This is a genomic window from Flavobacterium sp. 28YEA47A (genome assembly GCF_041262125.1).
In the GTDB taxonomy this organism is placed as follows: domain Bacteria; phylum Bacteroidota; class Bacteroidia; order Flavobacteriales; family Flavobacteriaceae; genus Flavobacterium.
The window spans coordinates 1-115,343 of the sequence record NZ_JBGCCI010000003.1 but is presented as its reverse complement, the minus strand read 5'-3'; the positions used below and the strand labels follow the sequence as shown (position 1 = coordinate 115,343).

At 37.1% G+C, this 115,343-nt stretch carries 107 protein-coding genes and 1 tRNA gene (1 of these 108 running past the window's edge); 45 read left to right on the top strand and 63 right to left on the bottom strand.

Annotated elements, in window-relative coordinates:
* On the bottom strand, positions 1–587 hold the 5' portion of the coding sequence (gene udk, locus ABH942_RS04995) for a uridine kinase (RefSeq protein WP_370029880.1). The gene continues 22 nt to the left of window position 1, outside the view; only the first 587 of its 609 coding nucleotides appear in the window; its start codon is at positions 585–587; its stop codon lies off the left edge, out of view.
* 184 nt (positions 588–771) lie between these two features.
* Between udk and ABH942_RS04990 the strand changes: the two genes are divergently transcribed.
* Positions 772–1,227, top strand: a complete 456-nt coding sequence (locus ABH942_RS04990; protein ID WP_370029879.1) for an SRPBCC domain-containing protein — start codon at positions 772–774, stop codon at positions 1,225–1,227.
* Between the two features lie 136 nt (positions 1,228–1,363).
* On the opposite strand, the gene ABH942_RS04985 is transcribed toward ABH942_RS04990, so the two are convergent.
* Both ABH942_RS04985 and ABH942_RS04980 read right to left on the bottom strand, forming a co-directional pair.
* Positions 1,364–12,514, bottom strand: coding sequence for an MBG domain-containing protein (locus ABH942_RS04985; protein WP_370029878.1), 11,151 nt, complete (start codon positions 12,512–12,514; stop codon positions 1,364–1,366).
* Positions 12,515–12,669: 155 nt separating this feature from the next.
* Entirely contained in the window at positions 12,670–23,088 is a 10,419-nt protein-coding gene (locus ABH942_RS04980) for a BspA family leucine-rich repeat surface protein (protein ID WP_370029877.1), read from the bottom strand.
* Between the two features lie 1,306 nt (positions 23,089–24,394).
* On the opposite strand from ABH942_RS04980, the gene ABH942_RS04975 reads away from it, so the two are divergent.
* On the top strand, positions 24,395–25,090 hold the full coding sequence (locus ABH942_RS04975) for a DUF1826 domain-containing protein (RefSeq protein WP_370029876.1): 696 nt from the start codon (positions 24,395–24,397) through the stop codon (positions 25,088–25,090).
* Positions 25,091–25,130: 40 nt separating this feature from the next.
* Here the strand turns inward: ABH942_RS04975 and ABH942_RS04970 are convergent, their stop codons facing one another.
* The 3 genes from ABH942_RS04970 to ABH942_RS04960 all read right to left on the bottom strand — a co-directional run bounded on the left by ABH942_RS04970 (position 25,131) and on the right by ABH942_RS04960 (position 27,732).
* A complete protein-coding gene (locus ABH942_RS04970) occupies positions 25,131–26,990 on the bottom strand; it encodes a DNA/RNA helicase domain-containing protein (protein ID WP_370029875.1) in 1,860 nt (619 codons plus the stop codon).
* 57 nt (positions 26,991–27,047) lie between these two features.
* Positions 27,048–27,377, bottom strand: coding sequence for a nucleotide pyrophosphohydrolase (locus ABH942_RS04965; protein ID WP_370029874.1), 330 nt, complete (start codon positions 27,375–27,377; stop codon positions 27,048–27,050).
* 280 nt (positions 27,378–27,657) lie between these two features.
* Positions 27,658–27,732 (bottom strand) — tRNA-Pro (locus tag ABH942_RS04960).
* Positions 27,733–27,894: 162 nt separating this feature from the next.
* On the opposite strand from ABH942_RS04960, the gene trxB reads away from it, so the two are divergent.
* Positions 27,895–28,842 carry a thioredoxin-disulfide reductase gene (gene trxB, locus ABH942_RS04955; protein WP_370029873.1) on the top strand — a complete coding sequence of 316 codons (948 nt, stop codon included), beginning with the start codon at positions 27,895–27,897 and terminating at the stop codon, positions 28,840–28,842.
* 74 nt (positions 28,843–28,916) lie between these two features.
* On the opposite strand, the gene ABH942_RS04950 is transcribed toward trxB, so the two are convergent.
* The 6 genes from ABH942_RS04950 to ABH942_RS04925 all read right to left on the bottom strand — a co-directional run bounded on the left by ABH942_RS04950 (position 28,917) and on the right by ABH942_RS04925 (position 34,243).
* Positions 28,917–29,750 carry a GIN domain-containing protein gene (locus ABH942_RS04950; protein ID WP_370029872.1) on the bottom strand — a complete coding sequence of 278 codons (834 nt, stop codon included), beginning with the start codon at positions 29,748–29,750 and terminating at the stop codon, positions 28,917–28,919.
* Positions 29,751–29,893: 143 nt separating this feature from the next.
* On the bottom strand, positions 29,894–30,610 hold the full coding sequence (locus tag ABH942_RS04945; RefSeq protein WP_370029871.1) for a head GIN domain-containing protein: 717 nt from the start codon (positions 30,608–30,610) through the stop codon (positions 29,894–29,896).
* A gap of 26 nt (positions 30,611–30,636) precedes the next feature.
* Positions 30,637–32,445 carry a PspC domain-containing protein gene (locus ABH942_RS04940; protein ID WP_370029870.1) on the bottom strand — a complete coding sequence of 603 codons (1,809 nt, stop codon included), beginning with the start codon at positions 32,443–32,445 and terminating at the stop codon, positions 30,637–30,639.
* Between the two features lie 5 nt (positions 32,446–32,450).
* Complete coding sequence (locus ABH942_RS04935; protein ID WP_056069700.1) at positions 32,451–32,780, bottom strand: PadR family transcriptional regulator; 330 nt, start codon at positions 32,778–32,780, stop codon at positions 32,451–32,453.
* Between the two features lie 42 nt (positions 32,781–32,822).
* On the bottom strand, positions 32,823–33,599 hold the full coding sequence (locus ABH942_RS04930) for a GIN domain-containing protein (RefSeq protein WP_370029869.1): 777 nt from the start codon (positions 33,597–33,599) through the stop codon (positions 32,823–32,825).
* Between the two features lie 101 nt (positions 33,600–33,700).
* On the bottom strand, positions 33,701–34,243 hold the full coding sequence (locus ABH942_RS04925; RefSeq protein ID WP_370029868.1) for a DUF4870 domain-containing protein: 543 nt from the start codon (positions 34,241–34,243) through the stop codon (positions 33,701–33,703).
* 254 nt (positions 34,244–34,497) lie between these two features.
* Between ABH942_RS04925 and ABH942_RS04920 the strand changes: the two genes are divergently transcribed.
* A complete protein-coding gene (locus ABH942_RS04920) occupies positions 34,498–34,950 on the top strand; it encodes a DUF4442 domain-containing protein (RefSeq protein WP_370029867.1) in 453 nt (150 codons plus the stop codon).
* Between the two features lie 92 nt (positions 34,951–35,042).
* A complete protein-coding gene (locus ABH942_RS04915; RefSeq protein ID WP_370029866.1) occupies positions 35,043–35,948 on the top strand; it encodes a TIGR01777 family oxidoreductase in 906 nt (301 codons plus the stop codon).
* A 178-nt stretch (positions 35,949–36,126) separates the two neighbouring features.
* On the opposite strand, the gene ABH942_RS04910 is transcribed toward ABH942_RS04915, so the two are convergent.
* Positions 36,127–36,801, bottom strand: a complete 675-nt coding sequence (locus ABH942_RS04910) for a YceI family protein (protein ID WP_370029865.1) — start codon at positions 36,799–36,801, stop codon at positions 36,127–36,129.
* Between the two features lie 176 nt (positions 36,802–36,977).
* Here ABH942_RS04910 and ABH942_RS04905 point away from each other — a divergent pair, with 176 nt between their 5' ends.
* The 8 genes from ABH942_RS04905 to ABH942_RS04870 all read left to right on the top strand — a co-directional run bounded on the left by ABH942_RS04905 (position 36,978) and on the right by ABH942_RS04870 (position 43,852).
* Entirely contained in the window at positions 36,978–37,556 is a 579-nt protein-coding gene (locus ABH942_RS04905; RefSeq protein ID WP_370029864.1) for a nucleotide exchange factor GrpE, read from the top strand.
* 54 nt (positions 37,557–37,610) lie between these two features.
* Positions 37,611–38,729 carry a molecular chaperone DnaJ gene (dnaJ, locus tag ABH942_RS04900; RefSeq protein WP_370029863.1) on the top strand — a complete coding sequence of 373 codons (1,119 nt, stop codon included), beginning with the start codon at positions 37,611–37,613 and terminating at the stop codon, positions 38,727–38,729.
* Positions 38,730–38,921: 192 nt separating this feature from the next.
* The gene (locus tag ABH942_RS04895; RefSeq protein ID WP_370029861.1) at positions 38,922–39,845 is read left to right on the top strand and encodes an ABC transporter ATP-binding protein; all 924 of its coding nucleotides are present in this window, start codon (positions 38,922–38,924) and stop codon (positions 39,843–39,845) included.
* 61 nt (positions 39,846–39,906) lie between these two features.
* Positions 39,907–41,211 (top strand): ABC transporter permease, encoded by a 1,305-nt coding sequence (locus tag ABH942_RS04890; RefSeq protein ID WP_370029860.1) that lies wholly within the window; start codon positions 39,907–39,909, stop codon positions 41,209–41,211.
* 25 nt (positions 41,212–41,236) lie between these two features.
* Positions 41,237–42,400 (top strand): sigma-54-dependent transcriptional regulator, encoded by a 1,164-nt coding sequence (locus ABH942_RS04885; RefSeq protein WP_370029859.1) that lies wholly within the window; start codon positions 41,237–41,239, stop codon positions 42,398–42,400.
* Between the two features lie 42 nt (positions 42,401–42,442).
* Entirely contained in the window at positions 42,443–43,078 is a 636-nt protein-coding gene (locus ABH942_RS04880) for a DEAD/DEAH box helicase (RefSeq protein WP_370029858.1), read from the top strand.
* A 21-nt stretch (positions 43,079–43,099) separates the two neighbouring features.
* Complete coding sequence (locus ABH942_RS04875; RefSeq protein WP_140002834.1) at positions 43,100–43,315, top strand: putative signal transducing protein; 216 nt, start codon at positions 43,100–43,102, stop codon at positions 43,313–43,315.
* A gap of 12 nt (positions 43,316–43,327) precedes the next feature.
* On the top strand, positions 43,328–43,852 hold the full coding sequence (locus ABH942_RS04870) for a GNAT family N-acetyltransferase (RefSeq protein ID WP_370029856.1): 525 nt from the start codon (positions 43,328–43,330) through the stop codon (positions 43,850–43,852).
* Here ABH942_RS04870 and ABH942_RS04865 read toward each other — a convergent pair whose 3' ends face one another.
* Positions 43,853–44,965, bottom strand: a complete 1,113-nt coding sequence (locus tag ABH942_RS04865) for an AI-2E family transporter (RefSeq protein WP_370029855.1) — start codon at positions 44,963–44,965, stop codon at positions 43,853–43,855. It abuts the gene before it with no gap.
* Positions 44,966–45,121: 156 nt separating this feature from the next.
* On the opposite strand from ABH942_RS04865, the gene ABH942_RS04860 reads away from it, so the two are divergent.
* Positions 45,122–46,756 (top strand): ABC-F family ATP-binding cassette domain-containing protein, encoded by a 1,635-nt coding sequence (locus ABH942_RS04860; RefSeq protein WP_370029854.1) that lies wholly within the window; start codon positions 45,122–45,124, stop codon positions 46,754–46,756.
* Between the two features lie 51 nt (positions 46,757–46,807).
* Positions 46,808–47,890 carry an ATP-binding protein gene (locus tag ABH942_RS04855; RefSeq protein ID WP_370029853.1) on the top strand — a complete coding sequence of 361 codons (1,083 nt, stop codon included), beginning with the start codon at positions 46,808–46,810 and terminating at the stop codon, positions 47,888–47,890.
* A gap of 44 nt (positions 47,891–47,934) precedes the next feature.
* Here ABH942_RS04855 and ABH942_RS04850 read toward each other — a convergent pair whose 3' ends face one another.
* From ABH942_RS04850 to ABH942_RS04835, 4 genes are all read right to left on the bottom strand, one after another.
* Positions 47,935–48,294: a hypothetical protein gene (locus ABH942_RS04850; protein WP_370029851.1), complete on the bottom strand. Its 360-nt coding sequence runs from the start codon at positions 48,292–48,294 to the stop codon at positions 47,935–47,937.
* A gap of 6 nt (positions 48,295–48,300) precedes the next feature.
* Positions 48,301–51,063 (bottom strand): von Willebrand factor type A domain-containing protein, encoded by a 2,763-nt coding sequence (locus ABH942_RS04845; protein ID WP_370029850.1) that lies wholly within the window; start codon positions 51,061–51,063, stop codon positions 48,301–48,303.
* Positions 51,064–51,065: 2 nt separating this feature from the next.
* The gene (locus ABH942_RS04840; RefSeq protein ID WP_370029849.1) at positions 51,066–51,566 is read right to left on the bottom strand and encodes an RNA polymerase sigma factor; all 501 of its coding nucleotides are present in this window, start codon (positions 51,564–51,566) and stop codon (positions 51,066–51,068) included.
* Positions 51,567–51,789: 223 nt separating this feature from the next.
* The gene (locus tag ABH942_RS04835) at positions 51,790–52,635 is read right to left on the bottom strand and encodes a hypothetical protein (protein WP_370029848.1); all 846 of its coding nucleotides are present in this window, start codon (positions 52,633–52,635) and stop codon (positions 51,790–51,792) included.
* 96 nt (positions 52,636–52,731) lie between these two features.
* Between ABH942_RS04835 and ABH942_RS04830 the strand changes: the two genes are divergently transcribed.
* The gene (locus ABH942_RS04830) at positions 52,732–53,613 is read left to right on the top strand and encodes a PPK2 family polyphosphate kinase (protein WP_370029847.1); all 882 of its coding nucleotides are present in this window, start codon (positions 52,732–52,734) and stop codon (positions 53,611–53,613) included.
* A 43-nt stretch (positions 53,614–53,656) separates the two neighbouring features.
* Here ABH942_RS04830 and ABH942_RS04825 read toward each other — a convergent pair whose 3' ends face one another.
* On the bottom strand, positions 53,657–54,202 hold the full coding sequence (locus tag ABH942_RS04825; RefSeq protein WP_370029846.1) for a hypothetical protein: 546 nt from the start codon (positions 54,200–54,202) through the stop codon (positions 53,657–53,659).
* A gap of 224 nt (positions 54,203–54,426) precedes the next feature.
* Between ABH942_RS04825 and ABH942_RS04820 the strand changes: the two genes are divergently transcribed.
* Positions 54,427–55,818, top strand: a complete 1,392-nt coding sequence (locus tag ABH942_RS04820; RefSeq protein WP_370029845.1) for an MATE family efflux transporter — start codon at positions 54,427–54,429, stop codon at positions 55,816–55,818.
* 33 nt (positions 55,819–55,851) lie between these two features.
* The gene (locus ABH942_RS04815) at positions 55,852–56,079 is read left to right on the top strand and encodes a hypothetical protein (RefSeq protein ID WP_140002852.1); all 228 of its coding nucleotides are present in this window, start codon (positions 55,852–55,854) and stop codon (positions 56,077–56,079) included.
* Between the two features lie 196 nt (positions 56,080–56,275).
* Here ABH942_RS04815 and meaB read toward each other — a convergent pair whose 3' ends face one another.
* The 3 genes from meaB to ABH942_RS04800 form a co-directional block, all read right to left on the bottom strand.
* Positions 56,276–57,361, bottom strand: coding sequence for a methylmalonyl Co-A mutase-associated GTPase MeaB (meaB, locus tag ABH942_RS04810; protein ID WP_370029844.1), 1,086 nt, complete (start codon positions 57,359–57,361; stop codon positions 56,276–56,278).
* Between the two features lie 96 nt (positions 57,362–57,457).
* The gene (locus ABH942_RS04805) at positions 57,458–58,105 is read right to left on the bottom strand and encodes an NAD(P)-dependent oxidoreductase (RefSeq protein ID WP_370029843.1); all 648 of its coding nucleotides are present in this window, start codon (positions 58,103–58,105) and stop codon (positions 57,458–57,460) included.
* Positions 58,106–58,160: 55 nt separating this feature from the next.
* Positions 58,161–58,568: an Rrf2 family transcriptional regulator gene (locus ABH942_RS04800; RefSeq protein WP_370029842.1), complete on the bottom strand. Its 408-nt coding sequence runs from the start codon at positions 58,566–58,568 to the stop codon at positions 58,161–58,163.
* Between the two features lie 256 nt (positions 58,569–58,824).
* On the opposite strand from ABH942_RS04800, the gene ABH942_RS04795 reads away from it, so the two are divergent.
* Positions 58,825–59,586, top strand: coding sequence for an AEC family transporter (locus tag ABH942_RS04795; RefSeq protein ID WP_370029841.1), 762 nt, complete (start codon positions 58,825–58,827; stop codon positions 59,584–59,586).
* Here ABH942_RS04795 and ABH942_RS04790 read toward each other — a convergent pair.
* Complete coding sequence (locus ABH942_RS04790) at positions 59,577–59,870, bottom strand: hypothetical protein (protein WP_370029840.1); 294 nt, start codon at positions 59,868–59,870, stop codon at positions 59,577–59,579. The two genes, ABH942_RS04795 and ABH942_RS04790, sit on opposite strands and share 10 nt — an antisense overlap.
* Before the next feature lie 479 nt (positions 59,871–60,349).
* Here ABH942_RS04790 and ABH942_RS04785 point away from each other — a divergent pair, with 479 nt between their 5' ends.
* Positions 60,350–60,736: a hypothetical protein gene (locus ABH942_RS04785; protein ID WP_370029839.1), complete on the top strand. Its 387-nt coding sequence runs from the start codon at positions 60,350–60,352 to the stop codon at positions 60,734–60,736.
* A 202-nt stretch (positions 60,737–60,938) separates the two neighbouring features.
* Here ABH942_RS04785 and ABH942_RS04780 read toward each other — a convergent pair whose 3' ends face one another.
* Together ABH942_RS04780 and ABH942_RS04775 are read right to left on the bottom strand one after the other, a co-directional pair.
* On the bottom strand, positions 60,939–61,289 hold the full coding sequence (locus ABH942_RS04780; RefSeq protein WP_370029838.1) for a hypothetical protein: 351 nt from the start codon (positions 61,287–61,289) through the stop codon (positions 60,939–60,941).
* Positions 61,282–62,199: an IS1595 family transposase gene (locus tag ABH942_RS04775; RefSeq protein WP_370029837.1), complete on the bottom strand. Its 918-nt coding sequence runs from the start codon at positions 62,197–62,199 to the stop codon at positions 61,282–61,284. The genes ABH942_RS04780 and ABH942_RS04775 overlap by 8 nt, the downstream gene beginning before the upstream one ends.
* A gap of 398 nt (positions 62,200–62,597) precedes the next feature.
* Between ABH942_RS04775 and ABH942_RS04770 the strand changes: the two genes are divergently transcribed.
* The 4 genes from ABH942_RS04770 to ABH942_RS04755 all read left to right on the top strand — a co-directional run bounded on the left by ABH942_RS04770 (position 62,598) and on the right by ABH942_RS04755 (position 66,023).
* The gene (locus ABH942_RS04770; protein ID WP_370030268.1) at positions 62,598–62,789 is read left to right on the top strand and encodes an AEC family transporter; all 192 of its coding nucleotides are present in this window, start codon (positions 62,598–62,600) and stop codon (positions 62,787–62,789) included.
* Between the two features lie 6 nt (positions 62,790–62,795).
* Positions 62,796–64,016, top strand: coding sequence for an MFS transporter (locus tag ABH942_RS04765; protein WP_140002860.1), 1,221 nt, complete (start codon positions 62,796–62,798; stop codon positions 64,014–64,016).
* Between the two features lie 73 nt (positions 64,017–64,089).
* Positions 64,090–64,521, top strand: a complete 432-nt coding sequence (locus tag ABH942_RS04760; RefSeq protein ID WP_370029836.1) for a DoxX family protein — start codon at positions 64,090–64,092, stop codon at positions 64,519–64,521.
* Between the two features lie 89 nt (positions 64,522–64,610).
* Positions 64,611–66,023: an FAD-binding oxidoreductase gene (locus tag ABH942_RS04755; protein WP_370029835.1), complete on the top strand. Its 1,413-nt coding sequence runs from the start codon at positions 64,611–64,613 to the stop codon at positions 66,021–66,023.
* 31 nt (positions 66,024–66,054) lie between these two features.
* Here the strand turns inward: ABH942_RS04755 and ABH942_RS04750 are convergent, their stop codons facing one another.
* From ABH942_RS04750 to ABH942_RS04710, 9 genes are all read right to left on the bottom strand, one after another.
* The gene (locus tag ABH942_RS04750) at positions 66,055–67,314 is read right to left on the bottom strand and encodes a cation:proton antiporter (protein ID WP_370029834.1); all 1,260 of its coding nucleotides are present in this window, start codon (positions 67,312–67,314) and stop codon (positions 66,055–66,057) included.
* A gap of 306 nt (positions 67,315–67,620) precedes the next feature.
* On the bottom strand, positions 67,621–68,193 hold the full coding sequence (locus tag ABH942_RS04745) for a hypothetical protein (RefSeq protein ID WP_370029833.1): 573 nt from the start codon (positions 68,191–68,193) through the stop codon (positions 67,621–67,623).
* Between the two features lie 79 nt (positions 68,194–68,272).
* Entirely contained in the window at positions 68,273–68,872 is a 600-nt protein-coding gene (locus ABH942_RS04740; RefSeq protein WP_370029832.1) for an N-acetylmuramoyl-L-alanine amidase, read from the bottom strand.
* A 39-nt stretch (positions 68,873–68,911) separates the two neighbouring features.
* On the bottom strand, positions 68,912–69,409 hold the full coding sequence (locus ABH942_RS04735; RefSeq protein WP_370029831.1) for an N-acetyltransferase family protein: 498 nt from the start codon (positions 69,407–69,409) through the stop codon (positions 68,912–68,914).
* Entirely contained in the window at positions 69,406–69,861 is a 456-nt protein-coding gene (locus ABH942_RS04730) for a GNAT family N-acetyltransferase (protein ID WP_370029830.1), read from the bottom strand. The genes ABH942_RS04735 and ABH942_RS04730 overlap by 4 nt, the downstream gene beginning before the upstream one ends.
* A gap of 15 nt (positions 69,862–69,876) precedes the next feature.
* A complete protein-coding gene (locus tag ABH942_RS04725; protein ID WP_370029829.1) occupies positions 69,877–70,368 on the bottom strand; it encodes a hypothetical protein in 492 nt (163 codons plus the stop codon).
* 39 nt (positions 70,369–70,407) lie between these two features.
* Complete coding sequence (gene wecB / locus ABH942_RS04720) at positions 70,408–71,586, bottom strand: non-hydrolyzing UDP-N-acetylglucosamine 2-epimerase (RefSeq protein ID WP_370029828.1); 1,179 nt, start codon at positions 71,584–71,586, stop codon at positions 70,408–70,410.
* Positions 71,543–72,772, bottom strand: a complete 1,230-nt coding sequence (locus ABH942_RS04715) for a glycosyltransferase family 4 protein (protein WP_370029827.1) — start codon at positions 72,770–72,772, stop codon at positions 71,543–71,545. Before ABH942_RS04715 ends, wecB begins: the two co-directional genes overlap by 44 nt.
* A complete protein-coding gene (locus ABH942_RS04710) occupies positions 72,772–73,608 on the bottom strand; it encodes a DUF2334 domain-containing protein (RefSeq protein ID WP_370029826.1) in 837 nt (278 codons plus the stop codon). The genes ABH942_RS04715 and ABH942_RS04710 overlap by 1 nt, the downstream gene beginning before the upstream one ends.
* Positions 73,609–73,973: 365 nt before the next feature.
* On the opposite strand from ABH942_RS04710, the gene ABH942_RS04705 reads away from it, so the two are divergent.
* A complete protein-coding gene (locus ABH942_RS04705) occupies positions 73,974–74,510 on the top strand; it encodes a DUF4468 domain-containing protein (protein WP_370029825.1) in 537 nt (178 codons plus the stop codon).
* Positions 74,511–74,727: 217 nt separating this feature from the next.
* On the opposite strand, the gene ABH942_RS04700 is transcribed toward ABH942_RS04705, so the two are convergent.
* The gene (locus ABH942_RS04700) at positions 74,728–75,036 is read right to left on the bottom strand and encodes a hypothetical protein (RefSeq protein ID WP_370029824.1); all 309 of its coding nucleotides are present in this window, start codon (positions 75,034–75,036) and stop codon (positions 74,728–74,730) included.
* Positions 75,037–75,429: 393 nt separating this feature from the next.
* Here ABH942_RS04700 and ABH942_RS04695 point away from each other — a divergent pair, with 393 nt between their 5' ends.
* Positions 75,430–76,545 (top strand): hypothetical protein, encoded by a 1,116-nt coding sequence (locus ABH942_RS04695; RefSeq protein WP_370029823.1) that lies wholly within the window; start codon positions 75,430–75,432, stop codon positions 76,543–76,545.
* 3 nt (positions 76,546–76,548) lie between these two features.
* Here the strand turns inward: ABH942_RS04695 and ABH942_RS04690 are convergent, their stop codons facing one another.
* The 3 genes from ABH942_RS04690 to ABH942_RS04680 are packed head-to-tail and all read right to left on the bottom strand — an operon-like array spanning position 76,549 to position 78,231.
* Positions 76,549–77,421 carry an alpha/beta fold hydrolase gene (locus tag ABH942_RS04690; RefSeq protein WP_370029822.1) on the bottom strand — a complete coding sequence of 291 codons (873 nt, stop codon included), beginning with the start codon at positions 77,419–77,421 and terminating at the stop codon, positions 76,549–76,551.
* Complete coding sequence (locus ABH942_RS04685) at positions 77,418–77,909, bottom strand: SRPBCC domain-containing protein (RefSeq protein ID WP_370029821.1); 492 nt, start codon at positions 77,907–77,909, stop codon at positions 77,418–77,420. The genes ABH942_RS04690 and ABH942_RS04685 overlap by 4 nt, the downstream gene beginning before the upstream one ends.
* Positions 77,887–78,231, bottom strand: a complete 345-nt coding sequence (locus tag ABH942_RS04680; RefSeq protein WP_308842887.1) for a metalloregulator ArsR/SmtB family transcription factor — start codon at positions 78,229–78,231, stop codon at positions 77,887–77,889. Before ABH942_RS04680 ends, ABH942_RS04685 begins: the two co-directional genes overlap by 23 nt.
* A 424-nt stretch (positions 78,232–78,655) precedes the next feature.
* Between ABH942_RS04680 and ABH942_RS04675 the strand changes: the two genes are divergently transcribed.
* Complete coding sequence (locus ABH942_RS04675; RefSeq protein WP_370029820.1) at positions 78,656–80,437, top strand: hypothetical protein; 1,782 nt, start codon at positions 78,656–78,658, stop codon at positions 80,435–80,437.
* A 57-nt stretch (positions 80,438–80,494) separates the two neighbouring features.
* On the opposite strand, the gene ABH942_RS04670 is transcribed toward ABH942_RS04675, so the two are convergent.
* Complete coding sequence (locus ABH942_RS04670; protein WP_370029819.1) at positions 80,495–80,983, bottom strand: DUF3592 domain-containing protein; 489 nt, start codon at positions 80,981–80,983, stop codon at positions 80,495–80,497.
* A 159-nt stretch (positions 80,984–81,142) separates the two neighbouring features.
* The gene (locus ABH942_RS04665; protein WP_370029818.1) at positions 81,143–81,556 is read right to left on the bottom strand and encodes an ester cyclase; all 414 of its coding nucleotides are present in this window, start codon (positions 81,554–81,556) and stop codon (positions 81,143–81,145) included.
* A 161-nt stretch (positions 81,557–81,717) separates the two neighbouring features.
* On the opposite strand from ABH942_RS04665, the gene ABH942_RS04660 reads away from it, so the two are divergent.
* Positions 81,718–82,647 carry a hypothetical protein gene (locus ABH942_RS04660; protein ID WP_370029817.1) on the top strand — a complete coding sequence of 310 codons (930 nt, stop codon included), beginning with the start codon at positions 81,718–81,720 and terminating at the stop codon, positions 82,645–82,647.
* Positions 82,648–82,718: 71 nt separating this feature from the next.
* Here ABH942_RS04660 and ABH942_RS04655 read toward each other — a convergent pair whose 3' ends face one another.
* From ABH942_RS04655 to ABH942_RS04575, 17 genes are all read right to left on the bottom strand, one after another.
* Positions 82,719–83,519 carry a DUF3667 domain-containing protein gene (locus tag ABH942_RS04655; RefSeq protein ID WP_370029816.1) on the bottom strand — a complete coding sequence of 267 codons (801 nt, stop codon included), beginning with the start codon at positions 83,517–83,519 and terminating at the stop codon, positions 82,719–82,721.
* A 25-nt stretch (positions 83,520–83,544) separates the two neighbouring features.
* Complete coding sequence (locus ABH942_RS04650; protein WP_370029815.1) at positions 83,545–83,793, bottom strand: hypothetical protein; 249 nt, start codon at positions 83,791–83,793, stop codon at positions 83,545–83,547.
* A 274-nt stretch (positions 83,794–84,067) separates the two neighbouring features.
* On the bottom strand, positions 84,068–84,220 hold the full coding sequence (locus tag ABH942_RS04645; RefSeq protein WP_370029814.1) for a hypothetical protein: 153 nt from the start codon (positions 84,218–84,220) through the stop codon (positions 84,068–84,070).
* Between the two features lie 102 nt (positions 84,221–84,322).
* Entirely contained in the window at positions 84,323–85,396 is a 1,074-nt protein-coding gene (locus ABH942_RS04640) for an NAD(P)H-dependent flavin oxidoreductase (RefSeq protein ID WP_370029813.1), read from the bottom strand.
* A 3-nt stretch (positions 85,397–85,399) separates the two neighbouring features.
* Positions 85,400–85,777, bottom strand: coding sequence for a nuclear transport factor 2 family protein (locus tag ABH942_RS04635; protein WP_370029812.1), 378 nt, complete (start codon positions 85,775–85,777; stop codon positions 85,400–85,402).
* A gap of 20 nt (positions 85,778–85,797) precedes the next feature.
* Positions 85,798–86,544, bottom strand: a complete 747-nt coding sequence (locus ABH942_RS04630) for an SDR family NAD(P)-dependent oxidoreductase (protein WP_370029811.1) — start codon at positions 86,542–86,544, stop codon at positions 85,798–85,800.
* Positions 86,545–86,554: 10 nt separating this feature from the next.
* Entirely contained in the window at positions 86,555–86,779 is a 225-nt protein-coding gene (locus ABH942_RS04625; protein ID WP_370029810.1) for a 4-oxalocrotonate tautomerase family protein, read from the bottom strand.
* 93 nt (positions 86,780–86,872) lie between these two features.
* Complete coding sequence (locus ABH942_RS04620) at positions 86,873–87,451, bottom strand: Crp/Fnr family transcriptional regulator (RefSeq protein ID WP_370029809.1); 579 nt, start codon at positions 87,449–87,451, stop codon at positions 86,873–86,875.
* A 77-nt stretch (positions 87,452–87,528) separates the two neighbouring features.
* Positions 87,529–87,843 carry an ArsR/SmtB family transcription factor gene (locus tag ABH942_RS04615; protein WP_370029808.1) on the bottom strand — a complete coding sequence of 105 codons (315 nt, stop codon included), beginning with the start codon at positions 87,841–87,843 and terminating at the stop codon, positions 87,529–87,531.
* Between the two features lie 106 nt (positions 87,844–87,949).
* The gene (locus tag ABH942_RS04610; protein WP_370029807.1) at positions 87,950–88,348 is read right to left on the bottom strand and encodes a VOC family protein; all 399 of its coding nucleotides are present in this window, start codon (positions 88,346–88,348) and stop codon (positions 87,950–87,952) included.
* Positions 88,349–88,380: 32 nt separating this feature from the next.
* Positions 88,381–88,752, bottom strand: coding sequence for a glyoxalase (locus ABH942_RS04605; RefSeq protein ID WP_370029806.1), 372 nt, complete (start codon positions 88,750–88,752; stop codon positions 88,381–88,383).
* A 531-nt stretch (positions 88,753–89,283) separates the two neighbouring features.
* Positions 89,284–89,643, bottom strand: a complete 360-nt coding sequence (locus ABH942_RS04600) for a DUF4180 domain-containing protein (protein ID WP_370029805.1) — start codon at positions 89,641–89,643, stop codon at positions 89,284–89,286.
* 146 nt (positions 89,644–89,789) lie between these two features.
* Complete coding sequence (locus tag ABH942_RS04595) at positions 89,790–90,203, bottom strand: nuclear transport factor 2 family protein (protein ID WP_370029804.1); 414 nt, start codon at positions 90,201–90,203, stop codon at positions 89,790–89,792.
* A 117-nt stretch (positions 90,204–90,320) separates the two neighbouring features.
* Complete coding sequence (secA, locus tag ABH942_RS04590; protein WP_370029803.1) at positions 90,321–93,677, bottom strand: preprotein translocase subunit SecA; 3,357 nt, start codon at positions 93,675–93,677, stop codon at positions 90,321–90,323.
* 87 nt (positions 93,678–93,764) lie between these two features.
* Positions 93,765–93,986 carry a DUF2795 domain-containing protein gene (locus ABH942_RS04585; RefSeq protein ID WP_022828503.1) on the bottom strand — a complete coding sequence of 74 codons (222 nt, stop codon included), beginning with the start codon at positions 93,984–93,986 and terminating at the stop codon, positions 93,765–93,767.
* 188 nt (positions 93,987–94,174) lie between these two features.
* Positions 94,175–94,747: a cob(I)yrinic acid a,c-diamide adenosyltransferase gene (locus ABH942_RS04580; protein WP_370029802.1), complete on the bottom strand. Its 573-nt coding sequence runs from the start codon at positions 94,745–94,747 to the stop codon at positions 94,175–94,177.
* A 70-nt stretch (positions 94,748–94,817) separates the two neighbouring features.
* Positions 94,818–95,501 carry an ABC transporter ATP-binding protein gene (locus tag ABH942_RS04575; protein WP_370029801.1) on the bottom strand — a complete coding sequence of 228 codons (684 nt, stop codon included), beginning with the start codon at positions 95,499–95,501 and terminating at the stop codon, positions 94,818–94,820.
* 185 nt (positions 95,502–95,686) lie between these two features.
* Here ABH942_RS04575 and ABH942_RS04570 point away from each other — a divergent pair, with 185 nt between their 5' ends.
* Both ABH942_RS04570 and ABH942_RS04565 read left to right on the top strand, forming a co-directional pair.
* Complete coding sequence (locus tag ABH942_RS04570) at positions 95,687–96,370, top strand: hypothetical protein (protein ID WP_370029800.1); 684 nt, start codon at positions 95,687–95,689, stop codon at positions 96,368–96,370.
* Between the two features lie 142 nt (positions 96,371–96,512).
* Entirely contained in the window at positions 96,513–96,764 is a 252-nt protein-coding gene (locus ABH942_RS04565) for a Rho termination factor N-terminal domain-containing protein (RefSeq protein WP_370029799.1), read from the top strand.
* Here ABH942_RS04565 and ABH942_RS04560 read toward each other — a convergent pair.
* Both ABH942_RS04560 and ABH942_RS04555 read right to left on the bottom strand, forming a co-directional pair.
* Positions 96,761–97,594 carry an O-methyltransferase gene (locus ABH942_RS04560; protein ID WP_370029798.1) on the bottom strand — a complete coding sequence of 278 codons (834 nt, stop codon included), beginning with the start codon at positions 97,592–97,594 and terminating at the stop codon, positions 96,761–96,763. The genes ABH942_RS04565 and ABH942_RS04560 overlap by 4 nt on opposite strands.
* Positions 97,595–97,604: 10 nt before the next feature.
* Complete coding sequence (locus ABH942_RS04555) at positions 97,605–99,464, bottom strand: ABC-F family ATP-binding cassette domain-containing protein (protein ID WP_370029797.1); 1,860 nt, start codon at positions 99,462–99,464, stop codon at positions 97,605–97,607.
* A 235-nt stretch (positions 99,465–99,699) separates the two neighbouring features.
* Here ABH942_RS04555 and ABH942_RS04550 point away from each other — a divergent pair, with 235 nt between their 5' ends.
* From ABH942_RS04550 to ABH942_RS04535, 4 genes are all read left to right on the top strand, one after another.
* Entirely contained in the window at positions 99,700–100,077 is a 378-nt protein-coding gene (locus tag ABH942_RS04550) for a DUF1801 domain-containing protein (protein WP_370029796.1), read from the top strand.
* A gap of 59 nt (positions 100,078–100,136) precedes the next feature.
* Positions 100,137–100,652 carry a DUF4833 domain-containing protein gene (locus ABH942_RS04545; RefSeq protein ID WP_370029795.1) on the top strand — a complete coding sequence of 172 codons (516 nt, stop codon included), beginning with the start codon at positions 100,137–100,139 and terminating at the stop codon, positions 100,650–100,652.
* 70 nt (positions 100,653–100,722) lie between these two features.
* Positions 100,723–101,883 (top strand): glycosyltransferase family 2 protein, encoded by a 1,161-nt coding sequence (locus tag ABH942_RS04540; protein ID WP_370029794.1) that lies wholly within the window; start codon positions 100,723–100,725, stop codon positions 101,881–101,883.
* Positions 101,884–102,022: 139 nt separating this feature from the next.
* A complete protein-coding gene (locus ABH942_RS04535) occupies positions 102,023–103,336 on the top strand; it encodes a dihydrolipoamide acetyltransferase family protein (protein ID WP_370029793.1) in 1,314 nt (437 codons plus the stop codon).
* Positions 103,337–103,398: 62 nt separating this feature from the next.
* Here the strand turns inward: ABH942_RS04535 and ABH942_RS04530 are convergent, their stop codons facing one another.
* Complete coding sequence (locus tag ABH942_RS04530; protein WP_370029792.1) at positions 103,399–104,352, bottom strand: erythromycin esterase family protein; 954 nt, start codon at positions 104,350–104,352, stop codon at positions 103,399–103,401.
* Positions 104,353–104,562: 210 nt separating this feature from the next.
* Between ABH942_RS04530 and ABH942_RS04525 the strand changes: the two genes are divergently transcribed.
* From ABH942_RS04525 to ftsY, 9 genes are all read left to right on the top strand, one after another.
* The gene (locus ABH942_RS04525; protein ID WP_370029791.1) at positions 104,563–105,339 is read left to right on the top strand and encodes an exonuclease domain-containing protein; all 777 of its coding nucleotides are present in this window, start codon (positions 104,563–104,565) and stop codon (positions 105,337–105,339) included.
* Between the two features lie 24 nt (positions 105,340–105,363).
* Positions 105,364–105,975 (top strand): fumarylacetoacetate hydrolase family protein, encoded by a 612-nt coding sequence (locus tag ABH942_RS04520; protein ID WP_370029790.1) that lies wholly within the window; start codon positions 105,364–105,366, stop codon positions 105,973–105,975.
* Entirely contained in the window at positions 105,975–106,319 is a 345-nt protein-coding gene (locus ABH942_RS04515; RefSeq protein ID WP_370029789.1) for an Hpt domain-containing protein, read from the top strand. Before ABH942_RS04520 ends, ABH942_RS04515 begins: the two co-directional genes overlap by 1 nt.
* A gap of 31 nt (positions 106,320–106,350) precedes the next feature.
* Positions 106,351–107,613: a competence/damage-inducible protein A gene (locus ABH942_RS04510; protein ID WP_370029788.1), complete on the top strand. Its 1,263-nt coding sequence runs from the start codon at positions 106,351–106,353 to the stop codon at positions 107,611–107,613.
* A gap of 118 nt (positions 107,614–107,731) precedes the next feature.
* Positions 107,732–108,637: a DUF4476 domain-containing protein gene (locus ABH942_RS04505; protein ID WP_370029787.1), complete on the top strand. Its 906-nt coding sequence runs from the start codon at positions 107,732–107,734 to the stop codon at positions 108,635–108,637.
* Between the two features lie 155 nt (positions 108,638–108,792).
* Positions 108,793–109,029: a 50S ribosomal protein L28 gene (gene rpmB / locus ABH942_RS04500; RefSeq protein WP_056069897.1), complete on the top strand. Its 237-nt coding sequence runs from the start codon at positions 108,793–108,795 to the stop codon at positions 109,027–109,029.
* A 27-nt stretch (positions 109,030–109,056) separates the two neighbouring features.
* The gene (gene rpmG, locus ABH942_RS04495; RefSeq protein ID WP_056069900.1) at positions 109,057–109,239 is read left to right on the top strand and encodes a 50S ribosomal protein L33; all 183 of its coding nucleotides are present in this window, start codon (positions 109,057–109,059) and stop codon (positions 109,237–109,239) included.
* A 9-nt stretch (positions 109,240–109,248) separates the two neighbouring features.
* The gene (locus tag ABH942_RS04490; RefSeq protein WP_140002976.1) at positions 109,249–109,401 is read left to right on the top strand and encodes a DUF4295 domain-containing protein; all 153 of its coding nucleotides are present in this window, start codon (positions 109,249–109,251) and stop codon (positions 109,399–109,401) included.
* Positions 109,402–109,568: 167 nt separating this feature from the next.
* Complete coding sequence (gene ftsY / locus ABH942_RS04485) at positions 109,569–110,522, top strand: signal recognition particle-docking protein FtsY (RefSeq protein WP_140002978.1); 954 nt, start codon at positions 109,569–109,571, stop codon at positions 110,520–110,522.
* A 359-nt stretch (positions 110,523–110,881) separates the two neighbouring features.
* Here ftsY and ABH942_RS04480 read toward each other — a convergent pair whose 3' ends face one another.
* Positions 110,882–111,952, bottom strand: coding sequence for a serine hydrolase domain-containing protein (locus ABH942_RS04480; RefSeq protein WP_370029786.1), 1,071 nt, complete (start codon positions 111,950–111,952; stop codon positions 110,882–110,884).
* Between the two features lie 105 nt (positions 111,953–112,057).
* Here ABH942_RS04480 and ABH942_RS04475 point away from each other — a divergent pair, with 105 nt between their 5' ends.
* Both ABH942_RS04475 and ABH942_RS04470 read left to right on the top strand, forming a co-directional pair.
* On the top strand, positions 112,058–112,498 hold the full coding sequence (locus ABH942_RS04475; protein ID WP_370029785.1) for a hypothetical protein: 441 nt from the start codon (positions 112,058–112,060) through the stop codon (positions 112,496–112,498).
* Positions 112,479–112,775 (top strand): DUF721 domain-containing protein, encoded by a 297-nt coding sequence (locus ABH942_RS04470; RefSeq protein WP_140002983.1) that lies wholly within the window; start codon positions 112,479–112,481, stop codon positions 112,773–112,775. The genes ABH942_RS04475 and ABH942_RS04470 overlap by 20 nt, the downstream gene beginning before the upstream one ends.
* Before the next feature lie 69 nt (positions 112,776–112,844).
* Here ABH942_RS04470 and ABH942_RS04465 read toward each other — a convergent pair whose 3' ends face one another.
* On the bottom strand, positions 112,845–113,264 hold the full coding sequence (locus tag ABH942_RS04465) for a nucleoside-diphosphate kinase (RefSeq protein WP_370029784.1): 420 nt from the start codon (positions 113,262–113,264) through the stop codon (positions 112,845–112,847).
* 147 nt (positions 113,265–113,411) lie between these two features.
* Entirely contained in the window at positions 113,412–115,007 is a 1,596-nt protein-coding gene (bshC, locus tag ABH942_RS04460) for a bacillithiol biosynthesis cysteine-adding enzyme BshC (protein WP_370029783.1), read from the bottom strand.
* Between the last annotated feature and the right edge of the window lie 336 nt (positions 115,008–115,343).

Here is a 115,343-nt window from a genome sequence, read left to right as displayed (position 1 = left end):
ACAGCCCGGACAACATCAATTGCCACGGTATTATATTTGTCGTTTGGAATAATGATATCCGCAAAAGCTTTAGTCGGTTCGATAAATTGCTCGTGCATTGGCTTTAATGTTGTCTGATAACGGTTCAACACTTCTTCCATGTCGCGTCCTCTTTCGGCAATATCACGCTTGAGGCGACGAATCAGGCGTTCGTCAGAATCAGCATGGACAAAGATTTTTATATCGAACATATCACGAAGTTCCGGATTGGCAAGAATCAGGATACCTTCTACAATCATTACTTTTCTCGGGTGTGTATTGATAGTATCTTCGGTACGGTTGTGCGTTACAAAAGAATACACCGGCTGTTCAACGTTTTTTCCTGCTTTGAGGTCTTTTAGTTGAGAAACTAACAATTCAAAATCGATAGCCCTTGGGTGGTCAAAATTGATGAGTGCCCGTTCGTCAAAACTAAGATTATGGTTTTCTCTATAATAGGAGTCCTGAGAGATTATTCCAACTTCAGTCTGAGGTAACTCGTTCATAATTTGTTGGACAACAGTTGTTTTTCCGCTTCCGGTTCCGCCGGCAATTCCGATAATGAGCATAAGGGTTGTGTTATATTTTTCTTTAGGCAAAAATAGAAATTATATTGAGAGTGGTTTTTGTTTTTTATGGAAATGTTTCAGCGGATAATTATGCCTATAGTTAACGGGAAAAAATCAGAGCCTAAGAAACAGAATTTTATTAATTTTAAGGTTGCTAACAAATAGCAAACTAAAAATAAAAGTTATGGAGAAAAAAGAACTGACTATTAAGGCGGCAATCCAAATACTCAAACCTGTACCAGAAGTATTCGAAGCGATTGTTGATCCTAAAAAGATGTCAAATTATTTTATTGCTGAAGGTTCAGGTAGGATGGAAGAGGGAAGAGAAATCGAATGGAAATTCCCAGAATTTGACATACAATTTCCGATTACGGTTGGCAAAATTGAAAAGGACAAATATGTGTCCTATTATTGGGATGTCAATAAAAAGAAAAATTTAGTAGAAATGACCTTATCGTCTTTTGGAAAAGATACGGTTGTGACAATTACAGAGAAAGGAATGGAAAATAATGAAGAAGGAATTAGCTGGCTGATGGGAAATACGGAAGGTTGGGCGAATTTCTTGGCGTGTCTTAAAGCGTATCTCGAATATGGCATCAATTTAAGAAAAGGAGCATTTGAGTTCCGAAGTGAGGAATAAAAAGCGGAAGGATGGTTCTTTTAGAATTTTTATTTTAACCACAGATTAAAATAATTACGCAGATTTAGGAAGTCTGTATTTGGATAAATAAAAAAGCACGCCCGATTCGGGCGTGCTTCTATTTAGAGATTATTCATTATTTTTTGACCACTTTTACGGTCGATTTTTTGCCTTTGAATATAATGGATACCGCATAGGTTCCATCTGCCAGGTCTCCAAAGAACAGTTTTACTTCTTTAGAATGGAAGCTGTGTTCTTTGACTAACTGTCCAAGTAGGTTGTATACTTCAACTCTTTCAACGATTCCTGTGCTTTGTATATTCAGGTAATCTTCTACCGGATTCGGATAATATTTGAAAGTCACTTTTTCTGGCTTCACGACTCCTAGCGTTACATTTACGGTAACAGCAAAAGGCAAGCTTGAACATTGTCCGTCAGCAATCGAAACAGCATAATATGTAGTATCATCTACCAATTTGGTAGCAGGAAATAGCGGGTTGAAATTATTTACCGCATCATCATAGCTAGTATACCAGATAGAATTTGATGGCGTTACCACTATGTCTGCTATAGTAGCTCCTTCTTCGAAATCCTGTAGGGTTGCTCCTTCCGGAGTTGGCAGTAATTCGTTCAGAATAACTATAACTAGTGTTCTTTCCGGGCTTTCACATCCATTGACTGTCTGCGAGGCATAATAGGTCGTTCCGTCTACCAGAAGTGTACTTCCAGAAAGTTCCTGTGTTGCATTAGCAGAAGCATACCATTTTACTTGCGTTCCTTCTATTTCAAGATCGCTTATTGTAAGATTGGCAGCCTTACAGAATTCCTGTATTTCTTCAGCTGCTGGCGGTGCTACTGTCTGCGGCTGGGTAATGTTGAAATCCTTTGTAACCGTAGAACCGTTTGCATCGGTAATGGTAATAGTATAGTTGCCTGCGGTCAATCCCGTTGCTGTTGCTGTTGTTCCGCCGTATGGCGACCATGAATAGGTATAAGGCGCAGTACCTCCAGTTATACTAACTGTAGCCGAACCGTCAGAACCTCCGTTACAAGTTACGTTTGTCTGTCTTGAGGTAGCTACGACCAGTCTTTCGATGATAGTAAAATTGGCTCCGGTAAAAGTGATGTCATAATTATCGCCAGCACTTAAAGTACCCTTTGTAATGGCATAAATTCCAGCAGTTTCACCAGCGACTCTTGACAAGTTACCTGTAATGATGCTTTCTGTATCTCCGTTGACAAATCCGGTAACGGTATAGGTCAATGCAGGATCGGCTGTTCCAAATGCTTTTGACTTGGCATCTGCGACGATATTTAAGGTTGCTTTTGTGATATTGAAATCAGCACCTGTATAGGTAATATCGTAGTTTCCGGTTGCCGCTAACGTACCCTGTTCAATTGCATAAGTTCCTATGTTTTCACCGACAGTTCTTGTCAAAGTACCAGTGATGATACTTTCGGCATCTCCATTGGCAAGTCCTGTAACGACGTAGGTCAATGCAGGATCGGCTGTTCCATATACTTTAGACTTAGCGTCTGCATCAATATTTAAAGTTGCTTTTGTGATATTAAAATCAGCGCCAGTATAGGTAATATCATAGTTTCCAGTAGCGGTCAACGTTCCCTGTTCGATCGCATAAGTTCCTATGTTTTCACCAACCGTTCTGGTTAATGCACCTGTGATTATCGTCTGGTCATCTCCATTCGCCAAACCGGTTACGGTATATGTTAAAGCTGGATCAGCCGTTCCATACACTTTAGATTTAGTATCGGCAATAATGTTTAGCGTAGCCTTTGTGATGTTAAAATCAGCTCCCGTATAGGTGATCTCATAGTTTCCGCTTGCAGCAAGGGTTCCCTGTTCGATCGTATAGGTTCCGATATTTTCACCGGCTGTTCTTGCCAATGTTCCTGTAATTATCATTTCAGTATCATTATTTACCAATCCAGTAACGGTATAGGTCAAAACAGGATCTGTTGTTCCATACACTTTAGATTTAGAATCGGCAACAATGTTTAGCGTAGCCTTTGTGATGTTAAAATCAGCACCTGTGTAGGCGATGTCATAGTTTCCGCTTGCAGCAAGGGTTCCCTGTTCGATTGCATAGGTTCCGATATTTTCTCCGACAGTTCTTACCAATGCACCCGTGATTATTGTCTGGTCATCTCCATTCGCAAGTCCTGTAACGGTATATGTCAAAGCTGGATCAGCTGTTCCATACACTTTAGATTTAGCATCGGCAACAATGTTTAAGGTTGCCTTTGTGATATTAAAATCAGCTCCCGTATAGGTGATCTCATAGTTTCCGCTTGCAGCCAGGGTTCCCTGTTCGATCGCATAAGTTCCTATGTTTTCACCAATCGTTCTGGTCAATGTACCCGTGATTATTGTCTGGTCATCTCCATTAGCAAGTCCTGTAACTATGTAAGTCAAAGCAGGATCAGCCGTTCCATAGATTTTGGTTTTTGCATCAGCAACAATGTTTAAGGTTGCTTTAGTGATGTTAAAATCAGCACCTGTGTAGGCGATGTCATAGTTTCCGCTTGCAGCCAAAGTTCCCTGTTCGATTGTATAGGTTCCTATGTTTTCACCAATCGTTCTGGTCAATGTACCCGTGATTATTGTCTGGTCATCTCCATTCGCAAGTCCTGTAACGGTATATGTCAAAGCTGGATCTGCTGTTCCATACACTTTAGATTTAGCATCGGCAACAATGTTTAAGGTTGCCTTTGTGATATTAAAATCAGCTCCCGTATAGGTGATCTCATAGTTTCCGCTTGCAGCCAGGGTTCCCTGTTCGATCGCATAAGTTCCTATGTTTTCACCAATCGTTCTGGTCAATGTACCCGTGATTATTGTCTGGTCATCTCCATTAGCAAGTCCTGTAACTATGTAAGTCAAAGCAGGATCAGCCGTTCCATAGATTTTGGTTTTTGCATCAGCAACAATGTTTAAGGTTGCTTTAGTGATGTTAAAATCAGCACCTGTGTAGGCGATGTCATAGTTTCCGGTTGCAGCCAAAGTTCCCTGTTCGATTGTATAGGTTCCTATGTTTTCACCAATCGTTCTGGTCAATGTACCCGTGATTATTGTCTGGTCATCTCCATTCGCAAGTCCTGTAACGGTATATGTCAAAGCTGGATCTGCTGTTCCATACACTTTAGATTTAGCATCGGCAACAATGTTTAAGGTTGCCTTTGTGATATTAAAATCAGCTCCCGTATAGGTGATCTCATAGTTTCCGCTTGCAGCCAGGGTTCCCTGTTCGATTGTATAGGTTCCTATGTTTTCTCCGACAGTTCTTACCAATGCACCTGTGATTATCGTCTGGTCATCTCCATTTGCCAAACCGGTTACGGTATATGTCAAAGCAGGATCAGCCGTTCCATAGATTTTGGTTTTTGCATCGGCAACAATGTTTAAGGTAGCCTTTGTGATATTGAAATCTGCTCCCGTATAGATGATATCATAGTTTCCGGTTGCAGCCAAAGTTCCCTGTTCGATTGCATAGGTTCCGATATTTTCACCTGCTGTTCTGGTCAAAGAACCAGTAACAATAGTTTCAGTATCTCCATTTGCCAAACCGGTAACGGTATATGTCAAAGCCGGATCTGCTGTTCCATACACTTTAGATTTAGCATCGGCAACAATGTTTAAGGTTGCCTTTGTGATATTAAAATCAGCTCCCATATAGGTGATCTCATAGTTTCCGCTTGCAGCCAGGGTTCCCTGTTCGATCGTATAGGTTCCGATATTTTCACCGGCTGTTCTGGTCAAAGAACCAGTAACAATAGTTTCAGTATCATTATTTGTCAAACCGGTTACGGTATAGGTCAATGCAGGATCTGTTGTTCCATATATTTTAGTTTTGGCATCGGCAACAATGTTTAGGGTTGCCTTTGTGATGTTAAAATCTGCTCCCGTATAGATGATGTCATAGTTTCCGCTTGCAGCAAGGGTTCCCTGTTCGATCGTATAGGTTCCTATGTTTTCTCCGACAGTTCTTGCCAATGCACCTGTGATTATCGTCTGGTCATCTCCATTTGCCAAACCGGTTACGGTATATGTTAAAGCTGGATCAGCCGTTCCATAGATTTTGGTTTTTGCATCGGCAACAATGTTTAAGGTTGCTTTTGTGATATTAAAATCAGCTCCCGTATAGGTAATATCATAGTTTCCGGTTGCAACTAAAGTTCCCTGTTCGATCGCATAGGTTCCTATGTTTTCACCAATCGTTCTGGTCAATGCACCCGTGATTATCGTCTGGTCATCTCCATTGACAAGTCCTGTAACGACATAGGTCAATGCAGGATCTGCTGTACCGTACACTTTAGATTTTGCATCGGCAATAATGTTTAGGGTCGCTTTAGTGATGTTAAAATCAGCACCTGTGTAGGCGATGTCATAGTTTCCGCTTGCAGCAAGGGTTCCCTGTTCAATCGCATAGGTTCCTATGTTTTCACCGGCTGTTCTTGATAAGCTACCTGTTATAATGCTTTCAGTATCATTATTTGCCAAACCGGTTACGGTATATGTCAAAGCTGGATCTGCTGTTCCATACACTTTAGATTTGGAATCGGCAACAATGTTTAAGGTAGCCTTTGTGATATTGAAATCAGCTCCCGTATAGGTGATGTCATAGTTTCCGCTTGCAGCCAGGGTTCCCTGTTCGATTGTATATGTTCCTATATTTTCACCGGCTGTTCTGGTCAAAGAACCAGTAACAATAGTTTCAGTATCTCCATTCGCAAGTCCTGTAACTATATAAGTCAAAGCCGGATCAGCCGTTCCATAGATTTTGGTTTTTGCATCGGCAATAATGTTTAAGGTTGCCTTTGTGATGTTAAAATCAGCTCCCGTATAGGCGATGTCATAGTTTCCGCTTGCAGCCAGGGTTCCCTGTTCGATCGCATAGGTTCCTATATTTTCACCGGCTGTTCTGGTCAAAGAACCAGTAACAATAGTTTCAGTATCATTATTTGCCAAACCGGTTACGGTATAGGTCAATGCAGGATCTGTTGTTCCATAGATTTTAGTTTTGGCATCGGCAACAATGTTTAAGGTTGCCTTTGTGATGTTAAAATCAGCACCTGTGTAAGCGATGTCATAGTTTCCGCTTGCAGCCAGGGTTCCCTGTTCAATCGCATAGGTTCCGATATTTTCACCAATCGTTCTGGTCAATGTACCCGTGATTATCGTCTGGTCATCTCCATTGGCAAGTCCTGTAACGACATAGGTCAATGCAGGATCTGTTGTTCCATACACTTTAGATTTTGCATCGGCAATAATGTTTAGGGTTGCTTTTGTGATGTTAAAATCAGCACCTGTATAGGCGATGTCATAGTTTCCGCTTACAGCAAGGGATCCCTGTTCGATCGCATAGGTTCCTATATTTTCACCGGCTGTTCTGGTCAAAGAACCAGTAACAATAGTTTCAGTATCTCCATTCGCAAGTCCTGTAACGATATAGGTCAATGCCGGATCAGCCGTTCCATACACTTTAGATTTGGAATCGGCGACAATGTTCAGGGTTGCCTTTGTGATGTTAAAATCAGCACCTGTATAGGCGATATCATAGTTTCCGCTTGCAGCAAGGCTTCCCTGTTCGATTGTATAGGTTCCTATGTTTTCACCGGCTGTTCTTGCCAATGTTCCTGTAATTATCATTTCAGTATCATTATTTACCAATCCAGTAACGGTATAGGTCAATGCAGGATCTGTTGTTCCATAGATTTTAGTTTTGGCATCGGCAACAATGTTTAGGGTTGCCTTTGTGATGTTAAAATCAGCACCTGTGTAGGCGATGTCATAATTTCCGCTTGCAGCAAGGGTTCCCTGTTCGATCGCATAGGTTCCTATATTTTCTCCAACAGTTCTTGTCAAAGTACCAGTGATGATACTTTCGGCATCTCCATTGGCAAGTCCTGTAACGACATAGGTCAATGCAGGATCAGCCGTTCCATAGATTTTAGTCTTGGCATCGGCAACAATGTTTAGGGTCGCTTTGGTAATATCAAAGTTGGCGCCAGTGTAGGCGATGTCATAGTTTCCGGTTGCAGCCAGGGTTCCCTGTTCGATCGCATAGTTTCCGATATTTTCCCCAGCTGCTCTTGCTAAAGTTCCGGTGATAATGCTTTCTATATCTCCATTTGCTAAACCGGAAACGGTACAAGTCAATGCAGGATCAGCTGTTCCATAGATTTTGGTTTTTGCATCGGCAACGATGTTCAATACAGCTTTTGTGATATTAAAATCAGCACCTGTATAGGCGATATCATAGTTTCCACTTGCAACTAAAGTTCCCTGATTGATATCATAGGTTCCTATATTTTCACCAGCTGTTCTTGCCAATGTACCTGTGATTATCGTCTGGTCATCTCCATTTGCCAAACCGGTTACTGTATAAGTCAATGCAGGATCTGTTGTTCCATACACTTTAGTTTTGGAATCGGCAACAATGTTTAAGATTGCCTTTGTGATGTTAAAATCAGCGCCTGTGTAAGTGATGTCATAGTTTCCGCTTGCAGCCAGGGTTCCCTGTTCGATTGCATAGGTTCCGATATTTTCCCCAGCTGCTCTTGCTAAAGTTCCGGTGATAATGCTTTCTATATCTCCATTCACAAGTCCTGTAACGATATAGGTCAATGCCGGATCAGCCGTTCCATACACTTTAGATTTGGAATCGGCGACAATGTTCAGGGTTGTCTTTGTGATGTTAAAATCAGCTCCAGTATAGGTGATCTCATAGTTTCCGGTTGCAGCCAAAGTTCCCTGTTCGATCGCATAGGTTCCTATGTTTTCACCAATCGTTCTGGTCAATGCACCTGTGATTATTGTCTGGTCATCTCCATTTACCAAACCGGTTACGGTATAGGTCAATGCAGGATCTGTTGTTCCATAGATTTTGGTTTTTGCATCCGCAACAATGTTTAGGGTTGCCTTTGTGATATTAAAATCAGCTCCTGTATAGGCGATTTCATAATTTCCGCTTGCAGCCAGGGTTCCCTGTTCGATTGCATAGGTTCCTATATTTTCACCAATCGTTCTTGCCAATGCACCTGTGATTATTGTCTGGTCATCTCCATTTGCTAAACCGGTAATGGTATAGGTCAAAACAGGATCAGCTGTTCCATATACTTTAGACTTAGCGTCTGCAACAATGTTTAAGGTTGCCTTTGTGATATTAAAATCAGCACCCGTATAGGCGATTTCATAGTTTCCTATAGCAGACAAAGTTCCTTGCCCGATAGTATAAGTCCCGATATTTTCCCCAGCTGCTCTTGCTAAAGTTCCGGTGATGATACTTTCGGCATCTCCATTGGCAAGTCCTGTAACGGTATAGGTCAATGCAGGATCAGCCGTTCCATAGATTTTAGTCTTGGCATCGGCAACAATGTTTAAGGTCGCTTTGGTAATATCAAAGTTGGCGCCAGTGTAGGTAATGTCGTAGTTTCCTGTAGCAGCCAAAGTTCCTTGCCCGATAGCATAAGTCCCGATATTTTCCCCAGCTGCTCTTGCTAAAGTTCCGGTGATAATGCTTTCGATATCTCCATTTGCCAAACCGGTTACGGTATAAGTCAATGCAGGATCAGCTGTTCCATAGATTTTAGTCTTGGCATCGGCAACTATATTTAAGGTCGCTTTGGTAATATCAAAGTTGGTGCCAGTGTAGGCGATGTCGTAATTTCCTGTAGCAGCCAAAGTTCCTTGCCCGATAGTATAAGTCCCTATATTTTCCCCAGCAGTTCTTGTCAATGCTCCGGTAATTATAGTTTGGTCATCTCCATTGGTTAATCCCGTAACGGCATACGTTAATGCAGGATCAATTGTACCGTACACTTTTGATTTAGTATCTGCAACAATATTCAACGTTGCTCTGGTAATGTTGAAATTAGCGCCTGTATATGTAACCGTATAGTTACTGCTTGCTGCTAAAGTTCCCTGTTCGATCGTATAAGTTCCTATGTTTTCGCCAGCTGTTCTGGTTAAAGCACCGCTAAGTATTGCATTGGTATCTCCATTGGCAAGTCCTGTAATGGTATAGGTCAAAACAGGATCTGCTGTTCCATAGATTTTGGTTTTTGTATCAGCAACAATGTTCAGGGTCGCTTTGGTAATATCAAAGTTGGCGCCAGTGTAGGCGATGTCGTAGTTTCCGGTTGCTGTCAGGGTTCCCTGTTCGATCGCATAGGTTCCTATGTTTTCACCAATCGTTCTTGTTAATGCTCCGGTAATTACAGCTTGGTCATCTCCATTCGCAAGTCCTGTAACGACATAGGTTAATGCCGGATCAACTGTTCCGTACACTTTTGACTTGGCATCCGCAACGATATTTAATGCCGCTTTTGTGATATTGAAATCTGCTGTTGTATAGCTAATATTATAGTTTCCGCTTGCAGCAAGGGTACCCTGTCCAATAGTATAAGTTCCGATATTTTCTCCGGCTGCTCTTGCCAAACTACCTGTGATAATAGTTCCGGTATCCCCATTGGCAAGTCCTGTAACGGTATAGGTCAGGGCAGGATCAGCCGTTCCATAGATTTTAGATTTAGCATCGGCAACGATGTTCAGTGTAGCTTTTGTGATATTGAAATCAGCAGCAGTATAGGTGATGTCATAATTTCCGCTTGCAACCAACGTTCCCTGTCCAATGGTATAAGTTCCGATATTCTCTCCGGCTGCTCTTGCCAAACTACCTGTGATAATAGTTCCGGTATCCCCATTGGCTAAGCCAGTAACGGTATAGGTCAGGGCAGGATCAGCCGTTCCATAGATTTTAGATTTAGCATCGGCAACGATGTTCAATGTAGCTTTTGTGATAATGAAATTCGCTGCTGTATAATTGATATTATAGTTCCCGGTTGCAGCTAACGTTCCTTGTCCAATAGCAAAAGTCCCGATATTTTCTCCGGCTGCTCTTACCAAAGTTCCGGTGATAATGCTTTTGGTATCTCCATTGGCAAGTCCCGTAACGGTATAGGTCAGGGCAGGATCAGCCGTTCCATAGATTTTAGTTTTGACATCCGCAACGATGTTCAATGTAGCTTTTGTGATATTGAAATCAGCTCCTGTATAACTAATATTATAGTTTCCGCTTGCAGCCAATGTTCCCTGGTTAATAGCATAGTTTCCTATATTCTCTCCCGCTGCTCTTGACAGGCTACCCGTAATACTACTTTCTGTATCTCCATTGACTAAGCCAGTAACAGTATAGGTCAGGGCAGGATCAGCCGTTCCATAGATTTTAGATTTGGGAATAGCTGCAATAGTAAGTGTCGCTTTGGTAATGTTGAAATTCGCACCAACATAGGTAGTGATGTAATTATTGCCTGCACTCAATGTTCCTTGTTCGATAGCATAGGTTCCGATATTCTCACCCGTTGTTCTGGCTAAGGCTCCAGTAATTATTGTTTCTGTATCACCATGAGTCAAACCATTGATTGTATAGGTCAGTGCAGGATCAGTCGCTCCGTAGATTTTAGTCTTGGCATTTGCCGTGATGCTCAATGCAGCCTTCGTAATGTTGAAATCAGCAGCTGTATAGGTAATGGCGTAATTATCGCCTGCCGCCAAAGTTCCCTGTTCGATGGTATAAGTGCCTGCTGCTTCACCTGTTGTTCTTGCCAAAGCTCCCGTGATGATACTTTGGGTATCACCATTTACCAGTCCGCTTACGGTATAGGTCAGAGCCGGATCAGCTGTACCATATACTTTGTTTTTGGCATTGGCAGTAACTGTTAAGGCAGCTTTATTTATTGTTAATTTAAAAATAACATCAGGAGCCGGGGCAAAGGTGTCATCTCCGGGTTGTTTTGCCGTTATGTCTACTATTCCTGCTTTTTTAATTTTCAATTTCCATTTGTTTCCATCTGCATTATCCTGAAAAGCTTCGGCAATGCTGTTGTCAGCAGACGTATAGCTGACTTGCAAACCGGAACTAGCAATAGTAGTAGTCGTGAAAGGTGTATCGCCATAGGTTTTAGTAATATCTGACGCCACAATAATTTGTGGTAGTAATATCGCTTCATAGGCTCCTATGTCTATGTTGATACCTTTCAAACGACTATTTCCTGCCAAATCCTTGTCAGTGGTCAAGTTACCGCCACTGCTGCTGTATAGCGTGTTGCTACCTTTGGCAATAGCAGGGCTACCGGTTTTAAGACCAAAATCGCCATCATTTACATCAAAAAAAATATGCTCAGCGTTTATGCCCGTCGCATTCAGGTTGCCATTGGCGGTATTGGTATTTCCTTCTATCAGATTGTTTTTGTATATTAAGGAACCAGTTCCCGAGGTATTGATCGAATATTGTGACCTTTCATTTTTCCACAACAGGTTGTTGTACATGTTTATGGTTCCATAATTTAATTGCACACCTCCCGAGTTGGTGGAGGAAGAACCATTAATAGTGTTGCCGTAGATGGTATTGTTCATCAGTAATGCAGTTCCATAATTATGCCATATGGCACCGCCGCCATAGGTTGCTCCGTTTTTAACAAATAAATTGTTGTAAATTTTAGGAGAGGATTCAGTGTTTAAGATGGCTCCGCCCCAGTTATAAGATTTATTTTCTTTAAAAGTACAGTTGGTAATAGTTGAATTGGACGATACATTAAACAATCCTCCACAGTTCACAGTAGCTGTATTTAAAGTAAAGGTACAATTAGAGACGGTTACAGGAGAGCTATCGTTGTATATGGCTCCTGCATAAGAAGCTGTATTTAAAGTAAAGGTACAGTCAGAAATGATTGCTGAAGAAGCTATGTTTACCATTCCTCCTCCCCTGGATTGGGTAAGAGTCTGGCCATTGACCGTTATAGTTGCTGACTGCGGGCCAGTAGCCTGTCCGCCCGTAATGGTAAATCTGTCTAAAAGTGTCTTGTTGCTTACATTTGCAGAGATGACCACATGAACAACCTTGTTAGCACCATTAAGAATACTTCCATTAGCCGTTATGTCAGGGCTACGCTGTGCTAAGGTGGTTTCGCTACCCACAAAACCACCGTATAGTTTTACGCCTTCTTTAAGTACAAATGCATTATTCATATTGTTTATCACAATAGTGCTAAGATCGTTAGCCAGGCGAATGGGAGTATAATTACCTGACGCCACCCAAACCTGGTCATTTGCGACTGATTGATTAATCATTAATTGCAGATCATTACTGGCATTACTCCATGAAGATCCGTCTTTATTGCCTGATCCGTCTTCTTTTACATATCTGATGTTTTGTGCAAAACTTGCCCAGCTAACTGTAAGCAGCAGAAAAAATGTGAATTTTTTCATCTTATTGGTATTTAGTTATCTTTTTATTAAGCTATTTGATTTTTGAATTTGACCTGTTTCAATCTTACAAAAGCAATCCCACGTGAATTTTTAAAGTCGGGTGCAATTGTTGAACAGTCTATATCTGCTGAGGGATATTCTTATTAAGAAAAGTTTTATTTTTTGACCACCTTTACTGTTGATTTTTTGCCTTCGGATAGGATGGTTACCGCATAAGTTCCGTCTGACAAGTCACCAAGGAAAAGCCGTACTTCTCCTGAATGACAGTCCTGCTTTTTGACCAGCTGTCCAAGCAAGCTGTACACCTCAATAGCATCGATGGTTCCTGAACTCCGTATATTGAGATAATCTTCCACCGGATTCGGGTAGTATTTGAAAGTCAATTCTTGCGGATTTCCAATTCCCAACGTCACATTTATGGTAACTGCAAAAGGCAGACTCGAACATTGTCCGATAGCCACTGCAACGGCATAATAGGTAGCTCCGTCTTCCAATTCTGTAGCAGGAGATAATGGGTTTATATTGTTTACCGCATCATCGTAACTAGCATACCATACAGAATTCGCTGGTGTTACCATCAGGTCTGCCACGGTAGCTCCTTCTTGTAAATTCTGTACGGCTGCTCCTTCCGGAGTTGGCAGCAGATCATTTAAGATAACTATGACTAATGTCCTATCCTGGCTTTCGCATCCATTGACTGTCTGCGTGGCATAATAGGTCATTCCGTCTACCAAAAGCGCATTGCCGGGAAGTTCCTGAGTTGCAGTAGCAGAAGCATACCATCTCACTTGCGTTCCTTGTATTTCAAGATCGCTTATTGTAGGATTGGCTGCTCTACAGAATTCCTGAGTATCTTCAGTGGTAGGCGGTTCAACTGCCTGTGGCTCGGTAATGTTGAAATTCTTCGTAATCGTAGAGCCATTCGCATCGGTAATGGTAACGGTATAGTCGCCAGCGGCTAAACCTGTTGCTGTTGCAGCTATTCCGCCGTTTGGCGACCAGGAATAAGTATAAGGTGCGGTACCTCCGATTATACTAACAGTAGCCGAACCATCAGAACCTCCATTACAGGTTACGTTTGTCTGTGTTGAGCTGTCTACGACCAATCTTTCGATGATGGTAAAGTCAGCTCCAGTAAAGGTAATGTCATAGTTATCGCCTGCGCTTAAAGTGCCCTGCGTAATAGCGTAAATTCCCACGGATTCACCAACAGCTCTTGACAAGCTGCCTGTAATGATACTTTCCGTATCACCGTTTACCAGCCCGCTAACGGTATAGGTCAAAGTTGGGTCTGCTGTTCCAAATACTTTCGACTTGGCATCTGCAACGATATTTAAGGTTGCTTTTGTGATATTGAAATCGGCGCCCGTGTATGTGATAATATAATTTTCGGTACTTACAGTTCCCTGTTCAATGGCATAGGTTCCGACATTTTCTCCGGTTGCTCTTGACAGTGATCCGCTGATAACTGTTTCTGTATCTCCATTTACCAACCCATTTACTACATAAGTCAAGGTCGGGTCTGTAGTTCCGTAAATTTTGCTGTGGGCGTTGGCTGTTACTGTTAAGGCTGCCTTGTTTATTGTCAAGGTAAAGATAACATCTGCTGCCGGAGCATAAGTGTCGTTACCAGCCTGTTGTGCTGTTATATTGACTTCTCCTGCTTTATGGATTTTCAGTTTCCATTTGTTACCGTCTGCACTGTCCTGAAAGGCTTCAGCTATGCTGTTGTCCGCAGATATATAGTTAACTTCCAAACCTGAACTTGCCGTAGCAGTAGGCATAAAAGGTATATCACCATAGGTCATAGTAATATCGCTTGCCGTAATGGTTTGCGATAGTCCGCAGTTTTGTCCGCTCGGGCTGTCGCCAGTAATGGTCCAGCCTTTGCCGGTGGTCAAAGCTGTTCTTGCTGCTTCGGCATTGGTGCCGTATTGTAAGCCTTGTGCTCCCAGATTACGTCCTGATGGTGTGTTTGGATTGGCTGCCCATCCTTGTAACGTCAACGAATAGTTCTGACAATCCATTCTTGAATTTTCCAGCATATTGTCCATCGTTACAGCAGGGTTGAGTTGCCATTTGCCTATGTTTTGGTTAAATGTTTGTGCATTATAAAACATGTAGGACATATCAGTGACCTTTTGCGTGTCCCAGTTACTTATATCCTTATTGAAGCTACGATTGCCTGAAAACATAAACCTCATGTTGATTACATTTGCGGTATTCCAGTTGCCTATATTTTGGTTAAAAACAAGGGCGCTGTAAAACATACTTCCCATATCAGTGACATTTGAAGTGTTCCAGTTGCCAATATTTTGGTTGAAGGCCTGAGCGCTATTAAACATGCCGGACATATTCGTTACCTTTTGTGTGTCCCAGCCGCTGATGTCCTGATTGAAAACCCGGGTGCCGTAAAACACACTTCCCATATCAGTGACATTTGAAGTGTTCCAGTTGCCAATATCCTGATTAAAAGCATAAGCATTTAGAAACATGCTTCTCATATTGGTTACCTCTGCGGTATTCCAATTACCGATGTTTTGATTGAATGATCTGGCATCTAGGAACATATACCCCATATTGGTTACATTTGCTGTATTCCAGTTACCGATGTTTTGATTGAACGTTCTGGCATCTCTGAACATACCTGACATATCTGTTACATTTGCCGTATTCCAGTTGCTGATGTTCTGGTTAAAGGCATAAGCACTTGTAAACATTGCACTCATATTGGTTACATTTTGTGTATTCCAGTTGCCAATATTTTGGTTGAATGTTCTGGCCTCAGCAAACATGACAGACATATCGGTTACATTTTGTGTATTCCAACTGCCAATATTTTGATTGAATAGGCTGGCATTTTGAAACATACCTCCCATATTGGTTACATTCGATGTATTCCAGTCGCCTATATTCTGGTCAAAAATGCCTGCGCTATAAAACAGATAGAACATATTCGTGACATTCGCTGTATTCCAGGTACCCATATTGGCGGGACCATTGAGTGAACTACATCCTTGAAACATACGGGACATATCGTCAACGCTACTCAAATCGGGTACATCAGTTGCTGTAATGTTTAGATTTTTACAGTCGATGAATGCATTTTTCATTGTACTCCATTGTGCCGTGCCCCATTGTGTAACATCAATCAGTTTTAATCGCTCAGGGTTCAGCAGCAGGTCTCTGATTTTAATTGCTTTGAGATGTGTAGGTTTTATGTTCAGGGTAATAATTTCGTTTGCAGGCAGGCCGGAAATATTAACTTCATAAGTGCCTGCTGCAATTGTTCCGTTACCTGTAGTGCCTCCTGAGGCTACCCAGAAATAGTCTACTGATTGACCCGGAGAAGTGGTTGGATAAAACCTGATCGTATTACTGCCGGAATATGGCTTGCTCATGTCCCATACCGTGACAAAATCTCCTGTAGCAGCCGTAATGGTAAAGTTGGCTCCTGTGTAGGTAATGTCGTAGTTTTCGGCATCCAAAGTACCCTGTGTGATAGCATAAATTCCTACGGCTTCGCCGGCAATTCTGCTCAATGTTCCTGTCAGTGCTGTCTGGTCATCGCTATTTACAAAACCGGTAGCGATGTAGGTGAGCGCAGGGTCTGCTGTACCGTATTCTTTCGATAACGTATCGGCTGTTACGGTTAAGGCGGCTTTGTTGATGGTCAGTTTAAAGATGACATCCGCTGCCGGCAGGTAGGTTTCGTTACCAGCCTGTTGTGCTGTGATATTGACTTCTCCTGCTTTTTTGATTTTGAGTTTCCATTTGTTACCGTCTGTTGTGTCCTGAAAAGCCTCGGCTATGCTATTGTCGGCCGATGTGTAGCTGACTTCCAGGCCTGAACTTGCGGTTGCAGTGGGTACAAATGGCACATCACCATAGGTTTTGGTCATGTCGGTTGCCGTAATGGTTTGTGGCAGTCCGCAGTTTTGTCCGCTCGGACTGTCGCCTGTAATGGTCCAGCCCTTGCCGGTGGTCAACGTTGTTCTTGCCTGCACGGCATTGGTACCGTATTGTAAGCCTGCAGTTCCGAGGCTACGCCCTGATGGAGTGTTTGTATTATTTGCCCATCCATTCAGTGTAAGCGAATAGTTCTGGCAATCCATTCCTGAATTGTCGAGCATATTCATCATTTTTACAGCGGGATTGAGTTTCCATAAGCCAATGTTTTGATTAAAGGCTGTTGCATCCTTAAACATCAACCTTGTATCGGTCACGTTTGCCATATTCCAATTGCTAATGTCCTGATTAAAGGCTGTGGCATTATCAAACATCTGGTAAGTATCTTTCACGCTGCTCATATTCCATTCCCCAATGTTTTGATTAAAGGCTGTTGCTCTGTTAAACATACGGGTTGTATAAACAACCTTTGCGGTGTTCCAGTTGCCAATAGGCTGGTTAAAGGAGGTGGCTCCTGCAAACATGTCATTTATGTATTGTACATTGCCGGTATTCCAGTTGCTGATGTTCTGATTGAAAGCGACTGCATTCGAGAAGGTGTAGCTCATATCGGTTACATTTGCCGTATTCCAGCTGCTGATGTCCCGGTTAAAGGCTGTTGCGCCAAAAAACATACGACCCATGTCAGTGACATTGTCCGTATTCCAGTTGCCAATAGGCTGATTAAAAACAGCTGCTCCTCTAAACATGTTACTCATATCAGTTGCGCTTGCAGTGTTCCAGCCTCCAATATTCTGGTTAAAAGCTTCCGTTTCCCTAAACATGTGACTTAAATCGGTTACGTTAGTGATATTCCAATTGCCTATGTCCTGATTGAATTCTGTTGCATTCCAAAACATTCCGGTCATAGTGGTTACCTTTGCGGTATTCCAGCTGCTGATATCCTGATTAAAGGCTTTTGTATCACTAAACATTTCTGTCATAGTGGTTACGTTTGCGGTATTCCAACTGCCAATGGGCTGGTTAAAAAGGGATGTTCCCCTAAACATACGACCCATGTCAGTGACATTGGCGGTATTCCAGCTGCTGATATCCTGATTAAATACAAGGGCAGCAAACGTGAAGTTCATGTTGGTTACGTTTGCCGTATTCCAGCTGCCTATATTGTCAGGTCCTGTGAGTTTATTACATCCGGCAAACATGCCTGACATATCGGTCACCTCACTGAGGTCGGGTATATCCGTAGCGCTGACATTGAGATTGTCAGCTCCTGAAAAAGCATCTTTCATGGTACTCCACTTGGCTGTGCCCCATTGCGAAACATCAATCAGGCGGCTCTTACTTAGCAGACTATAGGTGGTAAATGCTTTCAGGTTATCAGATTTCAGGCGGAGCGTGACAATGCGATTTTCGGCGAACCCCATGGTAAACAAAGTGCTGTCGGAAGGGATGGTGCCGCTACCGCTCTGACCGTCGGGAGTTGTCCAGCTATAGGGAAGGCTGGTTCCGGGTGTTATAGTAAGCTGGATTGTGAGATAGGTGGGAAGGCCTCCGGATATTCGTGTGTCCCAGACGGTCACAAAATCGTCTGTTGAGGTACTAATGGTAAAGTTGGCTCCTGTGTAGGTGATGTCGTAGTTTTCGGCATCCAACGTTCCCTGTGTGATAGCATAGATTCCTACGACTTCGCCTGCGACTCTGCTCAATGTTCCTGTCAGTGCTGTCTGGTCATCGCTATTTACAAAACCGGTAGCGGTGTAGGTCAGCGCAGGGTCTGCTGTTCCCCATTCTTTGGATAGCGCATTGGCTGTTATCGTTAAAGCGGCTTTGTTGATGGTTAGTTTAAAGATGACATCCGCTGCCGGTAGGTAGGTTTCGTTACCGTCCTGTTGTGCTGTGATATTGACTTCTCCTGCTTTATGGATTTTCAGTTTCCATTTGTTACCGTCTGCACTGTCCTGAAAAGTTTCGGCTATGCTGTTGTCCGCAGATGTGTAGCTGACTTCCAGATTGGAGCTTGCAGTAGCAGTGGGTACAAATGGTATATCTCCATAGGTTTTGGTCATGTCGGTTGCCGTAATGGTTTGTGGCAGTCCGCAGTTTTGTCCGCTCGGGCTGTCGCCTGTAATGGTCCATCCTTTGGTCGTAGTCAATACTGTTCTTGTCTGCACGGCATTGGTGCCGTATTGTCTGCCTGCAGCTCCGAGACTACGCCCTGATGGAGTGTTTGTATTATTTGCCCATCCGTTGAGTGTAAGCGAATAGTTCTGGCAATCCATTCCTGAATTGTCGAGCATATTGACCATATTTACAGCAGGGTTGAGCTGCCATTTGCCTATATTTTGGTTGAAAGCGGTTGCTCCGTTGAACATATTGTCCATCCAGGTTACATTTTCTGTATTCCAGTTGCTGATATCCTGATTAAAGGCTGTTGCTCCTGAAAACATCCCATTCATATTGACTGCCGATGAGGTGTTCCAACTTCCTATAGGTTGATTAAAAGAAACAGCTCCTGCAAACATCTCAATCATGTTCCTTACTTTTGAGAAATTCCAGCGATCTATATTCTGGTTAAAAGAGGTAGCGTTCTTAAACATAAGAGATATATCGTATAACTCAGGGAGATCCCAATTGCCGATGTCCTGATTGAATTCTGTTGCATCTTGAAACATACCGAACATAAAGAGTACTTTTGAAGTATTCCAACTGCCGATGTCTTGATTAAATTTTGCTGCACCCCAAAACATATATCGTATGTCTATTACTTTTTCTATGTTCCAGCTACCGATATTTTGATTAAAGACTTTGGCTCCTGCAAACATATAGCGCATCTCTATTACATTCGACATATCCCAGCTATCTATATTTGCAGGCCCGGTTAGTGAGATACATTCTTCAAACATGCTGCTCAAATCGGTAAGTCCACTGAAATCGGGTATATCGGTAGCCGTGATGTTGAGATTTTGAGCCCCCTTAAATGCCCAACGCATTGTACTCCAATTTGCGGTACCCCATTGAGCAACATCCATCAGGCGCAATGCAGATGATGAATTTTGAGTGGAAAAAGCTTTGAGATTGTCTGGTTTCAGATTTAAGGTGATTGTCTGATTTACAGGTAAACCAGTAACAGAAACAGTGGTGCTGCCGGCTGCGAATGTTCCCCTACCGGTAGTACCTCCTGAAGCCTTCCAAAAATAATCTACTGATCCGCCTGAAGAGGTGTTAATGTAAAAAGTTATAGAACCACTGTTAGCCGCAGACCATACGGTAACAAAATCTCCCGTAGCAGCAGTAATACTAAAGTTAGCTCCTGTGTAGGTGATGTCGTAGTTTTCGGCATCCAAAGTTCCCTGTGTGATAGCATAAATTCCTACGGCTTCGCCGGCAATTCTGCTCAATGCTCCTGTCAGTGCTGTCTGGTTATCTCCATTAACAAAACCGGTAGCGGTGTAGGTCAGCGCAGGATCTGCTGTGCCGTATTCTTTTGAGAGGGCATCACCTGTCACAGTCAAAGGGGCTTTGCCGATGGTCAGTTTAAAGATGACATCCGATGCCGGACTATAATTTTCGTTACCGTCCTGCTTTGCTGTTATATTGACTTCTCCCGCTTTATTGATTTTGAGTTTCCATTTGTTACCATCTGCACTGTCCTGAAAAGCTTCGGCTATGCTATTATCCGCAGATGTGTAGCTGACTTCCAGGCCTGAGCTTGCGGTAGCAGTAGCTACAAAAGGTATATCGCCGTAGGTTTTAACTATATCAGTTACTGTAATGGTCTGTGGTAGTCCGCAGTTTTGTCCGCTCGGACTGTCACCTGTAATGGTCCAGCTCTTGCCGGTGGTCAATGTTGTTCTTGACTGCGCGGCATTGGTACTGTACTGCCTGCCCTGAGCATTTAAATAGCGACCATTGGGCGTATTAGGGTTGTTTGCCCACCCCCTCAGTGTAGCCGAATAATTCACACAATCCATCCCTGCGTTGAAAAGCATAGCGTCAATGTTAACATTTGGATTAAGCTGCCAATTGCCGAGATTCTGGTTAAAAGCTATTGCATTTCTAAACATCTGATGCATACTGACTACATTCGCTGTATTCCAATTATCAATGTCCTGATTAAAAGCGGAGGCATTACCAAACATAAGGTTCATATCGGTTACTTTAGAAGTATCCCAATTGCCAATGTTTTGGTTAAACACTGAAGAACTATTGAACATTTCACTCATATTGGTTACATTGCCGGTATTCCAGTTGCCAATATTTTGGTTAAAGAGGTAAGTTCTGGAAAACATCTGACTCATATTGGTTATGTTGGATGTATTCCAGTTTCCTATATTGGCAGGACTGTTGAGCACACTACATCCCGCAAACATAGCTTGTGCATTGGTTACCTGACTTAGGTCTGGCAGGTCTGTAGCTGTAATGTTGAGATTTTGACATTGAAAGAAAGTAGCAAACATACTGTTCCATTGTACAGTACCCCATTGACTGACATTGATGAGGCGTAAGTTGTTTGTATTGGTAAATAGGTTAAATGCTTTAAGATTGGTAGGCTCCAGGCTCAATGTAATGATCTCGCCAGCCGGTAGACCTGTAATAGTACCTGTAGTGGTACCGCTGCCGGTATTGCCGCCTGAAGCTGTCCAGCTATAGGGTACCGGAGCCGTATATGCCATATTGAATGTGAGCTGGTTACTGCCACTCCCTGGTTTACTCATGTCCCATACGGTGATAAAATCTCCTGGCGCAGTAGTAATCGTAAGGTTTGCATTTGTATAGGCGATGTCATAGTTTGCAGCGCTCAATGTTCCTTGCCCAATAGCGTATGTTCCTACGGCTTCGCCAACAGTTCTTGATAATGAACCGGTGAGGATAGCTTCTGTATCGCCGTTTACCAATCCGCTAACTGTATAGGTCAATGGCGGGTCTGCCATGCCATATTCTTTCGATAGGGCATTGGCTGTTATGGTCAAGACAGCGTTGTTTGCCATCAATTTAAAAATGACATCAGGAGCTGGAGAATAATTGTCGTTTCCGGTTTGTTTTGCTGTTATATTGACTTCTCCTGCTTTATGGATTTTTAATTTCCATTTATTTCCATCTGCACTGTCTTGAAAAGCTTCGGCTATGCTGCTATCAGCAGATACATAGCTGACTTCCAAACCTGAGCTTGCTTTAGCTGTAGGAATAAAAGGTGCATCGCCATAGGTTTTGGTTATATCAGTTGCCGTAATGATTTGTTGTGTTGACCACGCTTCATAAGGCCCAATATCTATATTGGAATCTTTTAAACGGGGATTGTTCGCCAAGTCTTTGTTGGTGGTAAGATTGCCACCGTTGTTGCTGTACAAATTGTTGCCGCCAGCATCAATAACAGGACTGCCAAGTTTAAGAGAGAAGTTTCCGCTAGGTGCATCTTTAAAAATTTGTGCTGTACTAATGTTAGTGGCGTTCAAATTTCCGTTGTCGGTACTAGTATTACCTTGAATCAGGCTGTTTTTAAATACTATAGGCGCCTGATTAAAATATTGTTTGGGTAGGTTATCCCATAACAGAGAGTTGTATACGTTTATTACACCGCGCGTTGCATTTAGGGCACCGCCAGCAGAACCTAAAACAGTATTGCCATATAGAGTACAGTTAATTAAAAGGGCATCATTACCGCCATCATGCCATATAGCTCCGCCATTGTTTGTAGCGGATTTGTTTTTTACAAACAGGCTATTGTATATTTTTGGAGAAGATGTGTCAGTATTTGCCATAGCTCCACCCAAATTATCGGCAGAATTTTCTGAAAAATTGCAGTTAAAGATAGTTGGTGATGATGCGGAAGAATTATATATTGCCCCAGCACGATATGCTTTATTTAAGGTGAAATTACAGTTTGTGATATTTGGAGAAGAATCTTCATTATATATAGCCCCGCCTGAACCTTCAACAAAAATGGATGCAAAATTACAGTTTAAGATACTAGGTGATGAGGTATAATTAAACATTCCACCACCGTGTAGACTTAAAAAGTACTTCCCTTCAATTGTGCTAGATGCAAGCGGGCCACCATTAATCCTGCTAATGGTAAAGCCGTCAAGTAGGGCAGAGCCTACATTATTTACACTTATTAGGATATGGTAAGCAGTGCCGGTAAGAGTACTTTTATTGGCAGTTATGTTTAGATTACGTTGTGTAAGCGTAGTCTCGTTACCAGCAAAGCCACCATATAAGGCCACATTTTTTACCATTAGAAAGGTATTTTTGTAGCCATCAGGATTTCCAAAATTATTATCATCAGCGCTGTAAAGAGGTACATAAGTACCGCCTGCAACCCAGATTTGTGTTATTTGTGAATTGGAAGCCACTGTATTATTGATTTTAGCAAATTTCAAGGCATCAGCTAGTTCGCCTATTGCATCGTTCCAACTTTTACCTGTACCGGTTGCTCCTTTTTTGACATATAAGATACCACTGCTGTCAGGAAGATAATTGATAAAATTGCTTTTGCTTACCAAATGGTTTGATGAAATAATCCCCGCGTTGATGTTGACGTCAGAATTGGTATTGACCAATAAGACTTTGGTGTTATTTATTGGCGATAAGTGATTTCTTGCAAAACCACTGAGGCTGCTAAAAATCAAAATAAACAATAAATAAGTAAAATGTAGTTTTCTCATCTCAAAATAATTTAATTTATTTCTTAACCCAATTTCTCTTAAAGTAAGAAATAGAGTTAAGTAGTTTTTACTAATTAAATGGAGCTAATCTAACGACGGATATTTCCGCAGGATTAGAGCTCAAAGCAGGAATCATAAGCAACGCGGAATTGTTTCCGAAAACTGCATAATCAGCCGGGCTAATATTAAAGATGAGTAAATAAAAAGAATACGCTACCTTGGAACCTCAGATATAAGGTGCCGGTTTAGGGTGTTATACGTTTAAAATTTAGATAAGGCTAGGCGGGGGAATTTCGACACATTACGGTTAATCGTATGTGTATTCTGTGAAATTGTATGTTTGCTTTTCAATGGTTATCCGTTCAAAGCAAATTTTGCCTATAAGTGTGGGAGTAGTTCTTATCTATAACTGATAAATGGTAATAAGGTGCCGTTTTATTTTTTCCATTTCCGGATTGCGGACATCCCTATAATTTAGGAAGACTTTTGTAAAATCTATACTATTTTGGCCTGTAAATTGTTTCATGACTGTATATTTTGAGCTGTAAATATATATAGAATTTATTAAGTTGCCCTAATAATATTTTCTTTTTAACAGTAAGTTAACCGGAATTTTAAAAAGAATTAACTTAAAACATTAGTGTTTTTAATTATAAATACTAGTGTTTATTGTGTATCAGAAACGATATTGATTTTATTCTATTTCATCTAATAATTCACAATTTTGTTGCTTTAAATATATAAAATTATTTGCCTCAAAAACAGTTGCCTGGACTGTAAATCAAGACGTTATGCAATCAAATGAGATAGTTTCGGAATCCATAACCAATTTAGATCATCTCTTATTTTTATCAATAGTTACTCTTTTATGTATATTTGGCGTAAAAGCGAAATAAGTCTTTGTACTCCCCTATGAAAAAAGCAATTATAATTGGTGCTACATTAGGTATTGGAAAAGAACTGGCAAAAAATCTTTCAAAAGAGGGATATCAAGTAGGTATTTCGGGCTGAAGAAATCAATTGCTCGAAACTATCCAATTGGAAAACCTACAAACTTTTGAAATCTTACAATTAGATATAACCATAACCGATATCCGTCCCCGGTTTTGTAGCTACCAACATGGCGAAAGGAGAAGGGTAGTTTTGGGTGGCGACTCCGGAAAAAGCTGCATGACAACTATTTGCTGCGATTCGGCGTAAAAAAACGAACAGCTTATATAACTAAAGGATGGGTACTGATTGCTTTTCTGCTTAAAGTTTACCGAAATGGATGTATGAAAAAATGTGAATACACTTTATTTAAAATATGGACAATAGATTTTCTGATAACGATCAGGTTGGAGTAGTTGCTTCCTTTTCTGAGTTGGTGAATATCAATTTTCAGGGAAATACGAATGCGCTTTGCTGGCATAGAAGTTTGGATGGAGATTTTAAAGAAATTATATCGAAACTTCAATTAAAAGAGAATATTACTGTGGCTTCTCCTGAAGATCTTCTGTTATTGCAATTATCAGAAAAGGGGAGTAGAGCCAGAGAAATTATACTAAACGATCTGCAATTATTAACCGATTTTGGAGCGTCGCCTTCTCTTAATTTGCTGAAATATTATGAACGGGATGATGAGTTCGATTTTATTTCAACCGATGTTTATTCCTGGCATGTTGATCGTTCACCTATTGGTACTGATACTTTTTTATGCACTTACTATGGTGCAGCAAGCGATATTATACCCAATAATCAAGTAACACAAAAAATTCTGATTCCTGAAGTCCGGGAAAAATTAAAGGAATTACACGATGGCCCGGAAGCAGAATTTGAAGATTTTTTAAAAGACAATTATTTTGATTTGCATTATCAGGCTAAATCTAATGCCGAACCTGTTAATTTAGGATTGGGGCATATTTGGAGATTGGCAGTAGATCATCCGGAACAAAACGTTTTGCCTTGTGTGCATCGTGCGCCTGTGGAAAAAGGGGAGTGTAGGTTGTTGTTGATTTGTTAGTGTGTAGTATCTTATATGGATAATTCATTAAGCCGTTCTTTTATTTTGATTGTAAAGATTGTTTAAAATATTCATTGGTTTCTTTATCAGTACAGTAAATATAACAGCCTTTCATTCCTCGAGTCATCAATGTTCTGTATGTGTTTTTGATAATGTTTTGTAATAAGTCCAGTGCATAGTCAGGGTTATTTTTTATCATTGTTTTATAGCCACGTACGGTAGAATCGTTGGAATCTCTTTTAGAAGGATCAGTAATAACCTGTCCATTGCGAACAATTAAATCATCGCCAATAATAACACCAATATAATCAACTTCTAATCCTTGGCAGGTGTGTATACATCCAATCTCATTTACAGATTCGGACTGAATAACCCATTTCATACCATCATCAGCAAGGTTCCATTGCATAGCAAAGTTATCTGACAGTACAATGTCCTTTTTATCGGGTTGTTTTTTACTTATCCATTTCCAGCAATATCCTGCCACTATACGTGCTTTGTTGTTGATTTTATTTTTTTCAAAAATTAAATCCCTTAAATCATCAGGGTTATCAAAGATTCTGAAATCAAATTCTTTTGTATCAATAGTTGTGTTAGCAGTATCTCTTATTTGAAGTATATAATCCAGCCATGCTAAATATCCATCTGAACCATTGCATCTAAATTGAGATGATAATTCTAATTCTGTTACTTTAGCACCAAGAGAAGCTGCCCATTTTTTAATTTCATTTTTCTCGCCGATATCATGTATTGCTACTTTTTGGTTTTCATCTATAAAAAAAACTGAAAATGTAGCAGCATTCATTATTTCTTTGATCTGGTTGTCTCCTAGATTTTTAAACATACCCGATTTCTCGTTTAATCGATGTGCTTCATCAACAATTAATGCATCGAATATATTTACTTCCTTATCAACAAAAGAACCAGAACCTGTGAAGAAATTGGATATCTCAGTTTGTTTAAATGTTCCCGTTAATTTTGTTTTATACACTTCTCTGGGAGCTGCATTTTTTGTGACATATTGTGTTAATAAACCCAGTTTAGTAAGGTTTGCTAATAGGTTTATTGCAACAACAGATTTGCCTGTGCCAGGGCCTCCTTCAACTATTAGTACATTTTTATTTACAGGACTGCTTTTTTGGGCTAGTTGTAATGCTGTTTCATATACAAGTTTTTGTTCATCAATCATTAAAAACTCTTGATTCCCTTTCAGCATTGAAGAGAGACTATCTGCTAAACTTTTTGACGGACGAATACGACCACCGTCAATCTCCAGCATTACTTTATTCTTATCGCCATATTTTACAAAAGATTTAATGAAATTTCTAAGCTTCATTACGTCTTCTTTCAGAAATAAAGGAGCTTTGTCAATATATTCTTTGTAAAAGTGATTGTTGATGATGCCATCGTTAGCATAGTTGTGTAAATAAGCGCACGGAACAAGGGTGATGTCAGATGTATAAACAGCTTCATTAAATCCATTTAGTAATGCAGCATATGTCCATGCCTGATAGGAAGGATGGCTGACTTCACGATGTCGATTACCTACAAAGGTAGATATGATACCGTCCTTAGTTGTTATTTCACTAGAAGACCATTGCTTAAGCTCAACCAAAATAGCAAAGTCTTCATAGTTTTCATTTTGTCCGGTGATAATAAAATCAATTCTTTTAGAAGTTTGTGGTATTTGATACTCCACAACAATTCCAATATCATCAGGAATATTTTGATCTAGCAATACATTATTCATATACTGCATAGAATTTTTCCATGAATTAATCTCGTTAGTGGTAGTTCGATGTCCTATTTTCTTTTTAAAAAAATCTAAAATTATATTTTCAATATCGTTTGAAATAACATCGTTTGAAAAATTGATTTTCGTATTCTGATAAACAATCATTGTTTAGTTTTAATAGTTTGTGGGAGATTTTTACAGTTTTATAAATAAAGTTCTAAACTATAGATTGTTGTACTTTTTACTATTTCCTTTAGCCTTATCAACAGGATATTTTTCAGCATTAATTTTTAGTTTGTTTTCTACAATTTCATTTACATCCAAACCGAACTTATCAGCAATATTAAATGCATACATAAAGATATCGGCCATTTCTTCTTTAACTTTTTCCACATTTACATCCTCATTCCTTTTCCATAGAAATAGATCTAATAATTCTGATGTTTCAATATTTAAAGCTATAGCAAGGTCTTTAGGGTTATGAAACTGATCCCAATCCCTTTCTTTATTAAATAGCTTAATTTTTTCAGTTAAAAATTTAATGTCAGACATATAGTAGAAAATTAAAGATTAAATATATGAAAAGGAGAATAAATAATGACTTTTTTTCTTTATTAGAGAGGAAAAATCTTTATTTAGGGTAGTTTTGGAAATATTTAAGATATAAAATTAAAGGGCCAACATACCATGTTAATTATTTGGATGATTTTCAAGAAATGAAATTACTACACAAATGAGGAAATAAAATAGAATATATCAAAAGACCAGTTTACTTATTAAGTCTACATAACAAAAAAAGCTCCAACTTTCGTTAGAGCTTTTTTCTTCTTAGTCGGGGTGGCAGGATTCGAACCTGCGGCCTCCTGCTCCCAAAGCAGGCGCGATAACCGGGCTACGCTACACCCCGAAAAGCTGAGTGCAAATATAAGACTATATTTTTATTCTGCAACAGAAAAAAATGAAATAGGATAATATTATTTTTAGATAGTTAAAACTAATCCGTTTATGCATTTAATCTTTCGATAAAAATGTACTTTTGCGTTGGAAAAAAATAATTCACTATACTATTATGTCTGATACAATTGAAAAAATAAAATGTTTGATTATAGGCTCCGGGCCTGCTGGATATACTGCTGCAATTTATGCCGCTCGTGCGGATATGAAACCTGTTATGTATACCGGTATGGAACCAGGAGGACAATTAACCACCACGACAGAAGTTGATAATTTTCCAGGGTATCCGGAAGGTATTGACGGACCAACGATGATGATACAACTACAACAGCAGGCGGAACGTTTCGGAACAGAAGTAAGAATCGGGATGGCAACTGCTGTCGAATTTTCAAAAGAAAAAGGAGGCTGGCATAAAATTACGGTTGATGGAAACAAGGAAGTCCTTGCTCAAACAGTAATTATTTCTACAGGAGCTACAGCCAAATATCTTGGATTGCCAAGCGAACAAAAATTACGTGGTGGTGGAGTTTCTGCTTGTGCGGTTTGCGACGGATTTTTCTACAGAAACCAGGACGTTGCCATTGTTGGAGCAGGAGATACTGCTGCTGAAGAAGCAACCTATCTTGCCAATATTTGTAAAAGCGTAACGATGTTGGTTAGAAAAGATGTGATGAGAGCTTCTAAAGCAATGCAACACCGTGTTGAAAACACACCTAACCTAAAAGTACTTTTTAATACAGAAGTAGAAGAAGTCGTTGGGGATCAGGTTGTAGAAGGTCTAAAAATGATCAACAATGCAACAGGCGAGAAATCTGAAATTGCGATTACAGGATTGTTTATCGCGATAGGGCATAAGCCAAATACAGATATCTTTAAAGGACAATTGGATATGGATGAAACAGGATATCTAATCACACCTGGAAAAACAACCAAAACAAACCTTCCCGGAGTTTTTGCTGCTGGCGATGTTCAGGATAAGGATTACCGTCAGGCAATTACGGCTGCTGGTTCAGGCTGTATGGCTGCTTTGGATGCTGAACGTTATTTGGCAACATTACACTAATCTAAGAATTTATACCATAAAAAAAATCCCAGGCATTGCCTGGGATTTTTTGTTTATGATTGTTGCTTACCAGACTATTTGATTGGCTTTTTCATAAGCACGGCACTGTCAGTAAAATTTTTAATTTCGATTTTCTGGTCACCATACAATTGCAGTTCTGATTTACCGGCTGCTTCTATTGTAGCTTTTACACTAACCTGAATACTTCCGTTAGCATAAGCTTCGGTAATGATTTCGGCATTTTTAGCATTTAGATTCTTCCCAGTAAAATTAGAATTATTGTCCAGACGTAATTTCAAATCAACGATATCACCTTCAATAACAGCTGTTGCTTTTTGGTACATATCAAATTTCAAAGATTCTGAAGAAATTAAGGCTTTCATATTGGCGTTCTTGCTTAATTCCACAGCTGCTGTCTCTGATTTTACATTCAGCTCTATTTTGGATTTGTCGTTGGCAAAAATTGTAAACCATCGGGACTTAACATTTAGAAATAGCTTTGTATAGTCGAATGTCTTGAATGTGATATTATCCAATTCAATGTCAGAAAGGGCATTGATTGTTGCTTCATTTTTTGCCGTTACCATTTTAAAATCATCAGTATACGTTACTTTGACACTTAGTTTTTTATAACTGGTTATATTTTTTGTAGTGGTCAAACGTAAAACTCCACCATTTAGGCTTGATTCTATAAATTCATGCAGATTCTCATCAGCTTCAATTTCCAAAGCATTGTTGTCTCCTTTTACAAGGAAAATTTCAATATTGTCTTCTACTTCCAGATTTTCAAAACTTTGGATTTCTCGAGGTGCTATGGTAACAATTTTAGTGCCCTTTATTTTTTCCTTGCTTTGTGAAAAGGAAACGGCTGTTGTCAAAATGACGGCAAATAGGATAAGTCTTCTCATTATAATGTAGGGATTGTTTTCACAAATATAAATAAAGATTACTAACGGTTGCTATACCGATGAATTTTTAGTCACTTACTTTTTCAGGTACAGAACAAGAAATTGAGATACAAAAAATCCCGATATGACTATCGGGATTTTTATTATTCACTTTTACTGATACCACCACCGGAGTCAGCATTTTGTTTTAGAAAATTCCTGGGAGTATTGTTGTAGTTTACTTGTCCGCCACTGCTAGCTTCAGCATCCAATGTAAGAATAGGATGGGTGCTAATTGTAGCAGCACTTGAAGCATTGGCAACAACGTCATTTGCAAACAATTCATCGGCATCAATCTCACTTGCACTTGAAGAATCGGCTTTAAACTTGAGGGCTTTACCTTTTAGATCTACTGAACTAGCACTGCTGCTGTTACAGGTAAGATCTTCGGCTTCTACTACAATATCGATATCAGAAGCGCTGCTTGCATCGACTAAAAGTTTTTCGCTTATTAGTGTACTGGTACTTGTAATCTTAGCAGCACTGGAGGCTTCAAGGCTTTCAATTACCGGCATCTTTACTCTTATCTTTCTGACATCAATATTCCTAAAGCTATTGGCATCTGTCCCAATATAAAGTATTCCGTTTTCAACAGATGTGGTAATATGCGAAAGTAGATTTTCATCAGTTTCAACGACTACCTGAAATGAATCGCCTTGTTCTACTTCAACTTCAAGAGCATTGCTTACATTAATTCCTTTGAAATCGGTTACATTTCTAGTCTCTACCCTAACATTTCCATTGCCAGTTATTGTTCTTTCATTTGTATACCGGCATGAAGAAAAGAATAATGCAAATAGCAGAGCTATAATTAATTTCATGAAATAAATTATAATTCGAATCATAGTTAGTTGTTTTTAATGATTACTCCGTCTTTATTCATTTTTAAACCTTTTGCCTTTCTATTTTGAGGGCCCTCTGTTCCTTCTTTTTTTATTTGTACGCCTTTATCGTTAATTGTTACAGTTGTTGAAGAATTTTGGTCTGCCTGAATATTTTGTTCCGTTTCTCTTGCTGCTTCTTGTTGAGCCTCAATTTCTGCTTCTCTGGCTATTTCTTGTTCATCAACCCAGGCTTCCCCTTCTTCAGATTCATTTTCATCTGCACAATTTAGGCATTTTACCTGAGAAGATTGCATTTGATAGATGTAAATGTCAGAATCGAACCACAAATCAAAGAAACTATTGTCCGTATGGTCATAGTTTTGTACGCTCATATCCGGTTTGAAATAAGTTCCTTCTGGAAGGTACAAGAAGATTTCTACTTTTTGATGACGGTATTTGTTTTTGATATCTGTAAGCAGGTAGTTATCAAAAATTAACTCGTTTCCTTTGAATTTATAGCTGTAATTAATTTTTTCAGCTCTTTCTCGTGCTATTGCAAACGACTTGCCTTCTGCTTTTTTCTCTATTTGGATGTAAGGTACTTTTTCGTCGGTTTTTAAAATACGCAGGGTTACATTGTTGGAATAAATAACCATTGCTTTTGACGAATCCTGTGCGAATAGGAAATCTTCTGTATCATAAATGTCTTTAGCAAAATAATCATTGTATGTAAATTTGATTTTCAACGTATCTTTCGGATTAAAGTCGATTTTCTGCTTTTGCACGACTTTGGCATCAAATGCTACTTCTGTTGCTTGTTGCAAACCTAATGCAACTAATGATCCTATAGAGATGATCCAAAGTGCCAACAAGGTATATTTTGCAGGATTTCCGATGGATTTCATATTTGTAATCAATAATTTCAATCCTAATATCAAAAGGAAGAAGAAAGGGATTCCAATGGCAATCAGAATTAGCATTCCTACAATCCAAAGAGGCACATCAGTGAAATTATCGATATAACTTTGCCAAGGGAAATGTACCATTGAAAAAGAACCTGCCGTTATGAATCCGATAAGCAACGATCCAAGTGTTACTGAGGCAAAAACAACAAGAAATGCTCCGATTACTTTTCCAAAGATGGAGAAGATTTTTAGCAAAACATCGCTTAACCCGCTCCCGATTCTTTCTCCGGCATTTCTGGCCTGGTTACCGATTTTATCGTAATCTACATTTTTGAATTTTTCAGAAAAAGTGTCGAATTCTTCACGAACTTTTTTTTCAATATTAGAGATCGTAACCGGTTCGCCAGTCATTTCCAGTTTTTCTGTTGTGGTTGTTGCAGCTGGCATTAAAATCCACAAGATAACATAGATTAAAAAGCCGGTACCAAAACCTAAAAGTAAAATTACCATAATGATACGCAACCATAAAGGATCGATTCCAAGGTAATGTCCAAATCCGGACAATACACCGCCAACCATTGAATTGTCTTTGTCACGGTATAATTTTCTAGCTCTTTTAGTTGATGAGCTATAATTATAAGTTTGCTCTGCTGCTGCTTCATCGTCAATTCGGTAGTCTTCCGGCTGTCCCATTACCGTAATTATCTCTTCTACATCTTTAAGACCTACGACTTGTTTTTCACCACGGTTTTTTTCGGTAAGCAATTCAGCAATTCGCATTTCAATGTCTTTCATTATCTCATCTTTTCCAGTTGAGTTTGATAAAGAACGTTTCACAGCTTCGAAATAGCGATTTAATTTCTGATATGCATCTTCATCAATATGAAAGAACATACCTCCTAAGTTAATATTTACTGTTTTGTTCATGATGATTATTTTTGGCTGGTTATAATGTTTACGGCATCTGACAATTCCGTCCATGTGCCATTTAATTCTTTTAAAAATTGTTTTCCTAATTCAGTCAGACCATAATATTTTCTTGGTGGTCCTGAAGTCGATTCTTCCCAACGGTAGTTAAGAAGTCCGTCATTTTTCAATCGTGTAAGGAGCGGATAAACGGTTCCTTCTACAACAAGCAATTTAGCATTTTTTAGAGTATCAAGTATTTCTGAAGTATAAGCATCCTTTTCTTTTAAGACGGATAAGATACAGAACTCCAACACTCCTTTGCGCATCTGGGCTTTAGTGTTTTCAATGTTCATATATGTGCTTTTAAATTTTTAATTAATTGTGTTTTTTAAGTTTTATTCAGGTCTATTCCATGTAATAGCTGTGGATTTGCTCTGATTGACTATGACAAAAGATTCGTTGTCAATTTTTAAATTTTCTGGGTTTCCGAAAAAAGTAATCGAAGAAGCATCTGTAGCTTTTGCAATCTTTTCTTTGGCATTTAGCAAGGCAGATGATTTGGTACCTGCTGTTGCTGTCATCTTGTCTACATAGAAATTTTTTGCATTGCAATAAGCGCCTGTACTTGTACTAATACTTGCTTTTTTAGCTTTTCCGGTAAGACTAACCGTCGCACCACTTTTGAAATTGCCTTTAAAAATATCGGTTTCAAATTTTCCGCTAAAAAGTGAACCTGAACTTACTTTTACACTCACTTTTGAATTTGGCAGGACAGTTCCTCTAAAATAGGAACCGGATAAAATTTCGATTTCTAAATCGTCTGCGGCTACCGGCCTGTCAAAATATAGTTTTGATTTTGATGAGGCTTTAAACGAATTGACATTTTTACCGGCTACGAAAACTTTTGAACTGCCTTCACTTTGTTTTTTGTTTCTTTTTGCATGATAAATTCTTAAGGTTTTTCCATCTGTTTCAGTAATGATAGATTCAAGTCCATCTTTACTGTCTCCTTCTACTCGTATTGAATTTTCGTTACTTTCCATATAAGTTAATTCAATTCCTGATTCTACTTCTATTTTTGAAAAATCACTGATTTTTCTGTTTTCTGTTACTTGGGCAAAACCTGTCAAAGCGGCCATTGCCATTGCTGTTGTGATGATGAATTTTAACATAAATGTTCGTTTTTTGATTGATGATTGATCGATGATTGATTGATGATGATGGTAGGGTGATTAGTCCTGATATTTTATAATCTTTTCATGGCTTTGGATTATTAAACTGTTTCGCTTTCTGATTGATGATTGATTGATGATTCGTTTTCTTCTGAAATTTCTGTTTTGTTTTCTTCTTTTTTCTGTGTCTTAAGAAAATTGATGGTCAGCGGATAGTTATATAGTTCTCCGTTTGCGGCTTTTATAGAAGCATAAATTATTAAGAAGAACTCGGCAACCTTTAGCGTAAAGAAAAGAACTGCTGCTGTTATCCCTATAATTACCATTCCTGTAATATGCTCAAGATGAAAATTCTCGATTATAAAATCATCGTTATGGATAATTGCGTTTACAGGCATGTTTTTGAAAATGGTAACGATGAATATCGGAATAGCTATCAGGCATAGAATTAATGAATACAAAAGAAGACTAAGCTGAAAATTAATGGCTTGTTTTCCATGATGGTCAATATAGTCTGAATCTTTTTTACTTGCTCCCCAAATAATTATTGGAAAGATGTAATTCCCAAATGGAATAAAATACTGTGTCAATGTACTTAAGTGTACAAAGGCGCTGGTCGTTTTTTGATTTGATGATGTTTCCATGATTAAAAGTATATAATAATATCCTATGCAAATATATGGCTAAAAGACAGTATCTTGTTTTGCATAGTACTAATATTTAACAAAAAATTAACAAATTTAAAATCTTTAAAAATGACTTAAATATCTGATTTGTAGTATTTAAAGTGCTTTTTGTCTTTTATCTCTCATCTGTTCTCTCTTTTCAATTTCTTTCTTTTCCCATCTCTTTTTCTCCAAATCAATTAATATTTACTATATTTCAAAAAAATAAACAGATGGAATTTACGGCCGGAAAACTCAATAAATTTCTTTTTTTTAAGCTGCCTTCCGCTTTTTTATGCGGTGTAAGGGTAAAGAATATCGACTTGGAACATTGCATCGTTACGGTAAAGCATCGCTGGATCAACCAAAACCCTTTTAATTCAATGTATTTTGCAGTTCAGGCTATGGCAGCAGAATTGTCAACCGGAGCTTTGGTCATGTATCATATAAAGAGAAGCAACAGGAAGATATCGATGCTGGTTGCTAATAACAAAGGGAATTTTACAAAAAAGGCAACCGGAAGGATTGTTTTTACCTGTAAAGACGGACATCTGATTGAAGATGCTGTTAAACGTACAATCGAAACAGGCGAAGGGCAAACTTTCTGGATGAAATCTATCGGGATGAATGAAAAAGGTGAGCAGGTTTCTGAAATGGATTTTGAATGGAGTATAAGGGTAAAATGATACCAGACGACACTTTGCCGTTAAACCTACCTTAATTAACATTTTATTACGCCTATCCGCTCGTAAATTTGACATATAGAAAATTTTACGCTATGAAAATTTTGATTACAGGAGCGACGGGTCTGATAGGGACAGAGTTAGTTTCCCTGTTATTGCAAAACGGAATCTCAATCCATTATCTGACTACTTCAAAAAAAGAAATTAAAAACGAACCCAATTACCAGGGTTTTTACTGGAATCCACAACAAGGGATTATCGATGAAAATGCTTTATTGGGAGTAGATACCATTGTTCATTTAGCAGGAGCTTCTATTTCCATGCGATGGACTTCAAAAAACAAGCAGGAAATTATCGAAAGCCGGACTTTATCCACCAATTTACTTTACAGGATATTGAAATCGCATCCGCATCAGGTAAAGCATATCGTATCGGCATCGGCCATTGGAATTTATCCTGACAGTCTTACCGCTTTTTATACAGAAGACAACAAATCAGTCGACAATTCTTTTTTAGGACAAGTAGTCGTAAAATGGGAAGAAGCTGTCGATAATTTCAAGAGATTAAACATAAAGGTCTGCAAGATCAGGACTGGTCTTGTCCTTTCTGAAAAAGGCGGCATGCTGAAAGAACTGCTTAAACCTATAAAAGTTGGGATGGGTTCAGCTTATGGTTCGGGAAAGCAATGGCAGTCCTGGATTCATATGTATGATTTGGCGCATTTGTATCATTTTGCCATCCAACATCAATGGGAGGGTGTTTATAATGCCACAGCTCCAAATCCTGTCGACAATCACGAATTGGTAAAAAAGACAGCAGCTATTCTGGAAAAACCTTTTTTTATGCCCAATGTTCCGGAATTTCTTCTTAAGATGCTTTTGGGTGAAATGTATATATTGCTGGTTTCAAGTCAGAATGTTAGTTCGCAAAAAGCTCAGGACAATGGATTTGTATTTAAATTCAGAACACTGGACAAAGCCCTTGAAAATCTTTTGGGCTAAGAAAATAAATCAGTAATCTCCCTACAAACTTTGCGGCTCTGCGTCTTTGCGTGAAATAGTTGCTCGCAAAGACGCAGAGCCGCAAAGCAAAAAAAACTAACTTATTGGAATTAAAGTTTCCTAAAATAAAAAGAGCTCCATTTCAACAAATGGAGCTCTTTTTGGGGTGAATTAACAATTATTTCTTAGCACTAATGCTAACCTTAAGTTCGATGTCGTCATTGATAAACTTATCTCCCAGATTGTCAAATACAGATTTTGATCCGTAGTTCACATTCCAAAGCGTTCTGTTAATTGTAAACGGATCGCTGACAAGTGTTACCGTATCTCCGTTAACAGTTACTGTAGCAGGAAATTTTACATTTTTTGTAATGCCTTTCATAGTCAAGTTACCTTCTACAGCTGTTTTTCCGTTTTCAGTCACGGCTTTTGTAATTTCAAAAGTAGCCTGCGGATATTTTTTTACGTTGAAAAAGTGATCGTAATCTGCTTCAGTACCACCTGTTCCTTTTAAGTGGCCTTCCAAATCTTCTTTCCCGTCACCGGCTTTCAAGTCGGTTACAGTAATTGTATTCATATCAATAGTGAATTTACCGCTATCCAATACGTTGTCTTTGATAGAAACTGTTCCATCAGTAAGGTTGATTGTTCCGGTATGTTTTCCTGTTGGTTTAGAACCTGTCCAGTCAATTTTGGAGTTTGTGTTGTCTACCTTATAAGATACGGCTTCACCAGATGCTTCTTTTACAGCGCCTGCTTCAGTAGTTTCAGCTTCTGCAGCCTTGTCATTTTTACAGGAAACTGTCAGGGTTAATGCAGATAAAATTAATAGAGATGCGATACGATTCTTCATAAATTTATTTTTTTAGCATAGCAAACATATCAAATCCAAGCTAGAAATCTCTTAAAATTATATTAAAATCAAAAAGCTTTTCGCGTTTGCAGTCCAAATTTCGATGAAAAAAAGCGTGACAATTTGACATTTTAAAACAATTGGCAGTACTTTTGCAATCCCTTGAAAAGCAGAAAATGAAATTTAAGAATATATTTAAAAGTAAAAATACTATGAATGCTGAAAATCAAGACAAAGAGCAGGAAATCGATGACGCAACTTTAGAAGCCAACGCAAATGGAGAACAGTTAATTGTGGAAGAATTAAGCGTAGAAGAGCAACTGACCCAAGATTTGGCAGCCGAAAAAGATAAGTTTATCCGTCTTTTTGCAGAATTCGAAAACTACAAAAGAAGAACTGCTAAAGAGCGAATCGATTTATTCAAAACAGCTAACCAGGAAGTTCTTCTGGCATTATTGCCTGTTTTGGATGATTTTGACAGGGCTAAAATTGAAATTTCAAAATCCGGAGACGAAAGTCTTTTAAAAGGTGTTGAATTAATCCATGAAAAGTTAAAAACAACTTTAGCTTCTAAAGGCCTTGAAGAAGTTGAAGTAAAAGCAGGAGATTCTTTTGATGCTGATTTTGCAGAAGCAATTACGCAAATTCCGGCACCTTCAAATGATCTGAAAGGAAAAATTGTAGATGTTGTAGAAAAAGGATATAAATTGGGCGACAAAATTATCCGTTTCCCTAAAGTGGTAATCGGACAATAATGACTCGTTATACTGCCGGGCGACCTGCAGTATTTCAATGCTAAAAATGAAAAAATGAAACAAGATTTTTACGAAATATTAGGAATTTCGAAATCTGCAGACGCTGCTGCAATCAAAAAGGCATACCGAAAGAAAGCAATTGAATTTCACCCTGATAAAAATCCGGGAAATAAAGAGGCGGAAGAAAATTTCAAAAAAGCGGCAGAAGCATATGAAGTTTTGAGCGATCCTCAAAAGAAAGCAAAATACGATCAGTTTGGTCACCAGGCTTTTGATGGTGCGGGTGGTTTTGGCGGAGGAAGTATGAATATGGATGATATTTTCAGCCAATTCGGAGATATCTTCGGAAGTGCTTTTGGAGCCGGATTTGGTGGCTTTGGAGGTGGAAATTCAGGTCCGCGCAGAGTGAAAGGAAGCAATTTGAGAATCAAAGTAAAAATGACTTTGGAAGAGGTTGCCAATGGTGTTGAGAAAAAAGTAAAAGTCAAAAGAAAAGTACAGGCTAAAGGCGTGCATTATAAAACTTGCCCTACATGTAATGGTCAAGGACAGGTGATGAGAGTTACCAATACAATTTTAGGAAGAATGCAGTCGGCAACAACCTGTCATACTTGCGGTGGTTCAGGGCAAGTGCTTGAAAGCAAACCGAAAGATGCAGATGCACAAGGAATGATTATGGTAGACGAAACGGTTTCTATCAAAATTCCAGCTGGTGTTGTAGACGGAATGCAATTAAAAGTTTCAAACAAAGGTAACGATGCTCCGGGAAGCAACAGCATTCCGGGAGACCTGATTGTTGCTATCGAAGAAGTTGAACACGAATTTTTAAAGCGTGAAGGCGAAAACCTGCATCTCGACTTGTATATAAGTTTCCCCGAAGCTGTTTTGGGTGTCACAAGAGACATCGATGCGGTAAACGGAAAAGTAAGAATCAAGCTGGAAGAAGGCATTCAGTCAGGTAAAATCCTTCGACTGAAAGGTAAAGGAATTCCAAGCATCAACGGTTATGGAAATGGTGATCTGCTAGTGCATGTAAATGTTTGGACACCTAAAAACCTGAACAAAGAACAAAAACAATTTTTTGAAAAATCAATTACAGAAGACAATTTCATCCCAAAACCAGAGAAGAGCGAAAAATCTTTTTTTGAAAAAGTTAAGGATATGTTTTCGTAGTAATTCAAATTTTTTTATATTTGGAGATTACTAGGCAACTAGTAATTTTCTTTTTCATAGCAATTTTTCCCATCCTTGTGCAAATAGGGGTGGGTTTTTTTTGAAATTCGCATAAATTTTGCTTTCAAATTCCTTATTTTTACACAGTCGGGGCTTAAGGGCCTCATTGAAGAAATAAATCCAAAAAACATAATGAGCAACATACTTGAAGTTAAAAATGTAGTCAAGCAATATGGCAATTATACAGCCTTAAACAATGTTTCGCTACAGGTTCCTAAAGGAAGTATATATGGACTTCTTGGGCCTAATGGCGCTGGGAAAACCTCGCTAATCCGAATAATCAATCAAATAACAATGCCTGATAGCGGTTCCGTTCTTTTGGATGGAGAGCAATTAAAACCGGAACACGTCCAGCACATTGGATATATGCCGGAAGAAAGAGGCTTGTACAAAACGATGAAAGTTGGCGAGCAGGCACTTTATCTTGCACAGTTGAAAGGACTTTCAAAATCGGAAGCGAAGAAACAACTGGATTATTGGTTTGACAGACTTGAAATTCAGGGCTGGTGGAATAAAAAAATTCAGGAACTGTCAAAAGGTATGGCGCAAAAGATTCAATTTGTCGTAACCGTTTTGCACAAACCAAAACTTTTGATTTTTGATGAACCGTTCAGCGGATTCGATCCTGTGAATGCCAATCTGATAAAAGATGAAATCCTGGAACTGAAAAAGCAAGGAGCTACAATTATTTTTTCTACTCACAGAATGGAAAGCGTGGAAGAACTTTGTGATGATATTGCTTTGATCCACAAATCCAATAAGCTAATTGAAGGAAAATTAAATGATGTCAAGAAAGAATACAGAACGAACAGTTTCGAAGTAGGAATCATGACCTCGAATGTAGAAGGATTGATGTATCAGCTGACTCAGAAATTTACTGTTGGGCAAACCAACTTCAAGACACTTAACGACGATTTGAAACTGGAAGTACAGATTGGAGATTCTTCTCCAAATGAATTGCTGAATATCCTGACGCAAATGGGACAGGTAACGCATTTCGTGGAAAAGATTCCAAGCGTTAATGATATTTTTATTAAGACAGTAAGCGGTAAATAGTTGCAGATTGAAAGCATACAAACATGCCAGAAATCATTAAATCACAAATCGAAAATCTAAAATGAGTATATTATCACTAATCATAAAAAGAGAATTCGTTGCAAAAGTCCGCAACAAATCATTTATCGTCATGACTTTCCTGAGCCCGTTGCTTATGGTAGGTCTTGTAGCATTTGTAGCCTATCTCAGTACGATGAAATCAGATGTCAAGGAAATTGCAATCCATGATGAAACCAATCTTTTTGTTAAAGAATTCAAGAATTCTGACGAATACCATTATCTCGATCGCTCAAAAATCGATTTAAAAGTGTTGAAAGATAGTATCGTTGCAGAAAAATACGAAGCCGTATTATACATTCCAAAAATGGAAGACAATAAGGAACTGGCTAAAAAAATACAATACATTTCCAATGACAGCCCGAGCCTTTCGTATATAGCCGACCTGGAAAGCATAATTGCCCAAAAACTCACAAAATCAAATTTTGAAAAAGCCAATCTGGATACGCTTGCCATCAAGAATGCTGAAGCACAAGTAGATATCAGTCTGGCAAAAGCATCGGGAGAAGAAACGGTAAAAGGACTGAATGAAATTAAGATTTTTATAGGTGCTGCATTTGGCTACCTGATTATGATGTTTATCATTATTTACGGTAATATGGTGATGCGAAGCGTTATTGAAGAAAAAACCAACCGTATTATTGAAATTATTATTTCATCGGTAAAGCCGTTTCAGCTAATGATGGGTAAGATCATAGGGACTTCTTTAGCGGGCGTATTGCAGTTTGTTATCTGGGCATTGCTTGGAGGAATTCTTTTGTTTGTTGCTTCCGCATTTTTGGGAATCAACATCGGAGCTTCACCATCAATGTCTCCGGAAATGATGGCGTCAGCTAACGAAGGTATGGCTGCCAATATGCAGCTATATGCCAATGAATTTAGAAACCTGCCAATTGCAACATTGCTGGTTTCCTTTATCATTTATTTTGTTGGAGGCTACTTTTTATACAGTTCTATTTATGCGGCAATTGGTGCAGCGGTTGATAATGAAACCGATTCGCAGCAGTTTCTTTTGCCAATTATATTGCCATTGATGCTAGGTGTTTATGTAGGATTCTTTAGCGTGCTGAACGATCCGCACGGAACAGTAGCAACCGTATTTTCATTTATTCCGCTTACCTCGCCAATCGTAATGCTGATGCGAATTCCTTTTGGTGTGCCGTGGTGGCAAATAGTAGTTTCTTTGGTATTGCTGTTTGGAACTTTCTTTTTGGTGGTATGGTTTGCTTCAAAAATTTACAGAATCGGTATATTGATGTATGGCAAAAAACCAACCTGGAAAGAGTTATACAAATGGCTTAAATATTAGATAAACGCAAAGTAAAAAATAAAATATGCCCAAAATATTAGTTATAGAAGACGAGGCTGCAATCAGAAGAGTATTGACAAAAATTCTTTCAGAAGAAAATGACTCGTATGTTGTTGAAGAAGCCGAAGATGGCCAGCAAGGTCTTGATAAGATTAAAAATGACGATTACGATTTAGTGCTTTGCGATATCAAAATGCCTAAAATGGATGGCGTTGAAGTACTTGAAGCCGTTAAAAAAATCAAGCCGGAAATCCCGATGGTTATGATTTCAGGACATGGCGACTTGGAAACGGCTATCAATACAATGCGTCTCGGAGCTTTCGACTATATTTCAAAACCACCGGATTTGAACAGGCTTCTGAATACCGTTCGCAATGCGTTGGATAGAAAAAAACTTGTGGTTGAAAATAAAATACTGAAGAAAAAGGTCAGCAAAAATTATGAAATGATAGGTGATAGCGAAGCCATCAACCATATCAAACAGATTATTGAAAAAGTTGCCCAGACTGATGCAAGAGTTCTGATTACGGGGCCTAATGGAACCGGAAAAGAACTGGTCGCGCACCAGCTTCACGAAAGAAGCGAGCGTTCTGCGGCACCTTTGATAGAAGTAAATTGTGCTGCAATTCCTTCTGAATTGATTGAAAGCGAATTATTCGGTCATGTCAAAGGAGCTTTTACTTCTGCTGTAAAAGACAGGGCTGGGAAGTTTGAAGCGGCTGATAAAGGAACCATTTTTCTTGATGAAATTGGTGATATGAGCCTTTCTGCCCAAGCCAAAGTATTGCGTGCTTTGCAGGAAAACATCATAACAAGAGTAGGTGCTGATAAAGATATCAAAGTAGATGTTAGGGTAGTTGCCGCTACTAACAAAGACTTGAAAAAAGAAATCGAAGAAGGCCGTTTCCGAGAGGATTTATATCACAGATTGGCAGTTATTTTGATTAAAGTTCCGGCGTTAAACGACAGACGTGATGACATCCCTTTACTGATACGTCACTTTACCGAAAAAATTGCCACTGAGCAAGGAAATGTACCAAAACAGTTTTCTGATGAAGCGATTGCTCTTTTGAAAGAATACGATTGGACAGGAAACATACGAGAATTAAGAAACGTGGTTGAGCGCTTAATCATCCTGGGAGGAAACGAAATTTCCGAAACTGATGTAAAGCTTTTTGCCAGCAAATAAAAGGCTTCCCTGAAAAACAGCTCAGGGAGTTATACGATTAAAATGAAACTGAAAAAAATAAACGAAAACCTTCAACGAGCTTTGGTCGAAAACGGCCTTGTTGAAGCCAACGAAATGCAACAGGAGACTTTTTCAACCATAAAAAGTGGTGCAGATTGCGTAATCATTGCCCCGGCAAAATCTGGGAAAACCACAACATTGGTGCTTAACGTGATCCAAAGGCTTGAAAAAGCATTTGAAGAATCGCCAAGAGCCCTGATTGTTGTTGAGAGCAAAGAGAAAATGATAGAAATGAAGCAGCTTTTCGAAAAGTTTGGAAACTATACAGATCTTAGAGTGTATGGCGTTCACGATAAAGGCGATATAGATTTCGATAAAAACCATATTTCTCTGGGAATCGATGTTTTGATTGGAACACCAAACCGATTGAGTGATATGTTTTCATCGGCAGGATTTGATGTTAACCGTTTGAAAATGTTTATCATTGAAGATACTGACGATCTGCTGCGATTGCGTTTTGATACCAAACTGGCAAGAATTTCGGAATCGATGGGTAAGACACAAAGGATTTTCTTTTCTGAAAATATCACGGAAAGAGTGGAATTCTTTGCAGACAGAATTATGGTTGAGCCTCTGTTTTTTGAGATGGATGACATAGAGGAAGAAGAAACAGAATAAATAACTAAAAAAAATAAAGAAATGGGACTAATGAAAGTATTCTCGGGTAGTGAGGTTATGGCAATAGCTTTAAAAACAAAATTAGAAGAAGCAGGGATTGAGACGCTTATGAGAAATAACAACCAGTCTGCAATTGTCTTAGGAACTGGCGGCAGTATTGCTGTTGAAATTTTTATCGATGAATCGAAATATGGAAAAGCCGATCCGATAATTACAGATTTCAAAATGAATCTTTAAAAAAATGGGCCTATGAGAACTTCTTTCGAAACCGAAAGATTATTGTTGCGTGAGCTGCAGCCTTCTGATGATACAGGTATGTTTGAATTGGATTCTAATCCGGCTGTACATACGTATCTTGGAAAGAATCCGGTTACTGATATTGAGCAAGTTCGTGAAGCCATTACAAATATCCGACAGCAATATCTTGAAAATGGGATAGGTCGCTGGGCAGTAATTTTAAAAGAGACAGGCGAATTTATTGGTTGGTCTGGATTAAAAAAAAATAAGAATGTGAACGGACATGATACCTATTACGATTTAGGTTACCGTTTTATAGAAAAACATTGGGGAAAAGGATATGCCTATGAAACAGCAAAGGCTTTTGTTGATTTTGGCTTTAACGAAATGAAGCTGGAAAAAATCAATGCTTATGCTGATTTTGACAATTTCGCCTCCCGAAAAGTTCTTGAAAAAGCAGGAATGCATTTTGTGAATTTCTTTGATGATGAAGGCATTCAACAAGCCTGGTATGAAATAAAAAACCCGAATAGCTAACTATTCGGGTTCTTCCATTTTTTCAATGATGGCTTTTTCGGTTTCCGTAACGGGAACTTTCGGGGCACTGTCGTCTTCACCTAGAACATAGCCCCACGGTTTTAGTCCGTCAATCCGGTCAAAAATTACTTTAAAAATAGCAATAATAGGAATAGATAAAAACATTCCTTTAATACCCCAGATTAATTCTCCTAAAACCAATCCAAGTAGCGCAGTAAGCGTATTTATCTTTACTTTAGAACCTACAATCTTAGGCATGACATAATTACTGTCAATCAAATGAATCAGAAAGACGCTGAAAATAACCAGCAGTACCGACGTAGAATTCATTGTTGTAAAAGTCAACAAGACAGTAAGGATGAGCGAAGTCAATATACCGATATACGGAATAATATTAAAAATTCCTGTAATTAGCCCCAGTAAGAAAGCATATTTTATTCCTATAATTTCGAAAGTGGTGCAGGCTAGTACTGATACAATAAGCATTTGGAGAAAAAGCCCGACTATATATTTCTTGACAATATATTGTATGTTGAAAACCACATCATATACAATAGAAGAATGTTCTTCTCTGAATAGCGAAACTAAAAAATTAAGTAGCAGTCTGCGGTGAAGCAATATAAAAAAGGTATATAAAAATATAAATACCAGAAAAAGCATAACCGACGAAACCGATAACAAAGTCTGGCCTAATATAGAAGTTCCTTTACTTAAAGCCTCAGTGGTAGCTGAATTGATATAACTGATCTGTTCGTGATTGTCAATATTAAAAGTGTTTGAAACCCAATCCTGTAAGGTTGTTGAAGTAGCCAATAATTGCTCTTTAAAGGCGGGCAGGTCATTAGTCAGGTCGCTCAATTGGTTCAAAAGCAGATAGGCTATAGACGTAATGGTAAGAACTAAAGCCAACAATACGGTAGCCGATGATAACGAACGCGGAAACTTCCAACGCTTTTCTAAAAAATTAGCAAACGGAAGCAGCAATAATGAAAACAGAAAGGCAAAAATTAGCGGTGCCAGCAGCGTTTCTCCTATAATAGCAAGATAGAACACGCAGATAATGGAAACCAGAACATGGGCTAGTCGCGTATAAAAAGGTGTAATTTTAGACATTAGTAAAATCTTTACCATAAATATAAGTCAATTAATTTTGAATTCTCTACTAGGATTAGCAGTTTTTTCAGATTGCCTAATTCCTTAATTGCGTTATCTTTGCACCTTCAAAAATTAGGGAAGCCCAATTTTACAATCAATTTCATAGCAAATCAGATGATTACAGTAAACGATATTTCAGTACAGTTTGGAGGAACCACGCTTTTTAGTGATGTCACTTTTTCCATAAATGAAAACGACAAGATAGCCCTTATGGGTAAAAATGGAGCCGGAAAATCGACGCTTCTAAAAATAATAGCAGGTCAAAACAAACCGTCTGGTGGGAATATTTCTGCTCCAAAAGAAGCTGTAATCGCCTATTTACCACAGCATTTATTGACGAAAGATGGATCTACGGTAATGGAAGAAGCCTCAAAAGCATTCAGTGAAATTTTCAAAATGAAGGCTGAGATTGATGAACTGAACGAACAATTGACTGTCCGTACAGATTATGAATCTGACGACTATATGAAATTGATTGAAAGAGTTTCTGACCTGAGCGAGAAGTTTTATGCGATTGAAGAAGTAAATTATGAAGCAGAAGTCGAGAAAATCTTGATGGGATTAGGTTTCGTAAGAGAAGATTTTTCACGCCAAACTTCTGAGTTTTCCGGAGGTTGGAGAATGCGTATCGAATTGGCAAAAATCCTTTTGCAGAAACCCGACCTGATTCTTTTGGATGAGCCTACTAACCACATGGATATCGAATCTATTCAATGGTTGGAGGATTTCTTGATTAATTCGGCTAAAGCTGTTGTCGTTATTTCTCACGATAGGGCTTTTGTCGACAACATCACGAACCGTACGATTGAGGTAACAATGGGTAGGATTTACGACTACAAAGCCAAATATTCGCACTATCTGGAATTAAGAAAAGACAGAAGAATACACCAGCAAAAAGCCTATGACGAGCAGCAAAAAATGATTGCTGACAACCAGGCTTTTATAGATCGTTTTAGAGGAACTTTTTCTAAAACGGACGCCGTACAATCACGTGTTAAAATGCTTGAAAAATTGGTTATTGTACAGGTTGATGAGGTGGATACATCTGCATTAAAACTGAAATTTCCACCAGCAGCCCGTTCCGGAAATTATCCTGTGGTTGTAAAAGATTTATCCAAATCTTATGGCGACCACGTAGTTTTCAAAGATGCTAATATCGTAATTGAAAGAGGACAGAAGGTAGCTTTCGTTGGAAAAAACGGAGAAGGAAAATCGACGATGATTAAGGCTATCATGAAAGAAATTGGAATTGATAGTGGTTCTGTAGAAATAGGTCACAATGCACAAATTGGTTATTTTGCCCAAAATCAGGCTTCTTTATTAGATGAAAATGCTACGATTTTTGAGACTATCGATAATATCGCAGTTGGAGAAGTTAGAACACAAATTAAAAATATCCTGGGAGCATTTATGTTTCACGGAGATGATACTACTAAAAAGGTAAAGGTGCTTTCTGGCGGTGAAAAAACACGTCTGGCAATGATTAAATTGTTGCTTGAGCCTGTAAATTTGCTGATTCTGGATGAGCCTTCAAACCACCTTGATATGAAAACAAAAGACATCATCAAAGACGCACTTCGTGATTTTGATGGAACCTTGATTTTAGTTTCCCACGACCGTGATTTCTTGGATGGTTTGGCGACAAAAGTTTTCGAATTCGGAAACAAGCGTGTAAAAGAGCACTTTGAAGACATCAAAGGTTTCTTGGAACATAAAAAAATGGACAGCCTGCGCGAGATCGAGAAATAATTTCTGATTGATGTAATTTAATGATTAAATTGCTTACAAAATCAGAAATATATGATTCCTGACGAAATAAATCGTTTAAGAAATTCAAGGATAGAATTGCAAGGTGTTGCTGACTTCTTGCCTTATCCATTTATTATTGCTGAGGTTATAGATAATCAACATCTCAATACCTACTTAAACGAAAAATTTCTGGAAGAAATTGGATACACGCTTGATGAGATTCCAACTATTGAAGCATGGTATTCTAAAGCCTATCCAAATGACGATTATAGAGATAAAGTCATTTCTACATGGGATCAGGAAGAAATCTTGTCCCAGCAGGAAGGCAAAGTTTTTGTCAAAAGCAAATCACACGTAACCTGCAAAAATGGGTCGATCAGATGGTATGAAGTGAAGGCTTGCGTTATCAATAAGATCCATGTGGTTGCCTTTATTGACTTGGATAAGGAAATCCATTTTCAGGAAGAATTAAAAAACATCAACAAGAATAACGACCGGATGCTGTCTATTTTAGGACACGATTTGAGAAGTCCGGTTGCCAATCTGATGTCGATATCGTCTATGGCGGCAAACACTGAAATTTCGACTGATGAGTTTGCATCCCTGATCAAAATGATTAATGAGCAGTCCAAACAAGTATTGGAATTGTTAGACAATACACTCAATTGGGCGAAGCTGAATTTCAATACGATAAAATTGAACCTTGTTGAAATTGACTTTCGGGTAGTGATAGCAAATATTCTGGAAATCTATAAATCATCTTATGAAGGCAAGAATATCAGCATTACTATTGCTGTTGATGACCTTAAAATAAGTTCGGATATTGAAATCGTAACCATAATTATTAGAAACCTCATTTCGAATGCCATTAAGTTTACGCCTCAGAATGGTACTATTGCTATCGAATCTTTTGGTAATAATTTAAGTGTCAGGGACAATGGAATAGGAAAGTCTGAAGCGATGATTAATGATATACTGCAAAACAGTAATTCATCGCGAAGAGGAACAAACAACGAACAAGGAACAGGAGTTGGCTTGCAGTTGGTTGTGAATTTGGCCGAAAAAATAAACTGCGAATTAGCTATTCTAAGTGAAGAATCAAAAGGCACGGAAATACGCCTGAAATTTCAATAAATAAAAAAAACCGATAGTCTTAGGCTATCGGTTTTTGATTTTTGCTACTTTATACCAAAAGCATTGGTGTTTAATTCTTTCTTCCAATCGTCTCCAAATTTACCGGATAAATAGGCAAATACGTGATGGTTGTACATTCTATAATAGTCAAAATCTTTTGTTGCTACACAACCGGAATCATGATAATTGACTCCATATTTTTTTTGGAATACTAGATCTTCGTTTTTGATTACGGAAACAATTCCTCCCCGAAGATAAATAGTGATTTTATTGCCTTTAAGGTCATTTTCAAAGTTTGTTTTGGCAGACATGGCAAGATATTTAGTGCATCCAACTTCATTTTGAGTTTGGCCAAATGCAAATGATGAAATCAATAGTACGATTATATAAATATACTTTTTCATGTTTCTTTATTTTGCACTTTCTACTAATCGGATAAACTCTGCTTTATAGCCATCTTCATCATGAGATAAACCTTCTTTTGCTAGTTTCTTGATGTCTTTTGAAGATTTGTTCGGGATTAGCTTTGAATCTCTCAGTTTTAATCCAAACCATGCAACTGCGGCAGAAAATTTAAAATCATCAGAAGTGCTGTTCAATGGAATTGACCTGTTCTCAACAACATTTACCAGTTCGATACTTTTATCACCATCTGGTTTTTTATATCGAAATTTTATAGTAGCCAATTCATCATTATAAACAGTTCCGTTTTCTTCCGTTTTTGTATACTTCAACTCCGGCATTTTATTAGAAAATTCACTTTCAACTCCGGTAGGAATAACTTCATATAAGGCCGTAACGGTGTGTCCGCTTCCTAATTCGCCGGCATCAACTGTATCATTAGTGAAATCTTCGGCTTTTAACTTTCTGCTTTCATAACCAATCAGGCGATACGATTGAACGTGTTTTGGATTGAATTCGATCTGGATTTTTACATCTTTTGCAATAGCGAACAGAGTGCCTTTGAATTCCTTTCCTAAAAAGCGGTTAGCTTCCTGTATATTGTCGATATAGGCATAGTTGCCATTTCCTTTATTGGCTAGAATCTGCATTTTGCTATCCTTATAATTCCCCATGCCATAACCCAGACAGGTCAGGAAAACACCCGATTTTCTTTTTTCTTCTATAAGGGTTTCCATGTCTGCATTAGATGATTTCCCTACATTAAAGTCGCCATCGGTTGCCAAAAGAACCCGATTATTTCCATTTTTGATAAAATTTTCCTGAGCGATCTTATACGCCAGTTCAATTCCTTCGCCGCCTGCGGTGCTTCCTCCCGCACTTAATTTTTCTATGGCATCAAGAATAGCTTTTTTATCGTTTCCAGAAGTAGGAGGCAAGACCATTCCGGCAGCTCCGGCATATACTACAATAGAAACCTTATCTTCTTTTCTGAGTTCCTCAATCAGAATTTTCATTGACTGTTTTAGCAATGGCAATTTGTTGTCCTCGTCCATTGAACCTGAAACATCAATCAAAAAGACCAGATTGGAAGCCGGCAGTTTTTCTGTCGGGATAATTTTTCCCTGCAATCCGATTTTCAATAATTTATGTTTTGGATTCCATGGGGCATCGCTGTATTCTGTTTGTATAGAAAACGGATTATCTCCCTTTGGCTGCGGATAGTTGTATTTGAAGAAATTAACCATTTCTTCTACACGAACTGCATCCTTTGGTACTTCCTGGCCGTTATTTATAAATCGGCGTATGTTGGTATATGAAGCATTATCCACATCAATCGAAAAAGTAGAAAGCGGATTATTTTTAGGACTTTCAAACGGATTTTCTACAAACGGATTATAGTCTTCTGTATGTTCATTTATTTTATAAACTTCGGTGTTTTTCTTTTGCTTTAATTCCCTGAATCTTTTTCTCAACTCTCTTTTAGAAAGTTTAGTTTTAACTACAATTACTCCATTAGCACCACTGCTGCCATAAATTGCTGTTGCCGAAGCATCTTTTAAAACAGTAATTTCTTTGATTTCGTTCTGATTGATACTTTTGAAACCTTCTTCATCCACGGGCATGCCATCAACAATATACAACGGCTCATTAGTACCATTGACTGCTCCAACACATCTAAGAACAATAGTTGAGTTTTCGCCAGGCTGCCCACTTCCTGTAGCTATATTCAAACCTGTAGTTGCTCCTTGTAACGATTGATAGATAGCATTGTTATTAGTATCACCATTTCTAGAAGTCCTGTTATCTGAAGTGTTAGCCACATATCCATCATTAGAAGAATTTGGTGAAGCCAATGCCGCTTCTTTTTTCGATTTGCGTTTTGATTTAAGAGCCTTTTCATCAGCTACAGATACTGAAGCTGATTCTCTCTGTCTTTTTCTATATGTATATCCAGTTACTATTACCTCATTGAGCGTTCCGGATTCTTCTGATAAGGCAATATCCAGTTTGGAATTGTCTTTAACGGGTGCAACTTTTGATTGATAACCTATATAAGAAAAAGCTAGCTGTTCGTTTGGATTAACCGCTATGCTATATTTTCCGTCAAAATCAGTCTGCGTGCCACGGGTTGTTCCTTTGACAACTACATTCACGCCTGGCAATGGCAATTGTTGATTATCGACAACAATTCCGGTAATAATTTTTCCTTTTGTAACCGGATCAATTTTGGTTTCGGTAACAGTAATTTGAGCTTCTTTAAGTATTTCTTCTTTTGGTTGGGCTTGGGCTATTTCGGCAGTCTTTGCTGAAATTTTACTTAGGGCTTCTTCTCTAAACTTGTTCTCACCAGGGTCCTCACTAATCGCCACAGCATCATCTGTTTTTATACTGACAGCCTTACTTTTGATAATTTTAGATGTTGTAGTCTCTGTCTTTTCAGGTTTTGTAGTAACATCAGAATTATCAACAATGACTTCTTTTTCAGAATTGGAAATTGTATTTTCTTTTTCCTGGGTTACTATAGGATTTTTTGGCGTATCGATTGTGTTTTCGTCTGTTTTTAGAAATTGGTATCCTAAAGAAAAGAACAAAAGAAGTGAAGCAGCAATCCCAATTTTTTTCCAGAGCGCTATTGTTCTTTTATCGTCTTTTTTATCCAGCTTTTCTTCAACACGAGCCCAGACTTTTTCCATAGCAGGAAAGTCTTTCGTTTCAGCCTTTTTGGAGGCGTCTTTGAATTGTTCGAATATTTTATCTTGATTTTCCATCACTATTTTGCTTTTTGATAATAAAGGTTATTGACCAGTTCTTTTAGTTTGGTCTTCGAGACATTCAGTTGTGATTTAGACGTTCCTTCTGAAATATCAAGCATCTTGGCAATCTCTTTATGAGAATAGCCCTCAATGGCAAAAAGGTTAAAAATGGTTCGGCATCCTTCGGGAATAAAATTCAGCAGGTTGAGCAGATCTTCTTCCTCTAGATCGGTCGCGTGATTTGTAATCGGCTGTGAAATGATTTTCACGTCGTCAAGATACATGTTGAAGTTGATGTTTTTCTTGAGCGACAGTAAGCATTGATTGACCGCAATCTTTCTGGCCCAGGCTTCAAAAGCCCGAACTTCCTTCAATTGATCGATTTTCGTAAAAATAGTGTAGAAAGCATCGGCCAACGCTTCTTCTATTTCTTCCTCTTTCTTTAGGTACCGCTTGCAAGTCCGGTACAGCTTAGGAGCCAAAAGCTCATACACCTGACGCTGTGCGTCCCGTTGCATTTTTTTGCAGGCTGTAATTAGTTTTTCGTCTATCACAATAAATGTCTTTCCTGTATAGAGAGAGAAAATGATAAAAAGGTTGGGATGAAGGGAAAAAAATTAAGATTTTAGATTTTTGATTTCGGATTTCAGTTTGGGCATAAATCAAAAATCTTACATCATAAATTTAGGTTTCAGCTAGGTATAAATCAAAAATCCCAAATCAAAAATCCAAAATCTCAAATCATTTATCAAGTGTGAGTTTATATATGTCCGATTTCAAGTCGTCGTTGTCTTTGTCTTCGCAAAGCAAAAATTCGATTGTCTTTTCGTTTTCCTTGTAAACCGTAAGTCCTTCAAATTTATGCGTATCGGTTATCTTTTGGGTAAAATCAATTTTCATTTTTTCGATGTCCAGTCTGCCGATAAACGTTCCAAGAACCGCTCCGTCATCATAGGTTGATTTGGTGTTTTCGACAGTCGCTAAAAAGTAAATTTTTCCATCAATGCGAACGGCATCTGTAAAAGAACTCTGGATTCCTTTTATTTTGGGCAGCTTATAGGAATTATACAAAACAGAAAAATCATCGGTCAGGTTATTTCCGCCAATGGTAAAAATTCCGTTTTTGCCAGAAGCGCCATTGCCTCGGTTAAAAAGAAACCAGTTTTCACCGTTATAAACAGCTCCTTCAATATTGAAATCTTCCGATTTTATATTTCCAAAACTTTGCATAACCAGATAAAGATCGGTCACATCTGTTTCTTTGATTATTTCTTTTTTATCCGCGTCAAAATGCACCATTTTGTTTCGGTTTTCTGTAGAGCCGGAACCAAAAATATAGCAGTCTTCTCCAAAGTCGGCAATGGCTTCGAAATCGGGTTTTTGGGCTTTTGGAATATTTTCTGTTGGGACGCCAGCTGCTGTTTCTATTATTTTATGGGATTCCAGTTTTTTGCTGTTAATATGGTATTCATAAAGTACGCTGCTATTGTCGGAAATTATAAAGAGAGAATTGTCTCTGAAAACCAATCCGGAAGCAGAACCGATTCCGATAATCTGAAATAATAATTCAAGCTGAAATTTTTGCATGGTATGTGTTTCTTTGTAGAAGTATTTAGAAATAAATTTACAGTTAGAACGCGAATTCTTAGGATAAATATATACATTTATGTAAAATAATATCCTATGAAAACGATAAATACCGACGATTTCAAAATTACAGGGCCAATAAAACTATCCGACCTGCCTACATTGATAGACCTAAAAGCTAAAAAAGACGAAGTAAAGGACGCTTTGAATGAAACGCGTGAGGCATTAAGCGATTTGCAGGATAAGATGTATGCCCATAACCGTTATAGTGTCTTGATTTGCCTTCAAGGAATGGATACTTCCGGTAAGGACAGCCTTATCCGTGAAGTTTTTAGGGAATTTAACCCAAGAGGAGTAGTGGTGCATAGTTTTAAAACACCTACTTCAACTGAATTGGAGCATGATTATTTGTGGAGGCATTATATTGCCTTGCCCGAAAAAGGAAAATTTGCGGTGTTTAACAGGACACATTATGAAAATGTTTTGGTTACGCGAGTTCATCCGGAATATATTTTAAATGAAAATCTGCCCGGAATAGAGAAGGTTGAAGATATTCCGAAGGATTTTTGGAAAAAGCGAATGAAGCAAATCGCCAATTTTGAAAGTCATATTGCTGAAAACGGAACTATTGTGTTGAAGTTTTTCCTGCATTTGAGCAAAGAAGAACAGAGACAACGCCTTTTAAGACGACTTGAAAAAGAAAAGCATAATTGGAAATTTTCGCCCGGTGACTTAAAAGAAAGAGGTTTCTGGCACGATTATCATCACTATTATGAAGAAGCTATTAATGCAACTTCTCAGGAAAAAGCACCCTGGTATGTAATACCTGCAGATGACAAGGATGCTTGCCGTTTACTTTTGGCAAAAGCAATTTGGGATGTGCTGTCAAAACACAAAGACATAAAATATCCTGAACTGGACGATAAAATCAAAGACAATATGTCGTTTTATAAAAACGAATTGAATAATGAGAAATAAAGAAAAAGCCTTGGGTTTTCCAAGGCTTTTTTTAGTATAAGAATTAAAGTCTAAATCCGTACGCCAGACGTAAAGCCAGCTGTCCGACTCCTTCTCCATTTTCTCTTGGAAAATCATTGTAATATTCATAACGAATACTGGCATCGAAATATTTGTTAGCGTAACCAATTCCTGGTGCTAACAGCAAGCTGGTTGTATTGTAATCGTTAGTTACAGGAATGGCGGCTCCTAGCTCACCAAGCACATAAAAACGATTTTCCCATACAAAAGCTTTGAAACCGGCTTTGGCAGGAATGAATCCTAAATCAGGAATGCCGTCTCCAATAAACAAATTGGTAAATCCGGTAGTAAACGTAATCGAATACCGTTGATTCAGGTCATACTGAATTCTGGCATCGGCACCTAATGAGAAATCATAAGGATTATCAAAAATTAAACCTCCATTAATTCCAAATCCTAAACGAAACCCTTGGTCATAATTTTCGGTAGCGCCAATTGCAGAAGTGGTTCCCTGGGCTGACATAGTGGCTGTCGTTAGAACCGTAAAGCAAAGTAAAAATAAGCCGGTGATTGATTTCAAATTTTTCATAGATCAGGTTTTTAAAAGTTATTACTATAAATTTAACAATAATAACGCCACTCCTCCAAATGTTAATTTTTAAAGTATTGTTAAAAGGTCAATAAGTTGATAAGGCTTTGATTGCAAGTGAATTGTTGTATTTGTGAAGTTTTGTGCAAAAAATTTAAATATTTTTAAAAGTGTGGAATTCATGGATATGGTGCTATCTTTGCCACACAATTTTCTACACAATCGTGAACTTACATCAATACACCAAAGAATTTTCATACAACCTGAAATTAGCCTATCCTATTATTCTGGGTATGCTTGGACATACACTAATTGGAATCGTCGACAATATCATGGTCGGCAAGCTGGGTGCTACAGAATTGGCAGCAGTTTCATTAGGAAATAGTTTTATTTATGTAGCTATATCGCTCGGTATTGGCTTTTCTACGGCCATAACTCCAATTATTGCACAAGCTGATGCAGAAAAAGATACCTTGAAAATCAGGTCTGCTTTTCATCATGGTTTGTTTTTATGTGCCATACTGGGCTTTACACTGTTTGGTGTAATTGTGCTCGCCAAACCATTGATGTATTATATGGGACAGCCGGAAGAAGTTATCGTCTTGGCGAAGCCTTATATTGATTGGGTTGCTTTTTCATTGATACCATTAGTTGTGTATCAGGGATATAAGCAATTTGCAGATGGACTTTCGATGACAAAATATTCTATGTATGCAATTATCATGGCCAATGTCGTACACGTCATATTAAACTATTTTCTGATATACGGAATCTGGATTTTTCCAAAAATGGGTATTATTGGCGCTGCTTTGGGAACAGTAATATCAAGGCTTATGATGCTTGCTTTTATGCACCTGATTTTGTCTAAGAATAAAAAACTAACAGCCTATTTTCAGAATTTTAGTTTCCAGGAAATCAAAAAGACTATGCTAAAGAAGATTGTGAGTTTAGGACTGCCTTCTGCTTTGCAGATGTTTTTTGAGGTTGCACTTTTTACATCAGCAATATGGCTTTCAGGTTCGTTGGGCAAAAACAGCCAGGCGGCTAATCAAATTGCATTAAGTCTGGCATCGGCTACATTTATGTTTGCGATGGGATTGAGTGTTACGGCAATGATTCGCGTGAGTAACCAAAAAGGACTGAAAGATTATAAAAAGCTGATTATTGTAGCCCGATCTATTTTTCTTCTGGCAATCATTATTGAAATCATTTTTGCGATCTGTTTCGTGCTTTTCCACCAATATCTGCCGCATTTATTCCTTAACATGGAGAAGAATGCTTTGGTTATAGATAATGAAGAAGTAATAGCCATAGCTTCGCAATTGCTTATTGTTGCTGCTGTGTTCCAGATCTCTGACGGACTTCAAGTAGTCGTGTTAGGAGCCTTGAGAGGGCTTCAGGATGTTAAAATTCCGATGTATATCACATTTGCGGCCTATTGGATTGTCGGGTTTCCGATTTCGTACTATTTAGGAAAGCATACCGAACTTAAGGCGACCGGAATCTGGATAGGTCTTTTGGCGGGTTTGACTGTTGCCGCAGTATTTTTGTATATTCGCTTTAATTATCTCACAAAAAAATCAATAAAAGATATAGCTGCCGAAACAGCAATCTAAAATCAAAAATCTGAAACCATAAATCCAAATAATATGGAATTACCAAAATTTTTATTAGGCGACAATACCGACTTTCCAGAAGATATATTTATTATCCATATGGATTACCCAAGATTTATTATCAATCTGAAAGATGATGAGGTTGAATTTCTGGAAGAAGCAGAAGACCTGGACGAAGGTGAATTAAATCAGGTGATGGAAGCATTGATTACGGAAGCAAATGAATTTTATGATAGGGAAGTAGGGAGATACGAGGAATAGTTTATAGTGGATAGTTTATAGTTTATAGTGGATTGGATAGTTAATAGTTTTGGGAACTTGATAAATATGTTTGGTTAAAAAATATAGTATAATAGCATCCAAAATCACAAATCCAAAATCACAAATCTAAAATCAGAGATCTACAATCCCAAATCCCAAATCCCAAATCTAAAATCTTAAATCAAAAATCTGCCATCTACCTAAAGTATTTTTCCAATAAAATAGAAGCGGCTGCAAACGGTGAAATTTCATTGTCATGCACCGCTTTTTTATTTTGCTCTAACAGGGTTTTTATTTCCGGATGCTCAAAAAAGTGATTTTTTAGCTGTTCGTTGATTGTTTCTAAGAGCCAATGTTGATTTTGGTCTTTTCTTCTTTCCAAAAAGTAACCGTTGTCTTTTGTTAGTATAAGATATTCTGAAATCATTTCCCAAACTTCGGCAATTCCGTCATGAGTAATGGCACTACAGGTGGTGACTTTAGGTTGCCATCCTGAGCTTTTTGGAGGGAAAAGGTGCAAAGCCCTATTAAATTCGGTTTTAGTCATTCTGGCCTTCTTGATGTTGTCACCGTCTGCTTTGTTGATGACTATAGCATCGGCCATTTCCATAATGCCTCGTTTGATTCCCTGAAGTTCGTCACCGGCTCCCGATATTTTCAAAAGCAAGAAAAAATCGACCATACTGTGAACAGCGGTTTCGCTTTGTCCCACGCCAACAGTTTCAATAATTATGGTGTCAAATCCGCAGGCTTCACATAAGATAATGGTTTCACGTGTTTTTCGGGCAACTCCGCCAAGGGTCTCTCCGGAAGCAGAAGGTCTGATGTAGGCATTTTCATCTTTGACCAATTCTTCCATACGGGTCTTATCGCCTAAGATACTTCCGTGTGAAATGGTACTGCTGGGATCGACAGCCAATACGGCTACTTTTTTGCCAGATGCCGTTAGAAAGCGGCCAAAGGCTTCAATAAAAGTACTTTTCCCAACACCCGGAACTCCTGTAATCCCAATTCGGACAGAATTATTGGAATAGGGAAGGCAGGCCTGGATGATTTCATTGGCTTTTTCAAGATGTTTAGGTTGGGTGCTTTCGACCAAAGTTATGGCGCGACTCAAGGAAATTTTATCTCCTTTTAAGATTCCATCAATTAATTCTTGCGATGAAGGTTGTTGCTTTCGCAATTGTATGATTTGGGCAACTGAATTTTTGCCAATGCTTTCGGGTTGGCTGATTCCTTCTTTTTCTTTTAGCGCAGATTTATGTGGACTGGATTTAGACACGATAGCGGTTTTGAGAAGTAAAAGTAATGAAAACAAAAACAGTTTCAAAAAGCCACTGCTTAAAGAAACTGTTTTTAGTTATTGAATTGTCTTTTATTAATAAGCAGCAGTAAATCGAACTTGGTGGTGTTTCGGGTTTTCAACTTCATCTGCGATAACTACAGCCAGGTCTTCTGCAGATATGATGCTTCTTTGATTTTCATCAAAAACAGGATTGTCCAAACCAAGACGGTACTTGCCGGTTCTTCCTGTAGTAATTCCCGGGTGCATTTCAAAAGCTGGACTGAAAAAAGCCCAATCCAGTTCTTTTTCTTTCTTTAGTATGTTCAGGTAATCCCTAGCTGCGCTTGCTCCAGCGTAATATTCTTTTGGAAAGTCAGGTGTATCTACAGCCTGTAGTCCCGGAGCTACGAACAAGCTCCCTGCTCCTCCAATAGTTATGAATCTTTTTACACCAGAAAGTTTCACCGCTTCCTGAATTGCTTTTGAGCCTGCAATAAAATCATCGTAGATGTTTGGGTTTGTCCATCCGGAATTATAGGCGCTCACAACTGCATCATGCCCTTTCAAGATTTGAGCGAGTTCTTGCGTATTGAATATATCCGCAGCCACATACTTCACATTTTGGATGTCAGTTTTTTTCTCACTTCTTGAAATTGCTGTTATTTCATGATGGCGGCTTGCCAGTTCAGCGGTAATTTTTGAGCCTACAAATCCAGTGGCTCCGATAATTGCGATTTTCATAGTTATGTCTATTTAAGAGTAATAAAAAATGTTACAGTTTTGGATAAAAAAATAGTTAGAACTTCCCTGAGAATTCAGTAAGAGAAATGTTGCTTAATTCTTTGCTAATCTTTTTATTGATTTCGTCATATAGTTCGTCCAGCTTATTATTGATGTTTTTTCCAACCGGACAATCCGGATTTGGGTCATTTTTGGAATAACCTAGAGTTACTTTTTCAAAAGTTATTTTGAAAATATCGTCAAGATTAATTTTTTCTGATGGCTTCAATAATTTAGTCCCGCCATTTTTTCCTTCTTTGCTTTCTACAATATTGTGTTTCTTTAGGTTTGCAATTTCTTTTCGAATCAAGACAGGGTGCAGGTTCATGCTGCCGGCTAAGAATTCAGACGAAAGATATTCATCCGGGAATTTAGACAGGAGTGTCAGGATATGGAGCGTAATTGCAAACTTGCCAGAAATCATACTGTAATAAAATATATTACAAATGTATGGCAGTTTTAATTCTTAACAAATATTTTGGCTTTTTTTTATGATTCTCGGTTAGCTGATAAATTGTAAGTAATACCGTAAATTTGCACTTTCAAATATGCCTCTGGGTATCGATTCAAATGTTGTCATTTGTGTCGGTAGGTAATTGCCTCTTTTCTCACCACTCAAAAAAAACAAAAGACGGAAAACAAATCTGCTAAAAAGCTTTCCGTAATTTGAAGTTATAAAAATGGATAGTATTATCTTATTGTTTTTGTGCCTGCTGATTGGATTTGCATTGCAAAGAACAAAGATTTTTCCGGCGAATTCGCATCAGGTATTGAACCAGTTCGTGATTTACATCTCACTGCCGGCTCTGGCCTTATTTTATATTCCTAAGATTGAAATCAGCTCCAAACTTTTGTTTCCTCTGGGTATAGCCTGGATCGGATTTTTACTTTCATTCCTGTTTTTTTCAGCGTTGGGAAGCTATTTCAAATGGTCGAGAAAGTTAGTTGGCTGTCTGGTTTTGATGGGTGGCTTAGGCAATACCGCTTTTGTTGGTTTTCCGGTAATTGAGGCATTATATGGCAAAGAAGGTATGGAAACTGCCATTATTGTTGATCAGCCTGGCACGTTTGTAGTCATGGCAACTTTGGGTATTATTGTAGCATCACTTTATTCAAGAGGTACTCCGAATCCTAAAGAGATTGTTTCAAAAATTGTACTTTTTCCTCCATTCCTGGCTTTTTTTGTAGCCATGCTGATGAATATTTTTAGTACAGATTTTACTGAAAGTCTCCAGTTGGTTTTCCAGCGATTGGGAAGTACTGTAACTCCAATAGCACTTGTAGCTGTCGGGTTGCAAATCAAAGTACAGGAAAAAAGCAGGCATTGGAATTTCCTGGCTTTGGGATTGTTTTTCAAACTGATGATTACTCCGGCATTTTTTTATGTCTTATATAAAATAATTTTTGGCATTAACATACAACTTTACACAAATTATAGTTGACCGTGTCTTTTTGCATCTAATATGCCTTGATAGTTTATTAATTCTGTCCAAATTCCTCCAAAATTTAAAAAATATAAAATTTGTTGTTTACCATCTATAATTTCATCTGGAACAGAACTGTATTTATTATAAAATGAAATAAATTCTTCTCTAAATCTATTATTAATAATATTAGGAAAATTTTCATTGTCCTTATTTTCATTAAAACAAACTTCAATTTCTTTCTTTAAAAGGTTAGATACTTTTTTTAGATCGGCTAAATTCTTTACTTTTTGATGGTTCATAATGTTGTTATTTTTTATTAACAAACATATGATATTTTTATCAATTAACAAGACAATTTCCGGGTTAATTCATGATGCATTCCATTGTGTAACAATTGATTACATTACAATTACCTATTATTACAAATTATTACACAGAACGACAAAACGGGAAATAACTTTTGGCGCCCGAAGGGCAAGCCAAAAAAGTTATTCTCGTTTTGGAGTATTCTATTTCAGCTAATCTTATATAATATTCTTCTATATTTGCAATAAGTAAAATATTGTAAAGCGTTAGCTTTTATTCTGTCATTATAAATCTGGTAAATTTAAAAGACACTTCAGAATAATAAGTTCTAATGCTCACGTTTCGGCGTGGGTGTAACTTATGTATCATAGTGTCAGGTTTACCAGAACCTTTAATGATGAGAGTAGGTTATAAACCCACGCTTTTTTATTAACTAATCTTCACTAAGGGTTTAAGTGATAAACTTAAATCTATGAAAGTATTCTATTTATTACTTCTCTTTTCATTTACTGCTTATTCTCAAGAATCTCAATTTGAATATTTTGAAACAGATGTTCAAGATAAACAATGGTTTATTAAACTTGAAAAGGTTAATAATGGACATTGGGAATTTTGGATTAAAATTGTTCATCCTTCAACTAAAACAAAGAATAAAAAAGGTCAATATGTGACTAAAAAAGGTAATTATGCAATAGAATTTTGTGAATTAGATTGCAATAATTCAACTTATAGTATTAGTGATTTTACAATATACAATTCAAAAGGAGTGCCCATTGATAAAGGTAATTCTTATGAGTTTAATAAGAGAATAGTACCTGAAACAATGATGGATTTGTTAAAAAATCATTTATGTGAATAATACTACAGATTTAATAAAGCATATATTTGTAATAGCTTATTTGCATTAATAATAATTTAATGATAGAAAGATAAATGAAAGTGAGCTTTACAAAAACGAAGAAAAAGACAAAATTTGTGTTTGAATGTAATTTTACAAAATTCATAACGACTATAATTTTACTCTTTATTTCTTCAAAATAATGAAAAGAGAGTAGTTAACGCTACTCTTTTTCTATTTTAAGTAAGTTTTTCAATACTTTATCAAATTCTACAGTAACATATTCTTTATCGACTTTAATCTTCTTATTATATTTTTGAAACTCTTTAAAGTCTTTAGATAGTTCTAGCAATGTCAAAACTTTAATTGCTCTTATTAGTATTTTATCGTTTTTAAAGTATTCAATAATTGATATATTGACATCTCTATTATTTTGATTCAATACTTCTAATATATCACTATCGTTTACAGTTTCAATAATATAGTTATGGCAGAATTTGTTGAATAATTCATCGGATTTATTCACTTTATCCTTAAAAAGTTCTTCTAATTGTTTGTAAACAGAATTACGCATTTGTTAGGCTTTTATAAGTTAACCTCTTTTCATTAGTCGTTTCTAATAACATATCAAATCTAACATTAATATTTGTATTTCTAGTATTAAACCTAAAAACTGATTCATTTACATATTGCTGTAAATGTTTTCTTGAAGCATGATAATAAACTCCAATTATACTACGCTTAAAATGTGACCAGAAATTTTCAATTGCGTTAGTTGTTGTATCTCCATCAGCATATTGTTTTCTTCCGTGGTCAACAAATGAGTGATTATAATATCTTTCTAGTCCTTTGTATGCTTTCCATTCATCAGTCATTAAATATGCTTCCTTATTTACAAATTCATGTACTAGTGGTTGAATAGCTTTTCTTGAAGTATTAGGTATTACTCTAGCTCTTAATAATCCACCTTTTTCAATTGCTCCAAATACTGGCGTTTTATCTTTAAATGAACGTCCTTGTGACATTGGAACTTTCTTATCTCTATGACGGTTTTTATTCTTACCACCAACAAAAGTTTCATCACATTGAACAATACCATTTAACTCTCTTAAAAATGATTCATGTTCAGTTGAATATCTTAAACGTTGTAATATAAACCAAGCTGTTTTTTGAGTTACGTTTAAATCTCTTGCTAATTGATAACTGCTAATACCTCGCTTATGAGAAGTGAATAAATATATAGCTATAAACCAATTTTGTAAAGATATTTTTGTTCCCTCAAATATAGTATTAGTTCTTACATTGAAGTATTTGCCTGTATTCTTACATCTATATCTATTGCTTTTGCATTTATATACTTTAGATGTTTTATCAAAAGGACTAATTATGTTACCATTCCAACGTATTTGTTCTAAATGGTTAATACATGATTGTTCATCAGAAAATGTTCTGATAAGGTCTAAAATGCTTTTGAATTGCAACATTGAATATTTGTTTGTAAATTACTTAAATATACGAAAAATATTGCAAAAAAGCAAATTAAGTTACTGATATTTAATCAATAAACATCATTTTTTATAGATTTGCAACATTAAAATATTTAAGAAGGTGAGATAGTCTCATCCAGTTTACTGTTTGTACAATTTAAATCTTTTTATCTAATGGATAAGTTTGATAAACTTCTATACAGATTATATCTTATAGTTATGATTATTGGAACTGTCTATTTGGTTTTCATTCAATAGAAAAATTTAAAAAATTAAACGAAAATGCAAAAATTAGATAAATTGAGTAAAAGCAATAGACTGTTAGGGGAAGTTCAGAAATGTTCTTCCCCTTCCTTCTTAAATACATTTTATGTAATCTGCTATATTAGTGCCTAATTTTTAACGGAAAAGGAATCGAAATCGATGTTGCCATACTTGAGTCGGCTATGGCGCCGATGATTACAGCATCAATTATTGCTTCAAATTATGGGCTAAAGCCCAAACTGAGCAGTATGATGATTGGTATAGGCATTCCACTTTCGTTTCTCACCTTAGCCTTTTGGTATTGGATTTTAATTACCTTTTAAAAAAATATGAAAACAACAGATTTAGATTTTCAAGCTCCAGATACAGATAATAAGGAATTGGCACAAAAAACGGTCTATTCCATTCTCTTTTCTATTGCCTTTGCACATTTGCTGAATGATTTGCTACAAGCAGTTATTCCGTCAGTTTATCCGATACTAAAAGAAAGCTATGATCTATCGTTTACACAAATCGGGCTGATTACTTTTGCCTATCAGATGGCGGCTTCTATCTTGCAGCCGTTTGTAGGGTTTTATACAGACAAGAAACCGCAGCCTTATTCGCAGATATACGGGATGTTTTTCACATTATCAGGAATTATTCTGCTTTCGTACGCATCGAATTTTTATGTCATTATACTTTCCGTAATCCTGGTAGGAATAGGATCGTCTATCTTCCATCCGGAAGCTTCCCGAATTTCATTTCTGGCTTCAGGCGGAAAGCGAGGGCTGGCACAATCGGTTTTTCAATTAGGAGGAAATGCAGGCACGGCTATCGGGCCTTTATTGGTGGCATTATTGGTAGTGCCTAACTCACAGCGTTATATTTTATTTTTTGTGATAATTGCTGCCTTGGCATTGCTTGTTTTGGGAAGAATTGCCCGTTGGTATGACAATCATCTTTCCTTAAGAGCGAAGAAAAAAGTAGAAGTTGTCTTGCCGGATCTGTCAAAAAACAGAATCATCTTATCTGTAATCATCCTGTTGGTATTGATCTTCTCCAAATTTTTCTACATGGCAAGCATGTCCAGCTATTTTACATTCTATCTTATTGAAAAGTTTAATCTTTCTGTTCAGGATGCCCAATTCCATTTGTTCCTGTTTTTGGCCTCCTGTGCTTTAGGAACCTTACTGGGCGGACCCTTGGGTGATAAGTTTGGACGAAAATATGTGATTTGGTTTTCGGTTCTTGGAGCCGCACCGTTTGCTTTGTTTCTGCCGTATGCCGATTTGTTTTGGACAGGTATTTTATCTGTAGTTATCGGGATTATCATTTCGTCAGCTTTTCCAGCAATTTTGGTATATGCGCAAGAATTATTACCAAAAAAGCTGGGTATGGTGTCTGGTCTTTTCTATGGTTTTGCTTTCGGAATGGGAGGACTTGGATCAGCATTATTGGGTTATACGGCAGACCATATAGGTATTGAAGCTGTGTATAAGATTTGTGCTTATTTGCCGTTAATTGGTATTATTGCTTTATTCCTTCCAAACCTTAAGAAGAAAAAGTAAGCCTGTTTGTCATTTTTATCATGTTAATTTTTGTAAATTTATAGGGCGTGAAACCCATTAAATTACAGCTATTATGATGAAAATTTTTAGTACAGCACAGAACAAGAACCTTTCCCATATTATGCTTTTTATAGTGAGGGCTACTGTGAGTAGCTTTATGCTGGTACATGGTGTGGAAAAGTTCGATACGCTTTATGCGGGAGGACCGTTTGAATTTCCCGATCCTTTAGGAGTAGGACCAACAGCATCGTTATCACTGGCGGTATTTGCAGAAGTTTTGTGTTCCGGTTTGTTATTTGTCGGATTTGCAACACGGCTCGTTACGATTCCACTGATTATCACGATGTTTTTTGCCGTTTTTGTTATCCATGGAGCCCATGGTTTTGAAAAACAGGAATTGGGCGGATTGTATCTCCTGATTTATGTCCTTTTGCTGGTAACAGGAAGTGGTAAATATTCTGTGGATCATTTTATCTACAAAAATACAAGACCCGAAAAACCTTAATTTTATTTACAACAAAACCTTTGCTGCATTATTAGGCAATCAAATAAATAGTATTTTTGGAGTTCTATAATGATTTTGAAATCGCTATCATGAAAACCGAAATACTTTCTAAAGAAGCAATAAGCCAACTGCAGGAAATTGTTGGCGCATCTTTTCTTTTCTTAGATGAAGAAACCCGAAATTACTATGGGCATGACGAAACAGAAGATTATGTTTTTCCGCCAAGCGTAGTATTGAAACCAGCTTCTGCCGAAGAAATTTCAGCCATACTAAAACTAGCTAACGAATATAAGATTCCCGTAACGCCAATTGGAGGAAAAACAGGACTGAGTGGAGGTGCTTTAAGCATTCATCAAGGGATAGGACTTTCGATGGAGCGTTTTAATAAAATCCTTCACATTGACGAACAGAACCTTCAGGTTATGGTTGAACCAGGCGTAGTAACGCAAACGCTCCAGGAAGCCGTTTTGGAAAAAGGATTGTTTTATCCGCCAGATCCGAGTAGCCGTGGCAGCTGTTTTATTGGCGGAAATGTTGCCGAAAATGCAGGTGGAGCCAGAGCTGTAAAATATGGCGTGACCAAAGATTATGTGCTGAATCTTGAAGTAGTATTGCCAACAGGCGAGATTATATGGACAGGAGCCAATACGCTGAAAAACTCTACAGGATATAACCTGACACAATTGATGGTAGGTAGTGAAGGCACGTTGGGAATTATTACCAAAATCGTGATGAAGCTCTTGCCAAAAAATACGCATAATGTGCTGATGCTTGTTCCTTTTTTTAATTCCAGTGAGGCTTGCGAGGCAGTAGCTAAAATCTTTAAGGCTGGTATAACACCAAGTGCTTTAGAATTTATGGAACGTGATGCGATCGACTGGACATTGCGTTTTATTGATGGTGTGAGCCTGAATATAAAGGACGAAGTTCAAGCGCACTTACTTATCGAAGTTGATGGGAATTATCCTGATGTGCTGTTTTCTGAAGCGGAAAAAATTACAGAAGTTTTAGAACAGTTTGCTATTGATGAAATTCTTTTTGCGGATTCAGAAGATCAGAAAAATGCGCTATGGAAATTAAGAAGGGCGGTAGCAGAAGCCGTAAAATCGAATTCGGTTTATAAAGAAGAAGACACAGTCGTACCGCGATATGAATTGCCTAAACTTTTGGAAGGAATCAAGGCTATTGGAAACAAATACGGCTTTAAATCGGTTTGTTATGGCCATGCCGGCGATGGAAATCTCCATGTGAATATTGTCAAAGGTACTATGTCTGATCAGGACTGGAACACTGAAATACCAAAAGGTATCCGTGAGATTTTTGAATTGACGGTTTCGCTCAAAGGGACATTGTCTGGCGAGCATGGTATTGGTTATGTACAAAAGAACTATATGGATATTGCCTTTTCACAAACGCAATTACTGCTGATGAAGAATATTAAACAATGTTTTGACCCGAATACGATATTAAATCCAGGCAAAGTACTGCCAGATTCTTTATAACAAAAAGGAGCTTCAACTGAAGCTCCTTTTTTTATTCTATGCTAGCGGATTTCGCTTTCGGTAATAATTTGTTGGCCAATTTGCCAATAGTAAGTCCTTGTACGATTATAGAAAAGACAACTACAAAATAGGTAATTGCTACTATGATTTTTTTATGAGGGCCTTCCGCAATCGATAATGCCAAGGCAATGGAAACACCTCCTCGCAGTCCGCCCCAAACCATTATTTTTATGGTTGAAGATTCAAATTTCTTTTTAAAAGGAATGATTTTAGCTGGAATCCAAATAGATATGAATCGGCAGAGAAGCACGATGAAGATACAAATCAAGCCAATAGACCAGAAGCTCAAGATGTTCGGAATTAACAATAATTCAAAACCGATAAAAAGGAAAAGAATAGCGTTAAGGATTTCATCAATCAATTCCCAAAACTTATTCAGATAATCTTTTGTAGTGGCAGACATGGCTGTCTTTTTCCCATAATTTCCGATAATGATTCCCGCAGCTACCATAGTCAATGGCCCGGAAATATGCATGGCCTGCGCGATCAGATAACCGCCCATAACGACTGATAAGGTAATAAGTACAGATACTTTATAATCGTCTACTTTTCGCATCGCTTTGCTGGACTGTATACCTAAAAAAGTTCCAAGAAGGAAACCACCCAAGGCTTCTCTAATCAGTAACCACGAAACGTGTGGTAGCGAAAAGTCGCTTGCAGGATCTTGCGCCAATTTTAGGATTACGGCAAAAACCACAACAGCTACACCGTCGTTAAACAAGGATTCTCCTGCAATTTTTGTCTCCAATGATTTTGGAACCTTGGCGTTTTTCAATATACTGAGTACAGCAATCGGATCAGTAGGCGAAATCAGGGCTCCAAAAAGCAGACAGTAAATAAACGGCAGGTCAATATGAAGAAGGTCAGTAGTAAAGTCAAGAATGAGCCCAATGGCAAGTGCTGATATCAATACACTAATAGTAGAGAATACCATGACCGGGCCTCTCTGCTCACGTAAATCTTTAAGGTTAACATGGATAGCGCCCGCAAACAAAAGAAAGTTTAGCATCGCACCCATCAGTACTTCCGTAAAGTCGAATTCTGAAAACAGTTTTGAAAAATTGGTAAATGTTTCAGGAAAGATGTTTCCGGTAATTACCAGCAGGATGGAACTGATCATAGCAATAATCATGATTCCGATGGTAGCCGGTAGCTTTAGGAAACGGATATTAAGATAAGCAAAAAAAGATGCAAGGACGATTAGGACTGAGAAGGAGTAGTATAATTCCATAAGTTGATTTAGGCGTTTTTACAAATATAAAAAACGAGAACAAAAACAGTGGGCGATTGGAGTTTTTTGACAAAATTTTGGCAAAAAAAAATCCCCAATTATCTTGGGGATTTGCATCAATCTCTTTTCGGATTGTTTTTCTTGTCTCTTTTTTCCGCTTTTTTTTCTTTAGCGGTCTTAGTAGGCTCTTTCTTTGCAGTTTTCTTAGCGTCGTGACTCTTTGCCATGGTTGTACGGTTTTTAGAGGTTAATTATTATCATTAGGAACAGGGCAAATAAAGCAAACAGGAATACATCTCGTTTTAGCTATAATCCCAATTCAGCTTTTATTTTTTCATCAAATATCTGGGGAAAAATCTGTTCGTTATATATCAGATATTTCCATTGCTTTTTAGTAAGATTGTCTGATATGGCTATCATTTTAGCTTGTGTCTTAATGTTCATGGTCTTGTTTTGCGGATCATAAGATACGTTTTCTGTTTTCATTGCTGATTTGAACATGTCAATATAATCCTGGATTTCCAGATTAGGAATTGCTTCGTCCCAAATAATCTGCATAGTGTTGTCATGGCTAATTACAGAAAATGTGTGGTCGCCTATTTTTTTGATGTTCCCAAAAACAAAATTAGGCGGGGCAGCTACCATTTTGATTTTAAAACCTTCGTTACCTTCAAAGCTTTTTTTCAATGTCTCAAGCAGGGCCGCTTTTGGTGCAATATCAAACAATTTAGGATAAACCATATCCATCATCTCTTCGTATTGATGGTTAATTGTATAATCATAAAATTTTTGAGCATTGGCTTTTAGTGAAGCCATATCCTGAGAAAAACTTTGGACAGAAATCAGCAGCAACAAAGCCAGACACACTATTTTTTTCATATTTTTTTTATTTCAAATATAAATTAAAAATCCTCTGGCTGTGGGAAGCAAGAGGATTTTAGGTTTTATTTATCATTTTTTATTGTGCCAGATAGTCTAATATCTTTTGGGCGATTTCTTTTTGTCCGGTATCGCTGCTGAGATAGCTTCTGTCATTCGTATTTGACAAAAAACCTAATTCCAAGACTACGGCCGGACTTTTAGCATTTTTAAGCAGATACATTGGTGCGGTTTTTACACCTCTGCTTCTAAGTTTGTTGTCAGAGAGTACAGAAATCAATTCTTCTGCGTGGGCTTTGGACGCTTCAAACCGTTCATTTTGCTCGCTAACGAAAGCTTCTATTCCATTAGCTTCTTCGTTGGTATTTTTATTTACGTGTAACGAAATTACCAGATCCGGTTGCAGTTTATTGATTTTTTCAGTCCTTTCCTGTAATGAGCTAAATTCATCACTGTCTCGGGTCAGGATAATCTCGATTTCAGTATTTTTGTTTTGAGAAGCTATTTGTTTGGCAATGTTCGAAACAATCTGTTTTTCGGAATAAAATCCATGGGTTGCGCCAACGTCTTGCCCGCCATGTCCGGCATCAATAACGATTCGTTTTTTGTTATCGGGAGTCGTAAAAGACAAAATAGAAATGAGCACGGCTGCTCCTAAAAATCTTAAAGTGTTTTTCATACAATTAAAGTTTAAGATTAAAGCATAACGTTAGAACCATTAATGTATGAAAATATTTGCTAAAAAACTGATAAGTTTTGAAGAAAAGGGTTCGTCCTTACTCTTTTTCCATTTTTCAGCCGTCATTTCAAATTTGATTTCGTCTTTTCCATACAGACCTGTTTCTTTCCAACCGCATTTCCTGTAAAAAGCCTCAGCGCGCGTGTTAGGCGAGGTACTAAGCCAGACCGTTTGACTGGTTATAGAGAAATACCAATCCAGCATATCATCATGGAGCTTCTTTCCTATGCCTTGTTTTTCATAATTGGGATCAAGAAACAAAGCCCAGATATTATTGTCTTTTAAATCGGCAATGGCAAATCCTATAATTTTACCGTCAATTTCACAAACCCAACCTTTCCCTCTTGAAAAAAGGAAGTCTTCGCAATCTTTGTCGGTTACAAGACCTGGATCGGACAAGGTGTTTTCCTTGACTGAATTCCTGACTGTCTGAATCTGTGGGATGTCTTCTAGTTTTGCCTCTCTGAATTGTTTCATTGTTGTTTTTTTAGCATCATGTGCAAAATAGGATAAGGCTTTCCACAGCCATCTATTTCAGAAGAAGCCACAGTGCGGAAGCCAAATTTTTCATAAAAACCAACAGCCTGCTCATTGTCTCGGTTGACGTCTACTTTAGTAATGTTGAAATTTTCTAAAGCGTAAGCAAGCAGTATTTTGCCAACACCTTGACCTCGTGCATCTGCATGAACGAAAAGCATTTCCAGATTGCCATCAGCTGTGCCCATAAAACCAAGAATCTGTCCGTTTTTGTCTTTCAGGCTTGTTAATGTGACAGCACTGAAATACTGAGGAACAAGGTTTTTATAAAATTCAAAGTCTTCTTCTTTAAGGAAGTGGTGAGTGGCTTTTACAGACGATTCCCAAACAGCAAGTATTTTGCTGTATTCCGCTTCGGTTACGTTGTCAAGTGTATAGTTTTGGAGAGGCATTTTTGTTTTGTAAAATTATAATTTCAGTATCTCGTCTGCTTTATTACATCGAATGTTCAAATCTTCGCACAGTTCTTTGATGCGTGGCACGTCTTCTCCGTATACAAGCATTAGCTGTATCGTATCGGCATAACTATCACCAATTTCAATAAGTTCCAATTCCGGAAATTCGGCTTTAAGCTCAGCAGAAACCCATTCGATATAATCGGCGGCATTTAGCTTTTTTTCATACGGATAGGGAGGAAGGGCACCATCGAGTTCGTCAACAATCAATTCGTGAATTTCGTCAATCTTGTCGCCTACAATCATAAATTCGCCTATTTCATTGGAAACAGCAAACTGTATGACACCTTCGGGATCAGCTTCTAATAGCCATTCTGCTTCGTTTTCTGCCAGATATTCTTTAGGGTTATCAACTGCTTGTTGCAGGGCAGTCCAGATATCATCTTCGTTTTCTAAATCAAAATCAGCTAACAGCAGATTGATGAGTTCTTTTATTTTTTCCATTTATCTAAAAAAAAATGTTTATTGTCTATTTACTGTATCTTATCCTACTAAGTCAGGAGTTGAAAAGGCAGTGTTAATCGGGTTTTCTTTAGCTGTTTTTAAATCCATCTTCTGTATTTCTTCAATTATCTTCTCAATAGCAGTTCCATTACCAAAAGGATTGTTTTTCAAACACTTACTTTCGTAGTATTCCGAATCATTTAATAGTTTTTTTGCTTCTGTAGTAATAGCATCATAAACAGGGCCTACTAAAATTGAGGAACCAATCTCCACTGCTTCTTGTCTCTCTGTAGAAAAGCGGGTAACTAAAACCGGTTTTCCTAAATATGGAGCTTCTTCTTGAATTCCTCCTGAATCGGTTATGATAAGATATGAATTATCTAGAAGGTATACAAATGATAAATAATCAATCTGCTCAACAAGAAAGACATTTGGAATATTACCAAGTTCATCTTCGATATGTTGTTTGCTATTTGGATTATGATGTACTGGAAATAAGACCTGGATATTTTCTGTAGCTACCAAAGTTTTTATTGCTTTACATATATTATCAATTCCTTCTCCATGATTTTCACGACGATGGGCAGTGACTATTACTAATTTTTTATCTTTTTGGAGGAAAGGAAATTTTTGGAGGACTTCATTTTCTAAAGAAGGATCTTGTTTGATTCTGTCTTTTATAAAAAATAAGGCATCAACACCTGTATTACCGCATAGTACTATATTTTCTTCGGGAATATTTTCATTCAACAGATTTTCTTGTGCCCTGGTGGTTGGTGCAAAATTTATGTTTGAGATCATAGCGGTCACCCTACGAGACATTTCTTCTGGAAAAGGAGAATAGATGTCGCCCGTTCTCAGACCTGCTTCTATATGAATTACTTTTACTTTTTCATAAAAAGCAGCCAAGCATGTGGTAAATGAAGTAGCTGTATCTCCTTGTGAAATCATCAAATCAGGCTTAAATTCAACAATCAGTTTTTGCAATCCGATTAAGATTTTGGCGGATAATTCGCTAAGGCTCTGATTGGGAGACATGACATTTAAATTATAATCAGGTTTCACTCCAAAAACGGCGAAGGCCTGATCCATTATTTCAGCATGTTGGCCTGTAGAACATATTGCTACTTCAAATCCTTCTATTTCGCGTAATTTTACTGCTAGAGGGACAGTTTTAATTACTTCTGGTCTCGTTCCAATGACGACTAATACTTTCATGTTTGTTAACGTTTTTATAAATTTCTAAAGTTTGTTGTGCTATTGATTCCCACGAATATTTTTTTCTAAATTCAAAGGTTTTGATTGGCAAATTTGTATCAGGCCAATTACTGACTATTCGTGTGATTTCGTCGGCTATTTTTTGCGCATTTTTTTGAGGTACCAGCCAACCATTTTCGTTTACTTTGATTATTTCTGGAAGTCCTCCCACATCAGTTGCTAAAACAGGTATTCCACAAGAAATAAGTTCGATAGAAAACAGGCTCATTCCTTCCATAAGTGAAGGGATAACTCCTATGTCGCTTATATTTATAAGAGGAATCAATCCTTCATGATCTACATTTCCATAGAGTCTAAAATCGACACCAACTGATTGGTCTAGTTCGGCTTGGACTTGTTTTCGATACATTGGAAAGTCTTCGGCATCATTTCCGGCAAATAGAAAAACGGATTTCTGCTTTATATCATCATTCAATAAATTGAGTGCTTTTGCCAAATATAAAACTCCTTTTGTTGGTGCCCATCTTCTGGCGCATAAAAACACTACTTTTTCCTCCAGCCCATGTTCCGTCTTTAATCTTAATTTTTCATTAGAACCAATTTCCCTAAAACCATAGGTGTCAAATCCATTAGGTATAAAATAACTGTTATTCTGACTAGGCAGGAGATTTTGGCTCGGGGCAATAATTGCATTGAAATGAGCTAAAAAACGTTTTTGTAAATAGCGTGTTATTTTGGTTTTTTTCAGGAATAAGTATTCACCATAATGGTTGGTAAATATGATCATGAATTTCTTTGAAATCTTTTTACTTAACCGGACGCTCGAAAGATAGTCATGTTGATGTATTATATCAGGATGTATATCTTTGATAAGGTCTAGTTTTTTAGAAATCCTGAGGTTTTGTCGTATTCTATCAAAAGGCGTAATCGTAAAACCCAGACCACCGCTTTCAAATCCTTTGAGTTGTTGGGCTATTTTATAAATTGGATCTTTGATTTCTAACAGATACCAATCAATACCATTGCGATTTTCAACAGTCAGATGATCTCTGTTTGATAAGGAATAGGTCATTATGCTTGGGATAAGTCCAAGTTTTTGCTGTTGTTGTGCTAAGTACTTGATATGGTATTCAACACCACCAATCTGTCCTTTGTTTTTTTCGCGATAAATATGGAGGATTTTCATTAAATGTGTTTGCTTATATTGTGTAAACTGTCTATTTTATAACCTTTCTTTACGCTGATTTCTATCATTTTAGAAAGAATTTCCAGCTCTTTGATGCCAATATAAAACGGATGGTCAAATACCATTTTATACTTTTCATCGATGTCTAGTTGTCTTTCAAATTCAGACAAGATTTGTCCAGATGAATAACCCAATGCCCTCAAATTTTCGACAAATCCAACGTTACCATGTTGTCCTAGAATATTAGTAGGGAAATGAATAAGTCCCGAAACTTCTAGATTCGGTTGTTTGCATGTGAAATATTCATCTGCTAAAACTGAAAAGCCTCTTTTTTTGAGTAAGTTGTCTATCCCGAAAGGAGTTTGCCAGCAAGGTGATGCAAAAGAAATAGGCTTGGGAAGTTGGTGCTGTTTGAAATAACCAAGTCCATAGTCTATTTCCTGAAGAATTTTTTCTTCATCCCAGTTTTTAGCATTTTTTTCCCATAGTGTATGGTTTTTTCCTCCATGTAGTCCCAGCTCATGTCCATGGTTTATTATATCATGAAGTATGTTCTTTTGTGCAGCCCCTATTCTTGGGTTGAGCAGTAAGGCTACAACACTATTGGTAACTCCAAGCTTGCTAAGCATTGAAAAAGTTCCTTGTGTTGTTTTATTAGAAAACTGGTTTTTAAACTTTTCTTTTAAAAATGAAGATCGATCGAATGATCTTCCCATACTTACAAAAAAAGTGCACTTTGCATTATAGTTTTCAAATAGCTTAAGCAGATTAGGAACTCCTTTTATAAGGCAGATATGAGTATCTATATCAAATCTAAAACAAATATATTTTTCCACTTCTAAGATTTAAACAATTTGGCAGGTTATTAAATAGCTTGCAGTATTTTTACTACTATTTGAAATGCTAAAAATAGATTTTTTTTCATTCTGTATGCATTGAACCCAATTAAAAATATTTCGTCTAAATATTTTTTGACTGTAGCTTTTGTTATGTAGATAGTCTTTTATTAATTTCAAATTATCTTAAATAAGTGGTAGTTATACAGAATAAGTAGTTATTTGGAAAGATAAGTGATAATGTGGAATATATTTTATTGTACTGAAAGTTATGTTTACTAACTATAATATCAAAATAAAAAGCTGGTAGTTGCTAAATTTGTTATATTTTAATGATTTTCAATATTGTAAAAATAATGACTATTATGAAAGTTATACTTTTATTCTTCATAAGTTTTATTAGTGCGTTATCTCAGGCACAGACCGGAAAATTGATTTATGGCAGTACGGTGCAAAAGGAAGAACGATCAAAAGAAGAGCTTTATTTAATGGCTAAAATGTGGTTTGCTACTGAATTTAAAAATAGCGTTGTTCAGGATAATGAACAGGAAGGCCGATTGTCTGCTGAAGTTTTTTTTGAATATCAGCCATCCTCTTCCCAATCTGATACAAGAGCTAAAGGGCGTATAAAATATACAGTCACCATTTTGACCAAAGGTGGACAATATGAATATGAAATTACAGATTTTAGGCATGAACCTTCTAACCGTTCTAAAGGTATAAGTGTTGGTCTGCTGACAAATAACGATGTTTTTCCTGACAGGAAAGACAAGCAGAGAGAACTAAAGGATAAAATATGGAAAGATATCAAGAGCGAACTTAGCCGCATAGTATTTCCTGTTTATCTGAGCCTTAACGAAGCTATGGACACGATGAACGTACCCAACCATAATGGGGAATAAATATACATTCCGAATCTAAATTAAAATCAGTAAGAAGCAGATTGATAAATCCTTTATTTTTTCGGTCTATTCTATTTTTTTTACCACGTTTTCAATATCGTCATCAATAAACAGGCTGGCAATTATTTTGTTATTTGGAAAGGATTTTTGAAGATCTGATCTTAGTAAATGCCTGTATAATTGCATGTTGCATAGTAACTGCAAGATTAATAAGCTATTACAATGCAGCCCCACTGTCGGTAAAAATGGGTATGTGGCTAATTTTTCGAGGTTGGATTTTAATATCAATCAAATCTGATCCAGGCATAGGGCTACTTATTTCTTTTTGGGGCATCATTGCAGTATCTTCTGGTTTTATATGATTTTCCAATAGTATGCTCTTTTTTTTTCTTGCATAGCTTTTTCTGTTTAAAGTTTGTTTCGGGTTAGCAATAAAGGAGCTTTCACCATCGATAAAATAGAGCGCAACTATTATGTAAATACAACCAATAAATGTGAGTTTAGACAAAAGATTAATTTTTAACATGATGTTTTTTGTTAATGCGGCTATCTGTTGTGGTTCTCAGATGGGTAAAAGCCATGAATTCAATCTGATGCAAATCTTCCTATTTATTGCAAATTCTCCTAGTGAAAAGTAATAAGTGGTTAATATAGCGAATAAGTGGTAACGTAAAAGGATAAATGACAATAGTGAGAACTGTCATTTCTATAAAAGCGTCCATTTTTTGAATACCATTTAAGAGATTGATAGGTAGATTGTCTTCTGAATTTCAAAAACACTCCGTTTTATAATTTCGAACCTATTTACTTATTAAAATTATGAAAATGAGATATTTGTGGTTTAGTTCGAAATTATAAGATTGGGCATTTCTGCCAAGCAATGATCCTAGATTTGGTTCATCAATCTTTAGAATTAAAAATGTATTTACGAAAAATTGCAACACCGAAAGATGTCTCTGAATTTTTAGAGCTTCCCAGCAAAATCTATGCTGATGACCCAAACTACATAAAGCCTTTAGATAAAGACATCGAAGTGATTTTTGATAGGAATAAAAATTTACTTTTCCGAAGTGGAAATTGCTGCAGATGGCTATTGTTAGATGAAAAACACGAAGTTATAGGCCGTATTGCAACATTTTACAATATTGACAGCCAAACCGGACTACCCAATGGAGGTATCGGTTTTTTTGAATGTATCAATGCTCAAAAGGCTGCTAATTTATTATTTGATTGTGCTAAAGAATGGCTGCGGAACGAAGGCTTAAAAGCTATGGATGGGCCAATAAATTTTGGAAACAGGATGAATTACTGGGGACTATTGATTAAAGGTTTTCAGGAGCCTTTATATGGCATGAACTATAATCCTCCATACTATCAGGCACTTTTTAATAATTATGGCTTTCAGGTTTCCTATCATCAATATTGCTATAGCATTGATTTGAAAGCTGAGCTTCCGTCTAAATTTTACAGAATAAAAGATATAATTGCTGACGATTCATCATATGAACTGCGTCCGTTCAACAAAACGCAGCTTACTAAATTTGCTAAAGATTTTACCAAAATTTATAATACATCATGGGCACAACATCATGAAAACAAAATGATTGAGGAAGAAGAAGTCTTAAAAAGTTTCCGAAAAATGAAACCTGTAATTGATGAAAAAACTATTTGGTTTGTTTATTGCAATGACGAACCGATTGCCTTTTGGATTAATTTGCCTAATTTGAATGATTATTTTAAATATCTGGGCACCAGGCTCGGTTTATTTTCAATTTTAAAGTTTTTATGGCTCAAAAAATTCCATCCTACAAAACATTTGGTAGGTCTTATTTTTGGAATTGTTCCTAAGTTTCAGAACAAAGGAGTTGATGCTTTCCTGATTGTAAAAGCCTTGGAAATAATCAATGCAGAAACCCAGTATGATTTTTATGAAGTACAATGGATTGGCGATTTTAATCCAAAAATGATAAATGTTATCCAAAATATGAATGGAAAAATCACGAGAACTTTGGCGACCTATAATTTTTCTTTTTGAGACTTAATGATTTAAAAACTTCTCCAGCAATGGAGTGATAAATTCTGTGTTTTTGGTTTCCGGTTTTAGTGTATTGATTTCGCCTATATACTCTCCATGTCCACCGGGAATAATAGCTAACTGGCTGTTTGGGATCAGTCGGTGCATTTCAACAGCATGTTCAGGTGTCATGACATCGGCATCGCCAATAACGATTAATACCGGAGCTTTGATAGATTGCAGCTGTTCGTCGCTTATGTCTTTAAAATTGACCATTCTTTTCGCGCATTTGTCACACATGATTTTCAGGTTTTCGGGATGTGCTGATGCGTTTAGATAAGCCTCTTTATAAGGTTGCGGCATCTGGTCTAATGTAGCATTTTTCATAAAGTCCCAAAATTGAGATGGCACGCCATTGCGTTTAGATAGGGCAGAAGCGGCAATTATCTTACCGACACGTTTGGGATGACGAATGCCTATTTGTAAAGCCGTTGTACCGCCATTGCTAAAGCCAAAGAAATCTGCTTTTTCTATGTTTAGGGAATTAAGAAGCGCAACTACATCATCTGCATCCTGTTCAAAAGAAAGGTCGGAATTTCTGTCGCTTGTATGTCCGTGAGCTTGCAGTTCAACGCCAATCAATTGCCTGTTTTGAGAGAGCATCGGAATGATGCTGCCAAAAGTAGTCTGGATGGTTGAACCGCCACCGTGGATAAGAACCAACGGTTTTCCCTGTCCGTAAATTTCATAATACATTTTGATGCCGTTCACATCGGCATAGCCTTTTTTTGATGGAGTTTCCATAAGTGTAGTTTTTTGAGTGGTTTTAAATTGCTTGCCACTGCTGCATGAAAACAGTAACAAAACAACCAAAACACCAATTATTTTTGCTTTCATAACATTTCGTTGAGACGGTTAAACATCTGAATCCAGCTTGGATGTGCTCCGGTTGTTTTGGCAAGAGATTCGGATACAGTTTGGTGTAACGTTAGTCTGGTTTTACCGTTGAGGTCTTCAAAAAGAAGCGTGACTTGTGTTATTGCCGGCCAATCAGCATCCATACCCATATCAATAGGATTAACATCATTGCCATTCTCGTTAGTGACTTGCATCGTAAAGACGATTTTTTCCGGTGTTGTAATTTCAAGATAGGTTCCTTTGCACCAACAATTGCCATGTTCCGGATTGTAAATACAGGAATGAAATTGTCCGTCTTCCTGAACATCTATTGCTGAAAAACGAATAGTGCAGCCATCCGGTGCATACCATTTTTCTAATTGTTTTGGATCTGTCCAGGCATCAAAAACCAGTTTTCTGTCAGCATCAAATATATGAGTGATATGTACCTCGTTTTGAGTACTCTTATCTTGTGGTTGTATCTTCATTATCTTTTGATTTTAAGGTTTCCAAATGATTTTCTAAAGCAGCAAAACGGCTTGTCCAGAACGTTTTATACTGCTCTACCCAAGCCGAAACTTCTGAAAGTGTATCAAGTCTGGCTTCGCAAATGCGTTCCCGTCCTTGTTTTTTGATTTCTATTAAGCCGCATTCTATGAGTATTTTGATATGAAGCGAAACTGCCTGCCGTGTCACATCAAATTTTTCAGCAAGGCTGTTCACATTCTGTGGTTTATGGGCTACCAAGCCAATAATCTGCCTACGGGTAGGATCTGCAATGGCTTGAAATACGTCGCGTCTTGTTTCCATAATTATTAATATGCAAGTATATGGTTGCAAATTTAAATGAAAGCATTTGCTTGCGCAAATTTTTTTGTAAAAAAAATTAGTCGAAAGTCGAAAGTCAAAAGTCAAAAGTCAAAAATCGAAAATCGAAAATCGAAAATTGAAAATCAAAAGTGTTTAGTTATTAGAGTTTTTTTCTGGTGTTGTTAATATAGTTGCAGGTTTTGTCAGCTGTATAAAAAAATTCCGTAGCTTCGTATATATGTAGTCAATTCCTTGTTAATTATATAGATATGAAGTTTTTACTAAAAATGAATAGCTTCCTTCTATATTTTTATAGGTACAGGATACATTAAAGTTATATGTCCTTTAATTAAAAATCCAGGATTTATAAATAACAAGAAAAAGTAACACACTTACTTTTTGTAAGTATAAAATTATATAAAATATGAACGTATTTAATTCGATCAATCAAATGCGCTTTTTTGCAGACTTAGATGCATTAAATGATACTATCACAGTATATGTGCAAGGTTATTATTCTCCGTCTGATGGAGGCGGGGGGATATTTACATTTAGAAAATATACGGACATGAATATTCCTTGGCCAACAGCAGACCGTGGGATTTGTATAGATTCTTTTAATAATGAGGTAAAAGACATGGGAATATGGATAAGACAATTCTCTGGTTATATAGATATTAGGTTTTATGGCATTTTTGGTAATGGACAACCTATGGATCCTGATCACGATTTAAGGATGCAAGCAGCAATTGACTATGCTGCAAATAGCATTAATAATTCGAATGTAAGACCCTATAGTTATACAAATTCAAATGTAGTTTATTTTCCAAATGGAGATTATGAGGTAGGCAATTTGATAATGAAAAGTGGTGTCTCATTAATTGGCGCATCAGCAGAATATACAATTATTAAATCCAAAGGAGATAATAAGTCAGCATTAATTACAATGGCTAAGGGTGTTGTAAACAATATGCATATTGCAAACATATGTTTTGTTGGCAATAGTACGGATAATGGTACGCAACCGCCATCGATTATAAAACATTGTTTTCACTTTAAAGCCACACCAAAGGAGACAAATGGATCAGGAGGGTTATGGAACTCGACCTTTAAAAATATAAGGATTTTACGATTCACTGGTAATTCAATTAGTTTTGAAGGAGGTGGCGCTTCGTCAAATTTCCAATTACCTAATCAATTTATTATTTTCGAAGGTGTTCAGGTAGAAAGCGTAGGAGAATTAAATGCACTTCCGGGTAATTCAGCTTTCAAAAATAATTATCATGCCTTGAGCATGATAGGTCAGAATGCTCAGTTTACTTTTACAAATTGTAGATTTGATGGTGGAGAATACCTTTTTAATACCCAAAATGAAGCAAGATATATTCCAAGCGGTACCAATATCTATATAGGCCCTTCAGGACCATCTGCAAACGAAATTTCTCCACAGATGATAAATTTTAACACTTGTACAATACAAACAGGAGAAACTGGTTTTTTAATCGATTCCACAGTGTGTATAAACATTTATGGATGTTGGTTTGAATGCTTTGAAAGAGCAATTATTGTAAAGGGAACAAATGTTAGTTCAAAATCTATAAATATATCGGGATGTAAATTTTTATATTCAGCAGGACGATTTGGATCTTTGCCGGCAAATAGTGGAAGGATAATCTTAGCAGACAATGCTCAGGTAAGTGCCCATAATAATTATGTTATTGATCCGGTAACAACTGAACAGACAAATTTTATTTCGGTTGATAATTATCCAAATGGACAACCAGGTTTGAGTTTAGGGATTTCTGCTTCAGGTAATTATTTTGAGACCAATGAAAATGTATATCTAGGAGAAACCAGCGGTATTATGCAGAAAGTGCCAATATCGCCAATAAAAGATAATAATAATGCATTAATAAATGGCTTGAATCTTCTTTCTAAGAAGTTAATATTTGTTTCTAACTCTGGTTCGATTTACAGAATTAATTCAATGACGAATGCAGGTGAAATGATATTTATAAGAGCAAGTAATGGTAGTGTAACTTTTTATCCTCTCGATGCTAGTGGGACTTTACCAGGTAGAAACATAGATCTTAATGGACGAAATTCATTAATATTAACTAATGGGCAAGCAGCAACTTTTATAAAAATTGATGATCAATTTGGAAATGAAAAATCAATCTATCAATTAATATCAATTTCGAATTAACTGAACATTCAGCTCTAATCTAACCTGTTGTGCATCTGAGGATATAAGAAAAAAAGTTTACTCGGTAGTATTTATATAACCTAATAGAACGCCCAGACCTACAATTATAAAAACAACGCCAACAAGGAACACTAAAATCAAACCAAAATAAATGGATTCCCCTTTGTTGGCAAGTATAAATTTTTCAGGATTTTTGGGATCGTAGAGCAGGGAAACGGTTTTGCCTATGTTTTTCTTAAATGACCTAAACTTATCAAGGTCTGATGAGACATGTAGTTGTGGGGTTTGTTCAATATGTTGTTCCTTTGTTTCAAATGCTATAACAGGTGTTTTATAGCCTCGATCATTCTCGTATGAAACAATTTTTCCACTATGTCGTATGCCATTTTTCTTAATGTATTTTAAAAACAGAAAATAATCAATGACTTTAAATATCATAAATGAACCCAGGAGTGGAAAACAAACAATGAGTTTGTAGAACATGAAAAATACAAATAAGACAAAAAAAATGATTTCGTATAGGTTGTATTTTTTTAAAAAATTCATTGTCTTCAGTGTTTTGTCAAATATAATAATTCTGAAATATCCAATAATAAAAGATGATTTTAGATAGCTACCCGGAAGTTTACACTCAAACAAATAAAATACACAAACTTAGCATCTCAGAACCTTAGCGCCTTAGTACCTTAGAACCTTAATGCCTAATTAAATAAACCCTAACTGTTTCATAATACTCGTTCTATCATATACCTGCGTATGACCCGCAATTTTTCCATCTTTGATATGGTAAAACGTCATTCCATGTGCTTCAATCTTTTTGTTTGTAGCTGGCCATTCGCCAATTTTTCCGGTATTTGTTCCGGTCATAATCCAGGTAATGGCGACTACATTACCGTCTGATACAGCGGTTTTGATGTCAAAATGTACGTCAGGAAACGGGCCAAAGGTATGCTGTAGTCGTATAGCAAATTCATCATGGCTTAGCATCTTTCCTTCCCAGGGATCAGCATTGTCCAGATGTATGGTATATTCTGGTGCTATGTATTTTGGAATGTCTTCCTTATTTTTCTCGTTCCAGATGCGTTGCATGAATTCTCGTACTAGTGTCTCGTTGGTCATTATTATTGGTATGGTTTGTCGCTCTACCAGAGCTTTTTAAAGTATAAAATTTATCAAATATAATAGGCTTGCAAATCTCTCCAAAATATTTTTCCCAGAATTAAAATGTTGCTATCTTGCCGCGCAATTTTTTAACAAACTAACTCAAAAAAAACTAACGAATGAAAACTAAAATTACAGCCTTTGTTACGCTGTTTCTATTTGTCCTGTTAATGGGATGCTCTGGCGGAGATGATGGAGGATCTAGCTGCGGAAAAGTAAAATCGGTTTCTTTTTCTACTACTCCGGCTGCGGTAACTCTTTATTTAACCGGTGGTAATAATGCCAATTCTTTTAAGGTAGAATATGGTCCTTCAGGTTTTGTACAAGGAACAGGAGCGTCTGTAGTAACTTCAAACACTCAGGTAGAAATTACAGAATTGATTCCGTCTACTACCTATGATTTTTATATTACAGGAATCTGTAGTGCTTCGGAAAGCAGCGCCCCTTATAAGCTTTCAAGTGTTACAACGCAGGCAAGCCAATGTACAGGAACTACTTCGGTACAATTTGGTCAATTGGCTCCGGATCAGATTGATCTTCAATTTACTTATTCAGGCGGATATGCGGAATATTATGAAGTGGAATACGGCACTGCCGGCTTTACTTTAGGAACAGGAACCAAAACGACTACTTCTTTTGGTACTTCTTCAAAAAACCTTACGGGTATTCAGGCTTCAACAACCTATGATTTTTATGTGCGTTCCTATTGTGTTTCGGGCGAAAAAACTCCTTATGTCAAATTCACATATACAACAATGGGCGGCTGTCCAAAACCTTTTAATTTAAGTAGCTGGATTGTTTCAGGATCTTGTAATAATGGTACCGCAACCAGGGCTTTTTCATGGAGTTATCCGACAGGCAGGCCTCAGAGCTATACAATTTCTATTGTTCAAGGTGCTACTGATAATCCAGAAAATGGGAATACTTTTGAAACCTCTGAGGCAGGGATATCTATTACAAATATGTTCTGTAACTGGAGAGTTTTTTATGTAAAAGCTAACTGTACAGGAACTGATAGCAGCGAATGGGCTGGGCCTTATTATTTTTAAGAAACTTTAAATAATAGTAAAAAACGCGGGCTTCTTTTAGAAGCCCGCGTTTTTTATTTATGTAAAACTGTTTATGGTTTTTTAGGCATAAACATTTCCGGATTATTTATAATCATTGATATAGTTATACTAAAAATGAGTATAAAATAAATAAGGCATCCTATCCCTATGGCCAATAGTACTCTGAGAATAATGTTTCCTATACTTTTTTCGGTATAAAACCCCTTGTAAAACATTACCATAATGAACGGGAAAGGCAGGAATGCTGTAAACATAGTAAAAGTCATGAAGACATGAGGAGAGCTATCTTTCAACAGATATGAGATTGGAAAGAAAATAACAATAGATAGGATAGTATAATAAATCAGAATATAGGTATTCATAATAACATGCTCGTAATAATTCTCTCCCCATTTTCTGAATGCCAGCGCTGTTACAAGCGAGGCTAACGGAATCAATAACAACATTGTAGCGGCACTATAGGTTGTCAGGAAAGTCATACTATCATGCATCCATGGCATTGCTCTATTAATCTCGCTGCCATAGACTTGTTGCATATATTGCTCCATTATTGTACCATACTTAATGACCTTAAAGGAAAGAAAAGCAGATATACCACTCAATACAAAAGCAAGCAGAATAGGTTTGTAATGATTGACCCTGTCACCTTCGATAAATTTTTTTGCTGTTTTTCCAGGATTTCTGGCAACATTTTTTAAGGAATAGAAGAATCCTTTGTTGGTATGCACAGCCAGATATTGTATTTCGTCAATGAGGTATTTTCGATCAATCCTTTTGTATTTTTTTTGTCCGCAGTTGCTGCAAAAATTTTCAGTTATGGGCTGGTTGCAGTTCAGGCAATTATTTTCCATTTTTTAAAAGTTTATTGGAAAGTTATTATTTGGAATTTCGCGATTTGATTTCGGTATTAAGCTGGCCAAAGCGAATATAATTTGGCAGCATCGTTAGTATACAACCCGGAATAATGGCAATAAGTGCATAATTCTTACTCTTGATTGCCACGAAGAAAAGTCCGATACAAGCCAGAAACATTATGATACTGAATGCAATTAGGACACTTTTTAGTGTGTTTTTTTGTTTGTGCAATTCTTCTAATGTTAATTCAGAAAGTTTGTTGGTTTTCATAAGATTGGATTGTTGTTTCTGTGATATGTTAAAACATGCCAAATATAATAAATCCCCAATTGCAATTGCTAATGGGGATTATTTTTTCTAAATTAAAACGGATTGTTTATACTTTAAGCTGATTGAATGCCAAAAAAGAAAACAGACTGCCTTTTGGGCAATCTGTTTTTATGTTTACTTTATCCATATTCCTTGAACTACTATTTTCATGTAGAGAATTCTCAAAATGCTATTAAAGAGTTTTTTAAAGATTAACTATTCTTTATTTAAAATACTATTTTCCATATTTCTGTTCATATTGAGTTGGAGTTAAGTACTTCGTATCAGAAATTTTATTTACTTTATTTGAAGCAAATAAAGTAGTCAAAACTAATACTATTCCGGAAACGAATAGTAATAAACCTTTTTTTGTAATTAAATTTTTCATGGCTTGTAAATTTTAATATTGATTGTTTAAAAATATGGAAATATTTTAAAAAATAGAAATATCATTATATTTCATTGAAGACGGGTTATTAAAACAGTTTGCTCATACTGCAAGCAAACTGTTGGTTTCTCTGATTAAAGCCTGCATCAATTCATCAGCCTTATGATGTTTTAGATTTGTAGTGTTTTGTCCGGACCAAAAGTTTATCATGTCAGTTCTTCCTTGCGCGAGAGCAGCTATTCTTAAAGGTGCTATCAATTTGGTTTGTAAAGGGAAAGGTAGTACTTCAGTTTCAAATTTTACTTCGTCAGCTATTTTGTTGGCTACCATTCTGCCCATCCTTCCCGTGAGTGACTTTGAAAGAACCGTATGTTTTGGGCTGTCAGAAAGCAGCAAGTCTTTATGGAGAGGCGTTGCGCCCGATTCGTCAGTAACCAGAAAGGCCGTGCCTAATTGAGTGGCATCAGCTCCCAGCATTAGTGCCGCAGCAATACCTTTGGCATCTGTAATACCGCCGGCAGCAATGATGGGCGTTTTTGTTTTGGATTTTAATTGCTGTATAAGCGCAAAGAGACCTGTTTGTGAATCTTGTACCGGCCTAAGAAAAGAAGGACGATGTCCTCCAGCTTCAAATCCCGAAGCTACGATGGCATCAACTTTGGCTTCTTCTAATGCCAATGCTTCATCGAGTGTTGTGGCAGCTCCTATGGTTTTGATTCCCAATTTTCGGCATTCGGCAAGAATTTCTTTGGAAGGAATGCCAAATATAAAGCTAAACACAGCCGGGCGAATTTCAAACAAAACTTCTACCTGCTTTTCAAACTTGGAAGGAATGTCTGTTGATAATTCCGGTAGCGGAATACTCAGTTCATCAAAATAAGGCTTGAACAGCACTTTTACTTTCTCCAAAGATTCTTTCGGATAATCAGCCAAACTTTTATCTACATCAGACACCCATAAATTGATATTATAAGGTTTGTCGGTTTTAGTTTTTATGGCTTTTCCTGCTTCCCTTATTTCTTCAGGAGTGAGAGTATAGGCTCCAAAGCTGCCTAATCCACCAGCGTTGGAGACAGCGGCAAGAAGTTCGGCAGTTGAAAATCCGCCACCCATTGGGCCTTGCAAAATAGGATATTGGATTCCCAGTAATTCAGTTATTTTGGTCTTATTCCACATGACTTACTCATTTACGTGTGTCAATAGTTTGTTTACGATGACCCATTTTCCGTCGATTATAGAAAGGCTGAGCAGGTCGTAATAATTATATTCAAAAATAGGAACGTGGGTCTGGGCAACAGCAATAGTATTAATAATTTCTATGGATATGATTTCCATACCAAATTTGGCTCCCAATTCATTTGGACTTTTGCGATTTTTTACACCTTCTAAATACTGTTCCAGTGTTTTAAAATAAGGCTCGCCATTTATATCACCCGATAAAAATGCCATCGGGTGGAAAACGCTTCGGAGCAAATTAATGTCACCTACAAAAATACCATTAAAATAATCTTCCAACACAGAAGTTATCTGTTTTCTGTCTTCATTTGTGTTTTTCATTCTTTCTGTATTTTGAGGGATTAAGAAATGCGATGACCTGCCACATGTCCGCCATCCAGATTGATAATTTCTCCGGTTACAAAATTACTTTCGGCAAGATATAAAGCAAGTTCTGCTACATCTTGTGTTTCTCCAATACGATTGAGTAGATGTAATCCTGCAAGATTATCAGCATCAGCAACTCCTATTTTTGATTGCAACGGACTTCGTATAATGCCTGGCGCTATAGTATTCACACGAATATTATTTTTTCCAAATTCAGCAGCAAGCTGCTTAGTAAGTGCATGAATGCCGCCTTTGCTTGAAATGGGTGCGGTTGCAGGAAAACCGTCTATTGCATGGTCAACCAACACGGTACCGATGTTAATAATAGCTCCTCCGTCTTGGGTTAGCATTTGTCTGATGGCAGCCTGGCTTGTGAAAAAAGTTCCTTTCAGGTTGATGTCTAAAAAACGGTCTAAATCTTTTTCTTCTACCTCTAGAAAAGGTTTGGGTTGGAAAACTCCGGCATTGTTTATCAATATGTCTGCACTGCCAAAGTGTTTGACCGCTGTTTCTATGAGCTGTTTACCTACCGAAATATCACTTATATCTCCCGTTACCGAAACAAGACGCTCCTCATGTCCCAATTCTTTTTGGGCATTTTCAAGATTGGCTGCATTAGCAGAATTGATTACTACATTGTATCCTTTTTCTAAAAATAACTTTGCGATGGATTTTCCGATTCCTGTTGATGCGCCCGTTATTATTGCTGTTTTTGTTTTCATTATTGCCGATTTAAGAGTTGTTTTTTTGTGCTGTGATACCTTTTTCACGGAGAACCGAAACTTGCTCTCCGGTAAAGCCCCAGTCGTCAAGCTCTATTTCTTGTATGACTACATGGATAAGATTAGGATCTTTGCCTAATATATCAGTAATGAGATTTGTTACGCCGGCAATCAATTGCTGTTTCTGTGTTCTTGTAACGCCTTCGCGGGTTACTTCAATTTTTATATAAGGCATGGCTTTGTACTTTAAATAGTTAGTAATTTATAGTACAAAGGAAAGAAGGAATTTTAGGAAGGATGAGTGACATAGGTCACATTCTGCGGTAGGCTATTTTGAAGAATTGTATAACCTGCTCAGGGTTTCTCTCGAAACGCCAAGATAGGCCGCAATCAGATGTTTCGGAACCATATTGTAAAGGGCAGGGTAGAGTGCCAAAAGCTCTTCATATCGGGTTTTAGCATCGTTATTCATAAAAGAAAGCAGTCTTTTTTGGACTGCAACATAACCCTTATTAGTCCGCCATCTGAAAAAATATTCGGCCTGCTGTAATTCACGGCATATTTTTTCTCGGGCTTCATTAGTAATAGAAAGGACTTCAGCGTCTGAAATACAGTCAATAGTGATGGTCGCTTTAGTTTTGTTGTATAAAGCGGCATAGTCAGATGTCCACCAGGTAGGCATAGTAAATTGAAGGATATGCATTTTTATATTGTCGTTCATGAAAAATGCTTTCAGGCATCCGGAAAGAACAAAATATTCTTTTTCGACATCGTCACCCTCATTGACAATAACTTGACCTTTTTTAAAAGATTCTGGCTTGAAATGCGAAAAGAAATGCTCAAACTCCTCTTCCGTAAGGGAAGCGGTTTTTGCTATATGCTGTCTTAAGATTTTTTTACTTTCCATTTTTTACCGTTTTTGCCGTGACAAAATTAGTATTAGATCAAAACAGGTGTTTATTACTTAATCTACGCAATTACTGGCTATTGTTTTTTTATTGTTGTCAATAAATCGTCCAGTTGGCTGAAACGACTTTCCCAAATTTTCTTGAACTGCTCGAGCCATTTGTCAATTTCTTTCATTTTGTCAATTTCAAGTTGGTAATAAATTTCCCGGCCTTGGTGCTCTTGTTTTACCAGCTCGCATTCCGTCAGTATTTTTAGATGTTTTGATACAGCTTGTCGGGTAGTATCAAAATGTTCGGCAAGCGTATTAGGTGTCATAGGCTGCAATGCAATCATGGCTATAATGGCCCGTCTGGTAGGATCGGCTATTGCCTGGAATATATCTCTTCTCATTTTTTTTATTTTGATAATTGATAGTAGCAACTAATTGGTTGCAAATTTAAATGCAACTTTTCGGCTTCGCAAATGTTTTATGGTTTATTTTAAAGAATACAGGAAGTTAATCAATAATAGTTTGAGCAAAGGCGATAATATGTCCGTCAGCATCTGAAAAATAACACGCCTTATCTCCCCAGTTTCTATCTTCAATTGGACTGATGAGCCTGGCTCCGCTATTGATGGCATTGTCATATTCCAATTCGATGTCTTCAACATACAAGTAAAGTTCACATCTTGGTATTCCGTTTCCTTTATCGGGATGAGGAGTTTTATCGGTTAAAATTGTAGCAATTCCATGATTGGGCATTAAACCGAGTTTGCAGTTTTCAGAAATTCTGAATTCTGTCATTCCTGGAACATTCAGTTCAGGACTTTTACGAAATATTTTTTGGTAAAAATCAGTGCTGATTTGCTGGTCATTTACATACAATATAATTTCTACAAGCTGAATATGTTTCATTTGGATTGTGTTTTTCCTATAAATAGGTTTACCTAAGGTTTAAAAAATTCGCCAAAATGCCATAATATGCCCGATGGATCATGAAGAAAACATTCTCTTCCCCAATCGTGATTTCGAACAGGAACGAGTCTGACCTTTTGGTATTTTGAGGTTAAGTCTAAAGCCAGAAGATTTTCCCAACAGGCCTGAACATCTTCTACTTCTAAAAAAAGCATAGTGTTGTCTACCCAGTCTTTGACATAAGCATCCTGCAAGTAAAAACCCAAATCTTCCTGTGTTTTGAAAAAAGACATATTTGGGAACAGGACGACTTCTTCAAATCCTAAATCTCTGTAAAAGCTACGGGATATTTCAAAGTTTTCAGCTCCGATGAACGGACGAATTGAAGTAGTTTTAATTTTCATGGCTTTCTTTTTCTATAAATTTAGTAAAATTCTTTGCATTTGTCAGAAGAAGGTAACCAATTATGATTTTTATAAAGTGATAAATAAGCCAGCCGGTTTGAGGATAATCTTTCAAAAGTTCTTTCTGTTGAAAAAAAGTAATTAGGTCTGAACAAAAATTTGGTAGGCTTTCTATCAATATCAACGCGCCTATTATAATTATTGCAATTGTTAGCACAGTGCTACTTTTGATTGTAAGGTCTATTCTTTCTTCTTTGAAATTATCTTTGAGTTTCAGCTTCTCTATAATCCAGCTTGTTTTAAAAAGGAATAATCGTATTATGACTACCAAAATAATGATGGTTGCAAAAGATATTACTAATAGTAATAGCAAGCTTTGAAAATCAATACTTCCGTTGACAGAAGAAATCATTGAAAAAAATTGAGGGATTACAGAAATGCAGCTAAATAATAACCATAATCCAATAATTTTAAGGAGCAATTTCCAAAACGTGTCGATTAGCATACTTTTATTTTTTAAGTTAAGATTGTTTATTTTGAAAACCTTTCCAATCCTTCTGATAAAGAAGAAAGAAAATAAACCTGTCCCATTTTATTGCTTTCAAAAATAAAATCCTTTAGGCTCTTACTCTCATATTTGCTAAAATCTCCAACAATAGCAAGGCGGACACGATAGGTTGAAAATTTCTGGAGTATTTCGCCCGCAATTCCTGTTTTCAGGTCAAAAAAAGCTGGCGTAATGTTTTTCTCATAAACTATGATTTTGTCAAAACCCTGATAATATAGATTTCCAAGTAAATCCAATCCATCATCGGTAGTTTTGATTATTTCATTATCTGAAATTATTTCAGCTATGTTGGTATCGTTTAGGGTATGCGTTTCTATTTTCATATTTAATGAGGATGTTTCCAAATATAAAAAAATCCCCAACTACAATTTGCAATCGGAGATTTATATTTAGCATTAGCTCAAAATCAAAAATCTAAGATCAAAAATCTAAGATCAGAAACCAAAAATCAAAAATCCCAAATCAAAAATCATTCACTCAAAGCATTTACAAGTCCATAACTGTCTTCCAACAGACGATAGCGAACAATTAAGCCATCTTCAATAGTGAAATGTATAGAAAATAAGGTTTCATATATTTTTCCTGTTCTGGTCATACGGGAAGAAAATTCGCCTGTTACTACAGCATAATTGTCTTCTGTAAAAATAGCATCAATTTTTGCACTCAAAGGTTCTGTGTTAGCCCATAATAATTCGAAAAAGGCTCTGATCTCTTTTTTGGTACTTTTCTTTCCGAGCCATGGAGCCACATCTTCATTTCCTGGAATAAACCAGTCTACGTTTTCAGGAAAGAAAGTAAGCAGCTTTTCTAAATCTCTTTGGCCCAGTGCCCCAAGATAGTTTTGTATTGTATTTAGTGTCTGTTGTTCAGCAGTTGAATTCATAGTGATATTGCAATTTTATATATACCAAATATAAAAAATCCCCGACTGCAATTTGCAACCGGGGATTTATATTTATCAAGATTTGAAATCAAAAATCAGAAATCAAAAACCTAAAATTTATTCATTCACTATGACCCATTCACCAGAAGCCAAAAGACTTTCTGCTTTTTTGTATTTCATAGTTTCGGTCTTACCACTCATAACATGCTTCACAGTAACATTGTCGTTACGGTTAATTTTTGGCATATCACGAACGATAGTTTCCGTTACAGCAGGTCTTTGTGTCTGGCCAGCTTCGCGGCTTGCTGCCGCAGCTTCATCCGTATTTGGAATCTCGTCTTTTGAAGTCTTGTAATTTTCTTTTGGACGGGCTACTTCTCTTGCTTCGTGAATTTCAGGATTGTTTTGCTGTGGAAGGTCGCCTTTGAATAAGAAAGAGATTACTTCTTTATTGACATTATCAATCATGTTCTTGAACAAGTTGAAAGCTTCAAACTTATAGATCAATAACGGATCTTTTTGTTCGTGTACTGCTAACTGAACCGATTGTTTCAACTCGTCCATTTTACGCAAGTGTTTTTTCCAGGCCTCATCAACAATAGCAAGCGTGATGTTTTTCTCAAAATCGCTTATCAATTGAGCTCCCTCTGTATCGTATGCCTTTTTTAGGTCGGTTACAACATTCAGAGTTTTGATTCCATCAGTAAACGGAACTACGATTCTTTCGAATTGGTTGCTTTCGTTTTCAAAAACATTCTTGATGATAGGGAAAGCCTCTCTTGCGCTTCTAGCTGTTTTTTCATTATAGAATTCCAAAGCCGACTTATATACTTTTCCGGTCAATTCCTGAACTGAGATTTTTGAGAAATCAGCTTCGTTCACCGGTGAAGTGATAGAGAAGTAACGGATCAATTCGAATTCGAAGTTTTTGAAATCATTTGAGGCTTTGTTAGCTTCAACGATAACTTCGCAAGTGTCATACATCATGTTGGCAATGTCCACTTTCAGACGCTCTCCGTGCAGAGCATGGCGACGACGTTTGTAGACTACCTCACGCTGTGCGTTCATAACGTCATCATATTCCAAAAGACGCTTACGTACACCGAAGTTATTTTCTTCTACTTTTTTCTGTGCTCTTTCGATAGACTTGGTCATCATAGAGTGCTGGATTACTTCACCTTCTTTTAAGCCTAGTCTGTCCATAACTTTAGCGACTCTTTCTGATCCGAACAAACGCATCAGGTTATCTTCAAGAGAAACATAGAATTGTGAGCTACCCACATCTCCCTGACGTCCGGCACGACCTCTCAACTGACGGTCAACACGACGCGAATCGTGACGTTCTGTACCAACAATTGCTAAACCGCCTGCGGCTTTCACTTCAGGAGAAAGCTTGATATCCGTTCCACGACCTGCCATGTTTGTAGCAATGGTCACGACTCCGGCTTTACCAGCTTCTTCAACGATTTGCGCTTCCTGCTTGTGCATTTTAGCGTTAAGTACGTTGTGAGGAATATTTCTCATCTTAAGCATACGGCTCAATAATTCTGAGATTTCAACAGAAGTAGTACCAATCAATACCGGTCTTCCTGCTGCAGAAAGTTCTGTAACATCTTCGATTACGGCATTGAACTTTTCACGGGTACTTCTGTAAATAAGATCTTCTTTATCTTTTCTGGCAATTGGTTTGTTAGTTGGGATTTCAACAACATCCAATTTATAGATTTCCCATAATTCGCCAGCTTCTGTTACAGCGGTACCGGTCATACCTGCCAGTTTGCTATACATTCTGAAATAGTTCTGTAATGTAACAGTAGCAAATGTTTGGGTTGCAGCTTCGATTTTTACGTTTTCTTTTGCTTCAATCGCCTGGTGCAATCCGTCAGAATAACGACGTCCGTCCATGATACGACCTGTTTGCTCGTCAACAATCAATACTTTGTTGTCGATGATAACATATTCTGTATCTTTTTCGAATAAAGTGTAGGCTTTTAATAGCTGCGTTAGAGTATGGATACGCTCGCTTTTTATGCTGAAATCCTGGAAAAGTTTTTCCTTTTCTTCGGCTTCTCCATCTTTGTCAAGATTCATTTTTTCGATTCTCGCAATTTCAGTTCCAATGTCTGGCAGGATGAAGAAATCATTGTCAGTGTCTCCAGAAAGGAATTTTATTCCGTTGTCTGTCAATTCAACCTGATTGTTTTTTTCTTCAATTACGAAATACAAGGCTTCATCAATCTTGTGCATTTCGCGGTTGTTGTCCTGCATGTAGTGGTTTTCAGTTTTTTGAAGTAGCTGTTTAACACCTTCTTCGCTCAAAAACTTGATCAAAGCTTTGTTTTTTGGTAAGCTTCTGTAAGCTCTTAGCAATAAAAATCCGGCTTCTTTAGTGTTGCCATCTTTTAATTGTTTTTTAGATTCGGCCAAAAAGCCATTTGCTAATTGTCTTTGTAAGCTCACAAGGTTTTCAACTTTAGGCTTTAGCTCGTTAAACTCGTGACGGTCACCTTGAGGAACCGGTCCTGATATAATCAACGGAGTTCTGGCATCATCTACCAAAACCGAATCGACCTCATCGACAATTGCGTAATTATGTTTTCTTTGTACCAGTTCTTCCGGAGTATGAGCCATATTGTCTCTCAAATAATCGAAACCGAATTCGTTATTTGTTCCATAAGTAATATCAGCATTGTAGGCTTTTCTTCTTCCTTCAGAGTTTGGCTGGTAGTTGTCGATACATTCTACCGTAAGACCGTGGAATTCGAAAAGAGGTGCTTTCCATGCGCTATCACGTTTTGCAAGGTAGTCGTTCACGGTTACAAGGTGAACACCGTTTCCTGTAAGTGCATTTAGGTATAATGGAAGCGTAGCAACCAATGTCTTACCTTCACCCGTTTGCATTTCGGCAATTTTACCTTGGTGCAATACAGTACCTCCAATTAATTGGACGTCGTAGTGAATCATATCCCATGTAATCTGTTTTCCGGCAGCATTCCAGCTATTAGCCCATACAGCATTATCACCTTCAATAGTGATATATGTTTTTGTAGCAGAAAGTTCCAAATCTTTTGGAGTGGCTTTCACCGTTATCTGTGTATTATCTTTAAATCTTTTGGCTGTTTCTTTAACAACTGCAAAAGCTTCAGGGAGTATTTCCAGCAAGGTTTTTTCGGAAATATCGTAAGCTTCTTTTTCCAAAGCATCGATAGAAGCATAGATGTCTTCTCTAGCATCGATATCCTGCGTTTTTTCTACTTCGAGTTTGTAAGAAGCAATTTTTGCATCTTTTTCAGATCGGGCTTCTTTAATTCTTTCTTTGAAGTAAATAGTTTTTGCTCTTAATTCGTCATGCGAAAGAGCAGCTAATGTTTCTTCGTATGCTTTTATCTTGGTGATAAGCGGCATGATGGATTTTACGTCCTTCTCCGATTTATCTCCTACAAAAGCTTTTAATATGCTGTTGATGAAACTCATGGGTTGTTATATTTCTATTTATAAAATGTTGCAAATTTAAGCAAAAAAAAAGCCTCGATTGAGACTTTTTCTTTGTGTTTATTATTTTTAATACTCATCCTCGTTCCAAAGATAATCTTCGTCAGTTGGATAGTCAGGCCATATCTCTTCCATTGATTCGTAGATTTCACCTTCGTCTTCTATAGATTGAAGGTTTTCCACTACTTCTAAGGGTGCTCCAGCTCTAATAGCATAGTCGATAAGTTCGTCTTTGGTTGCAGGCCACGGCGCATCACTTAAATAGGATGCCAATTCTAATGTCCAATACATCTGATATCGATTTAATAGTTTTATGCAAAAATAATTTTTTTACTGAAATAGTCAAGTAAAATTGTATTTATTTTAAAAAAGTCAAGAACGTTTTTTCAGGCTTCCAGAATTGGATGATGCGATTTCGAATTTTTATCCTGTTCATTAACCGCTATTGCCTTCTGACGTTTCGATTTGGCTGCTTCAGATTACTGTTTTTCAGGAATCCATTTTACCTCATCGGCCTTAAGGTCGTAGGACAACTTTCGTGCCAGTACAAAAAGGTAGTCAGAAAGTCGGTTTAAATACTTAATTACAAGCTCGTCTGTAGGCTCTTGCTCGTTTAAATGAACCGAAAGTCGTTCCGCACGACGACAAACACAGCGCGCAATGTGACAATATGACACGGTTGTATGTCCGCCAGGCAGTACGAAATGTGTCATTGGTGGCAGGGCGCTTTCCATGTCATCAATTTCATTTTCAAGTAATTCGATATCTGTTTCGGTTATTTTTGGAATATTTAGCCTTGGTTTTCCATTTTTCAGGATTTCTTTTTCCGGCGGTGTGGCCAAAATGGCACCAACAGTAAACAATCTGTCTTGAATTCGGATTAAAACCTCTTTATAATGGGTATTTATTTCCTGATCGCGTATTAGTCCGATGTAGGAATTAAGTTCATCAACAGTACCATAACTTTCGATTCGGATATGGTGTTTAGGCACTCTGTCGCCTCCAAATAAAGCTGTAGTTCCTTTGTCTCCTGTTTTTGTATATACTTTCATGTGTTTGTAATTGTTGGTTTTCTGTAAAGACTATTCTTGAAAATTGAACTGTGCTTATTACAGTGAAAAACTATTTATTTGGCTTGTCACTTTCTACCAAACCATCACGAAGTCGTATGATTCTATGGGCATAAGCGGCAATATCTTCTTCGTGTGTTACTAGGATTACAGTATTTCCGTTAGCATGAATTTCATTAAAAAGGTTCATGATTTCCACAGAAGTCTTACTGTCAAGGTTTCCTGTTGGTTCATCGGCTAAGATAATAGATGGCTTATTGACTAAAGCCCTGGCAACTGCAACACGCTGTCTTTGCCCACCGGAAAGCTGATTAGGTTCGTGGTCCATTCTGTCTTTTAGCCCAACTTGAGTCAGTACTTCTTCTGCTCGTGCTGAACGTTCTGCTTTTGAATATCCGGCATAAATCATAGGAAGTGCCACATTATTAAGTGCAGTTGTTCGAGGCAGCAGGTTGAATGTTTGGAAAACAAATCCAATTTCTTTGTTGCGGATTTCCGCCAGATTGTCATCACTCATCTGGCTTACATCTTTTCCGTTCAGAATATATTGTCCTGATGTGGGAGTATCAAGGCAGCCCAAAAGATTCATCAAAGTAGATTTTCCAGAACCGGATGGTCCCATTAAAGCAACATATTCTCCTTTGTTGATAGTAAGGTCGATTCCTTTTAATACATGGATAATTTCATTTCCAAGTACAAAGTCTCTTTTTATATTGGTGATCTTGATTAATGACATAGCTTTAATTTGAGCCTAAAAGTAATGAATTTTTGCAAAAACGAATTCAATTTAAGATTTTAAGATAAAATTAATAGTTAGATATCTCTGTATTAAATTAATCATAATATTTTAACTAAAAACATAAAAATAATTTTTTATAACTAAATTTATGTAACCAATTTTTTAATTAAAACCACCAAGTTATGAAAAAGATTAATCTATTTTTAGGAAGCGCACTTATTGCAGTGACTCTTGTCTCGTGTAAAAGTGAAAGTGAAAAGCAGGCTGAAAAAACAGTCGGAGCTTATGAAAAATATGTAGATTCAGTTACTAATGTTGCCGTAGCTGATGCAAAAGCAAATTGGGAGTCGATAGAGGTTGCTTATAACCAAAAAACAGCCGAAGCTGAAGCAGCTCTTGCTGAGCTAAAAGACAAAGCAGTGGCAGAAGCCAGACTTGAAAAATCCAAAGCAAAATATGCCGATTTAAAATCAAAATTAGAAGCTGAAGCTCAAGCAGCAAAAGAAGCTCAGGCGGCAAGTACTCCTCCTAATAAAAAACAGTTGTTACGGGATGCCTATTTTGGAGCTGGGAAAATTGGAGAAGACATGAATTTTTCTTGGGTAAACAAAGACAATATCTTACGAGTGTATAATGATTTTTATAACGAGTTTGATAAAAATAAAGATACTTATTCAAGAGAAGATTTTGATGAGATAAAAGCGATGTATGAGGCTTTAGATGCTCATAAAAATACAGTTGAAAAAGAAGGACTTTCTTCAAAAGATAACAGAAAGATTGCTGAGCTGAAATTTAAATTCGCTCCAAAATTTAAATGGGAACGAATGGGAGCAAAAGCTGAAGAAAATCAAAAAGCTAAAGAGTAATTACATATTGGTTTGAGTTAGGTATGGCTGTCCTTTTATGGGCAGCCATTTTTATTTGTGTTGGCTTTAACGGCTAGTTAACGTATTTAAAATTAGATATTTATTAAATTTATATAATGTCTAACCTATAAAAAATAAAATCATGCCAAACAAAAGTCCAGGCCAGCAAATCAAAGATAGGGACCAATACGAAGCATTACGCGATAAAGGCTATAGTAAAGAGAAATCGGCACGTATAGCGAATAGTGAAGGCGCTGAAAAAAGGGGAGGCCTTGCCAAAAAATATGAAGACCAGACCAAAAAGGAAATTTATGACCAAGCTAAAAAAGTAGGAATAGATGGCCGTTCAAAAATGACTAAAGCCGAACTGATAAACGCACTGCGAACTAATTAGGGCAATAGGCCCCATAATTTTCGGATGCCCAATATGCTATTCAGGAAAAAAGAATTGGAAGTGCGGAGTATAAAATGTTCTTTCTCCTGTTCTTTTCTAAAAAAAACAAAACCCCATTGGAAGGTGTCAATTGTGACAGTAACCTTTGGGTGTTTTTTTATAACTTCCCATGCTTCTTCCATACCGGATGACCAATGAATGTCGTCAAAAATCCAGATAGTTTCATTATTCGCAGTGGAAAGAAGTGATTCAAAATAGCTTAATGTGGCTTCTTTAGAATGATTGCCATCAAAATAAATTAAATCGTAATTCGCAGATTTTACGGTTTTGGTTTCCAGATAGGATTCAAATTGGGAAATTATAGAATCGATATTGAAATCAAATTCCTGAAATTGCTTTTGTGCAATTTTTGCCGTTTCAGGACATCCTTCCAGACTTGTGATTTTTGCCTTCGGGTTTCCTAAAGCTAAAGCAGAACTTGCCAAACCAAGCGAAGTCCCGATTTCTAAGATGTTTTTTGGTTTAAAATAATTTACAATCCGATACAAAAGTCGGGCGTCTTTTCTTGAGATTCCTGCGTTTTGGGCAATTTGATTTATTGCCCGTGTATTGGATTTAAAAACTCTTGAACCGGCTCCAAAGTCGGTAACTTCAATTGTGTTTTTATTTTGCAGTAATGAATTGCGGTATTTTTTTAAGATGCCATAAGCCCCATATTCATTTTTATCATAAAAACATTTTCTGAGCAAATCAAACACAAACGGTGAATGCACACCGTGAGAATTGTTTGAATTCCATAGAAATTTCAGATATGATATCAGGAGATGCATACCGTTCTGATTATCCTTCCATCTTGGCAGAAAGTTCAAACCATCGTTCTTCTTTCGCTTCGATTTTTGAGATTATGTTTTGAAGTTCCTTAGCCTTTTTTTCAATATCGGCATCGGCAACCTTTCCATCAGAAAACAGCTGCTCGATTTTGACTTTCTCGATTTCCAAATCCTTGATTTCACGTTCAATTTTTTGGAATTCTTTCTGTTCGTTAAAAGTAAGGCCTGAGGAAACGTTTTGCTGCTTCCAGTTATTTTTCTCTTTAGTAGTTTCGTCTTTTACAGGCTCTACACTATCTTCATAAGCCCGGAAATCGGAATAGTTGCCCGGGAAATTTTCGATGACGCCTTCTCCTCTGAAAACAAACAAATGGTCTACGATTTTGTCCATAAAATAACGGTCGTGCGAAACAACCAACAAACATCCAGGATAGTCCAGAAGGAAACTTTCGAGTACATTTAAGGTTACGATATCCAAATCGTTCGTTGGCTCATCCAGAATCAAGAAGTTTGGATTCTGAATCAGTACCGTACAAAGATAAAGTCGTTTTAGCTCACCACCGCTCAATTTTTCTACATAGTCGTACTGCTTTTTACTGTCAAAAAGGAAACGTTCCAACAATTGCGAAGCCGAAATGATTTTGCCTTTCGTCAATGGAATATATTCACCATATTCTTTGATGATGTCGATTACACGTTGGCCCGGCTTAGGATTGATGCCGCTCTGTGTATAATATCCAATCTTAATAGTGTCACCAGCGACTACTTTTCCGGAATCAGGCGGAATTGTTCCGGTCAGTACATTCAGGAAAGAAGATTTTCCCGTTCCGTTTTTCCCGATAATTCCGATTCGTTCGCCACGTTGGAAATCAAAATTAAAATTATCTAAGATGATCTTGTCGCCAAAACGTTTAGTGATTTTATGGAGTTCGATGATCTTACTACCCATACGTTCCATATTGATCTCAAGTTCAACCTGATTTTCCTTACGGCGACTTTCTGCCTTTTGCTTGATAACATAAAAGTCATCCTGTCGTGACTTTGATTTCGTAGTTCGTGCTTTTGGCTGTCGGCGCATCCATTCCAATTCTTTTTTGAAAAGGTTTTGTGCCTTGTCTATGCTTGAATTTTCTGAAGCAATTCGTTCTTCTTTCTTTGACAGATAATAAGAATAATTGCCTTTATATTGGTAGAGCTTTCCATTGTCAAGCTCAATGATTTCATTACAAACACGTTCCAGAAAAAAACGATCGTGCGTTACCATAAACAAGGTAATGTTTTCTTTGGCAAAATAACTTTCCAGCCATTCAATCATCTCCAGATCCAAATGGTTGGTCGGCTCGTCCAGAATTAGCAGATCCGGACGGTTGATAAGGATAATAGCCAGCGAAAGACGTTTCTTTTGCCCACCGGAAAGATTTTTTACTTTCAGTTTGAAATCTTCAAGTTTCAACTTAAACAATATCTGCTTAAATTGAGTTTCGAAATCCCAGGCATTGAACTGATCCATTCTGTCAAAGGCTTTTTGGTATGCTTCTTCATCTTCCGGATTTTCCAGTGCTTTTTCGTATTGGTGAATAACATCTAACACCTCATTGTCGGATGCGAAAATGCTTTCTTCAATAGTCAATTCGTCTTGCAGGTTATGGTTTTGCGATAGAAAAGCCATTTTAATGTCTTTTCGTATGACAACCTGGCCAGTGTCCGGTTCGTCATCTCCATTGATAATTCTCATGATAGATGTCTTGCCCGAACCATTTTTTGCAATAAAAGCAATTTTCTGGTCTTTATTGATTCCAAACGAAATGTCCTTGAAGAGCGTGCGCTCGCCAAAAGATTTTGAGATATTTTCGACTGATAAGTAATTCACGGTAGAAATTTTTTGCAAAAGTAGCTTTTTAAAACCAAAACAGAAGCGAAATTAATTTTCATATAAAGGCACAGATTCACAAAGTTTGTAAAGAGGAAACAATTGAAAGCAAGCATTAGTTATTAAATCTACGGAATCATTTTAATCTGTGGCTAAAAAATAAAAGTTCTTAATCAAAAAAGAAACATATTTCCAAATTTGATACATTTATAGTGGATTGGCAAAATAAGAAACTATGGATGTAATACAAGAAATAGATAATTTTTATTTGAAACAACCGGAACCTCACCAAAGTTGCCTGTTGGCTTTGAAAAACATTATACTTTCACAAGATGCTGAGGTTACTAATGTACTGAAATATGGTATGCCCATGTTTTGCTACAAACAAAAAATGTTTTGCTATTTATGGATTCATAAAAAGTATAAACAGCCCTATATAGGTTTTGTAGAAGGGAAGCATTTAGATGATCCGGAGCTACTGGCCGAAAAGCGTTCGCGGATGAAAATATTGCTGTTTGATCCCAATCAAGACTTGCCGATTGAAAAGATTGAAAACCTTTTAAAAGAAGCGCTTGACTTGTACAAATCAGGAAAAATAGCGTTAAAGAAGTAGTCTGGCTATTTAAGGATGGAAAAACTTTTGCTATATTCGTGAAACCTAAATATTTAGAAATGAAAAAAATATGGTTTTTGCTTTTTATTTCGATAAGCATGCAGGCACAGAAAGGCTATCCTACTCCTACAATAACAGATGATCATTTGTTTTACATACAGCATAGCAAAAATCACAATACGTTTGTTTATGAAGCTAACTTTGATGGCAAGAAGTTTGACGACTTTGAGCCCATAAAAATTCATAGGGTAGCCTATACCAAAGGCGGCGTAAAAGAAGAACTTACCAAGATACAGCGAAAATTAGCTTATGGTGTGGATGTACGCAAGCTGAAAGAAAACCATTATGAATTTTCTTTGGTTTCTTATCCTGAAAAGAAACTTTATTTAGAATTAGGGCCTAAAGATAAACCACAGGTAAGGACGGTTATAAATGGCAAAAAAATGATACTCGCTAAAATGTATCTTTCTATGGAAGAATCGGGTAGCCTGAAACCTAAGGTGGAATATATTGATTTCTATGGCATAGATCCGGAAACCAAAAAAGAAATCAAAGAGCGTTTTTTTATGAAATAACAGAGTTTTATCGCTGCTTTTCGAGTTGCATTTCCATTAGAATAATCTAAAAACTGCTTATATTTGCTCAATGCAGTTATCCGTTATCATCCTTAACTACAATGTCCGTTATTTTCTTGAGCAATGCCTGTTGAGCGTTCGGGAAGCCATTCATGGACTTGATGCTGAAATTATTGTTGTTGATAATAATTCTCCCGATGACAGCTGCCAAATGGTAAAAGAACGTTTTCCGGATGTAATTCTAATTGAAAATAAAGAAAATGTAGGTTTTCCGAAAGGAAATAATATTGGTGTAGAAAAAGCCAAAGGAAGATATGTCTGCATACTGAATCCGGATACTGTAGTTGCAGAAGATACATTTACTAAAATAATAACGTTTGCCCAAAATCAAACCGATTTAGGAATAATTGGATGCAGGCTAATCGATGGAACAGGTAATTTTTTGCCAGAATCAAAAAGAAGTACTCCGACTCCCTGGGTTTCTTTCACAAAAATATTTGGGCTTTATAAACTGGCACCAACGTCTAACTGGCTCGGGCGTTATTATACAGGCCGTTTACGAGAAAATCAAACAGGGAAAACAGATGTTTTGGTTGGTGCTTTTATGGTTTTAGAAAGAGCGCTTTATAATGAAGTGGGCGGATTTGATGAACGGTATTTTATGTATGGAGAGGACATTGATTTTTCATATACAGTGCTTAAAAAAGGAAAAACGAATTACTATTTTCCTGAAACCAGTATCATTCATTACAAAGGTGAAAGCACGGTAAAAGACGGGACTTATATGAAGCGATTCCAGCAAGGAATGGAATTGTTTTATCAAAAGAATCTTAAGGCATCAGTGTTTTTTATGCTATTTATGAAATTAGGAACACTTTTCTTTTCTTTCATGAAAATGTTCCGGGGAAAGCCAAAACAAAAAACAAAGCCGGAAAATTATATTTTTATTTCGGACAATGATATCCTCAAAGGAAAATTACAGAATACACTGAAAAAAAATATTCAAATCCAGAAATTTGAAAACCAAAAAGCAGTATTTTCGCAAACGTTTTCGGGTTTAGGCTCAGTAGAAGTAATTTTAGATGCTGATTATCTCACGTTTAAAGAGTGCATCTCGATTATGGAAACAAACAAGGATAAAAATCTCACATTTAAGATTTTACCTAAAGACTCAGGCTTTATCATTGGAAGCAATAGTAATAACGAACGGGGAGAATTTATTCGGTTTTAAATAGAAATCTCCATTACTTTAGAATGTAAATAGTTGTGTTTAAAAAAAGTCTTGTAAAATTATGTAATTCATGGCATAACCTGAAAATTATCACTAATTTTGCAAGCAGAAAATAAAAATTCACCATTAGGTTAGCAATATGGCAAAATTTGAATTGAAACTTCCAAAAATGGGAGAAAGCGTTGCAGAAGCAACAATTACCAACTGGCTAAAAAAAGTAGGCGATCCAATTGAAGCTGACGAGGCTGTATTGGAAATTGCTACCGATAAAGTAGATTCAGAAGTACCTTCTGAAGTCTCTGGAGTTTTGTCTGAAATCCTTTTTAACGTTGATGATGTTGTAAAAGTAGGCCAGACAATTGCTTATATTGAAGTATCGGGAGGTGTTGTTGTAGAAGCACCAAAAGAAGAAGCTCCGGCTTCAGTAGCTGAAATTGAAAAAACGGTAGAAACTGCACAGCAAGCTGTTGCCACTCCACAAGATTTTTCAGGTTCAGATAAATTCTTTTCTCCTTTGGTTAAAAATATTGCCAAAGAAGAAGGAGTTTCTGTTGCCGAACTAGAATCAATTCAAGGTTCTGGTAAAGATGGAAGAGTAACAAAAGATGATATATTAGGCTATGTTGCCAACAGAAAAGAACCAAAAGCAGCGAGCCAACAAGCTCAGGCTCCGGTTTCAGCCACTCCGGTAGCAAGTACTCCTGCTCCTAAAGCAGCAACAGCAGTTCCTGTTTCTGTAAATGGAGGCGATGAAATCGTGGAAATGGACAGGATGCGAAAACTGATATCCGGCTATATGGTAGCTTCGGTACAGACTTCAGCTCACGTACAGTCGTTTATTGAAGTCGATGTAACCAACATCGTGAAGTGGAGAGACAAAGTGAAAAATGCTTTCGAAAAGAGAGAAGGTGAGAAATTGACTTTCACACCAATTTTTATGGAAGCTGTAGCCAAAGCATTAAAAGATTTCCCAGGAATGAATATTTCTGTTGATGGCGAATTTATTATCAAAAGAAAAAATATCAACTTGGGTATGGCCGCAGCTTTACCAAATGGCAACCTAATCGTTCCGGTAATCAAAAATGCTGACCAACTAAACCTTGTTGGAATGGCAAAAGCGGTTAATGATTTAGGAAACAGAGCCAAAGCAGGTAAATTGAAACCAGACGATACGCAAGGTGGAACTTATACAGTTACTAACGTAGGTACTTTTGGAAGTGTTTTTGGAACACCAATCATCAACCAACCACAAGTAGGAATACTAGCTTTAGGAGCTATCCGAAAAGTACCGGCAGTTATTGAAACTCCAGAAGGTGATTTTATCGGAATCCGTCAAAAGATGTTCCTTTCTCATAGTTATGACCATCGTGTTGTTGATGGTGCGTTGGGAGGAAGCTTTGTAAAACGTGTTGCGGATTATTTAGAAGCTTTTGACGTCAATAGAGATTATTAATTGACTTAGTTATAAAAAAAGAAACCTCTCGTTTGAGAGGTTTTTTTATGGAATAAATTGTGCTATTCAATAATTAATGACGCGGTTGTCTCCCGAATAAATACAATGGCATCAAAATCAGAACCCGGCAGTATAGGTAATGCTCTGTCGTTTGTCCATACTGAATAGATGTTGGTGATTTTGTTTTTGGTTTGTATAAAAGGATTTGATTTCTTCGAATTAAAAGAAAGAAAGAATAGACCGTCTTTTGCTTTAGAAAATAATCCGGAGAAAGTATCCGGGGCTGATTCAAAACTATGTTTAGTGATTTTTCCTTCTGTAATCACGTTTACGCTTCCTTTATAAGTGTCAAAGCCTAAAGCATAATATTTTGAACCTAACTCTTGTTTTAAATAACCACCCATAGCCTCTACTTCGGCCATAGTAATGTCTTTTGCGATATGCACATTATGGCTCCAGATAATTGCTTTCGAAGCCTCACTTTTTTGTGTTTTAATAATTATTTCTGCCATGTTTTTGTCTCTTGTAAGAGGATCATGCCAAAAATCTTCACTGTCAAATCCAAAAAGGATTACTTTTTTGGCGGCTGTCTGGCTCTGATTGTGTTTTTTTATCCATTGGAAAAGATCAGAAATTTCCTGTGCATTGTAGAGCATGAGTGATTTCATTAGCGTTTTCAGATCGCCGTTTCCATTTTGGAGATAGTCATTGATAGGGCTGATGTTGGCTTGGGTAAGTTCAAAACCAAGCAGCCTATAATTGCTATTTGTAATTAAATATTTGATGATGTTTGCCTTCTGTATATAAAATTCGTGGGTTCCATGAGAAGCCTCTCCAAGTCCAAGAATTGTTTTTTCGTTTAATTCCGAATCTAAAAATGAAAATTTTTTGTCTGATTGTAAGTTTTTGGCTAAAGGAATAGCATTCTCATTTATCCATTGTAGTTTTTTATTTTGCGAATGAGCGAGGAGGCTTGAAATGGTAAAGACAAACGTAACGATTATTTTTATTTTCATGGTAGAGTTGTTAATTACCGAAGGCATAAAGTAAATCTAATGAAAAACCTAGAGGGAGTAGTTTTTTTTCTTCATAAATTTTTGAAGACATTGGAAAATAAGAAACTGAAAATAAAAGGATTTGATGTTTATTACTTGCATAAACAGTAAATTTTAGAATAAAAGTTCAATACAAAAACCGTTATCTTTGCAGTCCATAAAAACAAGAAAATGGAACTTAAACTGACAAAGCCAATCTGTTTCTTTGATCTCGAAACCACAGGAATCGACATCAGTAAAGACAGGATTGTAGAAATATCGATATTTAAAGTCTTTCCTAACGGAAATAAAGAAAGCAGAACTTGGCTGGTTAATCCGGAAATGCCGATTCCGCCGCAAACAACAGCCGTACACGGAATTACGAATGAAAAAGTAGCTAATGAGCCTGTTTTTAAAGAATTGGCGGCTACAGTTCATAACATGATAAAAGATTCTGATTTGGCCGGATTCAACTCTGACCGATTTGATATTCCGTTATTGGCTGAAGAATTGTTGCGAGCAGGACTCGATTTTGATATGAAAAATCGGGTAGCGGTAGATGTTCAGACTATTTTCCATAAAAAAGAAGAACGTACTTTAAGTGCTGCCTATAAATTTTATTGCGGATTAAGCCTTGAAAATGCACACTCTGCCGAAGCTGATACTATGGCTACCTATGAAATCCTAAAAGCACAGTTAGAGCGATACGAAGATTTGCCACAGGACATGAGATCGCTTTCTGAATATACAACCAGAAAAAAATCGGTTGATTTTGCAGGATTTATTGGCTTAGACAAGGACAACGAAGAAATTTTTACGTTTGGAAAACACAAAGGAGCCAAGGTTGAAAAAGTTCTTGAAGCCGAACCTGGTTATTTTGGATGGATTCAAAATGCAGACTTCCCGCTGTATACTAAAAAGGTGCTGACAGCAATCAAACTAAGAAAACTGAATAATAAACTGAGCTAACTTTAAGCGCCGAAAACAGGACTTATGAAAATAATCTGCGTTGGGAGAAATTACGCCAAGCATATAGAAGAACTGCAAAATGAAAGACCGTCGGAACCGGTAATTTTTCTTAAACCGGATACCGCAATATTGCCTAAAAATTTTCCTTTCTTCTTGCCGGAATTTAGCAGTGATATTCATCATGAAGTTGAAATTCTGGTAAAAATAAACAGGGTGGGGAAGCATATCGAGCCTAAATTTGCACATAAATATTATGAAGAAATCGGGTTAGGTATTGATTTTACAGCCCGTGATGTTCAAGCTGAGCTTAAAGAGAAAGGACTTCCGTGGGAAAAAGCCAAGGCATTTGACGGTTCAGCAGTCATTGGAGAATTTTTGCAAAAATCTCAATTCAATTCACTGGAAAATCTTACATTTGAATTGACCAATAACGGAAAATCAGTCCAGATTGGCAATACAAACCAGATGCTCTGGAAAATTGACGAATTGATTTCCTACGTTTCGCAATATTTTACGCTGAAAATAGGAGATATCATATTCACAGGTACTCCGGAAGGAGTTGCAAAGGTCAATCCGGACGATATTCTTGAAGGATATTTAGACGGACATAAATTATTTAGAATACAGGTAAAATAATGGCTATACACTATAATCTGGCAAAAGTCTACGAGATTTCAGATAACGACAGCGAATTCGTTCAGGATATTATAAATCTTTTCGTGACTGAAGTTCCTGCCGACCTGAAAAATGTAAAAGAAGGTATAAAGGAAAAAGACTATAAGCTGGCTTACGCATTCGCTCATAAAATCAAACCTACTCTTGATTTGCTGGGAATGACTGTCGCTTTTGAAGAAATTCTTCTTGTAGAAGATTGGACAAAGCGGGAAGGAAAGAAAAAAGAAATCAAGGATACTTATAAAAGTATTGCAGACAAAGTCGAAAAGGCAGTAAAGGAAATCAAGAAAGACTTTAACTTGTAATTCTGACTGCAAGCCAGAAAAATCAAAATACGTGAAAGCAACCGTAGTAACTATAGGAGATGAGATCCTTATTGGACAAATCATCGACACCAATTCTGCTTTTATTGCAAAATCATTAGACAGGATAGGGATTGATATCCACGAAGTCATTTCTATAAGCGATAGCAGAGAGCATATTTTGGAAACGTTGGAACGCCTACAGAATCAAGTTGATTTGGTAATTTTTACAGGCGGATTGGGACCAACCAAAGACGATGTTACCAAAAAAACATTATGCGACTATTTTGAAGATCAATTGGTAGTGGATGAAGAAGTCCTTGCTCATGTAACTAAACTGATAGAAGGTTTCTATAAACGTCCAATTTCCCAAATTAATAAAGATCAGGCTCTCGTTCCGTCAAAAGCTACTGTGCTGTTTAATAATGCAGGAACGGCACCTGGAATGTGGCTCAAAAAAGAAAATACCGTTTTTGTTTCCTTGCCGGGCGTGCCTTATGAGATGCAATATCTTATAGAAAATAGAGTGGTCCCTAAGGTAATTGAAGAATATAAACGACCTTTTATTATCCATAAAACAATCCTCACTTATGGACAGGGAGAAAGCCTTGTTGCTGAAAGGATAGAAAATTGGGAAAACAATCTTCCGGAATTTATAAAACTCGCCTATTTGCCAAGTCCGGGAAGGGTAAGGTTGAGATTGTCTGCACGCGGAACCGACGAGCAGGTTTTGAAAAAAGCCATAGAAGAAAACACAGACTCGTTATCAAAAATCATTGGAGATATTATTGTAGGATATGATGAAAATGAAACGATAGAGGTGGTTCTTGGCCGATTGTTAACCAAAAATAAAATGACAATAGCTACTGCTGAAAGTTGTACCGGTGGAAAAATAGCCCAATTGCTGACTTCAGTCCCGGGTTCATCGTCTTATTTCAAGGGCAGTGTAGTGAGTTATGCTACAGAAGTCAAAGTAGAAGTCCTAAAAGTACCTCAAGAACTTATTGATACACATTCAGTCGTAAGCCGTGAAGTAGCAATCGAAATGGCATTGGGTGTCCAGAAGCTACTAAAAACAGATTACGCCATTGCTACTACTGGAAATGCCGGACCTGAAAAAGGAGACTCCCCTGCTGAAGTAGGTACGGTTTTTATTGCTTTAGCAACACCTTATCCGGCTCCGGATAACATAATCTGTGAAGAATTTAATTTTGGACAACCACGCGAAAAAGTCATTGACAGGGCTGTAGGTAAGGCCTTTGAAATGCTCCAAAAAGAAATCTTGAAAATCAGATAAGATTTCTTTAGGTGTTTGGCATCGTTTTTGGTCTTTTCTGAGAAATTTATATTTTCGTTCACGAATAATTTTTTAATCCCCCTTTTTTAACACATTAAAAAAAATCAATTATTTTTTTATGAGAAAACTTTACTTTTCTATTGCTGCATCTCTAACCGCAGCATTTGCTTTTGCTCAAGCCCCAACAGGAAATTTGACTATTTTTTCAGAAGACGGAGATCCTTTCTTTCTTGTGCTGAACGGAGAACTGCAAAATGACATTCCGCAAACAAACATCCGTATTGAGGAACTGAACCAGCCGTATTATAATGCTAAAATACTTTTTGAAAACAAGTCTTTTGTAGAAATAACAAAAAAGAATCTGGCGATTGCAGATGTGGATGGTGAATATATGGATGTTACCTATAAAATAAAACGAGATAAAAACAACAAGAATAAGCATAAGCTTAATTTTTTCTCTGAAATTCCGGTAGATCGCCAATATAGAGCTCCAAAAAATGTTCATGTTGTGCATTATGGCGCTCCACAGCCTGTGAGCACGGTATCGCAAACGACAACCACAACCACTGTTGGTAATACCGGAATGGGAGTAGGTGTAAATGTAGGAGGAGTAGGTGTAAATATTAATATTAAAGAGCCAAATGGCGTTTATACAGAAACAACCACTACAACAGTAACACATTCTGGTCAGCCGCAGGTTAATTATGACCCACCACTAAAAGGATGCAATAGTAAATATCCGATGGGTTCAACTGACTTTAATAATGCGCTGACATCTGTAAAGAAACAAGGTTTTGACGAAACCAAGCTAAAAGTGGCTAAACAGATTGTTTCTGCAAATTGCCTGGATGTAAATCAAATAAAACAAATCGCTAATACGATCAGTTTTGAAGAAAACAAATTAGATTTTGTTAAGTTTGCCTATGGTTATTGCACGGAAAAGAAAAATTATTTCAGGCTAAATGATATATTTTCCTTCAGTGCAGATGTAGATGATCTAACAGAATACATCCGGAATAAATAGAACCTATAATTTGAAATACAGGATTTTTGCCTTTTACAGGCTGCATATGGAATCGAAAAAGATTTTGAAAAAAAAGGAGTAGAATGTTTTGTAAATACAGTTTATTTTTTGTTTCTTTGCACCCTGATTTTGAATAACGATAAAAGATAAGCATAATGTCAAGAGTTTGTGACCTTACAGGTAAAAGAGCGATGGTTGGAAATAATGTTTCCCACGCGATGAACAAGACTAAGAGAAAATTTTCTGTAAACTTAGTTAAGAAACGTTTTTATCTTCCTGAAGAAGATAGATGGATTACTCTTAGAGTAGCTGCATCTACAATAAAAACTATCAACAAAAACGGGATTGCTGCAGTTTTGAAAGAAGCTAAAGCTAATGGGTTTATTAAATAATAATCCTACCTCTAAATATATAGCAAGATGGCAAAGAAAGGTAATAGAATTCAGGTAATTTTAGAGTGTACAGAGCACAAAACTAGTGGTCAGCCAGGTACATCAAGATACATAACAACAAAGAACAAAAAAAATACTCCAGACAGATTAGAGATTAAAAAATTTAATCCAATCTTGAAGAGAGTAACTGTTCATAAAGAAATTAAATAATTATTAGTCATGGCAAAGAAAACCGTAGCAACGTTACAGACAGCTTCTAAGAGATTAACAAAAGCTATCAAAATGGTAAAATCTCCTAAAACTGGCGCATACACTTTCGTTGAAAGCGTTATGGCTCCTGAATTAGTTGAGGATTTTTTGAAAAAGAAATAATCATTTAGACATTATATAGATAAGCTACTTTCATTCGGAAGTAGCTTTTTTATTTTTATATTTGTTCAAAATTTAAGTAAAGTGCTCTTTGTAGTTATTTTCTTGAATTTTTGGGTTATTAGGGAGAACAAGTTCTAATAAGCCGAAAAAATCTAACGAATCACAAAATGAGTTTTTTTAAAAAAATATTTTCATCAGAAAAAAAAGAAAGCCTTGATAAAGGTCTTGAAAAAACAAAAACATCTTTCTTTTCAAAGCTTACCAAAGCCGTAGCCGGAAAATCAAAAGTTGATGATGAGGTTTTAGACAATCTGGAAGAAGTTCTGGTTTCATCAGATGTAGGCGTAAATACGACATTGAAAATCATTGGGCGTATTGAAGAGCGTGTTGCTAACGACAAATATTTGGGTACTGATGAGCTGAACCAAATTCTTCGTGAAGAAATTGCAGGCCTATTGTCAGAAACAAATTCGGGAGAAGCTACAGAATTTGAAGTTCCTAAAGACAAAAAACCTTATGTCTTGATGGTTGTTGGCGTGAATGGAGTTGGAAAAACAACTACTATCGGAAAACTGGCTTACCAATTCAATAAAGCAGGATATAAAGTCGTTTTAGGTGCTGCGGATACTTTTAGAGCAGCAGCAATCGATCAATTACAGATTTGGGCTGACAGGGTAGGTGTTCCTATTGTAAAACAGCAAATGGGAAGCGATCCGGCTTCTGTAGCATTTGATACCTTACAGTCGGCAGTTTCTCAAAATGCGGATGTAGTCATTATTGATACGGCAGGACGTTTGCACAATAAGGTGAATTTGATGAACGAATTAACCAAAGTAAAACGCGTAATGCAGAAAGTAGTAGCCGATGCTCCCCACGATGTACTTTTAGTACTTGACGGTTCTACTGGGCAAAATGCTTTTGAACAGGCAAAACAGTTTACGGCTGCAACAGAAGTATCTGCACTTGCTGTTACTAAATTAGACGGAACTGCAAAAGGTGGTGTTGTTATTGGAATTTCAGACCAGTTCCAAATTCCTGTAAAATACATAGGAGTAGGTGAAGGTATCGAAGACTTGCAAGTGTTTAACAAAATTGAATTTGTAGATTCTTTCTTTAAATAATTTTTGCAGTACAACTTTAACAACTTCTTTGATACTGCTAAAGTGCGATACATAACATCGAAAAATAGCGATTATCAGAATATTGATAGTAATATAAGTTTAAATCTTAAGTATGCATTTAATTAATAAAAGTGTTTAATGGCCTTTTCAATACATAATATAAAACCGCTTCATCTTTATATTTTATTTGTACTGCTGATTTTCATTTCAACATTTTTTGAAGGCAAAGTACAGGTAGTCTATTATTTGTTTGTTATTTTGGGCTGGGTCTCATTTTTTATGGCTGTCCGAAATTTTTTCAGGCAAAGAAAAAGTCCCTTAAAAAAGGCCAATACCAGAAAGAAATAAAAATAAATGCGCTAATCAATTAGCGCATTTATTTTTTCCCACAAAACTTCATCAAAATCGGATAAGGCTAAATTGACATTGTCTGCCGCCTCGCCCATCCGGACGATTACCATCTTACGGCTAGGGATTACGTAAATTCTTTGATCATTTTTACCTAATGCCATAAACATATCATTCGGGCCTTCTGGAATTATGCTTCCAGGAAATTGTATTTGTGTCTGTGGTAAGTGATAACTGGACTTTCCGTTTAGCCACCATAAATATCCATATCCCAGATTAATGTTTTGGGATGTATTTGTTGCGGCATTAAAATAACTTTCATTCAATATTACTTCATTATTCCATTTTCCTTTATTGAGCATAAGGAGACCAAAACGAGCCATACTTCGGGTAGTACTCCAATACACACTATTGTTTCCAGATTGGACCCACGCACCATTCATTCCGATCTTATCCCTTAGTTTTGTATTGAAATAACTGTTGAAAGTTGTTGATACGGCCGAAGCTACAACATCTTGTAATTTTACATAAACGTTGTGGTAAGCCCATCGTGTTCCTGCATCCGCTTTATAGGTAAGGCACTCAGGTTCCACACAATCACCGTTATTAATGTCTTCAAGCCCAGAAGCCATAGTTAATAAGTTTTTGTTTGTAATCAGGTCTTCTTTTGCCGGAGGAAGGCTTGTCCATCCATGACCTAGATAATCTGAAACTTTATTATTACTATTTAGATGGTTTTCCTGTTCTGCAATTCCAACCATAGTTGCCGTTAATGTTTTTCCAGCGCTTGCCCAATACCAATTGGATGTAGCAGAATGGCCATTAAAATAATTTTCCATAACAATCTTTCCGTCAACCAAAATAATAAAGCCTTTAGTGTGCTTTTCTTCCAAATAGGTAAGGAGCGGAGCAACTGCATTCTCATTCCATCCTAATGAATTTAATGATTTTGTTTCCCATATGGCACTTTGTTCCAAAGGAGGAAAGTATACTGTTGATTCCGTAGGATTGGATTCATTACTTTCAGAACTACAGCTAATTAAAGCTAGAATAAAGAGTAAAGGGTAGCCTATTTTTTTCATAAGGATAGGGTTTATTATATAGACTTTAAAAATACCAAATAGTTTAAACCGGAAACTTTTTTTATCATAGCAAATAGTAGTAATTTTATTTTTTAAAATAATGAGATGAAAAAAGGAATTTTATTACTGTTTGCGGCAGTGATTACTATGGCTTGCAGCCAGAAAGCGTCAAAAGAAGATGCCAAAAAAGTAAATGGCTATTGGGAAATCGAAAAGGTGATTATGGCTGACGGTTCAAAAAAAGAATATAAAATCAATACAACCTATGATTTTTTTGAAATTGGGAATGATTACAAAGGTTTCCGAAAAAAAGTAAGTCCGCAGCTTGACGGAAAATTCTTGACAGATGATACTTCTGAAGCCGTTGAAATTATAGAAAGAGACGGCAAGATATATTTAGATTATAAAACAGAATATGCAAAATGGGAAGAAGAACTAAAGTCGATTTCTGAAAACCAAATGACCATTGTTAATCCGCAAAAAATAGAATACCAATATAAAAAAGCAACTCCAATAAACCTGCTAGATGGCAAAGAGACTAAATAATGAAAATTCTGTAGGCGATGTCCTAAAACATATCATAGAAGCAAACAAGCTGCAAACCGGAATTGACCGTATTGCAGTAAAAGAAGCATGGATATCTTTGATGGGCAATGGCGTGAATAGTTATACTAAAGATGTTGTTTTAAGGAACAACACGCTCTATGTAGAACTTACTTCGGCTGTATTGCGCCAGGAATTGAGCTATGGGAAAGAAAAAATAATAAAGATGATAAACGAGGAATTCCGTCGCGATATCGTAAAAGAAATTGTCTTTAGATAGACTTTTAAATAAAAGCATAAAAAAAATCCGTTTCAATTTGAAACGGATTTTTTATTTATTGTATCTCGATTAAAACTGCTCTCTTCCTGAAAAGTGGAAAGCACCTTCGATAGCAGCGTTCTCATCGCTATCAGAACCGTGAACAGCATTTTCTCCGATTGATTTTGCATATTTCTTACGGATAGTTCCTTCAGCAGCATCAGCAGGATTAGTAGCACCAATAAGTGTTCTGAAATCTTCAACAGCATTTTCTTTTTCCAAGATAGCTGCTACAATAGGACCTCTTGTCATGAATTCAACTAATTCTCCAAAGAAAGGTCTTGCACTGTGAACTGCATAAAATTGTTGAGCATCAGCTACAGTCAATTGCGTCAATTTCAAAGAAACAATTTTAAAACCACCTTCAGTAATCATGTTCAAAATTCCACCGATGTGTCCGTTTTCAACACCATCAGGCTTAATCATTGTGAATGTTCTATTCGTTGCCATTATATTTTGTTTGTTTAGATTTGGCGCAAAAGTAGTGTTTTTGACAGAAAACGAAAAACAATCGCAAAAATTAGCGACAGAAATTTTTGTATTCCTGACAAAACAAAAAGAAACGGATTGCTTTTACAGATTTTATAAAAGGAACTGCTAGAGAATCACGATTTTGAATTCCTGTTCCAGAGGATGTAATTCTTCGAATAATTTATCTAAAAGTACTTCTCCGTAACCCAGATAAAATTCAGAGAAATTTATAATTCTTTCCTGTAAACTCTGGTTTGGAAATAATTCATTTTGCAAATCTGAAATTCGCTCCAGTTCTTCCTGATGTTTTTTCTTTTCGGCCTTTAATAAGCGTTTTTCAAGATTTTCCAAACCTTTGATTTGTTTCACTTCCTGAGCCTTTACTGCGCCTGTAAAAGATTTGTCTGTCTGTTCTGCTATTTTATTAAGATTGTCAAACTGCTGTCTTAAAAATATTTTCTGTGCGCTCAGGTCAATTGAAAACTCTGAAAAAGATCTCACTTTAGCATTCATTAAATCCTGTTGTTTTGAAAATAGGTCTTTCCATGACAAATTGAGCCTGTCTGCTTTTTTGGCTTGCTTTTCAGTAGCCAGAAGAACGGAATTCCTCAGGAGCAAAATCGGGAAAGGAACATCAGAAGATTCAAAATAAGATTTCAGTTCTAACCAGTAGGCCAATTCACCACCTCCGCCAATATAACAAAGATTAGGAAGAATGACTTCCTGATATAAAGGACGCATAATAACATTTGGGCTGAATTTTTCAGGATGGGTTTCCAGCAATTTCAAAATTTCAGTTTCTGTAAACTTTAATTCCGTATTGTTTACATAATAGAAACCGTTTTGAAGAATAATCCGCTCGCGCAAATCATTTTCAATATAAAAAAGGTTGATTTCCCGCGGATTGACCTGAATATTATAATTTTTCAATTTTTCAGATGTTTCCAAAACTTTCTTATGGGAAGTTTGTTTTAAAAGCTCTTCCTGGGCATAAGGAGCAAAATGTTTTTTCAGTTCGGCAGAATCTGCATCCAGTATGACCAAGCCGGTTTTTCCGAATAATTCATTGGCTAAAAACCGTGTTGCATCAGCCAAATTATTGTGACTAACATACGATTCTTCAAATAATTTTTTTAAATATTCTGCATTTTTTCCAATCCCTAATTCCAATGAAAAAACCTCAAAAACTTCTTCTAGTCCTTTAGTCGATAGTCTTCCAACTGGTCCGCCATTTTCTGTATTCCAACGGACTTTTTTTCCGTGCAGGTTGAAATAATTAATTTCTTCAAAGTCATGGTCTTCGGTTGCCATCCAATAAATAGGCACAAAATTGTATTCAGGATATTTTAATTTTAATTGCTTGGTAAGATTGATGGTAGAAACAATCTTATACAAAAAATATAACGGTCCGGTAAAGAGGTTGAGCTGATGTCCGGTTGTGATTGTAAATGTTTTTGGGTTTTCCAAAGCCATGATATTCCACTTTGTCAGATCCGAAACAGATAGGTTTGAATATTGCTTTTCTAAAACAGAAAGTAGAGTCTTACGTTTTGTAATGTCTGAATTGAATTTTTTTTCTTTTTCAAAAAGCTGTTTCTCGAAATTTTCTAAAGATGAGAATCGGTGATAAAGCGACTGTATGTCTGGATTTTGATTTAAATAATCATTGATTAAGGAAGTAAAGTAACCAGATTCTTGATAGCTGATACAGTCGGTTGGCATAGTTGGAATTTTTTTGTAAAAATAAATAAAATTACAGCATGAGTGATTAGTTTAACAAAGGCTTTAAGAAAGTGGATAGTTGGGAGTGGATAGATGAAAGTTGAAAGTGGATAGTTGAGAAAGTGCTGGAGTTGAAAGTGAAAAAGATAAAGAGATAAAAGTTAGTGAGAGTGCTAGTTGAAAATAAAAAAATAAAAAATAAAGTTTTTCATTGCGTATCTGAATTTTCTTTGCGAATTTTCACCTTAGCACCTTAGCACCTTAGCACCTTAGCACCTTAGCACCTTAGCACCTTAGCACCTTAGCACCTTAGCACCTTAGCACCTTAGCACCTTA

Excerpts from the sequence above, each read along its gene's own strand:
- ABH942_RS04990 (WP_370029879.1), top strand. The coding sequence starts at position 772 with ATGGAGAAAAAAGAACTGACTATTAAGGCGGCAATCCAAATACTCAAA.
- ABH942_RS04985 (WP_370029878.1), bottom strand. The coding sequence starts at position 12,514 with ATGAAAAAATTCACATTTTTTCTGCTGCTTACAGTTAGCTGGGCAAGT.
- ABH942_RS04980 (WP_370029877.1), bottom strand. The coding sequence starts at position 23,088 with ATGAGAAAACTACATTTTACTTATTTATTGTTTATTTTGATTTTTAGC.
- ABH942_RS04975 (WP_370029876.1), top strand. The coding sequence starts at position 24,395 with ATGGACAATAGATTTTCTGATAACGATCAGGTTGGAGTAGTTGCTTCC.
- ABH942_RS04970 (WP_370029875.1), bottom strand. The coding sequence starts at position 26,990 with ATGATTGTTTATCAGAATACGAAAATCAATTTTTCAAACGATGTTATT.
- ABH942_RS04965 (WP_370029874.1), bottom strand. The coding sequence starts at position 27,377 with ATGTCTGACATTAAATTTTTAACTGAAAAAATTAAGCTATTTAATAAA.
- trxB (WP_370029873.1), top strand. The coding sequence starts at position 27,895 with ATGTCTGATACAATTGAAAAAATAAAATGTTTGATTATAGGCTCCGGG.
- ABH942_RS04950 (WP_370029872.1), bottom strand. The coding sequence starts at position 29,750 with ATGAGAAGACTTATCCTATTTGCCGTCATTTTGACAACAGCCGTTTCC.
- ABH942_RS04945 (WP_370029871.1), bottom strand. The coding sequence starts at position 30,610 with ATGAAATTAATTATAGCTCTGCTATTTGCATTATTCTTTTCTTCATGC.
- ABH942_RS04940 (WP_370029870.1), bottom strand. The coding sequence starts at position 32,445 with ATGAACAAAACAGTAAATATTAACTTAGGAGGTATGTTCTTTCATATT.
- ABH942_RS04935 (WP_056069700.1), bottom strand. The coding sequence starts at position 32,780 with ATGAACATTGAAAACACTAAAGCCCAGATGCGCAAAGGAGTGTTGGAG.
- ABH942_RS04930 (WP_370029869.1), bottom strand. The coding sequence starts at position 33,599 with ATGTTAAAATTCATCATCACAACAGCAATGGCAATGGCCGCTTTGACA.
- ABH942_RS04925 (WP_370029868.1), bottom strand. The coding sequence starts at position 34,243 with ATGGAAACATCATCAAATCAAAAAACGACCAGCGCCTTTGTACACTTA.
- ABH942_RS04920 (WP_370029867.1), top strand. The coding sequence starts at position 34,498 with ATGGAATTTACGGCCGGAAAACTCAATAAATTTCTTTTTTTTAAGCTG.
- ABH942_RS04915 (WP_370029866.1), top strand. The coding sequence starts at position 35,043 with ATGAAAATTTTGATTACAGGAGCGACGGGTCTGATAGGGACAGAGTTA.
- ABH942_RS04910 (WP_370029865.1), bottom strand. The coding sequence starts at position 36,801 with ATGAAGAATCGTATCGCATCTCTATTAATTTTATCTGCATTAACCCTG.
- ABH942_RS04905 (WP_370029864.1), top strand. The coding sequence starts at position 36,978 with ATGAAATTTAAGAATATATTTAAAAGTAAAAATACTATGAATGCTGAA.
- dnaJ (WP_370029863.1), top strand. The coding sequence starts at position 37,611 with ATGAAACAAGATTTTTACGAAATATTAGGAATTTCGAAATCTGCAGAC.
- ABH942_RS04895 (WP_370029861.1), top strand. The coding sequence starts at position 38,922 with ATGAGCAACATACTTGAAGTTAAAAATGTAGTCAAGCAATATGGCAAT.
- ABH942_RS04890 (WP_370029860.1), top strand. The coding sequence starts at position 39,907 with ATGAGTATATTATCACTAATCATAAAAAGAGAATTCGTTGCAAAAGTC.
- ABH942_RS04885 (WP_370029859.1), top strand. The coding sequence starts at position 41,237 with ATGCCCAAAATATTAGTTATAGAAGACGAGGCTGCAATCAGAAGAGTA.
- ABH942_RS04880 (WP_370029858.1), top strand. The coding sequence starts at position 42,443 with ATGAAACTGAAAAAAATAAACGAAAACCTTCAACGAGCTTTGGTCGAA.
- ABH942_RS04875 (WP_140002834.1), top strand. The coding sequence starts at position 43,100 with ATGGGACTAATGAAAGTATTCTCGGGTAGTGAGGTTATGGCAATAGCT.
- ABH942_RS04870 (WP_370029856.1), top strand. The coding sequence starts at position 43,328 with ATGAGAACTTCTTTCGAAACCGAAAGATTATTGTTGCGTGAGCTGCAG.
- ABH942_RS04865 (WP_370029855.1), bottom strand. The coding sequence starts at position 44,965 with ATGTCTAAAATTACACCTTTTTATACGCGACTAGCCCATGTTCTGGTT.
- ABH942_RS04860 (WP_370029854.1), top strand. The coding sequence starts at position 45,122 with ATGATTACAGTAAACGATATTTCAGTACAGTTTGGAGGAACCACGCTT.
- ABH942_RS04855 (WP_370029853.1), top strand. The coding sequence starts at position 46,808 with ATGATTCCTGACGAAATAAATCGTTTAAGAAATTCAAGGATAGAATTG.
- ABH942_RS04850 (WP_370029851.1), bottom strand. The coding sequence starts at position 48,294 with ATGAAAAAGTATATTTATATAATCGTACTATTGATTTCATCATTTGCA.
- ABH942_RS04845 (WP_370029850.1), bottom strand. The coding sequence starts at position 51,063 with ATGGAAAATCAAGATAAAATATTCGAACAATTCAAAGACGCCTCCAAA.
- ABH942_RS04840 (WP_370029849.1), bottom strand. The coding sequence starts at position 51,566 with ATGCAACGGGACGCACAGCGTCAGGTGTATGAGCTTTTGGCTCCTAAG.
- ABH942_RS04835 (WP_370029848.1), bottom strand. The coding sequence starts at position 52,635 with ATGCAAAAATTTCAGCTTGAATTATTATTTCAGATTATCGGAATCGGT.
- ABH942_RS04830 (WP_370029847.1), top strand. The coding sequence starts at position 52,732 with ATGAAAACGATAAATACCGACGATTTCAAAATTACAGGGCCAATAAAA.
- ABH942_RS04825 (WP_370029846.1), bottom strand. The coding sequence starts at position 54,202 with ATGAAAAATTTGAAATCAATCACCGGCTTATTTTTACTTTGCTTTACG.
- ABH942_RS04815 (WP_140002852.1), top strand. The coding sequence starts at position 55,852 with ATGGAATTACCAAAATTTTTATTAGGCGACAATACCGACTTTCCAGAA.
- ABH942_RS04805 (WP_370029843.1), bottom strand. The coding sequence starts at position 58,105 with ATGAAAATCGCAATTATCGGAGCCACTGGATTTGTAGGCTCAAAAATT.
- ABH942_RS04800 (WP_370029842.1), bottom strand. The coding sequence starts at position 58,568 with ATGATTTCTGGCAAGTTTGCAATTACGCTCCATATCCTGACACTCCTG.
- ABH942_RS04795 (WP_370029841.1), top strand. The coding sequence starts at position 58,825 with ATGGATAGTATTATCTTATTGTTTTTGTGCCTGCTGATTGGATTTGCA.
- ABH942_RS04790 (WP_370029840.1), bottom strand. The coding sequence starts at position 59,870 with ATGAACCATCAAAAAGTAAAGAATTTAGCCGATCTAAAAAAAGTATCT.
- ABH942_RS04785 (WP_370029839.1), top strand. The coding sequence starts at position 60,350 with ATGAAAGTATTCTATTTATTACTTCTCTTTTCATTTACTGCTTATTCT.
- ABH942_RS04780 (WP_370029838.1), bottom strand. The coding sequence starts at position 61,289 with ATGCGTAATTCTGTTTACAAACAATTAGAAGAACTTTTTAAGGATAAA.
- ABH942_RS04775 (WP_370029837.1), bottom strand. The coding sequence starts at position 62,199 with ATGTTGCAATTCAAAAGCATTTTAGACCTTATCAGAACATTTTCTGAT.
- ABH942_RS04765 (WP_140002860.1), top strand. The coding sequence starts at position 62,796 with ATGAAAACAACAGATTTAGATTTTCAAGCTCCAGATACAGATAATAAG.
- ABH942_RS04760 (WP_370029836.1), top strand. The coding sequence starts at position 64,090 with ATGATGAAAATTTTTAGTACAGCACAGAACAAGAACCTTTCCCATATT.
- ABH942_RS04755 (WP_370029835.1), top strand. The coding sequence starts at position 64,611 with ATGAAAACCGAAATACTTTCTAAAGAAGCAATAAGCCAACTGCAGGAA.
- ABH942_RS04750 (WP_370029834.1), bottom strand. The coding sequence starts at position 67,314 with ATGGAATTATACTACTCCTTCTCAGTCCTAATCGTCCTTGCATCTTTT.
- ABH942_RS04745 (WP_370029833.1), bottom strand. The coding sequence starts at position 68,193 with ATGAAAAAAATAGTGTGTCTGGCTTTGTTGCTGCTGATTTCTGTCCAA.
- ABH942_RS04740 (WP_370029832.1), bottom strand. The coding sequence starts at position 68,872 with ATGAAAAACACTTTAAGATTTTTAGGAGCAGCCGTGCTCATTTCTATT.
- ABH942_RS04735 (WP_370029831.1), bottom strand. The coding sequence starts at position 69,409 with ATGAAACAATTCAGAGAGGCAAAACTAGAAGACATCCCACAGATTCAG.
- ABH942_RS04730 (WP_370029830.1), bottom strand. The coding sequence starts at position 69,861 with ATGCCTCTCCAAAACTATACACTTGACAACGTAACCGAAGCGGAATAC.
- ABH942_RS04725 (WP_370029829.1), bottom strand. The coding sequence starts at position 70,368 with ATGGAAAAAATAAAAGAACTCATCAATCTGCTGTTAGCTGATTTTGAT.
- wecB (WP_370029828.1), bottom strand. The coding sequence starts at position 71,586 with ATGAAAGTATTAGTCGTCATTGGAACGAGACCAGAAGTAATTAAAACT.
- ABH942_RS04715 (WP_370029827.1), bottom strand. The coding sequence starts at position 72,772 with ATGAAAATCCTCCATATTTATCGCGAAAAAAACAAAGGACAGATTGGT.
- ABH942_RS04705 (WP_370029825.1), top strand. The coding sequence starts at position 73,974 with ATGAAAGTTATACTTTTATTCTTCATAAGTTTTATTAGTGCGTTATCT.
- ABH942_RS04700 (WP_370029824.1), bottom strand. The coding sequence starts at position 75,036 with ATGTTAAAAATTAATCTTTTGTCTAAACTCACATTTATTGGTTGTATT.
- ABH942_RS04695 (WP_370029823.1), top strand. The coding sequence starts at position 75,430 with ATGTATTTACGAAAAATTGCAACACCGAAAGATGTCTCTGAATTTTTA.
- ABH942_RS04690 (WP_370029822.1), bottom strand. The coding sequence starts at position 77,421 with ATGAAAGCAAAAATAATTGGTGTTTTGGTTGTTTTGTTACTGTTTTCA.
- ABH942_RS04685 (WP_370029821.1), bottom strand. The coding sequence starts at position 77,909 with ATGAAGATACAACCACAAGATAAGAGTACTCAAAACGAGGTACATATC.
- ABH942_RS04680 (WP_308842887.1), bottom strand. The coding sequence starts at position 78,231 with ATGGAAACAAGACGCGACGTATTTCAAGCCATTGCAGATCCTACCCGT.
- ABH942_RS04675 (WP_370029820.1), top strand. The coding sequence starts at position 78,656 with ATGAACGTATTTAATTCGATCAATCAAATGCGCTTTTTTGCAGACTTA.
- ABH942_RS04670 (WP_370029819.1), bottom strand. The coding sequence starts at position 80,983 with ATGAATTTTTTAAAAAAATACAACCTATACGAAATCATTTTTTTTGTC.
- ABH942_RS04665 (WP_370029818.1), bottom strand. The coding sequence starts at position 81,556 with ATGACCAACGAGACACTAGTACGAGAATTCATGCAACGCATCTGGAAC.
- ABH942_RS04660 (WP_370029817.1), top strand. The coding sequence starts at position 81,718 with ATGAAAACTAAAATTACAGCCTTTGTTACGCTGTTTCTATTTGTCCTG.
- ABH942_RS04655 (WP_370029816.1), bottom strand. The coding sequence starts at position 83,519 with ATGGAAAATAATTGCCTGAACTGCAACCAGCCCATAACTGAAAATTTT.
- ABH942_RS04650 (WP_370029815.1), bottom strand. The coding sequence starts at position 83,793 with ATGAAAACCAACAAACTTTCTGAATTAACATTAGAAGAATTGCACAAA.
- ABH942_RS04645 (WP_370029814.1), bottom strand. The coding sequence starts at position 84,220 with ATGAAAAATTTAATTACAAAAAAAGGTTTATTACTATTCGTTTCCGGA.
- ABH942_RS04640 (WP_370029813.1), bottom strand. The coding sequence starts at position 85,396 with ATGTGGAATAAGACCAAAATAACTGAATTACTGGGAATCCAATATCCT.
- ABH942_RS04635 (WP_370029812.1), bottom strand. The coding sequence starts at position 85,777 with ATGAAAAACACAAATGAAGACAGAAAACAGATAACTTCTGTGTTGGAA.
- ABH942_RS04630 (WP_370029811.1), bottom strand. The coding sequence starts at position 86,544 with ATGAAAACAAAAACAGCAATAATAACGGGCGCATCAACAGGAATCGGA.
- ABH942_RS04625 (WP_370029810.1), bottom strand. The coding sequence starts at position 86,779 with ATGCCTTATATAAAAATTGAAGTAACCCGCGAAGGCGTTACAAGAACA.
- ABH942_RS04620 (WP_370029809.1), bottom strand. The coding sequence starts at position 87,451 with ATGGAAAGTAAAAAAATCTTAAGACAGCATATAGCAAAAACCGCTTCC.
- ABH942_RS04615 (WP_370029808.1), bottom strand. The coding sequence starts at position 87,843 with ATGAGAAGAGATATATTCCAGGCAATAGCCGATCCTACCAGACGGGCC.
- ABH942_RS04610 (WP_370029807.1), bottom strand. The coding sequence starts at position 88,348 with ATGAAACATATTCAGCTTGTAGAAATTATATTGTATGTAAATGACCAG.
- ABH942_RS04605 (WP_370029806.1), bottom strand. The coding sequence starts at position 88,752 with ATGAAAATTAAAACTACTTCAATTCGTCCGTTCATCGGAGCTGAAAAC.
- ABH942_RS04600 (WP_370029805.1), bottom strand. The coding sequence starts at position 89,643 with ATGAAAATAGAAACGCATACCCTAAACGATACCAACATAGCTGAAATA.
- ABH942_RS04595 (WP_370029804.1), bottom strand. The coding sequence starts at position 90,203 with ATGAATTCAACTGCTGAACAACAGACACTAAATACAATACAAAACTAT.
- secA (WP_370029803.1), bottom strand. The coding sequence starts at position 93,677 with ATGAGTTTCATCAACAGCATATTAAAAGCTTTTGTAGGAGATAAATCG.
- ABH942_RS04585 (WP_022828503.1), bottom strand. The coding sequence starts at position 93,986 with ATGTATTGGACATTAGAATTGGCATCCTATTTAAGTGATGCGCCGTGG.
- ABH942_RS04580 (WP_370029802.1), bottom strand. The coding sequence starts at position 94,747 with ATGAAAGTATATACAAAAACAGGAGACAAAGGAACTACAGCTTTATTT.
- ABH942_RS04575 (WP_370029801.1), bottom strand. The coding sequence starts at position 95,501 with ATGTCATTAATCAAGATCACCAATATAAAAAGAGACTTTGTACTTGGA.
- ABH942_RS04570 (WP_370029800.1), top strand. The coding sequence starts at position 95,687 with ATGAAAAAGATTAATCTATTTTTAGGAAGCGCACTTATTGCAGTGACT.
- ABH942_RS04565 (WP_370029799.1), top strand. The coding sequence starts at position 96,513 with ATGCCAAACAAAAGTCCAGGCCAGCAAATCAAAGATAGGGACCAATAC.
- ABH942_RS04560 (WP_370029798.1), bottom strand. The coding sequence starts at position 97,594 with ATGCATCTCCTGATATCATATCTGAAATTTCTATGGAATTCAAACAAT.
- ABH942_RS04550 (WP_370029796.1), top strand. The coding sequence starts at position 99,700 with ATGGATGTAATACAAGAAATAGATAATTTTTATTTGAAACAACCGGAA.
- ABH942_RS04545 (WP_370029795.1), top strand. The coding sequence starts at position 100,137 with ATGAAAAAAATATGGTTTTTGCTTTTTATTTCGATAAGCATGCAGGCA.
- ABH942_RS04540 (WP_370029794.1), top strand. The coding sequence starts at position 100,723 with ATGCAGTTATCCGTTATCATCCTTAACTACAATGTCCGTTATTTTCTT.
- ABH942_RS04535 (WP_370029793.1), top strand. The coding sequence starts at position 102,023 with ATGGCAAAATTTGAATTGAAACTTCCAAAAATGGGAGAAAGCGTTGCA.
- ABH942_RS04530 (WP_370029792.1), bottom strand. The coding sequence starts at position 104,352 with ATGAAAATAAAAATAATCGTTACGTTTGTCTTTACCATTTCAAGCCTC.
- ABH942_RS04525 (WP_370029791.1), top strand. The coding sequence starts at position 104,563 with ATGGAACTTAAACTGACAAAGCCAATCTGTTTCTTTGATCTCGAAACC.
- ABH942_RS04520 (WP_370029790.1), top strand. The coding sequence starts at position 105,364 with ATGAAAATAATCTGCGTTGGGAGAAATTACGCCAAGCATATAGAAGAA.
- ABH942_RS04515 (WP_370029789.1), top strand. The coding sequence starts at position 105,975 with ATGGCTATACACTATAATCTGGCAAAAGTCTACGAGATTTCAGATAAC.
- ABH942_RS04505 (WP_370029787.1), top strand. The coding sequence starts at position 107,732 with ATGAGAAAACTTTACTTTTCTATTGCTGCATCTCTAACCGCAGCATTT.
- rpmB (WP_056069897.1), top strand. The coding sequence starts at position 108,793 with ATGTCAAGAGTTTGTGACCTTACAGGTAAAAGAGCGATGGTTGGAAAT.
- rpmG (WP_056069900.1), top strand. The coding sequence starts at position 109,057 with ATGGCAAAGAAAGGTAATAGAATTCAGGTAATTTTAGAGTGTACAGAG.
- ABH942_RS04490 (WP_140002976.1), top strand. The coding sequence starts at position 109,249 with ATGGCAAAGAAAACCGTAGCAACGTTACAGACAGCTTCTAAGAGATTA.
- ftsY (WP_140002978.1), top strand. The coding sequence starts at position 109,569 with ATGAGTTTTTTTAAAAAAATATTTTCATCAGAAAAAAAAGAAAGCCTT.
- ABH942_RS04480 (WP_370029786.1), bottom strand. The coding sequence starts at position 111,952 with ATGAAAAAAATAGGCTACCCTTTACTCTTTATTCTAGCTTTAATTAGC.
- ABH942_RS04475 (WP_370029785.1), top strand. The coding sequence starts at position 112,058 with ATGAAAAAAGGAATTTTATTACTGTTTGCGGCAGTGATTACTATGGCT.
- ABH942_RS04470 (WP_140002983.1), top strand. The coding sequence starts at position 112,479 with ATGGCAAAGAGACTAAATAATGAAAATTCTGTAGGCGATGTCCTAAAA.
- ABH942_RS04465 (WP_370029784.1), bottom strand. The coding sequence starts at position 113,264 with ATGGCAACGAATAGAACATTCACAATGATTAAGCCTGATGGTGTTGAA.
- bshC (WP_370029783.1), bottom strand. The coding sequence starts at position 115,007 with ATGCCAACCGACTGTATCAGCTATCAAGAATCTGGTTACTTTACTTCC.